The following is a 115,343-nucleotide window of genomic DNA, read 5'->3' as shown; positions in this document are numbered from 1 at the left end:
CTGAGCTTGAGGGTGAATACAAGAAATACTGGGATGCCCGCTCTAAACTCTTGGAAGCAGAGAAGGATGAAACCAAAGCTTCCACTAGCAGCTCAACAACGGCTTCGTCTACAGAAGGTTCCTCAACAGAAAGCTCGTCTTCTACAACTGCAAGCTCGACTGAGTCTAGCGAACACAAGGAGTAGTCTATGAAAAAACGTATCATACTCTATAAAAAAGGTTTTCGCTATGAGCTAGCGCTAGAAGAGGGAAAAACAGCGACCGTATCGAATCAAGAAACAGCTCAGTTGACCCTGGCTTCGCAAGAAAATCCCCTTCATTTCCAATGGAGTCAAGGGGAAATCTTCTACCAGTATGGGGAAGACAAGGGCGTGCTCGAAAATAGCAAGATCCTTGGAGATGTGGTCTGCTACTTGGCGACAGGAGAAGTCCATGCCTATGAACTGCTAGACAAGGAAGAAATTCTCGTAGCAGATGAAAAGGGTGCGGATGTGCGCTTGCACTATCCAGTGCGCTTTCTCCTTGTAAAAAAAGAGCAGACATGGACTTGTCAGCTCTTATCCGGAAAACTCTACCATAACCACAAACTCGTCAGTGAAACGACTTTTCCACTGGCCTTTGGGGATGAACTGGCTATTGGAGATGTGACCTTTAAGCTCTATCCAGAAGAATTTGGCGTGGAAGGGGCTGTCGAAGTGAGTCCTTATCTAGTGCCGCGTTTGCATTCACGCTATGACTTCTACAAGGACTATCCAGAGTACCACCGGTCTCCGCGAATTATCTACCGGAGTTCGGAAGACAAGATCTTGATCAATCCACCGGGAGCGGAGCCTCAAAAGCCATCGGATGAACTCTTGAAGTTGATCATGCCACCCCTCATCATGGTTGGGGTAACCCTCTTGATCACCATTTTCCAACCGCGGGGACTCTATATCATCGCGACGGTATCCATGTCTGTGGTCAGTGTGATCTTTTCGGTACAAGGCTTCTTCAAGAATCGTAAGAAATACAAAGAAGACAAGAAAGAGCGCGTGGAGCTCTACCATCTCTATCTCAAGGACAAGGCCAAGGACTTGGAACAGCTATCTCGGAAGCAGCGAGAAGGTATGTTTTACCATTTCCCAGCGATTGAAGACTTGACCAAGATGGTCAAACGTTATGACTCGCGAATCTACGAAAAAACACCGCTTCATTTTGACTTTTTGGCCTATCGTTTGGGCTTGGGCAAGGTTCCAACCAGCTATGAGCTCAAATATGGTCAGGAAGAGCGCAGTGGGAAGAAAGATGCCTTGGAAGAAGAAGGTTATGCCCTTTTCCAAGCTCATCAAAAAATCGACAATCTTCCGATTGTAGCCAGTCTTAATCGGGGACCTGTCGGGTACGTCGGCCCTCGTCCCATCGTACTAGAACAGTTGCAACTCCTGGTTGCCCAATTGGCTGTCTTTCATTCTTACCATGATCTGACCATTATTCCGATCATTCCAGAAGAGGAAAAAGAAAGCTGGGATTGGATGCGCTGGTTGCCTCATGCGACTCTGCAAGATATGAATGTCCGTAGCTTTGTCTACAATCAGCGGACACGCGATCAGGTCTTGAACAGTCTCAACCAAATCCTCAAGCTCCGCAAGGCGCAAAAAGAGGAAGAAAAAGCCAATGATACCAAGATCTTCCACCCTCACTATGTGGTCCTCATCACCGATGAGACCTTGATTTTGGACCATGTCATCATGGAGTTCTTCCGTGAGGATCCGACAGAGCTCGGCTGCTCCATTATCTATGTGGCAGATGTGCTCTCATCTCTTTCTGAAAATATCCAAACCGTTATCTCTATCAAGGACCGCAACCAAGGGCAATTGCTCTTGCAAGAAGGGGTTCTTCGGGAGCTTGACTTCCAATTGGATCACTTCCCTGAAGGTTATGACAAGGAAGCCATCTCGCGTGGCCTTGCCCCACTGAAGCATATCCAACAGCTCAAGAGCTCAATTCCAGACTCGGTGACCTTCCTTGAAATGTACCAGGCGGAAACTTTCAATGACCTTAAGGTCTTGAGTCGTTGGGAGAGCCATGCCCCTTACCAAAGTTTGGCAGTGCCGATCGGTCTGCGCGGGAAGGACGATTTGGTCTATCTCAATCTCCATGAAAAAGCCCATGGACCACACGGTTTGATCGCAGGAACAACCGGTTCTGGTAAGTCTGAGACCATTCAATCTTATATCCTAAGCCTTGCTGTCAACTTCCACCCACACGATGTGGCTTTCCTCCTCATCGACTACAAGGGTGGGGGAATGGCCAACCTCTTCAAGGATCTGCCTCACTTGCTTGGGACCATCACCAACTTGGATGGTGCCCAGTCCATGCGGGCCCTAGCCTCTATCAATGCGGAGATCCATCGTCGGGAGCGTCTCTTTGGTCAATATGGGGTCAACCATATCAACCAATATCAAAAGAAATTTAAACTCGGTGAAGCGACCGAACCGCTTCCTCACCTCTTCTTGATCAGTGATGAGTTCGCCGAACTTAAGGTCAACCAACCAGACTTCATCAAGGAATTGGTCTCTATCGCGCGTGTCGGGCGTTCCCTCGGGGTGCACTTGATCCTTGCGACACAAAAACCTTCTGGGGTCGTGGATGACCAGATCTGGTCCAACTCCCGCTTCAAGCTAGCCCTCAAGGTGGCAGACCGTGGCGACTCTATGGAGATGCTGCGGACAGCAGATGCGGCCGAGATCACTCAGACCGGTCGTGCCTACCTCCAAGTCGGGAATAACGAAGTCTATGAACTCTTCCAAACCGCTTGGTCTGGAGCAGACTACCAGCCTGAGAAGGACCAGCTAGGGATCGAAGACCATACCATCTACTTGATTAATGAACTGGGCCAATACGAAGTCCTCAACCAAGACCTCTCTGGTCTTGATATGGCAGAAGAAATCAAGGAAGTGCCGACAGAACTGGATGTCATCGTACAAGAAATCAATCACCTGCACCAACAAGAAGGCATCGTAGCCGTGGCCCAACCATGGTTGCCACCGCTCAAAGAGCGGATCACGCTGGATGAGTTGGACAAGGTCGTGCCGATCGAGGCTTGGCAAAAACGGACAGCTCCAAACGTCCTGATCGGGGTCGCCGATATCCCGCAAGCGCAAAAGCAAGAAGCTGTTGCTATCGATCTGTCAAAAGATGGGAATATCCTCCTTTACGGAAGTCCAGGTACAGGAAAGACCACTTTCCTCCAGACAGCCACAATGGATCTGGCTCGCAAGCAAAGCCCAGAAAATCTGACCATGTACCTGCTTGATTTCGGAACTAATGGTCTAGCACCCTTGACTCAATTGCCACATGTGGCCGATAGTCTCTTGCTGGATCAGACGGAGAAAATCCAGAAATTCATCCGGATCATCAACCGCGAGTTGGATCGTCGCAAGAAGCTCCTCTCTGAGCATGGTGTCGGCACCATCGCCCTCTACCGTGAAGTGACTGGCAAGCAAGAGCCAACCATGGTCATCCTCATGGATAGCTATGAGTCTATGAAGGACGAGCCTTATGAGACAGATCTCTTCAAGCTCTTTATGCGGATCTCTCGTGAAGGTCTCAGCATCGGTGTGCACTTGATCATCACAGCTAGCCGTCAAAACAACCTACGGGCACAGCTCTATTCAAACTTCAAGCACCAGCTGACCTTGCCACAAAATGATATCTCTGAAGTCCGCGGTATCGTGGGAGCAACCCCACTAGCGTCTACGATGGAAGACATCAAGGGACGGGCACTCATGAAGCGTGACGAAGTCGATGTCGTCCAGTTTGCCCTACCAGTCGCAGGGGACAATGATATCCAAATCATCAACAATCTCCGCGACCAAGTCCAAAGCCTCAAAGAGATGTGGACAGGCCGCACCCCAGCAGGCATCCCAATGGTGCCAGATGAGTTGACAGAAGCAGCCTTCTACGGACGTGAGGATGTAGCATCCTTGCTGGATGAAGGAAAAGTACCACTCGGATTGGATCTGGAAACAGTTGAGCCTGTGACATGGGATCTCAAGAAAGGTAACCTTCTCTATCTGACAGATAAGGAAGAGCAGATGACACAATTCGTCGAACAAATCGCTCGTAGCAAGCAAAAGGTGATTGTGTTGGCGCCATCCTTCAATGAATTGCCAGAGATGGAAGGTGTGACGATTCTCTCTACGAAGGAAGACTATGTAGCTGGAATCAAGAAAATGGAAGAAAATATCCAATTGAGATTGGAACAGCAGAAATCGCAACATGAAGCAACGATTGTGCTATACAATCAGCTAGAACTTATGAATGATCTAAGTATGGATCTGCAATCTAGTCTGAACTATGTCCTTGAAAAAGGGGCGCGTGCAGGTTATGCTACAGTAGCCATGAGTGGCAGTCAGTTGAATCGAAAAATTGACGAAGTATCAAAATCTATCAAACTCTATAAACAAGCGATCGTGGCCATGCGGATTACAGACCAAAGTGTCCTGAATGTTATTAATCGACCAGTCCGTGAAGAACCACTTGATAGCCAGGTGAACTACTATGTAGAAGATGGATTTGTAAGAAAAGTGAAAGTATTAATGAAATAGAAGGGGGATGAAGTATGGGGAAAGCAGCCATAATTGCATCTATGAATGAAACAAGTCAAGCTATCTCAACACTAAATGCAAAAATTGCTAAATTAACTGAAATAAAAGGATCTTTAGAATCGTTTCCAACAACCGTCAACTATGTGTTAATTAACGATGAAAACATTAAAAGTAATTATAATATAGCAGGTGCGAAGTATTCAAAAGACACAAGTTTTGAACAAGATTTATTAAAGAACATTAAACGAGATTTTGATACAAAGATAGATAATGTTTCTGAGAAGGTGTCTAATAAGATTCATGAGTTAGAGAGTCAAAAGTTTGGATTAGAAAATAAAATGAATTTGTTACTTAATCAACTGTTGACGACAAAGGAGAAATAAAATATGAATGATGTTATTAAAGTTCATGATTTACCCGCAATAGGACGTTATGCAAAATCAATCCAACAATTTTCGAAAGAAGTTGAAGCAGCTGCTAGTGAAACGGAAAGGCAGTTCAATTCTAAAACGGGAAATGGGAATGATGAGGCTCTAGCGTTAGTAGCTTTTTTTGAGCGTTTAAATATTTTGCAGAATCTAGTGTTTCATAGATATCCAAAGTATATGGAAAATTTTGCAAGTAGTGTTTCTCACTTTGAAAGTAGTGTAAGTGGAGCAGGGTTCAATAAGGAAGCTTGGACAAGTGGATCTGGTATGCAAGATTTAGTGAAAAAATTGACAGATGAGGGCTCAGATAGTCAGTTATTCGCAATAAAGGATACTATTAAGCACCTACAAGAATTGTTTGACAGAGCAACTTCTGCTCTGGGGATTGAGAATGAAAGTTTAGAGCCAACAAAACAAGCAGCTGAAGGAGGTTTGGCAAATTCTAAAGATTCACGACAAAAGACTCACAATCAGATTCAAACGTCGCATGATACTTTTAATGCAACATTATTTGAAGTTATGTCAGATTTAATGGGGATGAGCAAAGATATTGAAGAAGCAGAAGCAAAACTTGCGGTTGCACCGGATGTTGTGTTGGCTTCCATTGTCAATAAAACTCTTACATCTGATAAAGCTTACTACCTTGATGCGGTTCAAACTAAAGCAGATGCTGAAATTATGACCGTGATTTTAAGTGAAGGTGATGATAAAAAAGAGTTTTTCACGAAATTAGCAAATGTGAAGACGAAGGATTCTAGTTTGGAAGTGTCACAGATTATTGTAGAGCGTTTAATGTATGAGGTTAATCATCCAAAAGAAGATGGAAGTGTACCAAATTTATCGATTTTTATGGAGGTTCTGACTCAACGAGACCAAGAAAGTGTAAAGGATTATTCATTAAGATTGTCTGCAGCATCAGAAGCTACAGGAGGAGCTTACAAGGTTCAAGCTGACGATATAATGCCAAAATTTCCTCCGCAAGGTTCTCCACGAGAAGCTTATGATGAATATTTTAAAAAGAAGAATAGCAAAGAGGTCCGTAAGGCATTATTGTCTTTAAATAACAAGGTGGAATGGTATGAAAAACTAAATAGCCTTTTTATGTATACCGCTATTAATGAAATGGGGGAAGGTAAACCACAAACTCTTCAAGAACCTAAAATCAATGGTGGCTATGAAACCAAAATTTATCCCTCCTTACAAAAGGCTTTCTTTCACAAGGATAGTTTTAAATTAACAAAAGGAAAAGATGGTAAAGGATTCTCATTCTCTGTAACTCAAACACTTCCTGGTATTAAAAAGGTTAAAGCAGATATTATAGATGAAAAAACAGATTTGAATATTCAAGGGAATATAGATAAAATTAAAGATTTAACTCTTGAAAAAACAATGCTTTTTCCAAAAACAGTGGCTAATACAATGAAAGATTTAGCTAAGTTATATGCACCTGCTGGAGTTTTAATAGGAATTGTTGAGACAGGTATGAGTGAAGACAAAGATATCAAAAAGCTCATAGACAGTGGAGAAACAGTTTCTTCCTCAAAAATTTGGAATGATACGCCTGTAGATAAATACACTAGTAAAGCGGAGGGCGCTTTAAATATCTCTAAAAATATTTACGATTATTTTGATAAAAAAGAAAAATATGATAAAGAGATCAAAAATTTGAAGAACGACAGTGAGGCTGAGTTTTGGCAATATGGTGGGACATCATTCAAAGAGGAGGGGGCAAAGAGTAACAGTCGATACGTCAGCCCAAGCTTTGATGTGGAAGCCTATTTGAAACAACGAGATTTAGAGAAAAATGGCTTACGAACTTATATAGCTGAGACGGCTATGAAAAATGGGGAGGATCCGTATATTGCGTTACAGAATTTTAGTAAAGCAGTTAATAAGAGTAAGGCGAGTGGGGCGTATGATGCAGAACTGAAGGGGCTTTTAAGTGGTGAAGGAGATCGTGATTATCAAATAGAGACAATCCCATTTAATAAGTTGTTCAGTGGATTAAAGGATGCAGAAAGCTCTATTAATGGTGGAAATAATTACGAAAATGGAAGTTCATATTTCACACGAGATTCCTATCGAAATTGGTCTTATTTAGATTATGTGACTGGAGTAGGTCAAGGAGGAAGTTGATATGAATAGAATAATAGAAAATAAACGAATATTTAAATTTATAGTCATTAGTTTGTTTCTGCTACTGTTAATTGTGATAAGCACATTAGCCTTTAAAAAAAATTATAAAAAACCTGAAAGTGCTGAATACTCAATTGAAAAATTTTCAAAGGTCGAAGATGCAGTTTACTTTTTTGGAAATCAACGGAAATATGTACTGTTAAATAATAACTCTGATTTTAATTTTGGTGGTGGGCGATTTGCTTATACGACAGAACGAAAAGTGATGACAAAAAAGGATGGTATCGATGTAACTGATGAAAAACGTATGCCAAAGTCAGATTATTGGAGACTTCGTCTATATGATTACAGCACAGAGAATTTAGCTGTTATACAAGTGGATTTGAACAAAGCAGTTGAAGAATATCGAGCAGATTTCTATCCTATTCGTTTTTCAATTTTTACCTATCATAATAATCCTAAAAACACTATTAATATAGATGTGAAAAATAAGAAAGGTATTTTTAAAACTTTCGTCTTGAATATTAATACTGGGAAAGTTGAAGGGGAGTTCAAAGAACGCTCAGATAAATATGATACCGTACCAAATTTTTATTACACAACATTAGGAGAGTATGTTAAAGGGAAGGGATATTTTGTAGATCATAATATTACCACTATTAGTGACTTTCAAAAAGAAGGTAAAAATTTGAATACAAATATCAATCTATTTAAGGACTATCCAGAAATTGAAGAGAAAATAAAAGATGATTGGATTTTTGAACCACAAGAACAATATGTGACACCAGAGGAGTGGTTTAATAAGGTCCTTTATTGGATGGCACCTCAGGGTGAAGAAAAGCTAACTATTTATGGTGTAGATAAAAAGGGTCAGGTATCAGATATTCCTATCACTACCTATGAGGAATACCAAGCTTGGATTCAAAAACAAGAATCGGAAAGGAGTAAGGATGAAGCGGATTAATCCAGAAAGAATTAAGAGTATCAAAGCGAGCATGAATGCATCCACAGATGAAATGTCAGACGGTGTTAAATCGTTAATTGAAGCTCCTGTAACAGGAAATTTTGAAGAATGCGTTAAGTTAACAAAAAAATCGATGGGTAACCTGGTCAAAACTGTAGATTCTTTGGATGCATATTTAAATAGTGTTGCCGATGCTTTTGCCAAAACGGATGCTAGTTTAGCAGCTTCAATTGATGGAGGGCTTTATAGTGTACCACCAAAGCAGACGTGGCAAGAGAAGCAAGAAAGCTATATTTCAGAGGGGAAAAATTTATCAGATAGATATAATCGTAGAAAATTAGTAGATGTTTATAATGGTCAATATAATGATTTTCCATCGTAATCAACCTTATGGATTACTAAAATAATCACATTATTGGTAAAATTTTTGTCTTTTTTAGGAGATTGATTTTTTAAAAAGAAATTTATTTTTTTGATTTAAACTTACTTTTTTCTCGTTTTGTTTTAAAGAATAGTAAGTAAAATGTGTAGAGCGAAAAATTACGTACAAGGGAAAACCACGGTTCTCTCTTTTAGAACGAAGACAAACGTCAATTTGATGTTTGTCTTTTTAAATCCAACTCAATCACAAAAGAAGGGAAATGATCCATGAAAAAGATGATGGTATTGCTGGCGAGTGTACTTGTTTTAACAGCCTGTGCTCAGCCTAAAAAAGAGGCCAAGGAGGCAACTGCAAGCAAAACGGAGCAAACTACAAAGGCTTCCCCGTCTGCTAAAGAGGAAAAGGGCTTGAAATTTGTAGTTGCACCTCAATATGAAGGAAAAACATCTGATTTGATTGAATTGGGTAAGAAGTTGGTTAAGGAGCATCCGGAAGTTGGCGATCAAGGGGATATCACTGTATATTATACAGGGAACACCTATACTGTAGAGCAACAAGAATATGCAGTATTTATGTTGGTCAATAAAACTACAACGAATATTGATCGTGATGCGACCTTTAAAATTAGCTGGAGTTATGATGGCCACTCGATTTATCAAGATCAAGTGGTCCAGTATAGTCTATCGAACAACCCTAAGTTACCGACCCAATCAGCGACTCTCTTATTGCTTCCTTTGACGAGCGAACAAAGCTCGATCGTAGAGAAGATATCAGATGGAACGAAGATGAGTCTGAGTATGTCAGATTTGATGATGAAGTAGGTGTTGGACATGACTGATATCAGCATACTTATAGTAATTGCTGTGGCTGTTATTGGATTTCCTTTATTTGAAGTACTCTTTTTTGGATATTTTTATAGAAGAGAAGTTAGGATTAAGACCCTCTCGTCAAAGAGCATTGAGGGAATAGTAGTTGGTTATAAGAGGACACAAATTGTAGCGGCTCCAATTGTAGAATATAGAGTGGATGGTCAGACCTATCGAAATAGCCTGAAATATTATTGGGTAGTGCGGGTAACCCTCCCTTGGAAAACGAATCAAGCGGCTAGCGACATCGATTTGATGGCGCAAAGGATAACTATCTACACCAATTCTACAGTCTCAAAGGGCAATCTTTTTCAAGATGCTTTTCCACTGGGATCGAAGATGACGGTCTGGTATAATCCAGCCTGTCCAAAAGAATCATACGTTGAACGCTATAGTGGACTAGACAGGCTTTTTAAACGGCAAATGTGGATTGGAATCTGGATGTTGATTTTATTGCCTATTTTAGTAGTTATGGCCATTACCATGGGAATGAAGTATAAATGATGGATCAGCCCTAACTGAATAAATAAAAGATGAAGAGAAATCACCGACCTATCGGTGATTTTTTGTCTTCACTTCTCCCTCGAATTAATCCTTAAATTGTGATAAAATAAGGGTTACGAATGTTTTTGAATGGTCTGTTTTTGCTTAGAAAGTAGGCTACTCAAAAGCGAGCAAAAGAATCAAGATCAAGGGAGAAACAATGTCCAACACCTTTGAAATTTTAATGGATCAGCTGGATATGCCGCTGGAGATGCGATCTTCCAGTGCCTTTTTGCATGCGGAGATTCAAGAAGTCGTGGTGCACAAGGTCAGTCGGGTTTGGGAGTTCCGCTTTGCTTTTGCGGAGGTCTTGCCCATTGCTTTGTTTAAGGAATTGCGCCAGCGCTTGAAGGACGAATTTTCAAAGACGGGAAACCAGGCGACCTTTACCATCCAAGTGGCTAATCAGGATTTTTCTGCTGACTTGTTGCAGGCCTACTACCGGGAGGTCTTTGAGGAAGGGCCTTGCGCTAGTCAAGGCTTTAAGGGGCTCTATCAAGACTTGCAGGTGCGCGCACAAGGGCAGGAATTGATCATCTCAGGGCCTTCTTCGGTTGATACGGAGCATTTTCGTAAGAATCATTTGCCCAATCTTGCCAAGCAGTTGGAAGCCTTTGGTTTTCCGCATTTCACCTGTCGGGTGGAGTCTGATGAGGAGTTGACAGAGCAAGAAGTGGCGCGCTTTGAGGAGGAAAATGAAAAGATATTCCAAGCGGCCAATGAAGAGACCTTGCGGGCTATGGAATCCTTGGCCCAGATGGCTCCGCCACCAGCAGTTGAAGAAAAGCCTGCCTTTGATTTCAAGGCTAAGAAGGCGGCGGCTAAACCGAAGCTAGACAAGGCTGAGATCACTCCGATGGTCGAGATTACGACAGAAGAGAACCGGATTGTCTTTGAGGGTGTGGTCTTTGACGTGGAGCACAAGGTGACGCGGACCGGTCGGGTCTTGATCAGCTTTAAGATGACCGACTATACCTCGAGTTTTTCCCTTCAGAAATGGGTTAAAAATGAGGAAGAAGCCCAGAAGTTTGACATGATCAAGAAGAACAGCTGGCTACGGGTGCGGGGAAATATCGAAATGAATAATTTCACGCGCGACTTAACTATGAATGTCCAAGACATCCAGGAGGTCGTGCATTATGCCCGCAAGGACCTGATGCCAGAAGGGGAGCGCCGGGTGGAATTCCACGCCCATACCAATATGTCGACGATGGATGCCCTGCCAGAAGTTGAAGAGCTGATCGCCAAGGCAGCTGAGTGGGGGCATAAGGCTGTGGCCATCACCGACCATGGGAATGTGCAGAGTTTCCCGCATGGCTTTAAAGCAGCCAAGAAAGCTGGGATCCAGCTGATCTATGGGATGGAAGCCAATATCGTAGAGGACAAGGTGCCCATTACCTATAACGAGGTGGATCTGGACCTCAATGAAGCGACCTATGTGGTCTTTGACGTGGAAACGACGGGACTTTCAGCTATTTATAATGACTTGATCCAGGTCGCTGCTTCTAAGATGTACAAGGGCAATGTCATTGAGGAGTTTGACGAGTTTATCGATCCGGGTCATCCTTTGTCCGCTTTTACGACCCAATTGACAGGGATCACCAACGAGCATGTTCGGGGTGCCAAGCCCTTGGTGCAGGTCTTAAAGGAATTTCAGGCCTTCTGTGAGGGAACGGTTCTCGTTGCCCACAATGCTACCTTTGACGTAGGCTTCATGAATGCCAACTATGAGCGTCATGGCCTTCCCAAGATCACCCAGCCGGTCATCGATACCCTGGAATTTGCCCGTAACCTCTATCCAGATTTTAAACGGCATGGATTAGGGCCATTGACCAAGCGCTTTGGAGTAGGCTTGGAGCACCACCACATGGCCAACTACGATGCGGAAGCAACGGGGCGCCTGCTCTTTATCTTCATCAAAGATGTCGCTGAAAAGCATGGGGTGACCAATCTTAAGGATCTGAATATCGATTTGATCGATGAGAATTCTTATAAGAAGGCGCGGGTCAAGCATGCGACCCTCTATGTCAAAAATCAGACTGGCCTTAAGAACATGTTTAAACTGGTTTCACTTTCTGGGACCAAGTATTTCGAAGGAGTCCCACGGATTCCAAAGACTGTGCTGGATGCCCACCGCGAGGGCTTGATCCTTGGATCGGCCTGCTCAGAAGGGGAAGTCTTTGATGCCGTCATGTCGCAAGGTGTGGATGCGGCAGTCGAAGTGGCCAAGTACTACGACTTTATCGAGGTGATGCCACCGGCTATCTACGCACCTCTCATTGCCAAGGAGCAGGTTAAGGACATGGATGAGCTCCAGACCATTATCAAGAGCTTGATCGAAGTGGGAGATCGCCTCGGCAAGCCCGTTCTTGCGACAGGAAATGTCCACTATCTGGAGCCGGAAGATGAGATCTATCGGGAGATCATTGTCCGCAGTCTCGGTCAAGGGGCCATGATCAACCGGACCATTGGGCATGGAGAAGATGCCCAGCCAGCGCCACTGCCAAAAGCGCATTTCAGAACTACCAATGAAATGCTGGATGAATTCGCCTTTTTGGGAGAAGACTTGGCGCGCAAGATTGTTATTGAAAACACCAATGCACTCGCAGAGACCTTTGAGCCGGTCGAAGTGGTCAAGGGTGACCTCTATACGCCATTTATCGACAAGGCCGAAGAAACAGTTGCGGAATTGACCTATAAGCGAGCCTTTGAAATCTATGGTGATCCACTCCCTGATATTGTCGATCTGCGGATTGAAAAGGAATTGACCTCCATCTTGGGGAATGGCTTTGCCGTGATTTATCTGGCTTCACAGATGCTGGTGCACCGTTCCAATGAGCGGGGCTACTTGGTTGGATCGCGTGGATCTGTCGGATCCAGCTTTGTAGCGACTATGATTGGGATCACTGAGGTTAATCCGCTTTCGCCTCACTATGTCTGCAGCCAGTGCCAGTATAGTGAATTCATCACCGATGGTTCTTATGGATCTGGTTTTGATATGCCGGACAAGGATTGTCCAAACTGTGGCCATAAGCTCAGCAAAAATGGCCAGGATATTCCTTTTGAAACCTTCCTTGGTTTTGATGGGGACAAGGTACCCGATATCGATTTGAACTTCTCAGGGGAAGACCAGCCGAGTGCCCACTTGGATGTCCGCGATATCTTTGGGGAAGAATATGCCTTTCGGGCAGGAACGGTAGGTACGGTCGCAGCTAAGACTGCCTACGGCTTTGTCAAGGGCTATGAGCGTGATTTTGGCAAGTACTACCGAGATGCTGAGGTCGAGCGCTTAGCTCTTGGTGCCGCTGGGGTCAAACGGACGACCGGTCAGCACCCGGGGGGAATCGTTGTTATTCCAAACTATATGGATGTCTATGACTTTACTCCGGTCCAGTATCCAGCAGACGATGTGACAGCTGAATGGCAGACCACTCACTTTAACTTCCACGATATCGATGAGAATGTCCTCAAGCTCGATGTCCTGGGACATGATGATCCGACCATGATTCGCAAGCTCCAAGACTTGTCGGGTATTGATCCGAACGATATTCCTATGGATGATCCAGGGGTCATGGCTCTCTTTTCTGGGACGGAAGTGCTAGGGGTGACAGCTGAGCAGATCGGAACGCCGACAGGAATGTTGGGGATTCCAGAGTTTGGGACCAACTTTGTTCGGGGCATGGTCGAAGAAACCCATCCGACGACCTTCGCGGAGCTCTTGCAGCTCTCTGGTCTGTCTCACGGTACCGACGTGTGGTTGGGGAATGCCCAAGACTTGATCAAGGCGGGCATTGCCGATCTATCGACCGTTATCGGGTGTCGGGACGACATCATGGTTTACCTCATGCATGCGGGTCTCAAGCCTAAGATGGCCTTTACCATCATGGAGCGCGTGCGGAAAGGGATGTGGCTCAAGATCTCAGAAGAAGAGCGCAATGGTTATATCCAAGCCATGAAGGAAAACAATGTTCCTGAATGGTACATCGAGTCCTGTGGGAAGATCAAGTACATGTTCCCTAAAGCCCATGCGGCGGCCTATGTTATGATGGCCCTTCGTGTGGCCTACTTTAAGGTGCATCATCCACTTTATTACTACTGTGCTTACTTCTCGATTCGGGCCAAGGCCTTTGACATCAAGACTATGGGAGCAGGCCTTGAGGCCGTGAAAGCGCGGATGAAAGAAATCTCTGAGAAACGCAAGAACAACGAAGCCTCCAACGTAGAGATCGATCTCTACACCACCCTTGAGATTGTCAATGAGATGTGGGAGCGGGGCTTCAAGTTTGGCAAGCTAGACCTCTATCGCAGTCAGGCGACAGAATTCTTGATTGATGGGGATACCCTGATTCCACCATTTGTCGCTATGGATGGTCTGGGTGAGAACGTTGCCAAGCAAATCGTGCGGGCGCGTGAAGAAGGAGAATTCCTTTCTAAGACCGAGCTCCGGAAGCGTGGCGGTGTTTCGTCTACCCTGGTTGAAAAGATGGATGAGATGGGCATTCTTGGCAATATGCCAGAGGATAACCAGTTGAGCCTCTTTGATGATTTGTTTTGATGGATAAATAATTTTTATTCAAAAGCTATCACTCTTAGATGAACAAAAGTCATAATTACATGACGTAGTAACTGAGTGATTTAGTTGTTCGTTTTCTAAGTTTGGAAGAATGTTACAATACCTTTTAAGGGGTAGGACAGAACGAAATTTACTAAAAATCGTACTGTTTTACTCCTATTTTTATATACTTGTATTCTTAAATAGAAAAAGTGTATTGCAGTTGATCTTGAATTGAGAAAAATAATATTATATTCTACAGAGATAATATTGATTTTACAGTTTGTAAATGCTATACTATCTCTAATAATAAATGGTTAACATATAATTAATAAAAAGTTGAAAGGTGATGGAGATATGACTGAATGGATTGTTATTGATCAGTTTGGGAATATGATTGCACAAGGATTTTGGACAAAGGAAGCGGCAGAACAGTATTCAAAAAATATTCCTAATGCAAGTGTTATTCAAAAGAAATAGACACTCTTAACTACAGATTCATATGAATTTGTAGTTTTTTAAATACGATAAAGGCGGATGAAATGGATATTCAATTTACTTCTAAAAAGGTTGGAGAGATATTAAGAAAGGGAAATTTGCGGATTCCTTCTTATCAAAGGCCTTATAAATGGGACAGAAAGCATATTCGTAATCTGTTCTACGATTTACAAGATGCAATGGGAAAAAGGGAATATCAAGTGGGATCTGTCATTTTGCATGAGAATGATGGACATTTAGATATTGTAGATGGACAACAACGTTTAATTTCCATTTCCTTATTACTACATTTACTAGATTATGTAAATAATTACGAAGGTGCTACTCAACTGTTAAGTACCGAATTTGGAGAACTATCTTGTTATCATGCTAGTGAAAATTATAATGAATGGCAAAATTTAACTCGACTTGTTGGGGAAAAACAGACAAAGAATATTTGTGAATTTTTATTGGAAAATTGTTCTATTTCTTGTATCATCATGCCAGAGGAACGTTTGGCAGAAGCTTTTCAATTATTTGACTCTCAGAATAATCGTGGCAAATCTTTGGAACCTCATGATTTACTCAAAGCCTATCATCTGCGCCAACAAGATTCAGAAGATGAAAAAATTGTTGAGAAGTGGGAGCAGTTTGTGGAAGATAACGATTTAAGTCTGAAAGATCTATTTGATAAGCATCTTTTTCGTATGAGACGTTGGTCTAGGGGAGAAACAGGACTAACCAATAAGCGGTATGGTTCTTATCTACGTTTTACAGAAGATTTTATTGATGATTTTAAAGGTGTTGATTTAAGTAGGGATTTTCCATACCTAGAATTATATCGTCATATTGAAAACTTCCCTATGTCAATTACCATGCCAATCATAGATGGAAGCAAATTTTTTGAATATATTGAATCTGTTCATCAAACGATTAGAGATCATATAGATTTTTTAAATAAACAGTTAGGAATGTCTAATAATCCTGAGAGTAAACAAAATGGTTCAGATTACCCAGACGGTATGTTGAAAATTTACAATAGTTCAAAAGGACGCTATCTCAAGTGCCATAATCTGTTTCTAAATATTTGCTCACTTTTTGCAGAGAGATTTGGAAAAGATGAACTATCAAAGGAAATAATAGAGACTCTTTTTATTTGGGCTTACTATCCCCGTGTGAAGTCTAGAGCTATATATGATGCTACTATGGGAAACTACGCTGCAGGAGGGAAGTTCAGACAAAGAGAAGTTCAAAAACTTTTTCAAATTTTAGCACATGCTGTAACTCCAAATGATTTCATGATTAAGATAGATAGAGAATTATTTGAAAATTATACTGTGGAGCAAATTATAGAGGAGGAAAGAGAGAAATGGTAGAGACACACGTCAGCTTGTCCGTTGATTGTTTATTAAACGAAGATAGCTATGCTATCCCTCTTTATCAGAGAAATTTTTCCTGGACTTATGATGAGATTGAGCAATTATTGAATGATGTAGCAGATGCTTTTCAAGAAAAGAGAGACAATTACTATATTGGAACATTAGTTGTCAATGAAGAGAATGGCCTTTTTAAAATCATTGATGGTCAACAACGAACAACAGCTCTTAATTTAATTGCCCTGGTTTTGAAAAATGAGTTTGATTTTAACAAATTAGAGGCAGTTAATTTAACTTTTCCAGCTCGGAGAAAATCAAATGAGAATATTCAAAAACTATTTATCAAGGAAAAAATTTCGGAGGACGATGAAAATGAATTAACTAGAGGTTACGGACATGCTAAAGATGCCTTAAAAAAAGTGTTAGGAGAGCGCCAACTTGAATCTCAGTCTTTCGTTGATTATCTTTTTAATAAAGTCATCATTTTTCGGAGTATACTTCCTAAAGATTTAGATTTGAATCTTTATTTCGAACGTTTTAACTCTCGAGGAGAACAACTAGAAGCTCATGAAATTCTTAAGGCACAAATGATGGCTAAGTTTGGAGAAGATCAAGAAAAGGCGCAAAAATTTGCGAGAATCTGGGATGCTTGCGCTGAATTTGATAAGCCGGTAGCAAGTCAATTTAAGATGAGGCGGAAGAGGGCAGATAGTTTTCAGGAGCGTGAACGTATTTTTGGATGGCACTTTTCAAATTACTCATTTCATGATATTTATGACGATATTGATTTTTATCAAAATGAAAGAAGAAAGTTATCTGATATATTGGGAAAAAAGGTAAATGAAAAAATTATAGAAGTAGAAAAAGATTTTGGTGAATATACCCAAGTTATAGATTTTCCTACCTTCTTACTCCATGTATTGTCAATTTGGGAAGGTACGGATACCAGTGAGGTTCAATTAGATGATAAGAAACTCTTAACTCTATTTGATATAAAAAATAAAAATCAGACCTGGGTTATTAAATTCAGTGAATTCCTTCTTAGAATGAAACATATTTTTGATAATTTCATCGTTAGAAATTCAAATATGGATTCTTCAAGCAGAAATAAGGATGAATGGTTTTTGCAGAAGGGGACTTATTATGAATATCAACCAAATGGAAAAGCAAAAGAGCATTACATAGTTGAAGAACGCTTTACTAAGAATACATTTTCAGATTCGGAAATTAATAAAAATATCATCCTTTTGCAATCCATGTTTGCCGTAACTTTCACTGCCAATCGTGATAGTCGTTGGTTGTATGAAGTTTTGCAATTCCTCTTCGAGCATATTGAAGAACTAAATGATCAAGAATTTGCTATTCGATTTAAGGATTTTCTTGAAAAAATGGCTGTGAGATATGCTGAGGGAAGATTATTCACCGAGGAAAATATTATTAAGAAATATGGTGACATTTCTGTTTATGCATTTAATTTTATTGATTACATCTTATGGAAAAATCGTGAAGAGTTAGGAAGGGAGTATAAAGGTGTTAAATTTGATCATTTCAAATTTGCTTATCGTCGTTCCATAGAGCATTGGTTCCCACAACATCCAAATAGTGATGAAAGAGTTGAAAAAATGGATGATCAATTCTTACACTCCTTTGGGAACCTTTGTATCATTACAGATAGTCAAAATTCGAAATTTGGAAATTTAGTCCCGAGTGCAAAATATAAACAGTGGGAAGGGATTTTTGATCGTCAGAGTCTAAAGTTACAAATAATGGCTAATATTACGGAAAAAACTAGATGGGAATCATATCAAATAAAAGGACTGGAAAAAGAAATTTTACCTATGGTCAAAAGATTCATAGAAAGTAAGTCATAAGAATTGCCTCGATCATTAATTTCAATAGGCTATTGTATATCCAATGAATTTACATTAGCCTTCTTTTTGTTAAAATAATAAATAGAAAGAAGGTGAGAATATGTCAAAGACGAGCATGAGTATTCGTTTGGATAGTGAGGTCAAGGAGCAGGCCCAACAGGTTTTTAATCATTTAGGAATAGATATGACAACGGCTATCCACATTTTCCTTCGTCAGGCTATTCAATATCAGGGCTTACCTTTTGATGTTAAATTAGACGATCATGGGAAGTTGCTTCAAGTCGTAACGGATGTAGAGCAAAAGCGGAATATGAGTCAGCCATTTGAATCAGTCTCAGACTTGATGGAGGATTTGCGTACTTAAGATTCGTTATTGGCAGACAATGTGCTGCTCCTTTCCACTGCCATGCTCTCAGGAGCGATTGCTCTAGCTGGCTTGTTTTCAGCCTTGAAAGATTAACTGACAGCCTCCATTTTCCTTTTGAAAATAGAGGTTTTTCAGTCTTTTCAGATCTGATAAGTGTTTTCTTTGGCACTGGATTGTGTTACAATTTTTAGTGACAAGTGTTTATAACAAGGAAACAGAAAAGATGAAACAGAGGAAATGCGCGTGGCAAGATATTTAGTAGGGCCTTACAACAATAGTTGGAACTTTATGGATGCGATTGAAAAAGCGCAGGATGGGGATACCATCGAGTTTGAAAATGGGTATGTCTTTCAATGGCCGACAAATAAAGTGATCGAGATCGACAAGAACCTTCATTTTGTGGGGCATGTGGTTCCAAATCCAAATGGCAATGGGCGCATGTTTAACAACATCATTGAGGCTTCCTTCCGATTTGTAGAGGGAGCTCAGGTGACATTTGAAGATCTGTGGTTTAAAGTTGGTGGGAATTATACTGCCTTGCTCTTATGGAATAGCTCAGATATCACCTGTAAACAGGTCTATTTTGAAGCAACCACTCCGACAAATAGTGAATTTTTTATCTATATGGATACGCATTCGAAGTTGACACTGGAAGGAGTCGGGATGAAGGTTCCGGAAAAACACCAAAGTGCCATCGGTATGTCAGCATCGGAATTGTCCATTCGCAATTCAACGATTTTTTCTAAGATTGATCTGTCAGAAGGATCTAAATTGACCTTAGAAAATGTCCATATTGAAAAATTTGGGAATAATACGATCCATGCCAAGGACTCAGAAGTGATCGCAAAAAATTCAACGATTACAGGCGGGGATCTGGAAAAGGACTTTCCACCAGTTTGGTTGAGGAATGTCATCTGGGAGTCTGAAAACTGTAAAATTGAGTTGCCTACTGGAACTGGAGTCTGTCTTGACAATAATGTTCAATTCAATTCGGATTCGGATCGTATAACCTCCATCAATTCATTCAATAGTATGATCCGAGCTCACCAGGCTACATTTTCAGAATTTTTATGCGTCTATGAAGAGTCCTTTGCTTCCCTGACTGGAGAAACGACCTTCTTGAATGAGAATGCCCAAACCATTTCATTTGGAGTTTTTGATGATGGTGTGCTGATGGCTGAGCATATGATTTGTCATAAGATTGCGGATCCCAATATACGGCTTCAAGGTGGAGCCTTTGCGAAGGTGGGCACCGTGACCTATAGCCAGGGGGATGCGCGTGATCTGACCAAGGAAATCGAGGATGACTGTGACTATCTTGTTGGCAGAGAAGTGGCTAAGGGCAATGCGCAAGTCGTTGCTACGGGACAGGCGACGGATGCAACGGTGGCTCCAACCACCGCAAGAGACTCTGGACCAGAGAAGAAACAAGATGCTCTTCAAGAACTCAATAGCCTGATTGGTCTTGAAAAAGTCAAACATGAGATCAAGAAAATGATCAACATGGTGGAATTTAACAAGAAACGAATCGCCAGTGGCAAGGCTCCTGAAAAACAAACACTCCACGCGGCCTTTATGGGAAATCCTGGTACAGGGAAAACCACTGTGGCCCGTCTGTTGGGACAAGTGCTCTTTGATGCGGGTGTTCTCTCAGGGGAAGAATTCCGTTTCGTGGAAGCAACGGAGTCCGATCTGATCTCTTCGAATATTGGAGGAACAGCTGAACAGACCCAAGCCCTGCTTGAAAAAGCGCGAGGAGGCATCCTCTTTATCGATGAAGCCTATAGCTTGGATAAAAAGGACAGCGGTGCGGACTTTGGGATCGAAGCGATCAATACCATCCTCAAATTTATGGAGGACAATCGTGACGACATCATGATTATCTTTGCCGGCTATACCAAGGAAATGGAGGAGTTCTTAAAGACCAATCCAGGCCTTCGTTCTCGGGTGCCAAATAATTTCATCTTTGAAGATTTCACAGGAGATGAGATTGTCCAACTAGGTGAAATGATCCTAAGCAAAGGAGACTACAAACTCGAAGACCGGGATTACTATGCGCGGCACGTTAAGAGGGCTTATGATGGTTCGCTAGATAAGAGCAATGGTCGCTGGATCCGTAACCTGGATGAGCAATTGACCAAGACCATGGCGGATCGGGTGGTGGCCCAAGGTTCTGACGATATTGAGACCATCCTCAATAGCGATATCGATGCTGTCCTTAACCAAGGTAAGTATCAAGCAGGAGCCGACAAGGAAGAAGATGGGATGGCTGCCCTCAACCGATTGGTTGGAATTGCTAAGGTGAAAGAGCAAGTCGAACAATTCGTAGCCATGGCTGAGTTCAATCAAAAACGGGCTGAACAAGGTGGCATCGTCGAAGACACGACCCTGCACTCTCTCTTTCTTGGAAATCCTGGTACAGGAAAGACCACCGTGGCCCGCATTTTGGGCAATATCCTCTTCCAAAAAGGAGTTATCAAGCAGAAGAAATTCATCGAAGTATCGCGGAGCAATCTGGTTGGAGGCTACCAAGGTCAAACAGCTTTGAAGACGCGCGAAGTCCTAGAAAGTGCACTGGGTGGAGTCCTCTTTATCGATGAGGCCTATACGCTCTATACCGGTTTAAATGACGATTTTGGGAAAGAAGCCTTGGACGAAGTCCTCAAATTTATGGAGGACCATCGCCGCGATATCGTTATTATCTTTGCTGGTTACACAAAAGAGATGCACGACTTCTTGCAGGTCAATTCAGGTCTGCAAAGCCGGATCCCGACTACATTTGATTTTGAAGACTACAGCCCAGATGAGATCGTTGAGATCGGTCTGTTAGGATTGCGTAAGCAAGGTTACCAGGTCAATGAAGCCCTTTATGGAGAGATTGTGAAAGGGAATTATATGCGTGCCAATGACCATAGTAATGGTCGCTGGGTTCGCAATCTCAATGAAAAACTCTTGCGCCAAGTATCAACTCGGGTAACCCGTGAAGGTAGTACAGACTACAATTCCATTTTGGATCAAGATTTGGAAGCTTTGAGAGAGAATAGCAGTTCTGAACAACCCCATACCGTGGATGATCAAGGTTATGTTCTTCCTTAAGTTAGAAGGATCAATAAAAAGGAGGCTGGGACAAAAGTCCTAGCCTCTCAATTATTTTTGGATTGTCGAGCAAGACGCAGTGGTTGAGTGGGCTCTACTACGCTGATTTCATCAGCTTTTACAGCCCTACTCAACTGTGCGGAGGTGGGACGACGAAATCGAATTCTAACGAATTACCGATTTCTGTCCCACTCTCTTTTTGCATGGACTTATGGTATACTAGGAGGAGATCATTCACTTATGAAGGAGAAAACAATGGTTTTACCAAATTTTAAAGAAAACCTCGAAAAATACGCTAAATTGTTAGTGGCGAACGGCATCAACGTGCAACCTGGCCATACCTTGGTCTTGAACATCGATGTGGAACAAAGAGAATTGGCTCACTTGATTGTGAAGGAAGCCTATGCTTTGGGGGCGCACGAAGTGATTGTCCAATGGGCAGATGATTTTACTACCCGGGAAAAATTCCTCCATGCACCGATGGATCGTTTGGACAATGTACCGGACTACAAGATTGCGGAGATGAACTACCTCTTAGACCACAAGGCTAGTCGCTTGGGTGTGCGCTCGTCTGATCCAGGTGCTTTAAATGGTGTCGATGCAGAGAAGCTTTCTGCCTCTGCTAAGGCTTTGGGCATGGCTATGAAACCAATGCGCATCGCCACTCAGTCTAACAAGGTCAGCTGGACTGTTGCTTCAGCAGCAGGTTTAGAATGGGCGAAAAAAGTCTTCCCAAATGCGGCGAGCGATGAAGAAGCAGTGGATCTCCTGTGGGATCAAATCTTCAAGACTTGCCGAGTCTATGAGGAAGATCCAGTCAAGGCTTGGGAAGAGCATGCTGCTATTCTCAAGAGCAAGGCAGATACACTGAATAAGGAACAATTCTCAGCCCTTCACTACACTGCGCCAGGAACGGACTTGACACTTGGCTTGCCGAAAAACCACGTCTGGGAATCTGCTGGAGCTATCAATGCCCAAGGCGAAAGCTTCTTGCCAAACATGCCGACAGAAGAGGTCTTCACAGCTCCTGACTTCCGTCGTGCTGAAGGTTATGTCACCTCTACAAAACCGCTTAGCTATAACGGAAACATCATCGAAGGGATCAAAGTGACCTTTGAAAATGGAGAAATTGTGGATATCACCGCTGAAAAAGGCGATCAAGTCATGAAAGATTTGGTCTTCAAAAACAAGGGAGCGCGTGCCTTGGGTGAATGTGCCCTCGTACCAGACCCAAGCCCAATTTCCCAATCAGGCATTACCTTCTTCAACACCCTCTTTGATGAAAATGCCTCAAACCACTTGGCCATCGGGGCAGCCTATGCAACCAGCGTAGAAGGTGGCGCAGAGTTCACAGAAGAAGAACTCGAAGCAGCCGGCCTCAACCGCTCAGACGTCCACGTCGACTTCATGATCGGCTCAAGCCAAATGGATATCGACGGCATCCGAGAAGACGGCACCCGTGTCCCAGTCTTCCGCAACGGAGATTGGGCAATATAGGGAGCAGGACAGAAATCGGTAGACGCAGTCTCGATTTCGTAGTCCTGCCCCCGCACAGTTGATTAGGAAGTACGAGTACCGCAGGTAGGAGTAGTTCCAATCAACCACTGCGCCGAGAGACAGAAATCGGTAGACGTAGTCTCGATTTCGTAGTCCTGCCCCCACACAGTTGATTAGACTGGACGAAGAACCGAAAGGTTCGAGTACCGTCAATCAACCACTGTGCTAAGAGACAGAAATCAGTAACTCGAAGAGTTTGATTTCTACCTCGCTTTTCGGTTTTAATGCTCGGGCAAAAAAGGTCCGCAGGACCTTTTTAGTACCCCCGCACAGTTGATTAGGAAGTACGAGTACCGCAGGTAGGAGTAGTTCCAATCAACCACTGCGCCAAGAGACAGAAATCGGTAGACGTAGTCTCGTAAAAAAAGTAAGGTAGTAGTGATGATTCACTACTACCTTACTTTTTTGTCAGTTGCGCTATTCTAATATCAAAAGTCCTTCTTTGATTTCAAATGGGTTGTTTGGGTTGATGCGGTCATAGAACATGATGCCGTTGGTGTGGTCGATTTCATGTTGGACGACGATGGAGTTGTAGCCTTTGAGTTTGATGCGTTTCTTTTCACCGTCTTTTGTGAAATACTCCACCGTCACGCGGGCATGACGGACCACATAGCCTGGGACATTGCGGTCTACTGAGAGACAGCCTTCCCCATCTCCAAGAGCCGCGTCTTGCACAGAATGGGCGACAACCTTTGGATTGTACATGACTTCTTGAAGGCTATAGGCTTCTTTTGGTGGGTTGCCATCGGCATCTTCTGGATTGGGCACCAAAACAGCGATAATGCGTTTCCAGATGTCCAGCTGAGGAGCAGCGAGTCCCACTCCTCCACGGAGTCCAAGTTTTTCGGCCATAACAGGGTCTTGAGAATGGTGCAAGAATTGCATCATTTTTTCACCCAGGATAATTTCCTGGTCAGACAAAGGGAAGGTCACATCTTCCGCAACAGCTCGAAGTGTTGGATTTCCTTCGCGGATGATGTCATCCATATCAATCAAATGGGATGCTCTTGTAACTTTTTCAATTGCTTTCATTGTCTTACTCTCACTTTCTTTCTACCTTCCATGATAACACAAAAGAGCCTAAAATTAAAGTTATCTGTCGACGGTTTCCGCATGTTTGATGGACAAATCACTCATCCTTTTTGGATCTAAAATCGTATAGATTCGCCCTTCTCTTTGGACTAAGCCCTCGTCAATCATCTGCTTGATGACGCGGCTAAGGTGGCGGTAGCTGATCCCAAAATGCAGGGCCAGCTGATTCATCTTGGGTTTGAGGGTCCCATTTTCATCACCATGTTCTAAAAAATGTGTAGCGAGGCGCTCCTTGACCGAATAATGAAAGTTAGCAGGAGCCAAATAGTTGATCTGGTGTAATTTCTCAGCCAAGGTCTTGGCAGTAGAGCGCAAAAAGGTGGGATCCAGCAGTAGGCGGTCCTTGAAATGCCGAGCAGAGAGCTGGACGACTAGTGAGTCTTGGTCTGCAATGACCGATGTGATACAGACCCGATCGAGCAGGAGCTCAATCTCTCCTAACAGTCCAGGTTTTTCTTGGATTTCAAGGATGGTGTCGCTACCATTTTCAAGACTGTGGACGATCTTGAGCCGGCCTTTGAGAAAATAAGGAATGACATCTTGGTCAGAACCCTGGCGGCAGATATACTCTCCAGCCTGATAGAGAACGAGGTCCAGCTGACTAAGACAGTCACCTGGAAAGATCTGATCTAATTGGTAGTCAGTGATGATCTTCATGAGTTTCGTAGATGGGGAAATTTTTTTCATCTCAATCTCCTAAAATAGGACAAATGTCCTATTTTTCTATTTCTAAATGGATTATACTAGGATTCTATTGAAAATACCAGTTTGAATCTTTTCTAAATAAATTAGTAAAGTCAAATGTTACTAGTAAAGTGTAGGAAATAAAAAAATGAAAAAAACAATGGAAAGAATCAGTCTCTTGAGCTTGTCGCTCATGCTGATCTCATCTTTTTCAATTACAGCCGGTTTGCCAGCTATGAAGGCCTATTTTAGCCAATTTGGATATTCAGCAGGCCAGGTGGAACTCTTGGTTTCCCTGCCGGCCTTTGCGGTTGTGGCCATGCTCTTTTTAAATAGCCTGATCGAGCGGTGGATGAGTGAGCGCCAGATGATTGTCGCAGGACTTTTGCTCTTTTCAACTAGTGGCCTCTTGCCTTTGGTTGTGCAGGACTATCCTCTCATCTTTCTGAGTCGTTTGGTTTTTGGTTTGGGGACAGGAATGATCAATGCCAAGGCTATTTCGATTATCAGTGAGCGCTACTCGGGCAATGACAAGACTCGGATGCTGGGCTATCGGGGATCTGCTGAAGTGGTGGGCTCTGCCATCTTGACCTTTATGGTGGGACAACTCTTACCCCTAGGCTGGCCAGCGATCTTTGCCGTATATGGTGGTGGTTACTTGATTTTACTCCTCTATATCCTTTTTGTCCCTTATCCTAAGGAGAAAAAACAGGCTAGCTTGAAGGTGAAAAAGTCAGGATCCGTCCGCCTTCGCTCTCCTCAATGGCGTTTTAGTCTAATGCTAGCCGTGATTGCTGGTATCATCATTTGTTTCAATTCCATCATTAGCCTGCGCGTGCCGGATATCATTGTTGACGCTCGTATGGGAACGGCGACAACAGCTGGAACCGTCTTGAGTCTGATGCAATTAACAGGGATTGTAGCAGGGGTAGGCTTTGCCAGTTTGACACATGTTTTCAAAAAGAACTTGCTCATGATCATGTGCATTGGTTTCGGTCTAGCTCTGGCTTTGATTGGCTTGTCCGGACAGCTGTGGAGCTTGGTTCTAGGAACCCTCTTAGCCGGATTTACTTACAGTACGGGAGTCACCAGTATCTTCTATCACCTATCTGAAAAAATCCCGACCAATCTCCTGAACCTTGCGACCTCGCTGGTCTTGATCGGCTGCAATCTCGGATCAGCCCTCTCTTCTTTCTTCATCCAGTTGGTGACGCCACTAGCTCCCTCTAATAACCTGCTCTTTGTCTGGATTGGTGCTTTGATGGTCCTAACGGGAGTTTTTGCCTCACAATTGTTAGCACGAACGAAATGATGGAGAAATCATTTCGTTTTTTTAATTCAATCTATTGCGTCCTGTCACTAGCTCGTGTTATTATAGGAGGAGTGTGAAAAAAAGATTAGTTTAAAGGATAGAATAATGAAAAAAATCATGGAGAAAGTGAGTATTCTCGCTCTTTCATTTATTTTGACGACCTCGTTTTCGATTTCGAGTGCGCAGTCGGCCATGTTTGCCTATTACAAGGGAATTCCTCACAGCATGATTGAGCTCTTGGTCTCGCTTCCTTCTGCCGGGATCATGGTTTCACTCATCTTCAATAAATGGATTGGACGCCTATTTTCAGAGCGTCAGATGATTGTGACAGGCTTAGTTGCTTATGCTCTATGCGGCTTTATTCCCTTAATCAGTCCCGCTTATCCTGTTGTCTTTTTGTCTCGGATTATTTTCGGGATGGCGGTTGGCTTGCTCAATGTTTCTGCCATTGCCATTATCAGTGAGCGCTATAAAGGAAAAGAACGTGTCCAAACACTTGGCATTCGGGGTTCTGCAGAGGTTGTTGGGACAGCTGTTTTGACCTTTGGAGTGAGTCTCTTGATTCGCTTTGGCTGGCAGGCTGCCTTTCTCGTCTACGGTATCAGTATTCCAATCTTACTTTTGTATCTCTTATTTGTGCCATATAGTTCGAAAACAGTTGGTGTAGAGGAGAAACATCGGAATGATCAGATGACAGCTGGTCAATGGCGGACGGCACTAGGCTTAGCTGTTGTTGCGGCGTCGATCGTCTTATCTAATGTCATGATCACCGTTCGGATTCCAAGTGTGGTGGAGCAAGTTGGGCATGGCACTGCCCAAACTGCAGGGCTTATTTTAGCAGCTATGCAATTTGTCGGGATCCTTGCAGGATTAGCCTTCTCACCCTTGACCCAGCTCTTCCGCGATCGCTTGTTGCTCGTTTCGGGAGTGGCCTATGGCTTGACCCAAATGTTGATCGGGCTTTCTGCCAATCTCTGGATGCTTGCCATTGTGACCGTCCTTGCAGGCTTTGCCTATAGTGTAGCTCTCACAACTGTTTTTAATGTCATATCTGATCAGATGCCTGCTGGAGTACTAAGTCAGGCAACTTCCATTGCGATTTTGGGGTGTAGTGCAGGTTCGATCGCGACGACCTTTGTTCTCAGCCTCTTAGGAACTGTTTCCTCAACTCCTGCCTTTATTTTTGGATTTTCTGGTATCCTCATGATCCTGGTTTCCTTTTTTGGCCTTTGGATTGTGCGAAAGGGTGGGAAGACATCATGCGCTTAGACAAATTTTTAGTAGATTGTGGTGTGGGGAGTAGGACCGAGGTCAAGCAACTCCTCAAGCAAAAGAAAATTGCAGTAAATGGAAAAAAAGAGACAGCAGGGAAACTTCAGATTGATCCAGCCAAGGATCAGGTGACCTTTATGGGGGAAAATCTGGTCCATGAAACCTTTGTGTATTATCTGCTTAATAAACCAGCTGGAGTCATCTCAGCGACTGAAGATGATCACCACCAAACTGTGCTAGATCTATTGGATGAGACAGCCCGTCACAAGGAAGTCTTTCCTGTCGGGCGCCTAGATATCGATACCCATGGCTTGCTCCTTTTGACCAATAATGGCAAGCTTGCTCATGCCATGCTTTCGCCGAAGAAGCATGTGTCGAAGATCTACTGTGCCCAGGTGGCTGGGATCATGGATGAGGTAGATGTAGCCCGTTTTGAAGCAGGCATTGCCCTCAAAGACTTCACGACTTTGCCTGCGAGATTACAGATCTTAGAGGTGAATGAGGCAAATGCCAGCTCCTACGTCGAAATCGAAATCGCTGAAGGAAAATTTCATCAGGTCAAGCGCATGGTCGCTGCCTGTGGCAAGGAAGTGGTGGATTTAGAGCGGATCTCAATGGGTCCTCTAACGCTAGATCCGACTCTTCAATTGGGAGAATGGCGGAGACTCCATCCTTCTGAACTCAAGTCCCTAGAGGTCTTCGGAGTTCCCTTATAAGAAAAAAACCAAGAGGCTGGGACAAAAGTCCTAGCCTCTCAATTGTCTTTTGATTGTCGAGCAAGACGCAGTGGTTGAGTGGGCTCTACTACGCTGATTTCATCAGCTTTTATAGCCCTACTCAACTGTGCGGAGGTGGGACGACGAAATCGAATTCTAACGAATTACCGATTTCTGTCCCACTCTCTATTTTTCTTTGTATCAAAAAAATGTACTTAAAATACAAAAAAGCATATATAATAGCTTGTCTTCTCAAAGTAAATCGATTATAATGAAAAAAGATAGGTTGTGTAAAAAATCACAATATGTAGTGATAATTTTTCGACTCACATACCTTATCTAGTAAACGTAGAAAAAGGAGAAAAATCGTTTATGAAAAAGTGGCTCTATTCTGTTGTGACAACAGTTGCCCTATTTTTACTAGCGGCTTTAGGATTTGCCAAACCCAATAGTCCAGCTAAAGTCCATGCAGATACGATCAATGATGTTGTGACATCTGTAAACATCTCGAAATCAACTGGTGGAGCGATTACAGATCCACTCGGTGTTTGGGAGAGTTTTCAAGTTGAAGCAAACTTTGTGTTGCCGAATGGACGTGTAAAAAAGGGAGATCAGACCGTTATCCAACTTGGAGATGGCTTTAAGGTCTTTGAAACGGACACCATTGACCTGCTGGATCCAAGTGGTCAAAAAGTTGCGACAGCAACGGTAGATGATCAAAGAAAAAAGATTACAGTGACCTATACGGACTATCCTGAAAGAATGGCCAATGTGACAGGGAAACTGCGTTTCTTTGCGCGTGTAGACCACCAAGTTGTCAAAGGACAAAAGACACTTGAATTCAAACTTAAAATCGGTAAAGATGTGATTCCAGGTGGGAATATCGATTACAAAGGGGTCAATCCAGGTGAGAATCCTCCTACTCCAGAAGTCTTTAGCAAGTGGGGTTGGACCAATTCAGATGATAAATTAAAATTGACCTATACCTTGAATATCAATCAAGGCCACACAGCCCTTCATAATATTGATATCAAAGACCACTTGGCCTTTACAGATGGGAAGATCAAGGCAGATTCTGTTAACATCCATACAGGAACTTGGCAGGTTAGTGATGAAGATGGGGCTTATCATTTACGAGACACCACAAATGTCACGAAAAATTATTCCCCTGTTGTCAGTGCTGATGGTCAATCTCTAACGGTTCATATTGGAGATCTAGCTCCAGAACAAGGAATGACGATTCGCTATGATGTCTATTTGGACAAGGTCCCAGCCATCAATACATCCTTTAAAAACAATGCTAGCATGACAGCTACAGAAATCAAGGAGCAAAATAAGGTAGCAGACATTCTGTATCAGTTCTTTGATGGACACTTCAATGGTGAGAAGTACTCATTCACCATTCATAAAAAAGGTGAAAATGGCCAAGCGCTTGCAGGTGCCGTCTTTGCTGTGACGGCAGATGATACAGGAGAGCAAGTTGGAACCATCGAAACTAATGAGGATGGAATAGGCACTATTACGGGCTTGATCAAGCAGGCTTATACAGTTCAAGAGATCAAGGCTCCAACAGGCTATGTTCTCTCTAAAGAACCTATCAAGATCAGCAAGGACGATTTTGGAAATGACCTTGCGATTTCTCGTGATGTTGTGAACCAAAAAGAAAAAACAAGTGTCTCTGGCCAAAAGACATGGAATGATAATGATAACCAAGATGGCAAGCGTCCGTCAAAAATCACAGTCAATCTCCTAGCAAATGGTGTCAAAGTCGCTTCTAAAGAAGTGAAACCAGATGCTACAGGAACGTGGGCCTATCATTTTGATAATCTCGATGTGGTCGATGATGCTGGTAATGTCATTGCCTACACTATTTCAGAAGAACCTGTCGAAGGTTATGAAACAACTATTGAGGGAACCAATATTACCAACACTCGTACACCAGAAGTTGTTGAAATTCCAGTAACGAAGATTTGGAAAGACAATGATAATCAAGATGGTGTTCGTCCTGACAAGGTTACTGTTCGTCTCCTTGCAGATGGTACAGAAGTAGCTAGCCAAGAGCTAAGTGCAGCAACTGATTGGAAGACAGTCTTTACCAATCTTCCAAAATACAATCACGGCAAACAAATTGTCTACACAGTCACAGAAGACACAGTAGCCAATTACTCTGCTGCGATTGATGGAACAACCATTACCAATAGCTACAAGCCAGGTAAAACCAGCGCTACTGTTACAAAACGTTGGGAAGACAACAATGACCAAGATGGCAAACGTCCAAGCGCCATTAAGGTACAGCTCTATGCAGATGGCAAAGCTCAAGGAAAAGAAGTGGAACTTTCTGCTAAAAATAACTGGACCCATACCTTTAGCAATTTGCCTCTAAAAGCGAAAGGCAAAGAGATTCAGTACCTAGTGAAAGAAGTTGGAACAGTCAAAGGCTATACTAGTACGGTCGATGACAGTAACAAGGGAAATGTAGTGATTACCAATAGCCGCACACCAGAAATAACAGAAGTAGCGGTCAAGAAGATCTGGGATGATGCAGACAATAAAGATGGTCTTCGTCCTGAAAAAATCACAGTTCGTCTCCTTGCGGATGGTCAAGAAGTAGCTGTAAAAGAAATCACAGCTACTGATAATTGGCAGGCAAGCTTCACGGATCTACCTGTATACAAGGAAGGTAAGAAGATTGCCTACACGATTACAGAGGATCCAGTAGCAGGTTATACAAGCAACATTGATGGTTTCACGGTAACCAACCGTCATACGCCACCAACAACACCTCCTACCACACCACCAGGCACACCGCCAGCGACTCCGCCTACAACCCCACCAACGACACCGCCAACAACTCCACCGACGACACCACCAACAACACCACCAACAACGCCGCCAAGCACACCGGAAAAACCAGAAATTCCAACTACACCAAAAGAAGGAAAGAAAAAAATTCTTCCATCAACTGGTGAAGTTGTTGCTTACGGGTTGACCATACTCGGTGCACTCTTAGCAATTTTTGCTTTGGCTTTGCTCTTGCGTGGTAAACGGAAAGAGAAATAAGCTTCATACCGATAAAGAGGCTGGGACAAAAGTCCTAGCCTCTCAATTATTTTTGGATTGTCGAGCAAGACGCAGTGGTTGAGTGGGCTCTACTACGCTGATTTCATCAGCTTTTACAGCCCTACTCAACTGTGCGGAGGTGGGACGACGAAATCAAATTCTAACGAATTACCGATTTCTGTCCCACTCTCTTTTGAATAAGTTGTTTGAAGAATGATCCATCAAACCGTCCAAATTCCCAAGGTTTTTTTAGAAAAGAGAAAAGGTCCTCTTAAAGGAAACATAAGTGTTTGACAGAAAGATGAAATCTTGGTAGAATAAGAAGGTCGAATAGACAACTAACTCTTTCTTGGTAGCAGGATATGCCAAACCTGCCACTCGGATAGAGCATAAAGAAAAGGAGCTTATCATGGCAATCTCAAAAGAGAAAAAAAATGAAATCATTGCACAATACGCACGTCACGAAGGTGACACTGGTTCAGTAGAAGTACAAGTTGCTGTCCTTACTTGGGAAATCAACCACTTGAACGAACACATCAAACAACACAAAAAAGACCACGCTACTTACCGTGGTTTGATGAAGAAAATCGGTCGCCGTCGTAACTTGTTGGCTTACCTTCGTACAAACGACGTTAACCGTTACCGTGAGTTGATCAACTCTCTTGGACTTCGTCGTTAATCATGATGCTAAGGGCGCCAAAAATCCGTATGAAAATAGGGAAACGACACAGTGTTCGATGAACACAAGGAGTTTCATCTTTTTCACTAGGATTTTAGCCCGAGCTCAAAACAGCTCTCTGGATTCAGGGGGCTGTTTTCTTGTCTTTTCCTTATCGAACAAGATCCATCATTCTGAGGAAGTCGTTTTGTTTGACAGATGTAATATCTAGAGTTACAATTGATGCATCATAAGAAATAGAGGTTATCGATATGATTGAAATTACATATCTAGACGGTGCAAAACAAGAAAGAGTCATGCATTTTGATTCCTACGAAGAGTTTGAACGCTCCCAACAAGCCTGCTTGATTGGGGTAGCAGATTTTTATCCTGTTGTGAAACTGACCTATAATGGGTATGAATTGGATTACCAAGGGACTTACGGAGATGTCTTCTTCTATTTGATGAAGCAAGATTTGACGCAGTACCAAAACTAAAGGAGAAAGAAAATGGCAAAAGCAATTACAGACGCAACATTTGAAGCAGAAACCAAAGAAGGCTTGGTCTTGGTAGACTTTTGGGCAACCTGGTGTGGTCCATGTCGCATGCAAGCTCCTATTTTAGAAAAATTATCGGAAGAACTTTCGGAAGATGAGTTAAAAATCCTAAAAATGGACGTGGATGAAAATCCAGAAACAGCGCGTGCTTTCGGCATTATGTCCATCCCAACCTTGCTCTTTAAAAAAGATGGGCAGGTTGTTAAACAAGTAGCAGGAGTGCATACCGCAGCACAAATTAAGGCCATTGTGGCTGAGTTGAGTTAAAAAGCAAAAAAGCTAAAGAAGAATGAACCTTCTTTAGCTTTTTTTGAATTTTATTCTCCCAATTCTGCACTGTAAGCAATAATTTGATCCACAGTGTCTGAAAGGAATTGGATGGTATCGCGAAGTGGTTTGTCAGTTGAGATATCTGCTCCGATGATCATGGCTGACTCAAGTGGGGTCTTGCTACCACCTGATTTAAGGAGGTCTAGCCAATCTTTAGCTCCGTTTTCGGAGCTCTTCAAATGCAGGTAACCCGCTGTTGAGATAACCAAGCCAGCTGAGTAGGTATAGCTGTAAAGCCCCATGTAGTAGTGGCTTTGACGCATCCAGGTCAAGGCTGCATCGTCATCGATTTCAACGGCGTCTCCCCAGAATTCTGTCAAGACTTCCTTCATGATGCTATTGAGCTTGCTAGCACCGAAGGTGCCACCTTCTTCAATCAAGGTGTAAACCTTGCGTTGGAAGGCTGCTTCCAACAAGTGGGTGATGAAGTTGTGGAAGTAGGTATCTGTCAAACGGTGAGCCAAGGCAAAGCGTTTTTGACGAGGATCGTCAAACTGGTGTTCCAAATAGTCGCTGAGGAGGAGCTCGTTAAAGGTAGAAGGAGCTTCCACATAGTAGGTCGACATGTGGGCGTTGAAGTAGCTTTGGTTGTTGTCTGAGAAGATGAATTGACCAGAGTGTCCGATTTCGTGGATCAGGGTGTAGACATCGCTCATCCGTCCTGTCCAGCTCATGAGGACATAAGGGTGGACACGGTATGGGTCAGCGGCATAACCACCGGAATCCTTGCCTTCATTGGCTGCAAAATCGACCCAGCGTTCGGTTTGGTAGCGGGCAATTTCGCGGGAGTATTCTTCTCCAAGAGGTGCCACAGATTTCATGACCAAGTCATAAGCATCATCAATGGTGACATCTGGGTTGAGCGCGCTGTCCAAATCCAACTTCCAATCAGCAAAGGTCATTTTTTCAAGGCCGTTGACCTTGGCCACGTGTTTGAGGAATTTTTGAGCGACTGGAGCAAAGTCCTTCATGATCAGGTCAATCTGACGATCAAACATGGCCCGATCCACTTCCTGCTCAGCCAAGAGGTAGTCAAAGACAGAGTCGTAGCCTCGCATATCTGCAATCAGTTTTTCAGACTTGACTTGAGCTAGATAGGTAGCAGCAGCCGTGTTTTGGTGCTTGCGGAGACCTTCTGAGAAGGAACGAAAGGCTTTTTCACGAACTTCTGCATTCTCATGGTTTTGGTAGAAGTTTTCATAGGTAACAAAGCTATTCTTGTAAACTTTTCCATCCACTTCAAAATCAGCCATTTCAAAGTCGCCTGCCCGCATCTTGGTATAGATGTCTTGAGGTCCGTAGAAGACTTCACCCAGGTTGGTCAATGTTTTTTCCACATTAGCTCCCAAGTAGTGAGCTTTTTTAATTTTAGCCTGACGAATGGCAAAAGTGAGGTTAGGGAGTTGCCCCAGGCGTTCGAGGACTTCTTCATCCGCTTCTACTAAAGCATCATCAAAGAAGGAAAGTTCAACGCTTGCCCAAGTTTCGAAATCCATCCCCGCTTGAGCAATCTCTGCGAAAGCTTCATCACCAAAGTCAGTGGTTTGTGGCATAAAACTGTAGTTGCCAATGTGGCTGAGTTGGATCTGAATTTGTTCAAAGACCGCAAAGGCAGCTTCAAAGTCTTCAAAGGTGTGGAGGTTGCCCTTGTAGTTACGGACAAATTCATTGATTTCTTCACGTGTTTTTTCAATGGCACGCAAGAAGTCTTCCTGGTCTTGGTAAAGGGCTGTGAGGTCCCAGAGTTCGTTCTCAGGAAATTCAGAACGTTTTTTTAATTCCATAATGTTCTCCTTTTGATCGGTATTCTTCCTTAAGTATAGCAGAAAATAGGACAGAAACATAGAGGGAGAGGGGAAAATGCTTGTTTGAAAATCTTGAAAGAGCTGGAAAAATTGACCATTTTTGATATACTAGGATAGAAATGAGGAGGTTTTTATGAAAAAGGTTATGATTTCACTACTGGCGGGTGCGTCCGTTCTAGCTCTGGTGGCTTGTACGCCCAAACGCTATGAACGCCAAAGTAAACCAAAGACAGCAACGTCATCAGCTGTCAAAAAAGAAAAGAAGGATACAGGTCAGAAGTATTATCAAGAGGTATTAGATCGCTACAAAGCTTATGCAGCCGCAATTAATGTCAAAGATCAAACAGCTTTACAAAATGAACTGAAGAAGATCGAAGCAACTTCAGAAGAATATGCGTATGTCTTTAATCTTCAAACACTTGGGAGTACCAATGAGTGGCAATATGCTTTTGAAGACCTTAATCGTGATGGTAATGATGAACTGCTGATTGGGGATGGCAAAACGATTGCTGCGGTGTATTATTTGAAAAATAACCAGCCAACCTTGCTCCATGTAGCCTATGTAGCTTCTGCAGGTGGCTATCGCTCCAGCTTAGATGTTTTTGACAATGGGCAAATCGTTTATGCCACTTGGCAATCCCTTAATCCAGAAATGGAATTGACCCTTTATTCGCTAAGAAAAGGCGAAGCCAAGGAAGAAAAGAAAGCAACCATTCAAATTGGTGGGAAGAAAACAGCAGAACAAGCTCTTGGGATTTCAGCTAAGAAGTTGGACCTCACTAAGCTGGACTGGAAAACTTTTGAAGGTTCAGGGGATTCCAAATCAACAGCGAAAGCAGAAGAGAAAAAATCGGAAAGCTTCCAAGTACAAGTCAGTGTGTCGGATCTCCGTATTCGAAAAGAGCCCTCAACCTCAGCTCCCTCTGCAGGGATGATCGCAAAAGGAACTCACACCATTACGGAAACAGTAGAGGCGGATGGTCATACTTGGGGCAAGCTTGAATCTGGACAAGGCTGGATCGCCCTTGAATTCACAACGCGGGTGGATGGAAATGCCGAATCAACTCCTGCCCCTGCCAAAACAAGCACTGAGATGAATCTAGATGAAATAAAAGCTGGAAATTTCTCAAGTGTAGCGGGAGTTTGGAAAAATAAGTACGGTACGAGTATTGAGTTTGATGCGCAAGGAATTGTAAAGGTCAATGGTAGTGCTGTCAATGGTGTTCAATTTTCTGGTTTTTACTTCAAGGAAGGCAATTTACACGGAGTTAGTCGGATGCCTGGGGCAACGAATGACACGCCTATTCTTTTCATTCCTTCAAGAGACGGTGGCAGTGAATCCATTTACTGGAGTAAGAGTGATGCTACGAATGGGAACGATTTGTACTACCGTGTGAACTAAAAAATAAGGAGACAAACATGAAAAAAATTGGAACATATTTACTAGCTGCAGCCCTCTTGCTCTCCCTAGCAGCTTGCGCTCCAAAACGCTATGAGCGTAAGCACAGTCCGGTAGGAGCTTCATCGGTCAAAAAATCATCTGACAAAGCCCAAGAAAAAGAGCAAACAGAAGAAGCTAAGTCAGATGAACATGATAAAGAAGCCATTGGAACCTTGTCAAAAGCAGACCAAGCGGATATCTACTCGATTATTGAAAACAGTGCGTCTTTGACTTATTCACTTCAGGTGCAACCGACTCGTTTGCTGGAGTTGAACAATGATCACGGTGCGGTTGATGGTTACCCGCAAGACATGTTCATTGATTACTACAATACCTACACGCCGGGAACCTATAATCTGCAAGATATCATTGATAAATTGAATGCTGAAGAGACATCGGACTCTATCCGTAGTCTGTCACAAGACAAGCTCATCCAACTGACAAACGAAAAGAAGGACGGCTGGCTCTATTCGACAAAAGACAAGGCCTTCTACGAAATTGTACCTGGTGGTCGTGGAGGAGCGATGCCACCGATGCAAATCCCTTCACCGGATGAATGGGTGGTCAATGAAGATTCAGTTGAAGTGACAACGACTATCCAAGGAACTTCTGATCCATACAGACGTTTTGTCTTGAAACGCAACAACAAGAATTACAAGGGTGGAACCCATAAAACACGCTTTTATGTCGACAGTACAGAATTCGTGAAATCTTAAAAATAAATAGAAGCTATACCTGGATCTAAAATTTTTATATAGGTCTCTTGGAAGATTCGCAGAAAAAGGCCCGTAAAGCCTTTTTCTTTTGGGCTTGAATATGTTAAAATAAAAGGTATACGTGCTTGGATACAAAGATGAGGATATAACATATAGATGGGCTGCGTCAATCAATGCTATCATGCGTAATTGAACCCGCCTACAACTCTGTGGAAAAAGATAAATCTACCTAGGAGCGTTCGCTCCGTCGTTCGATTTCCTATTTTCCTTTGAGTTGCTTAACGGCTTGGTATCTTGAGAATTGAACCCGGCCGAAAAGCTGTGTAAAAAAGATAAACTGTCTTGTCTTCATCGAAGACTTCGTCAGTTTCCTATTTTTACTTTGCTTTTGACGGCCTTAGTATCTTGATAGTTGAACACGGGCTAAATCCCTAGTGAAAAAGATAGATTTCCTGGTGTGCGTGGCACACTGCGTCAATCTCCTATTTTCATACGGGATTCTTCACGCCCTTTGTATCCTGATGAACTGAATTTTGGCCTCATTTCTTAGGAAAAAAGATAAGTTTCCTAGCACTCATCGAGTGCGGCGTCACCTTCCTATTTTTCTACAGAAATGTTCGGCAAGCCGAACCGTCCAAAATATCTTGATCTTTGTAGGCAAGTCGTATAATTTTATCAATCCAAAGGGGATTAAAATGACAAAACAAGTGTTTCAAACGACTTTTGCGGGTCGTGAGTTAATCGTAGAGACTGGTCAGGTTGCGAAGCAAGCAAATGGCTCTGTTGTCGTGCGTTACGGTGAGTCAACTGTCTTGACGGCAGCTGTCATGTCTAAGAAGATGGCAACTGGGGATTTCTTCCCACTTCAAGTTAACTACGAAGAAAAAATGTATGCGGCTGGGAAATTTCCTGGTGGCTTTATGAAACGTGAAGGACGTCCTTCAACAGATGCGACTTTGACAGCGCGTTTGATCGACCGTCCGATCCGTCCTATGTTTGCGGAAGGTTTCCGTAACGAAGTGCAAGTCATCAACACAGTCCTTTCTTACGATGAAAATGCCTCTGCCCCAATGGCAGCTATGTTTGGTTCATCATTGGCCTTGTCTATCTCAGACATTCCATTTGACGGACCAATCGCTGGGGTACAAGTGGGCTATGTGGACGGGGAAATCATCATCAACCCAACGCAAGAACAAGCTGAGCGCTCTCTTCTTGAATTGACAGTAGCTGGTACCAAACACGCTATCAACATCGTAGAGTCTGGTGCCAAAGAATTGTCAGAAGAAATCATGTTGGAAGCTCTTCTGAAAGGACACGAAGCTGTCAAAGAATTGATTGCCTTCCAAGAAGAAATCGTTGCGGCAGTTGGGAAAGAAAAAGCAGAAGTGGAATTGCTTCATGTAGATGCTGACTTGCAAGCTGAAATCATCGCAGCCTACAACAGTGACCTTCAAAAAGCGGTTCAAGTAGAAGAAAAATTGGCGCGTGAAGCTGCGACTCAAGCAGTCAAAGACCAAGTGACGGCTGTTTACGAAGAAAAATATGCCGACCACGAAGAGTTCGATCGCATCATGCGCGATGTGGCTGAAATCTTGGAACAAATGGAACACGCAGAAGTGCGCCGTTTGATCACAGAAGACAAGGTTCGTCCTGACGGCCGTAAGGTCGATGAAATCCGTCCTTTGGATGCACAAGTCGACTACCTTCCTCGCGTACACGGTTCAGGTCTCTTTACGCGTGGGCAAACGCAGGCTCTTTCTATCTTGACTTTGGCGCCAATGGGTGAAACGCAAATCATCGATGGTTTGGATCCAGAGTACAAGAAACGCTTCATGCACCACTACAACTTCCCACAATACTCTGTTGGTGAAACTGGACGTTACGGTGCACCAGGTCGTCGTGAAATTGGTCACGGTGCTCTTGGTGAGCGTGCTCTTGCTCAAGTATTGCCAAGCTTGGAAGAATTCCCATATGCCATCCGTTTGGTAGCAGAAGTATTGGAATCAAATGGTTCTTCATCTCAAGCTTCTATCTGTGCGGGAACACTTGCCCTTATGGCTGGTGGTGTGCCAATCAAGGCGCCAGTAGCTGGTATTGCCATGGGTCTGATCTCAGATGGAAACAACTACACAGTATTGACCGATATCCAAGGTTTGGAAGACCACTTTGGAGATATGGACTTCAAGGTTGCAGGTACACGTGATGGGATTACAGCCCTTCAAATGGATATCAAGATCCAAGGAATCACTGCAGAAATCTTGACTGAGGCTCTTGCTCAAGCCAAGAAAGCTCGTTTTGAAATCCTTGACGTGATTGAAGCAACCATTCCAGAAGTTCGTCCAGAATTGGCTCCAACTGCTCCGAAAATTGATACCATCAAGATTGATGTCGACAAGATTAAGATTGTCATCGGTAAGGGTGGAGAAACCATCGATAAGATCATCGCTGAAACAGGCGTTAAGATTGATATCGACGAAGAAGGTAACGTATCGATCTACTCGAGCGATCAAGATGCGATTAACCGTGCCAAAGAGATCATTGCTGGTTTGGTGCGTGAGGCCAAAGTGGATGAAGTCTACCATGCCAAAGTGGTTCGGATCGAGAAATTCGGAGCCTTTGTCAACCTCTTTGACAAGACAGATGCCCTCGTTCACATCTCTGAAATGGCTTGGACGCGCACCAACCGTGTCGAAGACTTGGTAGCGATCGGCGATGAAGTCGATGTGAAGATTATCAAGATTGACGAAAAAGGTCGTGTCGATGCTTCTATGAAGGCACTATTGCCACGTCCACCAAAAGCAGAAAACAGCGAGGAAAAAGGTGAAAAGGGTCCTCGTCACGGCGATCGTCCTCGTCACCACAACAAAGACCACAAACCTAAAAAAGACTTTACCATTACACAAAAAGATTCAGAATAATCATTAGAAAAGGAGGAGCACGGTATGGGATGGTGGCGTGAAACCATCAATATTGTAAAAGAAAATGACCCAGCAGCGCGTACCTCGCTGGAGGTCCTTTTGACCTATCCGGGCGTCAAAGCACTGGCAGCTCACCGTGTTTCCCACTTTTTGTGGAATCATGGCTTTAAGCTCTTGGCGCGGATGCACAGCCAATTCTGGCGTTTTTGGACCCAGATTGAGATCCATCCAGGTGCGACCATTGCTTCTGGTGTCTTTATCGACCATGGAGCGGGTCTCGTTATCGGGGAAACGGCCATTGTTGAAAAAGGCGTTATGCTCTACCATGGGGTGACCCTTGGGGGAACAGGAAAGGATGTCGGCAAACGCCATCCAACGGTACGTGAAGGAGCCTTGGTCTCCGCCCATGCCCAAGTCATCGGCCCGGTGGAAATCGGAGCCAAGGCCAAGGTCGGAGCAGGAGCTGTCGTGGTCTCAGATGTACCAAGTGATGTGACCGTTGTCGGTGTTCCTGCCAAGATTGTGCGGGTGCACGGTCGAAAAGACGAACCGGTTATTCACCAAGAAGAAGAAAAACGGGAATACTATATGAACAAGCTGGAGCATGCTAAGGAAGCCAGCCATCGGTCTTCGAGTCTGTAAGGAGATCCAATGAGTCATGTCACCAATCCCTCATCAAACAACTCATGGAGCAAAATGATAAGGAATTTCAGATTGCAGTGGAAGATGACAATGTTGGTGCCAAACGCTTGTATGAAAAGATTGGCTTTGTCACACAGACTCAGGTGGTTTACTTGAAGCCAAAAGAGTAGAAACAGAAAGGAAATGAAGCGTGTTAAAAATTTATGATACTATGTCTCGTGATTTGCGAGAATTTATCCCCATCGAGGAAGGAAAGGTCCGCATGTATGTTTGTGGGCCAACGGTTTACAACTATATCCACGTAGGGAATGCCCGCTCAACAGTGGCCTTTGACACGATTCGTCGCTACTTTGAGTATCGTGGCTACGAAGTTGCCTACATTTCCAACTTTACAGATGTGGATGATAAGATCATTAACCGTGCCAAAGAAGAAGGCATCACACCTCAGGAAGTGGCAGACAAGTACATTGCGGCCTTTCGTGAGGATGTGACAGCTCTTGGCGTGAAACCTGCAACCCGCCACCCTCGTGTGGTCGAGTTTATGGATGACATCATTCGTTTTGTCGCTGACTTGATCGAAAAAGGCTATGCCTACGAGAGCCAAGGCGATGTCTATTTCCGTGTGGAGAAATCCCACAACTATGCAAAATTAGCCAATAAAACCCTAGAAGACTTGGAGTTAGGTGCTTCTGGTCGGACAGATGAGGAAACAGCTCGCAAGGAAAATCCAGTCGACTTTGCCCTCTGGAAAGCTGCCAAACCAGGAGAGATTTCTTGGGATAGCCCTTGGGGACCTGGTCGTCCGGGTTGGCACATTGAGTGTTCGGTCATGTCAACGGGGATTTTAGGGGATACTATTGATATCCACGGTGGTGGAGCTGACCTTGAGTTTCCACACCATACTAATGAAATTGCCCAGTCTGAAGCTAAAACAGGCAAGACTTTTGCCAACTACTGGATGCACAATGGCTTTGTCAATATTGATAATGTCAAGATGTCCAAGTCTTTAGGCAACTTTATCACTGTGCATGATGCATTGAAGACTATCGACGGCCAAGTGCTTCGCTTCTTCTTTGCAACCCAGCACTACCGCAAGCCCATTAACTTCACAGAAAAAGCGGTGCGCGATGCGGAGACCAACCTTAAGTATTTGAAAAATACCTATGAGCAACCTTTCGCCGGAGAAGTGGATCCAGCAGACTTACAAAACTTTGTGGACAAGTTTATTGCGGCCATGGATGAGGATATCAATGCCGCGAACGGGATCACCGTTGTCTTTGAATTGGCTAAATGGATCAATTCAGGTCACTACAATCAAGACGTTAAGGATGCCTTGGCAAAGATGTTAGAAGTCTTTGGAGTGGTCTTTGTTGAAGAAGTTTTGGATGCGGATATTGAAGCCTTGATCGCTGAACGTCAGGAAGCGCGGGCTAAGAAAGATTTTGCGCGAGCAGATGCGATTCGCGATGAATTGGCTGCGCAAGGAATCAAGCTCTTGGATACAAAAGAAGGTGTAAGGTGGACACGTGATTGATGTCAATCTAATCAATGGGATCGCCCTTGCCTTTGAAGGGGATGCGGTCTATTCCATGTATATTCGCAGGCACCTAATTTTTCAAGGGATGACCAAGCCCAATAAGCTTCACCAGACTGCAACTCGCTACGTCTCTGCTAGAGCTCAGGCTAGCTTGATTGAAAGCATGCTGGAGCAAGAAATTCTGACAGAAAAAGAGTTGGAGATCTACAAGCGCGGTCGCAATACCAATAGCCATACCAAGGCCAAAAATGCGGATGTCGTGACTTATCGTATGTCGACAGGCTTTGAAGCCGTCATGGGCTATCTTCATATGACGGGTGAGCTTGCTCGTTTAGAAGAATTGATCAACTGGTGCATCCAGCAAGTAGAAGAAGGAAGAAAGCAGTGAAAAATATCAGAGAGTGGTTTCCTCATGCAGAGGTGACGGATCAAGCCCATCCACCAGCTGGTTATGTAGCGATACCCCTTCAGGCTCATCAATGGCTGCTACTGAAGGAAGAAGAGTTAACCGAGCGAGAAAAACAATTGATTTCCTGGTTGGGCGGTGAAGAAGAGGTTGCCCCCAATCCTTGGTACCAATACCTGATCGATGGAAAGGGAGAAGCCCCTCAGGTCATCAAAAAAATGCAGCTTGTCTATTGCCACCTCTCGCACTCAACAGCGGAAGGGATGGCTTCTTGGTTAGAGATGATGCAGACACTCTTGCCCAACTTCCGAGCAACCTTGCAACTGAGTGGACAGGACTACGTGCTCATTCTGGACCAAGACCAGTCTTTGCCTGTGGCCGATATCTTAAAAGATACCGTCTCTGCCATGGAGTATGACTTTACTATTCGTTTATCTATCCTGGTCGGGCAAGTATGGACCGAGTCAAAAGAAGGAAAAGTGTCTCCGGTTATCCGAACCGAACAGGCGGTTTTTCGAGCTTGGATCCGAGAAGGACACCAAGGCGTCTATCGCTTTTCTCAACTCTATCTGTGGGGGATCGAGCAGGCAGGTCTGGATCTTACCCCGATCAAAGAACGCTTGCATCAGTTGATTGAAAGTCAAGATCAATTGCAAGACATCATTGTCGCTCTTTGGGAAACTGGGGCAGTCGTAACTAAGGCGGCCCAGCAACTCTATCTCCATCGTAATTCGCTCCAATACAAGATTGATAAGTGGGAAGAGCTAACGGGTCTTCAGTTGAAAAATCTGACAGATCTGGCTCTTTGCTACCATTTAGTCTTGCAAGATGTAATTTAAACGGAATCAATCGAGAGTTTTGTGCAACTTGCACAAAACTCTTTTTCTTTTTTGTGAGACTTGCCATAGATTTGTAAAACGTTTTCATTTACAATAGAACTATAAAAATCAAAGGAGTACCATCATGGTAGAATTAAATCTTAAAAATATTTACAAAAAATATCCAAACAGCGAACACTACTCAGTTGAAGACTTCAACTTGGACATCAAAGACAAAGAATTTATCGTTTTCGTAGGTCCTTCAGGATGTGGTAAATCAACGACTCTTCGTATGATCGCTGGTCTTGAAGACATCACAGAAGGTGAATGTTCAATCGATGGCACTGTTGTAAACAACGTGGCACCTAAAGACCGTGATATCGCCATGGTATTCCAAAACTACGCTCTTTACCCACACATGACTGTGTACGATAACATGGCCTTTGGTTTGAAATTGCGTAAATACAGCAAGGAAGATATCGACAAACGTGTACAAGAAGCAGCTGAAATCCTTGGCTTGAAAGAATTCTTGGATCGTAAACCAGCTGACCTTTCTGGTGGTCAACGTCAACGTGTGGCCATGGGTCGTGCCATTGTCCGTGATGCAAAAGTGTTCTTGATGGACGAACCTTTGTCAAACTTGGATGCTAAACTTCGTGTATCCATGCGTGCTGAAATTGCGAAAATCCACCGTCGTATCGGAGCTACAACAATCTACGTAACCCACGACCAAACAGAAGCGATGACATTGGCTGACCGTATCGTTATTATGTCTGCTACTAAAAACCCAGCTGGTACAGGTACTATCGGACGTGTAGAACAAATCGGTACTCCGCAAGAAGTGTATAAGAACCCTGTGAATAAATTCGTAGCTGGATTCATCGGAAGCCCTGCCATGAACTTCATTAACGTGAAATTGGAAGGTGGACACATCGTTGCCAATGGATTGAACTTGAAAGTTCCAGAAGGTGCTTTGAAAGTCTTGAAAGAAAAAGGCTATGATGGTAAAGAATTGATCTTTGGTATCCGTCCAGAAGACGTGAATACAGAAGCTGCTTTCCTTGAAACATTCCCAGAATCAGTCGTGAAAGCAACCATCTCTGTATCTGAGTTGCTTGGTTCAGAATCTCACTTGTACTGCCAAGTTGGTGACAACGAATTCATCGCTAAAGTAGATGCGCGTGACTACCTTGGAACTGGTGAAACCATCGAACTTGGATTTGACTTGAACAAAGCTCACTTCTTCGACAAAGAAACTGAAAAAACAGTATACTAATAAGTGCTGACACTGTAGAGACTGAGACGATATGTCTCAGTCTCTTTCATTTTAAGGAGACAAAACATGGAAAAAGACTGGTGGAAGGGGAAGGTCGCTTATCAGATCTACCCAAAAAGCTTCAAAGACAGCAATGGAGATGGTGTTGGGGATTTAAAAGGAATCACGGAGAAACTCGATTACCTTCAAGACTTAGGGATTGATATTCTCTGGTTATCCCCTATTTACAAGAGTCCGTTTATTGACCAGGGTTACGATATTTCCGATTATTATGCCATTGATCCTATTTTTGGAACTATGGAAGATATGGAGGAGTTGATCGCTGAAGGCAAGAAGCGAGGCATTTCCATCATTATGGACTTGGTGGTCAACCACTGCTCCAGTCATCACGAATGGTTCCAAAAGGCTTTAGCGGATCCAGATGGCCCTTATGCGGATTACTTTTATTTCATCGAAAGTGACAAGGAACCCAACAACTGGGAAAGTTACTTTGGAGGCAGTGTTTGGGAACCGGTTCCTGGCACTAATAAATACTATCTCCATTCTTTCCACAAGGATCAGCCAGACCTCAATTGGCAAAATCCTGTCTTGCGCGAAGAGATATATAAGATGATCAATTGGTGGTTGGACAAGGGAATTGCAGGCTTCCGGATTGATGCCATTATCAATATCAAAAAGGATTTAGAATGGCGTTCGCTTCCGTCCGATCGCGAAAATGGCTTGGTTCCAGTACCGGAGTCTCTGGTCAATGCCCAACCGATTGAACCTTTCTTGCAAGAGTTAAAGGAGCGGACTTTTGCCAAGTACAACGCCTTCACAGTAGGGGAAGTTTTCAATGAAACTGACGAAGAGTTGCACTTCTTTATTGGAAAAGATGGTGTCTTCTCTTCCATCTTTGACTTCAAACAAACCATGCTGGGGCAAGAAGGAAAAGGCTGGTTCGACCATGCTCTTCCAACAGCGGATGAACTCAAGGAAAGTATTTTCCAAGCGCATGAGCGCGCGGATTGCATTGGGGTTCTATCGACCATCATTGAAAACCACGACGAACCTCGTGGAGTGTCCCATTATATTGCGGAAGGTCCAGTAAACGATACCAGTAAAAAGGCCTTAGGAACCATACAGATTTTGCGCAAGGGAATTCCTTTTATCTATCAAGGCCAAGAAATTGGGATGGAAAACCAAGTCTTTGAATCGGTGGAGGACTTTGATGATATCGCGACCATCAATGGCTACCATGTGGCGAAAGAAGCTGGTTTGACCGAGGAAGAAGCCTTGGCCGCGATTGCCAAATACAGCCGGGACAATGCGCGAACACCCATGCAATGGTCAGCAGAGCCAGGTCTGGGCTTTAGTGATGGACCAGCTTGGTTGATCAGTCCCAAACCAAATGTTGCCATCAATGTGAAAGATCAAGAAAAGGATCCAAATTCCATCTTGAATTACTATCGCCAGTTGACGGCCTTGTATCGCCATCCCCTTTATGGAAATACCATCCGATTCGGAGATATGATCCCAGCGTATCGGGACCGTGAAAACATCATCGCCTTTGAACGCCGTGGGGACAAGCGTCTCTTGGTTGTCAGCAATTTCCAAAATCGCCAGGCTAGCTTGGAGTTGCCAGCTCCGATTAAAACGGTCGTTTTAAATAATACAGCAGGATTATTCCAAGAAGGAGACCAAGTGCTCGAATTGACCCCTTACCAAACTGTTGTGTTGGAATTGGTGGAATAAGGAGAAACTTTGCATCAGTATTAGGATTTAATGTAGAATAGTATTTTCATTAAATATTCTGGAGAAATTAATAAAAGTTTTCTATACTTTAGAATCAATCAAGTATAAACTGAAACTTTCCGCTGTGAGAAAAGTGTTTGAAACATTATTGTTTCAAACACTCGGGAGTTTTGAGACCTTAGGCTCAAAACTAAGTCATGGAACTTCGAAGAAGTTCGCTGACGTCCGTACTCACCTAAGGAAAGTTTTGAAAGATAGTTTAGATCCAAAAAGAACCTTCGCATCTGCAAAGGTTCTTTTCATGTCATCCAGGTCTAAACCTGGAACTTACTCAACTTCTTTCTTTTTCAAGAGGAGGAAGCCGCCGCTAACGGCTAGCAAGAAGCCTGAAAGAATGAAGTGTGCGGTTGTGTCTTCTCCAGTTTGTGGCAATTGTGCCTTGGCTGGACTTTCTTGGAAGCTTTGTCCTACTTGGTAAGTCAAGACTTGCACGCTTTCTTCTTTAGTTGTCATTTCTTTTTGTGGAAGGAGCACTTTAGGAGTATCCTTCTTGGCTAAGATTGGCTGTGGATTGCTTGTTTGGTTATGAATTGGAACCACCATTTGATCTGGTTCTTTAGCTGGAATGTAATCCATCAAACTTGCCAACTTGCTGCCAAAGATCGCATTGGTTACCCAGCGGAAGAAGTGAACAGGGTGTTGACGGTTGGTTGGATTTCCTGCATAGACAAAGAGTGGTTGTCCCATCAGTTCTCCAGAGATGGCCATGACTTTGTTAGCCAGAACATCATTATGTGGCCACCAACCTGCAATATAATAATCGCTCGGAGCGATGCTCATCAAGGTCTTGAAATGTTCTGGAACCTTTTCAATCCAGTTTCCTGAGTTGGAGTAGAAGAGGGTATTCTTCTTGTATCCGCTGGTCAATGGATCCTGGTCATCAATGATCGCTTTCATCAAGCCTTCGTAGTCACTACCGCCTTTTAATTTTTCAGCGTCAAATCCTGTAAGAACTCCCAATTTTTCCAATTTTTGCATGGCTTCCCCACCAATGACAAGGGTTGGTTTCTTGCCAAAAATGGAAGCATCAAAGCGGTTGCTTTCCAAAATAACAACATCCGCTTCTTCTGGCGTATTGACGATTTGGAAGCCTAATTTTTCAAGGACCAGACTAGTATGAGCAGGCGCATCTACTCCAGCCCAATTATAGTGGTAGTTCGGAGAGTAGACCTTCATCGGTTTCAAGGTTGGTCCGCTTGGCACCTTGTAGAGGGCATCCCCATAAATGGCATAGTTTGGCAGGAGCGAAGCAAAGGTATCGCGGTCAACGATGTAGCCATCGTCTGTTAGGTAGACGGATTTTCCTTGTGCAATAGCCTGGTTGATAGCTTTAACGGCGCTAGCTGAGGTATTTGCGATCACATAGTAAGGAGCTTTTGGATCGATCTCAGAGGTACGAGTCGCGCGGGTGGTGGTAACTTCTCCTAATTTTCCATTGAAAAGACCGTCCGCAAAGACAGGTTCGGACTTGAACCCTCTCATATCTGGGAAGTTGACTAGCAACTCTGCGTACATAGCAGCCCAGGCAGATTCGTTGGAGCCCTTGTAGAGAATGTGGTTGGCATAGCCACGTTTGGCTTGGGCCATGTCAATGACTAAGTCCCCCTTTTTATAGTTGCCAATATCTTCTTTGAGTTCCTTGACGAGGACACCATTGCGTTTGAAGTAGTCGATCATATTGAAGGCTTCTTGGGCATCGTTGTCTTTGTCGAGGCTCATTGGGATGACGTAGTAGTCTGGGAAGAATTTTGGACGACCATTTTTCACACGTCCAACGATTTCCCCATTTGGGCCAACCAGTTCATTTTCAGCTTTTGGATCTTCGGTTTTATTGAGACCGCGCAGGTAGAAGTTGAGACGCATCTCAAGGAGACGGTCCGGATCTTGGTTGAGGAAGTCAATTCCGCCTAGGACAGCATTGCGACCTGCTTTGTAGGACTCTTCATTTCCTTCCGGAATTTCGATAGTATGGCCTAAGATACCATGGTAGACAGCATAAACTCCTGTATAGCCAGAGAAGGAGTCATCCCAGCCATCGCCCCAATCCAGTTTTGGAATGATGTAACTATTGTATTTAGAATTGGCAACTCCTGCCCGTCCCATATGATGGGCATTTTCTAGCATCAGGTCTGACAGAAGATCGTATTCGAAGTTCGGATCATGTGGTGGCGTTGCAGGTTCGATTAAGAATTCTTTGACAAAACCGTGTAAGTCGTAGAGAGCGATCGGATTCCATTTGTTGATCATTTGGATAACCGTGCGAACTTCAGGGTTGGTTTGGTAGCTGGCATCCCGGTTTGGATCGAGCCCGTTTGCTAGGGCCCGCAGGTTGAGAGCATCCCCATCTGGGTTTTCCGTGAAGTCAAATAAGAAGATGAATTTATTGAGCAAGGTTGGAATATCTAGCGTGACAGTTTTAGCATTTCCAGCTTCATCTGTAGTGTTAAAGGTCACCTTTTCCTTGGTCGCAAAGGTATTGAAGAGGCCTGTGATGATATCAATGCCTGGTTGCTCATCCGCGTGGGTGTTGTGGACTAAGACAGGTAATTTGTAATCCAAGGTCTTGTCTTTTAGTGCGGCCAGCATTTCGCTTGGCTTAGTCAAAGCTGTAGGGTTGGTACTAGAGAGGTAGTGATCGATGCTGGCTTGGTCCTTGCTCACGATCCCCATCTTCATATCCCGGCCTTGGGCACTCTTGCCAAGGGTTTCCAGCTGCACTAAACGATCGGGTTTCGCTTCTTCCTTGGATTTTTCGATGGCAGCCAGCATTTCTTCATGTGTATGGTAGTCTTGGTAAGGACGAAAAACAAGGGTCTTATTGATGGTGATTCCTAAGTCTGTATTGGTTCCGACCAGTTCATGGTTGCCGATATAGTTGCGATAAGTCCGGCGAATATTATTTGGGCTACGAAGACTGAGATCTTCCCCAAAGAGATCCTGCACGTCAATGTGGAGATCTAAATCCTTTCCGTTTGCCGTCTCTGTGATGGTGAGGAATGGATCCTTGCTTAGTGTTCCTGTCTCCATATCCCAAGTTTTCCACTCAGAGAGAGGCTTGTTGTCCAAGGTCCAGTTGATCTTGCCAGCAGCTTGAGCTTTTTCTTGGACTTTGTCATCAATCGTGCTCTTTTCAGAGAGATAAATGGTACTATCAGCCAATCGTGTCGCTTGGTCAGCGGTCGTTGCAGCACGGTTAGTGCTTGGACTAGCGGCTGGAGCAACTTCTGTAGTAGAAGCCACATCAGAAGTCGCTGCTGCTTCTGCAGAAGTGGCAGGGGCTGCGGTGTCTCCTTTTTCAGCTGTAGCAGGACTGGCAGTCTCAGCTGTCACAGATTGCTCAGTAGCGGGTGCCGCTTCAAGTACCGTACTTGGTTCTGTTTGAGGCGCTTCTAAGCTATCGGCTGATACTTGGCCATGTCCGATAACGGAAAGCAAGACAGCAGCTGAGAGGCTGAGTGTCGTAGTGTACAAATGTTTCTTATATGAAGACTTCATATAGAAGACCCTCCTTAAAAAGTTATTTTCCTGTTCTAGTATACCATTTTAGGAAAGCGTTTTCAACAGTTCCCGCAATAAAAAAGCCTTTGCATCTTGCAAGGGCTTCTCTGTCTATTCTGTCTCCTGATGAAATTGTTGATAAAAATCTACCTTGACCTGAATGAAGGTTTCTAAATCTCTTAACAATTGGAGCAAGGTGGCGCGTGTTTCGAATTCTTCCCGGGTCTTGGGCAAGGGCCGTTCGCGGAAGATCGCCAAATACTGAGTAATATCATCTAGAAGATCTTGGGCAGGATTTTCCTGACTTAACTGTTGCGCAGTCTTCTTAAAAAGTTGAGCCAAGATCATACTTTCACTCGCTGCTAACTGACAGCGGTTGACGTTTTCTGCCATATCCCGCAGGATGTCGTTTTGACGCTTGCGCATTTCGAAGTAGTGAATGTGGTAGTTGGTTTGATGAAAAAGGTGGTTGGAATGATCCATATAGACGAGATTTAAAGCGTCCTTTAGGATACCATCCAATTCCTTGATCAAGCGGGCATCATTGCGACCATCCCCTTTACCAAGTAATTCCGCAAAACGGGCAAGAATCTTCTTTAGTTTGTCTTCGACAACATCATGGTAGTGATCAATCGCAGCCTGATTAGAAGGCATATAGAGATTGGCCAGTAAGGCAAAGCTGGTCCCGATTAAAAAGAGGGCAAGTTCATTGAGCAAGAGCCCCCAGGAAGTAGACTGCTCAATCAAGAGATGGGTGACGAGGACCGTACTAGGGGTGATGCCGATCTGCCATCCCATTAGAAAGGCGCATGGAACATAGAGAGCGATAAAGACTCCCAGTGCCCAAAGGTTGAATCCAAAAAAGGAAAAAGCGATACTTCCGATCACAAGGGCCAGCAAGGTCGACATAAAGCGCTGGTAGGCTTGCTTGATCGTACTGCGACGCGTATCAGAGATGCTCAAGATGGCAATGACGCCAGCTGAGATGGCATAGGTCAAGCCCAGAGCATAAGCAAGGGCAGCTGCTAAACAGGTGGCCAAGGTGAGCTTGATGGTTCGTTGAAAAAGAGGCATGGCTTCCTTTCTATTTTGTTGGTTTCGCTGAGATAGATTTCATTTCATTATATCATGAATTGGCCTCATCCTCCTTTCTTGTGGTATACTAGTTCTATGGAAAATAACGATATCGTATACGGTGTCCATGCAGTCACCGAGGCTTTACAAGCCAATACAGGCAATAAATTATATATTCAAGAAGACCTCCGAGGAAAAAATGTCGACAAAATCAAGGCCTTAGCAGCTGAGAAGAAGGTGTCGATTTCTTGGACGCCAAAGAAAACCCTGCAGGAAATGACGGAAGGAGCCGTCCACCAAGGCTTTGTTCTTCGTGTGGCAGCCTTTGCTTACACAGACTTGGCAGCGATTCTGAAACAGACAGCCCAAGAAGAGAACCCACTTTTATTGATTCTCGATGGTTTGACAGATCCGCACAATCTTGGATCTATCTTACGGACAGCTGATGCGACCAATGTCTCAGGCGTCATCATTCCTAAGCACCGTGCAGTCGGGGTAACTCCAGTGGTTTCAAAAACTTCTACCGGAGCGGTGGAACACATTCCCATTGCGCGTGTGACCAATCTCAGTCAAACTCTAGACAAGCTAAAGGAAGAGGGCTTCTGGATCTTTGGGACCGACATGAACGGCACGCCATCTCACCAGTGGAATACGGCTGGTAAATTGGCCTTGATCATTGGCAATGAAGGAAAAGGGATCTCAGCCAATATCAAAAAGCAAGTCGATGAGATGATCACCATTCCCATGAATGGTCATGTGCAAAGCCTCAATGCCAGTGTGGCAGCAGCCATCCTCATGTATGAGGTCTTTCGCAATCGACTATAATTCTAGAAAGGCAATGATATGAAACGAAAAATCTTATTGGTTGACGGCTACAATATGATTGCCTTTTGGCAGGAGACCCGCCAGCTCTTTCAAAAGAGTGAGCTCGATGCAGCCCGCAATATCCTTCTGCAAAAACTGAGCCACTATGCTAGCTTTGAAGGGATCGAAGTCATCTGTGTCTTTGATGCCCAGTATATGCCAGGAGTGCGGCAGACCTATGAGGAGTTCAATGTTCAGGTGGTCTTTACCGGTGAGGATGAGACGGCAGATGACTATATCGAGCGCTTGGCAGCAGAGCTTAACACGCCCCTCCACCAAGTATCAGTAGCGACCAGTGACTTAAATGAGCAATGGACCGTCTTTGCTCAAGGAGCTCTTCGGGTATCTGCCAGAGAGTTAGAAAAACGGGTCGCAGTCGTCAAAGGAAACCTCAATCAAGCGCAGCGAGTGGTTAACGATCAAAAACCACCCATGCGACCGCTCGATCACGAAGTATTGCGACAATTACAAGAAATGATGGGAGACAAGTAATGACATTTGCTATTTTAACCGATTCGACCGCAGATTTAGACCAAAACTGGGCCAAGGAACATCAGGTGACCATTCTTGGCTTGACCATTGAGTTAGATGGGACGGTTTACCAGACAGTAGGCCAAGCTCAATTGACCAGCCCGGAGCTTTTAGAAGCCATGAAAAATGGGGCCAAACCGACAACCAGTCAGGTCAATGTGGGCCAATTTCAGGAAACCTTTAAACAATTTGCCAAAGAAGGAAAAGATCTGCTTTATGTGGCCTTTTCATCAGTCTTATCTGGGACCTATCAGAGTGCAGTCATGGCACGAGACCTGGTTTTAGAAGACTACCCGGAAGCCGTGATCGAGATTGTCGATCAGAAGGCTGCTGGGATTGGAGAGGGTTATCTGGTCATGCGAGCAGTAGCTGCGCGTGATGCAGGTCGTTCATTAGCAGAAGCCAAAGAAGAAATCATGGACCTAGCGCCAAAACTGCGGACTTATTTCCTAGTTGATGACCTCTACCACCTCATGCGTGGCGGCCGTCTCTCAAAAAGTGCCGCGATCATGGGAAGTTTGGCCAGCATCAAACCCATTCTCTGGATAGATGCGGAAGGGAAATTAGTCCCTATTAGCAAGGTTCGGGGACGCAAAAAAGCTGTCCGGGAATTACTGGAGCTGATCAAAGCAGATATCGGTGAAAGCACAGCCTTGGTATCTTATACCAACGATCTAGAAGGAGCCGAAGCACTGAAGCAAGAAATGCTTGCGCTTGAAGGCATCGATGAAGTTCTCGTGATGCCTCTTGGACCGGTTATTTCAGCCCACGTCGGCCCGAATTCCTTGATCGGATTTGTCATTGGAAAAGAAAATCGCAAATAATTTTCCAAATCGGTTGACTTTTATCTTAGAATTTTGATACAATAGTAGGCGGTATTGTTTACCCCATTTGTAAGGCCCCGGAACCTTTCAAATAACTTGCGGACCGGAACATCCGCCCTGTAAACAAAAACGACATTCATATAGGAGAAATCATGAACAAAACTACATTCATGGCTAAACCAGGCCAAGTAGAACGCAAATGGTACGTTGTTGACGCAACTGATGTACCTCTTGGACGCCTTTCAGCAGTTGTTGCTAGCGTGCTTCGCGGAAAAAACAAACCAACATTCACACCTCACACTGATACAGGTGACTTCGTAATCGTTATCAATGCTGAAAAAGTTAAATTGACTGGTAAAAAAGCAACTGATAAGATCTACTACACTCACTCAAACCACCCAGGTGGATTGAAATCAATCTCTGCTGGTGAACTTCGTTCTAAAAATGCAGTACGTTTGATCGAGAAATCAGTTAAAGGTATGCTTCCACACAATACTCTTGGCCGCGCTCAAGGTATGAAATTGAAAGTATTCGTTGGAGCTGAGCACACTCACGCTGCACAACAACCAGAAGTTCTTGATATTTCAGGACTTATCTAAGGAAAGGAACAATAAAGTATGTCACAAGCACAATATGCAGGTACTGGACGTCGTAAAAACGCTGTTGCACGCGTTCGCCTTGTTCCAGGAACTGGTAAAATCACTGTTAACAAAAAAGATGTTGAAGAGTACATCCCACACGCTGACCTTCGTCTTGTAATCAACCAACCATTCGCAGTTACTTCAACTGCAGGTTCATACGACGTTTTCGTTAACGTTGTAGGTGGTGGATACGCTGGTCAAGCAGGAGCTATCCGTCACGGTATCGCTCGTGCCCTTCTTCAAGTAGACCCAGACTTCCGCGATTCATTGAAACGCGCAGGACTTCTTACACGTGACTCACGTAAAGTTGAACGTAAGAAACCAGGTCTTAAGAAAGCTCGTAAAGCATCACAATTCTCAAAACGTTAATCAATACGATTATATCAACGTTTCGAAACACTTCATGGTTCACACCATGGAGTGTTTTTTTGATGATTTTTAGCAAAATTCACACCACTTTTCACACCAAATTCACACCATTACTCTTTAAGATTACGAAAGGCGATTTCTCCAACAGCCATTGGGATTACGTTTGAAGTGTTCACATAAGTCTTAGTTGTAATCGTATCACTATGAGTGAGTGCTTCAGAAATAGCCTCCATAGAGGTTCCAGCCTGTTTAGCGAGTGTAGCTCCTGTATGTCGTAATTTATGAGGGGTTGCATGTGCGAGTTCTGGATGACGACGCTTAACAGATTTCATCTTGTTGTTAAGATAATCAGCATGGAGACAACTGTTTACATTTCCCTTTGTATCAATATACGTAAAAACATACTGTTCAGGAGTTTGCATGATGTTAAATGAAGCCAGTTCAGATTTTTGTTGCTTCTTCCAAGAATTTAACAAGTCGGTAAGTTCTTGTGGAATCGAAAAAATCGTCTTTTTATTCCCTTTAGTTGACTTTTGATTTTTATATCGATCTAAGGCTTGAACCAATTGAATTTGTTGATTTTTGAAATCAATATGTTTCCATTGCAAAGCGTAGCTTTCAGATTTTCTATCTCCTAAGAAAAAAGTTGTATAGAATAACACATAATCTTTGAACAGGAGTTTGTCATTTTTTAAATCTTCTTCAAAAGCTGTAAACCATGCTTGAAGTTCTTCTTGAGATAGATATAAATCTTCATCTTTTTTAGATTCCTGTAGCTTGATTTTCTTAGTGGCTTTGATACGGCTTATAGTTTTTGATAGGCGATTAGTTTCGATATACTCTAATTCTTCTGCCCAGTCAAAGATAGAGTTAACGTAGCTCCTGATAACTTTGAAATTTGCATATTCTTCAGCCTTTTGAGTCAATAGATTTAGTACAACTTGCTTATTTTGATTAAGAAAGTCTATTGAATAATTCCCAAGTAAGGGTAAGATGTGTTTTCTAAAAGCAATTTCTGTTCCAACTATGGTTGCTTGAGAAGGTGGTTTAGCAGTAGAAGTAGTCTGACCTGCTTTGTAGGATTCCCACCAAACGTTTTGATAGAAATCTGAAAAAAGGATAGAACCACTATTTTCTAATGAGACGGAATCTCCACTATGAATTTTATCAATCTTATTTTGAAGTTCTAGTTCATATTTTTTTGCTTCAATCTTTGTTTTGAATCGTTTTTCAATCACTTTCTTATCAACACCTAGTGAAGACTTAACTTCCTCAGGAATATAAACACGTAAGCGATAGGTTCCGTTTTTAGTTCTTGTAATAGACATAGTATTCTCCTTTTGAATTGAGCTAGAAAATACCATGGTTACATTATAACAAACCACCATGGAATTTCTACTGCTTTTGTAACCAGCGATTGATTTCTGTTTTGCTAAAGCGAACAGTTTTTCCGACCTTAATACAAGGCAAACCTTGCTTAATCCAGCTGTCTAAAGTATTGTTGGATATATTTAAATACTCACAAGTCTGCTTTTTATTTAAAAAATGATGAGTACTTTCATTAGTATCTAAAAATTTATTTAGTTCTTTCTTAACAATATCCGATAATAGTAATTGAACTTGCTTAATCAGTTCTTCTGGAATAAATACATTCATAAATAGTACCTTTTTTCTTTCTGTTAGATTTAAATTATATTAGTTTAGATTTTGTTTTTAAGTCTTCAAGGGTTGAAGAGTTAAAAAATGGGAAAACGTTGCTGTATTAATACTTCTTCTTTTTTTTCAATCAGAATTTATATTAAAATGGAAGAATTATTTATTTGAATGTTGTTTAAAATAGAATCTAGGATTGAACCTATGTCTTTATTCTTGTTTTTAATAACTTTCTTAATAAATGCATCTTTTTCTTCAGCTGTAAAAGTAGGCATTTTAAACAAATGAAGTTTAGTATTTTGATTACTCTTGTAACAACCGAAATCAAGGATAGTAACAAGAGATAGAGTATTTAGCATTAAGCTAAAGAGACATAGTACTTGCCATGTAATCATAATAGAAAGAAAATAACGCTCATTCTTTAAATCATTCTTTCTACTTTCTTTAATCAGATTTCTTTTGGTTCTTGCACAGTTTTTTGGCTTTATAAATTTAGATGCATCAATAAATAAGAAAATAGATTCATCCAATGTTAATGGATATAAATAATCCATAGCATGATTTAGTTGAGTTTCAAAAAATGTTTTTATATATTTATCTTTACCTTTTTCTTTATACAATTCTATTAACTTATTTTCGGTATCTCTTACTGAAGTTTGAACAACTATCTTAAAGTTGGACAATCCTTTTTCAATTACACTATACACAAATAGATAAAGCTGATCATTGTGTAGTTTATCTAAGTCAGTAGTCTTGAATTCACTTTTAATTTTTTCTTCATTCAGTGTCATTTCGTATCTATAGATGCGATATTTACGAGATGCGTCCAATTCGATCTGTTTATTATGTTCAGCTTTTGCTGTTTTATCGTAAAGAACATGCAATAAGTTTCTATATTTTTTGCTTGAAAGAATATGGTGATCCTCAGGAGTTGAACATTTTGTATAAACTTTTTTATCTACTTGAGATGTATTAGATAGACTCCTCAATAATAAATTTCTTGTTTGAAAATGAATAATCGCATCAGTAGCAAATGTAAATGAGATTTCCATTTCATGAATCCTAATAGTAGTTGGGATAATCCAAATACCAGTTTGCTGTTTGATTTTCGTTATAACATTTATTAGTTTCTTTCGAATTGCTGAAATAGAGAGAGTTTCAAAATTGAGACCTCCATGATTTAGTTGTAGTAAGCAATAATTAACAGTATCTCCGCTTTCTTTTTTATAAATTTTTCCAATTTCAAGTCTTCCGAATTCCCTTGATTGGATAATTAAATCTTCTATCTGATTTGAATTGTAATTTAATTTTTTAACTTCATGAGGATTATTTTTTCTGTATTCTATTATTTTTTCAATGTCAACAATTAGATTTTCACCTAAGTTAAAAACCATGCGATCAAACCCCCAGAAGGAATTCATTAAAGTAAAACAAGATTGAATTTCTTTCTCATTTAAATGCTTTTTTTCAGTAGAAGCTTTTGTCTGTATTTTCATGTTTTAACGTTTCCTTTTTACTATTATTTTTGATAGGAATTATGCTAGGAAGTATTAGATGTCGTAAAATCAATATATTATCATAACCACATTTTGGTTCAAAACTAAAATTCCCTATTATAGGTATGCCATTTTTTTGACAAAAAACGCCTTTTTTTTAAAAAAAAATAGTGAAAAAATGGAAAAATTTTGAAAAACAATAAAATACACAATGTTTAATTGTTTAAAAAACGCGTAATGATAAGGGTTTGGAGAAAAAATTAGGTTTTTCCCTACTTTATTTATTTCAATGAGAGATATACAATTATTTTTTAAATGTGCTTATTAGTTTGCTTGTGCGATTAACTTATATGCATACGATTTTTGAAACTCTTCGGGACGATTGTGTCCAAGAGCACGCGATACAATTAAGCAGGCTTTTCGATCGAGGACAACGCCTTTTAATTCCCCTCTTAGATAAATTTTTTCCCTTTTATCCTTGATGTCTTTAGGATCTCGTGCGACAAGAAGATAAAGACGTTTTGCGTATTCAGCACGATATTTATGAGGTTTTAAAGCAGATGGAACTTGAAACACACGCTTTTTACCAGCTAGCCTAAATTCTTCAACAAGCCTCTCTAATTCTTGTTGATCTCGTGTGATAATCGGAACCCAACGATCTCTAGCTCCTTTTGTTTTATGCTTTTTACCAATGATTTTAAGATAATATCGGCCATCCTCACGTTGGTAGAGTGAGTCACCAGTAATTGCTTTTAGCTCATTTTTTCGTAGCCCAGTGGCAGATACGATTGAAAACCAGCGATTATTCGTTTCTTCAGACATTCTGTCGTCATTAGATTTTAAGCGATTATTCCTTTTGTTAGCTCGATATCGAATATCTGTAGCAATAAAAGCAGTAGAAGACACGCCTAAAACTTTTGCCAATGCTGCTTTATAGGTTGACTGGGTTGGTGCAGAAAGCCCAGTTTTTTTACAATGTTCTAAGTATTGATTTACTAAGTCAATCCATCCATCTACATTCTTAGATTTTTCAAGAGCTTCTAACTCTTCGGCAGTAGCTGTTGCAGCAACAAAGTAAGCGAATCTGCTCCAGGAACCAGCATAGTTATGGAGCGTTCGATCGGTATGAATTAAATGAATATCCTCTCCTGTTTTTTTGGATTCATTTCGCTTGATACCTTTACCCTTCTTGAAGCGCGTGACTAGATTAGTTAAACCTTTTGATTGGACGAATTGTTTACGGCCTTCGAAAGTAGTTAGAGAATCCATTTGTTCTTTCTGGGCTTTCTCTCTAGCTTTTCGTCGTTCAGAACGACTTCGTTTCTTCTTTGACATAGTTCTTTCCTTTCTATAGAAGATAATGTACGTTTAAAGAAAATCTTAACAAGAATCTTAAGGTCTTTTAATTCAAGTTGAAGTAGTGCAGTGACATAAAGCTTGTATTCACTGATTAGTATCTTCCCTTTGCTAAGGGCGCTTCTTAATTGATGGCTAAGAAGTTAACCAAGCCATTTTACAACATGACAAGTTGACTCAATTCAAATAAGATGTAGAGTTCCACCTTACAGATAAAAATCTGTTGTTTTTTTCTTTTTACTCTTTTTCAGGTTTAAATGCTTTAAATTTAGCGACTGAGATAAGCTAGTTTTTTTGTATTTGATTTTTTTGACTTTTGTTATTTACTTTCGTTCTTATACTCTTATACTCTTATACTTTACTTTGTTATGATCAAAAATTTTTTTACTGCTATTGACCTTACTTTTATTATCTATACATTTTTTTTAGTTAGTGAAATACAAAAATTGGTTCTTTCTTAACTCAGCTTAAACCTGCTGTTTACACGATAGCTACCTCCTTTTAAATATTAAAAAAAACGTAGCTAATTAGTTACGTCTCTACTTAATCAATCTTTAGATATCTATAGTATGCCATAAATTGATCATTATAAAAAACAAATTTTCTTTCTCTTTTGTGTTATACGGTTTTATTTGGGACTGTGTGTTTAGCGTGACTTTCACATACGTTTCTGTCAACGCTAAACACACAGAAAAATCAGCGACGTAATAATAAGGACAGGATTGATTGAAGGAAAATGCATTAAAGTTTCTTATACAAATTGAAAATCAGAAATCTCAGAAAGCAATTTAAATTAAAATCACTCCATTTTTTAAAATCCATTGTAAAAAATTTTTTTATAAATTCCTTTTTCTGGCATACTATTAATATCCAGAAAATTTTTTTAATACAAGAGGTATCTGATATGTTTAAATTAAATTATTTAATTATTAATAGTGTCCTTTTCAAATGGCGAAGAGAATTCGAAAACTCATTCGATTGTATCCCCCAAAAAACTGTTTATGAGTTTCATATTTATGAATCAGGAGGGGGAATGAAAATTAGACAAAAAGAACATAATGCAATTCATATTTGCTTATATTCCAGTAACAGGAGTTACGTTACACTTTACTTAAGAAATTTTACGCCAGATGATTTAGAGGCAACGATGAATTCTATAATCAGGCAGAAGAAAGAGCTTGGATATGAGCGGTTGATTTGTTTATTTTCTGAGCTCAAAAATGAAGAATCCTTGAGTTTACTAATGAAGTTATCTTAAAATAAAATAAACACACTGGGACAAGTATGAACTGCACCCCAAAACCTAGACAAAAAATTATCCTTTGGAGCCAATAGCTTTTATAGTACTTTTTTGAAAAATCGTTTTTTTATTTTATCAAAAAATGGCATAATAATATTGAAGATAAAAAAAGGCAGTGGTGAACTGTCTTTTTTTGTTTTCAATAAAGGAGGTAGCAGATGATCAAGCCAAATCTTTTAATAATAATATTAAAGAGAGTAAGGCCACCGTAAATCTAAGGATAAAAAAATCTTTTTCTAAAAAAATAAATGGAGGAAAACAAAATGAAAACCTATAAAAAGTATGTAGTTTTTTCAACTCAACAATATATTTCAGAGTTAATTAATCGCAATGAAGAAATTAATATTAGAATGTTTTATTCAACATTTGATGAGGATCAGTATATTTCAATCTTGAACGATCAAGATCAAGAAGTATCATTCAATTTTGTAAATGATAGTATTGAAATTGAATTAATTGATCCGTTGTGTGAGAAAATTTTGATTACATTTGATACTGTAGAACAAACAGCCAAAACCCATCAAGTAATTAAATTTCTCTTAGATTTGTTTTTTAAATTCAATTGGCATGAATCAGTTGCAGAGTTATCGGTTGCAAATTTCTGGGAATTAATCAAGAATTATGAGGAAGATAACCTCGATATGACATTTGGTTACCCAAGAATCGCAGGCTCTAATAGCTAATAGCCATATTTTTATGCACAAAAAAAGTGGGAAAGGAATCGTTTTTGTACTCATCCTTTTCCACTCTTTTTATTTTGTCTCGTTAATAATTATGTTAATAGCTGAAATGACTTTATTTTGTTTGTACTCTGGTAAAGATTTGATAGTGTCGATAAGCTGTGCTAAGTCAGTGCTTTCTTCTTTAAGTGTTAAATCAAAAAAAGTTTGTAGATCAACATTTAAGGCTTCTATAATTTTTTCAAGCGTACTAATTTTTATATTGGGCTCTAAATTTTCTAACTTATACGCGTAATTGGTGCCAAGATCTGCTTTTTCTTCTAATTGCTCCTGAGTCATCCCTGACTGAATCCGCAAAATCCGTATTCTTTTGCTTATATACTTTTGTAATTCTGACATTGCTCACCTCGTAAGACTATTCTACAGTCTTAGAAGGTTAGATTCTAGTTCTTAAAAGGTTGGATACAACTTTACAAAGTTGATAAAATATAGTATAATTCGGGTGTTTATAATTAAATAGTGATAATTTGCTCAATACTCTATCATAAAGGTGGGAATTATGAAAAAGAAAACGATCAAAGCAACTGTATCTGCTGTATCAATAGCTACGGCTTTTGCGGGAATTTCTGTTGTACAAGCGGACGAAGTAACTGCAACTCAGCCAAATGAGTCAACATTAAGTGTTGAATCGAAGACTCCTTCGTCTACAAATATAAAACAAGTAGACGGAGTATTTGTTAGTAATGGGGTTGCAACGGTAACGAAAACGCCAACTGCGGAAGTTGTAGAAGAAGCAAGAACGATCAAGGAAGAAACGGATCAATCGGTTTCAAATCAAGAAAGTGCTTTAGAAAACGCTAAGACTTCAGAAGCAGACGCTGTATCAAAATTTTCCAATGCAAATGTTGACTTAAAGAATGCTGAGGCGAATAAAGAATCAGCTACGCCTGAAAAAATTGAAAAAACCAAGAATGAAATATCAGAAGTAAAAGCTGATATTGAGAAAAAGGAAACATCACAAAAAGATGCATATGATAAAGTTCTAGAAGCTGAGAAAGAACGTAATCAGCAATCAGAGGTTATTAAAAAAGATCAAGATAAAATTTCAGAGCAAGAAAAGAAAGTTTCGACAGCTGAGGAAGCAGTAGCAACTGCACAAAAAAATCTTGATGGTACTGGAGCATCGGAAATCATTGCTGAAAGAGACAAAGCAAAAAGTGATGTAGCTGAAAAAGAATCAGCAGAAGAAGCAGCGAAAAAGGCTTTGGAAAATGCTATTAATGAAGACAAAAATAAAGCCGAGGAACTCAGTAAAGCTTCTGCTGATGAAAAAACGCAACTTAGTGCTAGTCAAGTATCTGCTAAACAATTAGCAGATGCTAAAAAGGTTGCAGAAGAAGCAGCGAGTGCATTAGTGAAGGCTCAAAAAGAGAAAGAAACTGCTCAGAGAGTTTTAGACGGTACTGGCGTTGAAGAAATTGTAGCAGAACGTGATGCTGCTAAGGAAAATTTAGATGCTAAAGCAGCAACTGAAAATTCAGCCAAACAGGAACTTGATCGTGCCAAAGAAGCAGATAATAAAAAAGCTACTACACTAAAAAATGCAAAATCTGTTGAAGCAGATCAAATAAAGAAAAGCCAAGAAACAGCAGCAAACTTGTCATCTGCTGAGGAAAAACAAAAACAAGCACAAGAGAATCTAAAGACAGCTCAAGAAAAGAAGGTTTCAGCACAAAGTAATCTTGATGCTTCTGAATCACAACTTGCCCAAACACTCGCAAATCGTGATAGTAAAGCAAATGATTTAGCAAATAAACAAAATAGTAAGATTAGTGCAGAAGCAGAGCTTAAAACAGCTAAAGAAAATGATGCTAAGAAAGCTTCAGAAATTTCTGCTTTAACTACTAAGAAAAACCAAGAAGAGGCAAAAGTAAATGAAACTTCAAATGAGCTAGCGAGTGCTACATCAGCAGCTCATGAAGCAAAAGAGAATAAGGAGAAAGCAGATAAAGTTGTTGACACACTTAACAAGCAAATCTCTGCAATTAAAAATCTCACTATTCCTCAATTGCCTCAAGATGTCATTGATGCTTACAAGGCTTATCTTGCCGATAACTCTGATGCAAATAAAAATGCATTAAACGATGTTATTCAAAAATGGTTCACAGGTAGTAAGTATGATTTTGGTACTCCAGAGACGGAATATTCTCCTGAACACCAAAATATTGTTATCAAAGGTTGGCCAAATAAGGATATTGTTTTGCCTATCGATGACTCTGAAGTCGATTTGGATAATCTTACAGATAAACAGATTGAAGCTTTGAGTCAATATTATGTGCTTCTCGCAAACAATCTGCAAGACCAAGTCTGGGGAAGCCATGATTTTATAGTTACTAAAGAATCTGTTCAAGGTGTTAAAAATATCGCAAAAGCCTATGCTGAAGAAAATAAACCATTTGGTACAAGTCATAGTGTGACAGCTCTTGCAAAAGATGGATTGGATTCAATCGCTTGGGCTGGCGAAAATATGAGCTTCAATAATACATTACTAGGTTTTAGTGCTTATTATTCAGAAGCAAAAGAAACACGAAAAGCCACAATGTCCCAATTGTATCGCGAGGTATATGATGCTGTAATTAGCTTTATGGCAAATGATGTACACGCATATTTTGGACATATGAGATTAATGATTGGAGAAAAAGCTCCTTCAAATATACAAGCAGTCGGGGTAGCAAATAGTCTAACACCTAGTGGTGTTGGTCGAATGCATTTTATTAAATTCAAAGGTCAATCTAGCCATTTCGATTACATTAAAGATGAACAAACAGGTGAGTATCACTCTAAGTTCATTGACGACTATTATGATAAAGGGATTGCTAAACCTCTAGCTACTCCATTTGATACTTCAAAAATGGAAGATGAATTAACAGCTGCTAAAGCTAAACAGACTGCAGCAAATACGGCAAATGATTCTGCACAGAAACGTTTGGTAAAAGCTAAATCAGAAAACGATTCAAGTACAAATGCTCTCAAAGAAACGACAGCAAAATTAGATGCTCTGAAAGCTACTCCCGATCAAACACCTGCAGCAACTACTAAATTGGAAACCGCTACACAAAATTATAATGAAGCCCAAACCCAATTTAATAAGGCTCAAGATGCACTTGATCAATTAAATGCTGATATTCAAAGCAAGCGTCAAGCTTTAGCAAATGCAAAAGATAATTTAGACCAGGCCACAACAGCAGAAGTAAAAGCTAAATCTGATCTTGAAAAAGCAAAAGTAGAAAATCAAAATGCAAATCAAAATCTGAAACAAACTCAAAAACTAGTAGCAGAATTAATGTCAGTTCCTGATCAAACTCCAGATGCACAGAAGAAATACGACAATGCAAAACAACTAAAAGAAGAAGCTGAAACAAGATATATCAAAGCTCAAACAGCTCTTGATAATTTAAATGCAGACCTTCAAGTTAAGCAAAAAGCATTAGAAACTGCAAAAGAGGAGCTTGAGAAAGCAAAAGCAACAGATAAGACTGCAAGAAACAATTTAGATGAAGTAACTAAAATTCATGAAAAACATTTGGCAGACTTAAATACTACACGTCAAACGATTGCTAGATTAAACTCAATCTCAGATAAGACACCACTTGCACAAAAGAATTTAGATGAGGCTTCTCGACAATTGATTGCTGCCAAGACTCGTTATGCAAAAGCCCAAACAGCTGTTGAAAATCTAAATGCAGATATTCAAACAAAACAAAAAGTTTTAGCAGATGCGCGTGCAGAATTGGATAAAGAACTTAAAGTTCTTTCAGATCTGAAAGCTGTAAAAGCTACAGATGAAGCAGAACTCAGAAACCGTCAGAATAAAGTTGAAGAGTTAAAAGCTAAAGAAAGTCAAATTAAGGATGAAATTTCTAAATTAAATACTCACTTAGGTGCTTTAGAAACACTTTTAGATCATCTTGAAAATGCCGATGCATATTTGAAAAAAGCAAAAGAAGCATATGACAATGCAGTTGAAGAGCATCGTTTAGCAATTGAGAATGTAGTCAGAGAGGAAGCTAAACTTAAAACACTTCTACAAGATCAATTAGATGCAACTGCACAATATGAAGCAGTTAGGGAAGTCTATTTAAATACTCGTACAAGACAAAGCGAAGTCTTTAACGATAAAGTAGATCACAAGATGATTTCTCTGAATCCTGCGTTAGAAAAGAGTATACCAGAAAGTACTTCTAATGAACGAGTATATAGCTATGCTGGAAATCAAGCTAAATATGCTGCAAATAGAGCCTTGCCTAATACAAGTTCAATTGAGAATTGGTTAGTGTTTGCAATGGGAATTGTTCTTTGTAGTTTTGGTATTTCAGTATCACGGAAACATCGTGATTAATAAAAGCTGGTTAAGTATTTCTTATTGTAGTAGTGAATAAAAGTTTATCATTCAAAATTTGATTTTTTACTAATGATTTTAGTGAAACTAGGTATATGAAAAAAATAATAAATATCTTTAGATATTTATAGGAGGAAAAATAATGAAAAAAATTATTGCTTTAGTTGTTTTAGTACTTGCGGTTGCCGGTGGGGTATTCTTTTTCTTGAATCAAAATTCAGGACCAGAGAAGCAAATTATTGGTACTTGGTATGATAGTAAACACGATTCAACTATCGTTTTCAATAGCGATAAAACATTAGAAGTAACAAATAATAAAGACGAATCTAGAGATGGTACTTGGAAAATTGCTGGGAAATACGTCAAATTAAAGGTTTCTAGTGCAGCGAGTGCTAAAGCTGAATTACCTGGAAAAGACGAAAAAGAAGTAAAATATTTAAAGATTCAATTTAATTCAATTGAAACTGTTAACAGTGATTTTCGTGTAGCAGACGGAACTTTTGAAAAACAGTAATATAATTTAAGTATCTATCTTAAATATAGTTAGAAGATAAATAATAAAAGGATTTGGAATTAATGTTATTGTTAACATGATTCTAAGTCTTTTTTATTGAGATTTTATCAAATGATAAATTGTAAAATATAGTGCAACAAAAAAACTCATAGCGTTTCATTGGTGTAAACTGTAAGTAACCGCACAAACAGAACCCGAGGAAAAACTATGAGCTACTCCCATCTTACCATAACCGACCGAATAAAGATAGAAACTTACTTGGATTTAGGTTTAAAATCTTGCCAAATTGCAAGTAAACTTGACTTTCATAAGTCTACCATTTCAAGAGAGTTAAGACGATGCCAAAATGGTTACTACGCCGTCTTAGCACAGGAACAGTACGACCACAGGGCTAAGCAAAAGGGTCGGAAGTCTTGTTTGACACCAAAGTTGAAAAAGGAAATTGAGAAGGGGTTAAAAGCCTCTTGGTCACCTGAACAGATTTGTGGTCGCTATCAGCTTGAACAAAAGCCAATGGTAGCTTTTAAAACCATCTATAACTGGCTCTATGCTGGTTTGATTGATCTGGATTTAAGCGTCCTGCGCCGAAAGGGAAAAAGTCGACAGCCCAAAGAAACACGTGGGGCATTTAGGATTGGCACGTCGATTGCCAAACGTCCTAAAGAGGTCAGGAATCGTGAGACTTTTGGCCACTGGGAGCTCGATACTGTGGTGTCTTCCAGAGGCAAAAGTAAGGGCTGTTTAGCGACCTTTCTAGAGCGAAAAACTCGTTTTTACTTAGCTTTCAAGATACCAGATAGAACAGCCCAAGCCATGTTTTCAGCTATCGAACAACTTTGTAGGCTATTTCCAAAAGAGGCTCTTAAAACCTTCACTTCAGACAGGGGGAAAAGAGTTTGCCTGCTATCCTCTGGTGGAGAACTTAGGAATTCCCTTTTTCTTTGCGGACGCCTATTCTTCCTGGCAGAGAGGAAGCAATGAAAACGCAAATGGCTTACTAAGAGAATATTTCCCAAAGAAAACAGATTTAGCCGTTATCTCTGATGAGGATTTGAACAAGGCTTTATTTGATATCAATCACCGACCACGAAAATGTTTAGCTTACAGAACTGCTTGTGAAGCTCTAGAGGATGAGTTCAAGTAAATGTTGCACTTATTCTTGCAATTTATCATATAAAAAAGACCCTTAAAATAATTGATTTTAAAAAGATAGTTTTCGTTAGGTTAATTTATTTGCACGTCAAACACTATAAAAAGAGAGTGGGACAGAAATCGGTAATTCGTTAGAATTCGATTTCATCGTCCCACCTCCGCACAGTTGAGTAGGGCTGTAAAAGCTGATGAAATCAGCGTAGTAGAGCCCACTCAACCACTACGTATTGCTGACAATCCAAAGACAATTGAGAGGCTAGGACTTTTGTCCCAGCCTCTTTTTATAAGAGAGTGAAATTATCCAACTCCTATAACTATGATTCCTCCAAGTATTACTAAAGATAAGTAAAAAAATAATTTTTTATTCATAATAGCAACCTCTTTTCTTTTTCTCCTATGATATAATGTTATTCAAGATATTGTAATAAATTCCCTTATACACAATTTAAGAGGTACTTTAAATGAAATACGGAAAAATTTTTAAAAAATTTAGAGAATCAAGAGGACTGTCACTAAAAGATGTTTCTAAATGTGGAGTATCAAGTTCTCACCTGTCAAGGTTTGAGCATGAAGAAGCTGACTTAACTATTACAAAATTCATTTTAGCACTTGAAGCAATTAATATGCCAATTGAAGAATTTATATACGCAGCGCGCGATTTTCATAGAGATGACTTTAATGAATTGTTAGAGAAAATTCGTTTATTAGTAGCAAAGCGAGATATCGTTGGTATGGAAAATTTACTGATTAGTTTGTTGGAAAATAAAAAGAAGAAAGGCCCTTTTTATGAGCTAAATACGATTTTGGTTAAGATTCGTTTACAGGACTTATCAGGAAAGATCTATGTGACAGATCAAGATATTAGTTTTATCAGTGAGTACTTATTTTCTGTAGAATACTGGGGGTGTTATGAATTGTTGTTGTTTATGAATACATTAGATGTTTTAAATCATGAAACTATGATGGTTTTATCAAAAGAAATGTGCCATCGCTCTGAATTTTATAGAGATATTCCAAATAATCGTCGTTTACTATCGACCATGTTGTTAAATGCCTATATAACATGTATTGAACGAAACGAGCTAATAGATGCTCTTTATTTTGAAAAACAACTAAAATTTTGTAACTTCTCAGAAACTGAAATTTATGAAAAACTAGTGTTTCATTATGCGAAAAATTTGTACGATTTAAAGAAAACTCATAATCAATATGCTTTAATTGAGATGAGAAAATGTATCGCAACAATGAAATTAGTAAATAGTCAACAGTTAGCATGTACGTTTGAACATCATTTAGAACAAGTGTTGAACGATTTAGAATAAATTGTGTATAAGGGAATTTTTTATAGCGCTCCTAAAATGGTAATATGATATCTATATAAAACATAGGAGGTGAAAATAATGGAAGAACTACAAGTTATTAACCTTGAAGATCTTTTAGAGTTTGATCAAGGTTATGTTGTTAATAATAACTGTGGACCAAGTCATTCTTGTGGTGGCGGTCGATAGTTTCTTCCGAGGTGGGGAAAAATTTCCCCATCTCTGTTTTCATTAATGAGGATTGCTATGATTAAAAAAATTGATACTGATTTTGGTACATATTATTTTGATTCCATTTCTTTTACTTTGTCTTCTTCACCTGAATATAAAAATACGTCTAATACTTTGGATAATCTTGATGATGGAATCTTGAAGAAAGTTGTAATAAATATTTCAAATAGCTGTAATCTATCGTGTTCGTACTGTTATGCTGATGGTGGAAACTATGGCATGGACAATCGAGTAATGGATTTTGATACTGCTGATAAGATAATTCAGGAAATTGTAAGTAAGGGAATAAAACAAATTAATCGATTAATACTTTTTGGAGGAGAGCCTTTTTTAAATATTGAGTTGTTTGTATATTTTATTGAGAAATTATCTAAATTTTTAAATATATTAAAAGTTGAGACTGTTACTAATGGTACTGTTTTGAATCATCGAGTAAAGCATATGTTAAATAAATTTCATCCATTTTTAACAATTAGTTTAGATGGACCAGAGGTTGTTCATGATAGGTTAAGGGGAAAAGGAAGTCACAGAAAGACTCTGAGATTCATTAAGTATTTAAAAAGTATTGATTATGATAATTTCGAAATTGCATCAACGTATACTCGTATTCATCAAAAAAATGGTATTAGTAGAGAAGCTATTTTCAAATATTTTACTGAGATGGATGTTCATTTTAATGTTAATGATGTCTTCAGTAAAAATAAAGTACTTATTGTTAAAGAAATGGAAAAAAGTTTATCGGAAAGAAAAACTTTTATAGATACATCTATTCAGAATGTAATTGATTGTAATGAGAAAGCATTTATTAGCCCAATCTTATACGATGTTTTAATATCTATGATTTACAAGAGTACAAACCATACTTTCTGCGATGATATTGATCCTTCCAATACAATTACTTTTGACGTAGATGGAAGTAAGAAGTTGTGCTTTAGATTCTGGGGGAGCCATAATAGTCCAAATGTTGAAACATTTAATAATAAGGATAATTTTTCTAAGTGTAAAGATTGCTGGTGTAGAGGTATGTGTATAGAATGTGTTGCCAATGTAATTGATGGTTATTCCACTGTCATTAACGAGAATGGAGAATTCATAGAATGCCACAAGCCAGAACTTATGGAATACTGCATACAACAAATTATATACCTTTCTAGAGATAAAGAGCGACTATCTAAGTTGGTAAATAATTTCAGGAGGTTTATACGTTATGCTTAGATCTTATGTAACCAAGAAGCACTTATTCTTCTATTTTGTGGCGATTATGATTACTTGGCTGGAGGCTATCATTACACCAGCTTTGATTCAGTATATTGTCTCTAGTTTTACCAATCACCAGTTGCATTTGCTATGGCAAGTCTTGGTTTGGGGGATTATTGGAAATTTGATTCTCTTGCTGGGTTTGGCGGGGAAACGTTATTACTATGCACGAGTACTGACAGACTTCAAGTTGGGTATTAAGAAGGATATCTTTCAGACTTTCTTATATAGTCGTCGGATTGCGGATGAGGAAGTTTTGTCAGACTTGGAAAATGATGTAAAACAGCTAGAAGATAATTATATTGAGTCGACTGTTATTATCATTTCTTCTTTGGGATTTACAACCGTCTCTATCTGTTATGCTCTTTGGACTAATTTTTATCTTGGCTTGCTCTTTATCGTTTTTTATTCGATACCTACTCTTTGTAGTGGAATTGGCTCTAAACGTTTGGATGAAATTACGAAGGAGAAGTCCCTAGCGAACCAAGTCTATGTCTCTCAAGCAACCAATATGATCGCAGGTGCTCGTTCCATACGGTATTATCGGGGACAAAGTTTGTTTTTCAAATTGTTTTCTAAAGATTTGCATAAGACTCTAAAGGAAGAAATCGCCTATGAGAAGCAACGGACAATAAATAGTCTCTTTATCAATGGAATTGATGCTTTTTGCTCGGTCGCGCCTATTGTCATTGGTGGTTTCATGACCTATTATAACTACCTATCTGCAGCCAGCTTTGTAGGGATTTACCTAGTATCGTATAATATTGGCTATCAATTTCAGGAGTTGTCTTATTTTATCAATACTAGAAAATCAGCTAAGTCTCTCTGTGATAAATATCAAAAATTGCTGGGAGTGGGCTTTGAAATGCCTTCTGTTCTCGAAGGTTCTGTCTTTCCTATCCAGTTAAAGCAAGTAAGTGTAGTGCGTGATGGTCAAGAAATTCTAGCCCCTTGTGACCTAACTATTGAGGAAGGCGAAAAGATTGCTATTATCGGAGAAAGTGGGTCTGGGAAAACCACCTTACTGAACCTAATTTATGGTGAAATTAAGCCCAGTCATGGTCGGATTCGCTACCATGGGCAAGAGCTAACCTCGGATGAACTTTATCAGGCAGGAGCCTACATTCTCCAGTCTAGTCATATCTTTGATAGTTTGAGCCTAGAGGAAAATATTGCTTTGGGACAAGAACTGGATTCCGTAAAGATGGATGAAATCCTGCGACAAACTGGTTTGAAAGCTCTTCAAAGCAAAACCCCTAGTAACCAGACTCTGTCGGGCGGTGAGAAGCAGCGGTTAGAAATTGCACGTGCTCTCTATCACAATCGCCAATTTATCCTAGCTGATGAAGTCAAAGCCAATCTGGACCTTAAAAATCAAGAGAAAATCAGTCAACTTCTCTTCTCGCTCCCTCAAACACTCGTAGAAGTGATTCATCACTATAGTGAAGAGGACTTGAAGCGCTATGATAAGGTGATAAAACTGGAGAAATAGGTGGAGGTATAGGTTTCAGAAAGGAGTGGCAAGTTCTCTCTTTTTTGTAGGTTGGATAATAAAAACTCTGTCTAAAAATATCAGTACAATAACATCAAACTAGGGATGTAGCTAGTGAAAGTCCTACAGTAAGGAGTTGAAATATGAAATTCCATGAATTTGGGGATAAGAATTTACCTCTTGAGCAAGTCTGGGCAGAGATTCGGAAGCGAGGGTTCAAGAACAAGATGTTTAAAACTCTCAATGAAGTCATTGATAAGTTGCAAGAAGTGATTAGGAGCTTGCATTGGACAGTACTATTGTTCATAGAAGTTGGATTAGTTTTTGATTTTAGGTGAGTATGAATAATTGAAAAATAAAAGTCATAATGTTATAATTTGTGATATAAAGATAAATATTACATAGAATAGAGGTGGCCATATGGGGAAACTATTGGCGAGCCGAATGCGTAGTCGGAGAAAAGAACTGAATTTGTCTCAGGTTGAATTGGCTGCTGGTATCTGTGAACAGGCCCAAATCAGTAAAATTGAGCGAGATGCAGACTATAGTCCTGGCTCAGACTTAATATATGCCCTTGCAAAAAAGCTAAATGTATCAATGGACTACTTTTTTGACGAGGATATCCATGTCGAATCGGAGTTTTTGACTCAATTTCGTGCTGTATCTAAGAAATTCTTAGACTTACGAGATTATGATTCACTAAAATATATCTATGAGTTAGAAGCTGCGAAGACAGTAAAACTCCCTCTCTCCGATCAGTTATACCTTCAGTGGATAGAGGCTATTGTGTTGTTTAACCATGACCTTAAACAGAATGAAGCGATCAAAAAATTAGAAGCTATTTTGTCAAAATATAGCGAATATGATTGGGAATATTTGAATATCTCAAATAGTTTATTACACTTTTACTTTCAGACGGATGAACTCTCAAAATTTGAAGAAGTCTATAATCGCATGACCAATCTTTTTAAGAGTGTTAAGGTTCGGACAATTGATGAACTTGAAATTCTGATTAAATGTCGGTATAACTTTTGTCGGTATCTATGGTTAAACCAGCAAACAGAGAGAGCGATAAGTGAGACTTTTGAAACGATTGGTATTTGTCTCAAAAATAATAGTTTCTACTGTTTAGCTAATCTTTACTGTTTACTTGGGAATGTTAGTGAAGGTTTTGCCCATAAAGATGCCGTTAAACAGTACTTTGTAACAGCGCAGCGTGCATACCTGCTAGAGGGAAATGATAAGATGGCTTTAGACCTTGAGCGTTTTATCAATGAAACATTCCCAGCATAATTGTTATAGACAACTCAGTCTTTACTGTGTTGTTTTTTATATGCATTTATTATAACATCTCTCATGAAACGAGTTATTTCTACGGTTAAAATAAACATATTCATAATAAAAAAATAAAATAAAAAAATCTTTATAAATACAATTGACAAATAATTTTCTGCGTGATAGAATACAATCAAGGAATATGAAAGGGGTTGCAAGATATGAAGAAAGCAACTAAAAAGTTTGTTGTCGCAGTTTTATTAGCGGGTTTATTAGTTATTGTTGGTAAACCATCGATAAATCCCGCTCCCGCCCCTTTAGGCTTTGATCCTGGAGAATTATATTCTGTAAAATTTTAAAATATGAATTGTAAAATTTTATGAATAAGCTGGTAGTATTACCAGTTCAAAGAAGGGATAGTTGCCAATGTACTAAGTTGTCATAAGTTACTAAAAAAGAGTTGTAATTGTTAGTTTTAGTCAAAAATGAAATGGAGACTATGTTATGAAGAAAAGAATTAAGAAGATTATTTCAACATCGTTACTTGCTCTTACCCTAGCTGGTGCAGGTGGTTCAATCGCTTCTGCCGCAACAGTTTATTATAAAGGTTCTGCCGTTTATTGGAACTATGGTCGTACAGTAGGACTTTGGAGTTACTCACACGTTCAATCTGGTGTGTATGAACACGCAGCAAGTGCTAACGGAGGTTTCTCAGGTTGGAAACGGCCAGGAATTGAAGCACGTGCATCTAGATATATTGGAAGTGGTACAGCACAATGTTACTGGAATTGTAGGTAAGCGCCTATGACATACAAAAACATGTTATTAGGTAAAATGAAGTACTTAATCCTGTTTTTGATTGCCATTCAGAGCGTACTACTTGCTCTGATGGCAATTTTTTTTACAGGTGTTCAGTATGAGGAGGCATGGCAAAGTTATAACCGTAATTCTAGGACAGTTACAGTTTATCTTCAAAGATTATCTGAAGAACAGTCGCAAAGTGTATACCAATACTTTTTGGAACAAAGTGACTTGTCTATTTGGACGAAACGTACTACAAATAGTAGTAGGGATGGTTCAATAAATAGAATATATTTAGATGTTCTTGGCAATCCTGAAGGTTTTTCAGATTTTACAAACGGTGGTAAAATAATTTTATCACGCCAACAAATTTCAGATTTATTATCCCATAGTGACAATAACTTGACTATTGGACTTGATAAGGGAACTGATAATATGCTCTATGAATTACCGAGCTTGTTATTTACAACCCCTGTTGTTATTAATCGGTTAGACCATATTTTTCAAGAAACAAATACAATAAACGGGATATATCATATCAATGGTCTTCAGGACAACCTCTCAAGAGAAACGTTTTTATCAAATCTCTCATCCATTACTGGGATTTCTGTTGAAGACTTGATTAGAGAGAGTTTTGGCAGTAATACTGTTGAGGGAATTGTGCCAATCGTTTTAGCTGCTAGTATTGCAGTAAATGCTATGGTTCTTCTTGTTCTTTTCCTAATATGTGTTTTACAATCCTTTAAACATTTTGGGACATTGATACTACTTGGATGGGATAGGAAGGAGTTGTGGTCTGCCCTCTTCAAGGATTCTCTTCTGTTTTCTATTTATATTGCACCTGTTTCCGCACTAGCAACTTGGTTTTTGTCAGGTTGGGCTAGTTTTGGATTATCATCATTTGTGTTAGTCTTTGCGGGTACAAGTCTTTCAATCTTGTTACTATTGCTAACATTAATTATTCCAAGTATTGTTGTTTATTTGGTTTCTCCATTAGCTGCAATTCATAAACGGTTACCAATGAAACCATTAATGGCAACCAGTTTGTTATTCTATACTTTAGTAGCTGGTTTATTAATAGCAGTTAGTCATTCCTTAGATGCGCCAATGAATCAGTTCATTGATAATGTCAAAGTAGCTAGGGAGTGGAAAAGTGTCGAAAATATGTATGTTATTTCGGATTTTGTAGAAGGGGATGATATAGGAACCTACTCTGGTAATACAAATTCATTAGAAAGCAGCATGTATCACTTTTACCAACGAATTTCAGAGATTCCAGGTGTTTATATTGCTCAGGGAGAATATCTCGGGCAAGAATACCTTGATACAATCTATGGTACGTATCAAAATGTTCCTAAAAAACCATTTTGGTATTTAACCTATTCTTATAATTACTTATCTGAACTAGGAGTTGAGTTAAGTAATGAAGAATTATCCGAAATACGTAATGGTGCCAGATTGTACCTTATTCCTGATACTCTAGGTTCAGCGGATGTTGAAACCATGAAGGCTTATTTACAAGAAGTTGTTCGAGTAAAACCAGGGGATATAGGGACTAAGTTTACAGAAAATCCAAGATTTTTATTTAGAACCTATCAGCCATCTAAGTCCATTTTTACTTGGTCAAGATCAATCGATCGAGGTGTAACTAGTGAAGAACCTGTTATTTTTGTAGCAGCTCCTGAAAACTTGTACTTCATGGAATCAGCAAACCTATCTGTGAGTGGATATGACGGAATTTTGAAAGTTCGTGATAAGGAAACAATGAATCAGGTAAAATCAATTTTAGAAAATGAGTTCCCTGATTTATCAGACAATGCACTGAAATTTACAACGGTTAAGAATTATATCAATGGACTTCAGAAAGATCTCGGCTATACTTTCTACCTATTTGGAAGTATCATTGCTATTATTGTCTTTACTATGATGGCTATCTTTTGGAGTTTTGTCTTGATTTATCGCTTGCTTTTCGAAGAAAAACTGTATGTACAATACTTCATGGGCTTTTCTCCTTGGAAGAGGTATAGCGGTGTTCTTTCTCTTGTCGTTGGTGTTTCTGCGATAGAACTACTTGTTTCTATCTTACTAGGTTCTAAGTTGGGAATAGTTTTAACACTAGTTACATTTGCTTTCCAATTATTACTTCTTTACTTCAATCTATTCCGTAAAGAAGTAGAAAGTCTCATACAATCGTTTAAGGGGTGATTTAATGTCTATGATTTCCGTACAAAGTGTGTCAAAAAAATTTGGGTCACGTGAGATTTTAAAAGACTTAAGTTTTGATGTTGAGGAAAATGAATTTGTAGCTTTAGTAGGGCCATCTGGTTCTGGAAAATCTACGTTACTTAATATGATTGGCCTTTTGGATAATATTGATAGTGGTAAGATTTTAATCAACGGGAAGATCTTACCAAAAGTGAATTCGCGTTCTGCGGTTAACTATCGAAAGAATGTTATCAACTATCTATTTCAATCAAATGCACTCATCTCTACATCCAGTGTAAAAGATAATCTCATGCTTGCTATGAACTTTACTAATTTCTCTAAGGAAGAGAAGGAGAAAAAGATTAAAGAAACCTTGCGGTTTGTTGGTTTGGAAAATAGACTAGATAGCAAGGTCAATGAATTATCTGGAGGTGAGCAGCAGAGAATCGCCATCGTGAGAGCTATTCTAAAACCAGGTGATATCATCTTGGCAGATGAACCAACAGGTTCATTGGATCCTGATATGGCTCAAAAATCATTTGACTTAATTCGGTCGTTGAGAGATCAGTTTGGAAAAACAATTCTAATCGTCACACATAATTTAGACCATGCGAAACAATGTGATCGAATTGTCTCGTTGAAATCAGCTTTTGTAAATTAGTCTACTCACTTACAACTGAGATAATCATTTTAGTCTATAGAACAATGAAGGAAGTGGAAGTTTAAGGATGAAAAATTTTGAATACTATATGACACAACCGCCAAGTTTGTACAATCATCTAGAGTTATAAACTTATCTAGTGGTTGAAAATCATATTGATGACATCCTTTGTCTGCATATAATTTTCAACAATAAATTAGAAGATATGGTTGTTTTACATCCATTTCAAAAGAAAACTGTCCCTATCCCACATTGTTTTAAAGGCGAGACTGTGACAGTCTTAGATGACGATGAGGTTACGTGGCATTTGTTAGAATTTCAAGATTTTAGAACTTGTTTGACTCAGTGATTCAGCATGGAGTTCACTAAAATATAAGAAAAAGAATTTTATCAGGAAAAGTATTCTACTATATGTATAGTGGAAAATCGTAAAAAAGCAAAGACGAAGTAATTACCTCGTCTTTGCTTTTTTAGTATAATGAACACCTTCATGTCAATGAAGTCAATATCGGATGGCAGCCCTTTGGAGTAATCAAAAATGCCCAAATTAATTAAAACTTGCGCATCTTATTAATTTTACAAATTGGGTATTACTACTTTATGTCACCCTTTTTCAAATATATTATACAAAAAAATGAAAAGGTTTACAAGAAATTGACGGTTATAGGAATAATTCTCATCACTTTGAACATTAAAAAGGAGAGAACCGATTTAGTCCTCTCCAGATTGTAACTTTATATCAACCCACTACAGTTGACAATGAGCCAAGGATCAGTCGATATCATCTCTATGGGGCAAGCAAGGCAAGTACAGACACAACAGGGAATCCCTTTGTCTATAACGGCAAAGCCCGTGACGATACTGGACTTGACTATTCAGGATAGGGTTACCTCTATGAAGGTAGCCCTATTTTTTTGACTGTGAATGAATCGAAGCAATGGGATTACACAGAGTTAGAATTTCTTTTTGCTTTGACTGAGATACATGAGTATAGATTTGTGTGACTGAGATAGAACTATGTCCAAGAATTTGTTGAATGTATCGAATATCTACATCACTATCTAGAAGCATTGTTGCGAAACTATGTCTAAACATATGGGGGGTAATAGGTGTAGTTAAGTTATGTTGTTTAACAAGGGTATTTAGAATTAAACGTACACTTTGCTCTGACAATGGTTTGAAAGAATATTTTCCAGAGAATAGGTAGTTACTGGGTTGAAAACAGTAGTTATTTATATATGTTTCTAGTAAGCTAAATGTTATTTGATCTCCTAAAAATAGGATACGTTCTTTCTTACCTTTTCCCATAATATGGAGAGTCCTATTTGAAAGATTAATATTTTTAAGATGAATATGACAAAGTTCGGAAATCCTAATACCAGTTGAAAGCAATAGGGAAATGATTAGCAAATTTCTTTCAGCTTTTTGTTTTTGATATTTAGTTTTTGAATAGGTAATTTTCTGTTCTAGATGTAAAAAAATACTTTTCAAAATATCATAAGGAATCGTTTTAGGTAATATTTTTTCCGTTCTAAATTGATAACGTAATTGATTAAAAGGATTCTCATCAACTAAATTATGATATTTTAAGTAGCTGTAAAACACCTTCAAACTAGCAATTTTGCGACGTAATGTATTAGATTTAATATTGGATTTCGTCAAATGTTCAACATAGGTTTCCACACTGCTGTAATTTGAATTGTAAAATTGCAAAAGATCATTTTTGTAAGCTCGAATCGTATGTGAACTCAAGCGTCTATGGGTTTTGCAGTAGTCTAAGAAAGTAGAAATATGTTTATAATCCATGAATAACTCCTTTATCAATAATCATGCTATTATATACTTATTTGAATGCTTTGTATAGTGATAATAAATAGTTATCGGTAGGAGATTGATGAATATGACAAATAAAAAAATAAGAGTATTTTTAAGCAGACCTAATCCATTTACGAATGAGCAACAATACTTTATAGATAAACTAAAGAGTACTCTAGAGAACTATAATATAGAAAGCATAACTCTACAAGCAAAGGATTATTCTCCCTATGAATCATTATCTGCTTTAAATGAAATGATAAAAAGATGCTATGGTATGGTTATCTTAGCTTTCGGTCATACGTATATTCAATCTGGAGTTTTAAAAAAGGGAGCAATTCAAGATAAAAAGTTTTTTGAATCTGACGAACAGTCGTTAGATGGGAAATGGATTACTAGTTCGTTTTGCCAAATTGAAGGTGCTATGGCGATCTCAAATAATATTCCTATTCTAATCATTAAGCAAAAAAATTTGCGAATTGATGGCATTCTAAAAGATGATAAAAAAATTGTATCTGTATCAGATTTTTCATTGGATGATAAGACACAAATTGACTCTTTCTTCGAACAAATTTTAGAGAAAGAAATATATTGTTGGAAAAAATCATTGGAAGAAATATTTAATACAATTGAGGGAAATATCGTATAGCATACTTTCTAATGTGATATAATACAAACAAAAATACTTTTAAAGGGAGGTATTTAGATGAAAAGAATCTTTATAAGTTTTGCCATTGAGGATGAAAATTTACGAGATTTTCTAAGGGGCCAATCAAGAAATACAAACTCTCCATTTGAATTTGTGGATATGTCTGTTAAACAACCTTGGGATTCTCAATGGAAAACTAAATGTAGAACAAGAATTAGAGGGTGTGACGGTATGATTTCTATCATTACTAGGAATACCAAGAAAGCAGATGGGCAAATTTGGGAAATGAACTGTGCTATAGATGAGGGGATACCACTACTTGCAATTTATGGGAACAAAGATCATATTGGTGCGACGATTCCAAATGAATGTGGCTATCTTCCTGTAGTAGATTGGAATTGGGAAAAGATTAGCGCTTGGATAAAACAATTGTGAGGTATAATTTATGTTAAAAAACAAGGCATTAATTGTTGGTATCGATGCATATTCTCAGGCTCCGTTAGGGGGGTGTACTAATGATGCAGAGGAGATAGCGAAATTATTGGAGGAGAACGAGGATGGTTCCCCTAATTTCAGTGTTAAGCTAAAACTTAATATACAAACAAAAGCAGAGTTATTGGAGGACCTTCATTCTTTATTTAAAGAAGGAGAATCTGACATTGCACTCTTTTATTTCTCAGGACATGGGACAGATGAGATGGCTGGTCAAATCGTAACACCAGATTTTAATGGCTATGATATGGGAATTTCTATGAATGATATACTTCGACTAGCAAACACTTCAAAAAGTCGAAATAAAATTATCATCTTAGATTGTTGTTATTCTGGAAAGTTAGGAGATTGTAGTCCTATAGACTCATCGAATACCATGATTGGAAAAGGTGTTACTATTCTAACAGCCAGCGATCGTGATGAGGTTGCTATTGAGGATGGAATAACTGGTCATGGTGTGTTTACTGAATTACTAATTCAGGGGCTAAAAGGTGGAGCAGCAGATGTTAGCGGGAATATCACTCCTGCTAGTTTATATTCTTTTGTTGATCAGTCACTTGGAGTATGGGAACAAAGGCCGCTATTTAAAACAAATATAACAGGATTTTTACCTATCAGAACTGTTGAAGCTAAAGTATCAAAAAAGGTGCTACGAAAACTTCATCAATATTTTCCAGAAGCTACTTCAGAATTTCAATTAGATCCATCATTTGAATTTACCAATACTCCTGAAGTAACTCATGAATATAAAGAACCTTTCGCAAAAGAAGAAAATGTTGGTAAATTTAAAGAGTTACAGCTTTATGAAAGCGTAGGTTTGATCGAACCTGTTGGAGAGGAGCATATGTACTTTGCTGCTATGAATAGTAAGTCTTGCCGTTTGACACCACTAGGTTTACATTATTGGAAATTATCAAGAGATAAAAGATTTTAAAAAGGGAAGTGAGCAAAATTGCTCATTTCCCTTTAATTATTTTTAGAGTTTCATGATAATCATGCTTTAGCTCTTTACGACCTGAGCTTACCGTCTCTTCTTGCCTTTTTGTAACAGGCTTAAATTCAATAATTGATTCATCAGTACCAAATGCAATTAGGGTCAAATCTTTAATGTTTTCATTATACCAAGTATTGTCAAGATCAGTTTCTTCTCGTTTGAGAAATTGTAATTCTGTTAAGCAAGTTTTAGCAAAATGAACAGCAGAGTAGTAATACTCTTTTATTGATTCAATATCTTTTGATATACAATATTGTTTTAACAAAAGTGCACAGTAGTTTCTAGCACAATAAAGATTCCCACTTTCAAAGTTTGAGCCATTTTTGTAATATCTTCTAGCTTGTTCTAAAAATTTGCATTCTTTAGTTAGGCCAAATATTTGTTTATTTATTGCTGCAACAATACCCAGTAAGTTTTCGTTTGTCGATGTAGCTAAATCTATGTTCTCATTAACGTATGATAAGGTTAAAAGCAAATTTTCTAGGGACAAATCTTTTTTATAGCTACATAATAGATATTGAGAAAGTATATCTTCATCAAAGGATAAGTTTAAAACTTGAAGGTACTGATTTTCGGCTTCTTTAAACAGCATATTTTCCTTCAAATTTTCAGCTTTTTCAATCATTGTCCTTATAGATGCTCCTGCTACATGTACATTTTTATCTAATTGAACTAATGGTTTAATCTTATACAAATTGAAATCAAATACAGGACTATCAATATAATCGGTATTGGATTCTAGGCAAGAAATTAATATATCTTCTAATTCATCTTGCAGAGATTTTCTATAGTTTTCATCCGATACTATTTTCTTTCTATGATATCTTAATTGAGGATTCATTGAAATATCAAAAAATGGGTATTTGCTAATAGTTAGTTCTTCACAAAGTATAATTGTAGATTTTGGCCTCATTGCATGCCGAAGTCCCAACTCATAAATTGCATTTTGATTTAAAGTGCTTATATCAGCAATCACAATATCAGCTAAAAAAATAGATGTTATGAAGTTTTTATTAATAGCTAATGAAGTTGGAACTTCATCTCCTCGATATGCTTGTGTGGAGTAGACTGATTTTAAATGATTTCGAGATAATACAGGCTTTATAAACTTAAAATAAACATCGTCTAAATTCAGTTTGACTAAAGTTCCAGGAATTTTTTTAACCCCATATCCCATGACTACAAAGCATGTTTTATTACTCATCAATCATTCTCCTACCGATAACTATTTATTATCACTAGTATACCATAGATTCCTATCTCTAATATGTTTTCAATTGTAGCTTTCTTATTTTTTATACTCTCAAAGACTTTTGAACAGCCTTATAGTGATTTTTTCTTCAATAATTGAATGTGTGACATTTTATCTCTCAGTCATAACAACGCACCATTTTTGGTGCGTTTCTAAATTTTGTGCTATAATAGAAATAAATAAAAGGAGGACCTTCATGATCGGAGAAAATATTAAAGCGTTACGTAAAACACATGATCTAACCCAGCCTGAGTTCGCAAAGATTGTTGGTATCTCTCGAAATAGCCTAAGTCGTTATGAAAATGGAACAAGTTCAATTTCGACAGAATTAATAGATCGTATCTGCCAGAAATTTAATGTTTCCTATATCGATATTGTAGGAGAGGAAAAGATGCTCACGCCAGTGGAAGATTACCAGCTCACTCTGAAAATTGAAGTGATTAAAGAACGAGGGGCGAATATCTTAGCGCAACTTTATCGTTTTCAAGATGAACAAGGAATTGCATTTGATGATACTTCTAATCCTTGGGTTCTAATGAGCGATGATTTGTCTGATTTGCTGAACACGAAGATTTATCTTGTGGGGACTTTTGATGAAGTAGAGCGATATAATGGCTATTTGGATGGCATTGAACGGATGCTAGAACAAGCTACTCATCTGGTGGTGGCTTAATGAAACTAGAAGAATTTAGTCAAGATGATTTTGAACGAGCATCCAGACGACTCGTTCGTTCTTTAACTCGTGGTAAAACAACTTCGTCTCAGCCCAAGGCTATCTTGCTAGGTGGACAGAGTGGTGCTGGGAAAACAACGATTCATCGTATTAAACAAAGGGAATTTCAAGGTAATATCATTATCATTGATGGAGATAGTTATCGCTCTTTTCATCCGAACTACCTTGGCTTACAGGAAAAGTATGGAAAAGATAGTGTGGATTATACCAAAGTATTCGCGGGACAAATGGTTGAATATCTCGTAGATGAATTGAGTAAACAAGGTTATCATTTGTTAATCGAGGGCACCTTGAGAACAACAGAAGTTCCTAGAAAAACGGCACAATTATTGATAACTAAAGGATATCAAGTCTCACTTGCACTAATAGCGACCAAGCCAAAATTGTCCTATCTCAGTACTTTGATACGTTATGAGGAGCTCTACGCCATAGATCCTAGTCAAGCTAGAGCAACTCCTAAAGCACACCATGATGGAATTGTAGAACATTTGGTTGATAACTTACGGGAGTTGGAAAAGGATAAACTTTTTAGACAAATTCAAATTTATCAAAGAGATCAATCGTGTGTTTATGATTCGCATGTAGACGAAACCTCAGCAACAGAAGTTCTACACGAATGCCTATTTGGAAAATGGAGTAAGGTGGAGGAAGAGATGTTGAAGTTGGGACAGGAACGGTTGAGAGAGATGGGGGGAATTAATAAGTGACGAAGGGCTAATTTATGAGTACATGATAATAAAAGCTCATAAGATTTTCTAGTAAAATAGAATTGAACGAACTAGTTACGAAAGGAAGTCTTATGAGCTGCCATCATTTTACTATAGTTGAGCATGAAAGTATTCTCATTTACCGTACGCAAGATCTAAACCCCCCCTCAAATTACTAAGTTATTTCACTTAATATAGGATAAATCCATCCTATATTTTTGCTTTTGTTGCTTAATAATGGTATGATAAACAAAAGGAGGCGATGACAATGCAAATTAATCTTGAAAATTTAATTCCAATCACGGAGGCAAATCAGAATTTCTCTAAAGTTGCTCGTATGGTTGATAGTAAGGGTACAGCTGTTATTTTGAAAAACAATAAACCTAAATATGTTTTAGTTGACTATAACACCTTGGTTCAAGTAGAACAGACAGAAGCTGTTGTTGCAGATCAAGCTAGTGTTGACGAGGTGGCAAGCTCTATCTTGTCACGCCACCTAGAAGCCTTGAAGGAATTAGCTAAATGAAGCGATTAACCGTTGAACAGGTTGTTGCCTTACATAGTCAATTGATTATATCTACGGGAGGAATGGATGGTGTACGAGACAAGGGGTTAGTTGAGGCCTCGCTTTCGAATGTTTTTGACACTTATTTTGGAGTTGATCAATATCCAACTATTGAAGAAAAGGCATCTAGGCTTTGTTATTCTTTGATTAAGAATCACGCTTTTTTAGATGGAAATAAGCGCATTGGTATTTTTGTAATGCTTGTGCTACTAGAACTTAACGATATTATGCTTGATTGTACTGATGAAGAGTTGGTTCATCTCGGATTGGGTGTAGCGGCATCAGAATTAACCTACGAAGATATTTTAGATTTTGTAAAAAGTCATTGATACAAAAAGCAAGTGACTATTAAAAATTACTTGCTTTATTTTTTAATGATTCGAAGGTAATAATGGTGTGAACTTTTTGGTAAAATCTAGCTCAATTCGTGTATTTTTAGTGTAAAATTCACACCATTCAAATGAAAGTTATTCAAATTAGATGAAATTGTTCTTTCTGAAAACGTGAGAAAACATTGATTTTAAGCGCATTTTGAAACGTATTCAAATAGAAGTGTTTCCAACCAGGTCTTAAGAAAGCTCGTAAAGCATCACAATTCTCAAAACGTTAATCAATACGATTATATCAACGTTTACAGACATTCAAGAATTATTTCTTGGATGTCTTTTTTGTTTCAAAAAATCAAAGTTCACCCCAAAATTCACCCCATATTCACCCCATCAATTTTTTAAACTACGAAAAGCAATATCACCTACAGTCTGATTGACTTTATCTTTGATATTAACGTAAGTTTTTGTAATCTCTTTATCACTATGAGTAAGAGCTTCTGAGAAGGCTTCAAGAGAAACACCTGCTTGTTTAGCAAGAGTAGCACCAGTATGTCTTAGTTTGTGTGGTGATGCTGGTGCTAATTCGGGATGTCTTCGTCTGACTGATTTCATCTTGATAAAACTTAAAATTTTTCTAATTATAACGAAGCATAGTCAAAAAGCTATGACCTCTATATTCACAAAAAAATCCAGACCAATACTAGTCCAGATTTCTTGTCTATTAAACATTCTTTTCAAAGAATGGAAGAACGGCTGTAACGGCTTTGTCAACGCAATTATTTAACTGTGAGAATCCGACGCACATAAATTTTAAATGGCGTCTCAGTCACATTTAAATTTATGAGACGCTTAGACGTTAGGCTTTCAATTTGTCAAATTTTGCTTTGACATTTGCCTTGAATTCTTCAAGTTTAGCCTTGCGTTCGGCTTTACGTTCAGCCTTCATTTGTGCACGTGCCTGGTTGTAGAGGTCTTCTTGGACTTGCAGAGCTGCTTCGATTTCGGCTACGACGGTTGCTACATCCCAACGCACGATTTGGGTGTCGTACTTGGTGAAGTAAGCATCGATGACTGCTTCGTTGTTTTCTTGCACCAAGGCGACAACGGCTGTTTCGCCGTCGATCAATTTTTGAGACACAACGTCAATCAAGCCAGCTTCTGCCGTATCAACGGTATCACCAGCAGCCAAACCATAGAGGCTGCCAATACCATAACCAAACAAGACGCCGATAGGACCACCCAAAAGCCCGATAACTGCACCGAGCAAGCCACCTTCTAGGGTTGCATCCGTCGTTGAATCTTCAAAGTCATAGCGTTCTTTTTCAACGATGTGACCGTTTTCATTTTTGACCAAGGCGATTTGAGCAACCTTGGTCGTCTGAGTTTGGCGGAAAGCCTTCAAATCCGCAAAGGACTGATAAGCTTCGCTTTCAGTGTTAAAGACTGAAACTACTAGGTTTTCCATAGTTAGTACCTCTTTTCTAAATATATACGTTCATTATAATACAGTTTCAATCACTTTTCAATCATTTTAGTGCGACATTTTAATTGATATGTCGCGTTTATCAGCGTCAAAGAACAGTTTCAGGCAGCGGTATATCTTTGCCATATCCCAGCCCAGACACTCTGGCGACTCTGAGTGATTATCAAGAAAGGCGTCCAGCAACATCTTAAAGCCTCCCGTGCAAAAAGTAAATAAATAGTGTTTTTCCTGTATGCCTGTCACACGGCTAAAAGACCGCTTGACCAAATCTTCCAGAAAATTATAGCAGATATTATGTACCAGCTCTGTGTAGCGAGTCTGATGAGCGTGCCGAATCACATCGACACTTTTATAGAATCTGCCAACTGTTTCCTTATGGTCGAATCCTTGAAAGAAGTCGCTTTATTCGTCGGTCAAGACAATTAATTTGGCTGGTGCAACTGATTCGCCAAGCTATGAACAAGCAATTATTACCTTTTGAAAGCAAAAATGGCAATTATGAAGGTGAAGCTACTCAGGTCTTAGTTCTTCTATCCAATTACTATGCAGACAAAAAACTATTTGATGAAAATACAGATGAATATGGAAATATCTTGATTTTAAAGGATTCATCCATCATTTCTAAATTATCGGCTATCCCAGATTTATTAAAAAGGGGATCTAGTAGGTAACAATAATATCGAATATATCAAAGTACGCAATATTAGGATTTCTTCAGAGGTTGAGTTAGAGTCAGATGTTGATGGGGATAAGTCGGATAATCTGCCAATAGATATAAAAATACTAGAAAACAGGCTTGAAAAAGGCTCGTAAAGCTAGCCAGTTCTCTAAACGTTAATTCGTTGCTGGACAGCAGAATACAAACGAAAACACTTTGCATCTTGCAAGGTGTTTTTTTCTATGAGAACTGGCGGTGCGCAATTAGGATAGCTCTAGCGACTTTAGTCGCATAGAGATATGCTATGCACAGTTGCCTCAAGAAAACAATGCTTCTTGGTCCACCCTGTTAGACAAGCTTCAAAACCAAGGAATCCAACAGATTTCTCTTGTAGTTACAGATGGCTTTAAGGGGCTTGAGCAGATTATCAGTCAGGCTCACCCATTAGCTAAACAACAATGTTGCTTAATTCATATTAGTCGAAATCTAGCTAGTAAAGTGAAACGAGCAGATAGAGCGGTTATTCTGGGGCAATTTATAATGATTTATCGTGCTGAAAATTTAGAAATGGCAGGACAAGCTTTAGAGGACTTTCTCGCCGAATGGAAACCAAAGTATAGGAAAGTCATGGAAAGTCTGGAGAAGACGGATAATCTTTTAACTTTTTATCAGTTTCCCTACCAGATTTGGCACAGCATGTATTCGACAAACCTCATTGAGTCTCTTAACAAAGAAATCAAACATCAAACGAAAAAGAAGGTTCTTTTTCCTAATGAGGAGGCTCTGGAACGTTACTTAGTTACGTTGTTTGAAGATTATAATTTCAAGCAAAGTCAACGAATCCATAAAGGGTTTGGTCAATGTTCTGATACACTTGAAAGCTTATTTAATTAACACTCCGTAACTCTACTTAAGTGTTTACACATAATTATTTACAGTATCAAAAAATAAAGTATATTGTTTTCATCATAATATAATTAAATATCAGTATAGAGAATTTTATCTATATATCAGATATCAGCAATTGCTTTTGCTGTCATTTTTCGCTACAATAGTTACAAGGAGGAAATAAACATGTTAAAAGAAGTATTAAACGTCGCAAAAGTTGCGAAAAAATCATCTCTCTTCTTAGGAGGGGTAGCATTTGGGACGCTTGGCTTGAAAGTCTTAGCAAGTAAAGAAGCTAAGAAAGGCTATTCTAAGGCCTTGGCTAAAGCTTACAAATTGAAAGATGGACTGGATGCATCTGTTTCTGTTGTAAAACAACACGGTGATGATGTTTTACAAGACGCTAAATATTTATACGAACAGGAAAAGAAAGAAGAACAATTAGATAGCCTGACAGGTGAATAATATGTCTTTTAAAGTGCTACACAGAGGATATCAACATATCCGATTATCGTCCTCGTTTTCACTGACCTTGGATATTCAAGATTATCTTCGTTCCTTGGCTAAAGATGAAAAAGGGATCGACTCTATTCAGTTTTATATGGATCAGCAGCACTTTACTCTACGTATGAAAGAAGGCTTCTCTGTATTAGAAAATGCAGAGGCCTTTTTAAAAAAAATTGACAAGGGGAAAGTTTCGGACTTGATGACTCTTCCCATTCGTAGAGAAGAGAGTGCTTATTCAATTGTATCGGGTGCAGCGATTAAGCGTTTGCTGTTTCGAAGTTTTGTACCCTACCCTATTCGTTATATTTGGACTTGTTATCAGGCTTTGGGTTATGTCAAAGAAGCCTATCAAACTTTAGCGCGCAAGGAACTAACCATGGAGGTCTTGGACTGTTCGGCCATTTTGTTGTCCTTGTTTATGAACCAATCCAAGACAGCTAGCAACATCATGTTTATGCTTGATTTGGGTAATCATCTGGATCAGTGGTCTTTAAAAAAAACAGCAACAGATTTGGAACAAAGCCTTCTTGCTAAAGAAAGTGATGTTTTCTTAGTGCGGGGAGACATGGTCATCAGCATCAAGAGTTCTGATGTTCAAGTAGGTGATGTATTAGTTGTCTCCCAAGGTAATGAAATCTTGTTTGACGGCCAAGTGGTTTCAGGATTAGGCATGGTCAATGAGAGTTCCTTGACTGGAGAGAGCTTCCCTGTTGAAAAGAAAGAGGGAGATTCTGTATGTGCGAATACTGTTTTGGAAACAGGAGAGTTAAGAATTCGTGTGACTGATAATCAGATAAACAGTCGTATTTTGCAACTCATCAATCTGATGAAAAAATCTGAAGAGAGTAAGAAGACAAAACAACGTCATTTTATTAGGATGGCAGACAAGGTTGTAAAATATAACTTCTTAGGTGCTGGTTTGACTTATCTGTTAACAGGTTCGTTTTCAAAAGCCATTTCCTTTTTATTGGTGGATTTTTCATGTGCTCTAAAAATATCCACACCTGTAGCCTACCTTACGGCCATAAAGGAAGGTCTAAATCGAGAAATGGTTATTAAAGATGGTGATGTATTAGAAAAATATCTGGAAGTGGATACTTTCTTGTTTGATAAAACGGGTACCATCACGACGAGTTATCCTTTGGTTGAAAAGGTTCTTCCTTTCGGAGATTATACTGAGAAAGATATTTTAAGAATAAGTGCATGTTTGGAGGAACATATCTATCATCCTATTGCCAATGCAATTGTTAAACAAGCTGAAATTGAAGGCATTGAACACGAAGAAATGCATGGCAAGCTTCAGTATGTTGCAAGCAAAGGGATTAAATCGCAAATTGATGGTCAATCGGTTGTCATTGGAAATTATGTACTAATGCAAGACGAACAGGTAAGAATTAGTTCTGAGCAGCTGGCCTTGATTGAGCAATATAAGACTCATTACAATTTATTGTTTTTGGCTTATAAGAAAGAATTAATTGGGATGTTTTGTATCCACACTCCCTTGAGAAGCGAGGCGAAAGTTGCATTGAAAAAGCTAAAGCGCCAAGGGAAAAAACTGATTCTGGCAACTGGTGATACGTTGGCTAGAACAGAAGAGTTGGTTAAAGATCTGCCATTTGACAACGTTTATACTGATTTAAAACCAGATGGTAAGTTTCAGTTGGTTCAGGAATTACAGAAAGCTGGCCGAACTATTTTGATGGTTGGAGACGGGTTAAACGACTCTGCTGCCTTGACGCTTGCAGATATTGGGGTTGTGATGAATGAAAGTGCTGATATTTCTAAGCAGATGAGTGATATTTTATTATTAGATAATCGTTTAGATTTCTTCGAGGAATTGAATTCTTTATCTGAATCGTTGCAGAAATTAATTCAAAGAAATATTCAAGAAACAGTTGTAATAAATGGAAGTTTAATTGGATTTGGGTTGTTAAATTGGTTAAGCCCATCTAATCTTTCGATATTGCACAATCTGACTACTTTAAGAATCGTCCTTCGTAGTCTTTCTATTAAAAGTAGGTAAGAGACCGAGAAGCTGAGGTTATAAAAACTAAAAGGAGTTGTCTCATTTGAGAATAACGGCTCTTTGTCAACTGTAGTGGGTTGGTGGAAAATTATACCCTGGAGAGGACCAAATTGGTTCTCTCCTTTTAAATATTGAAAAAACCATTGGCAGTGGACATACTTTAAGACTATATATTTCTGAAACTAGTTTCACAATACAAATATTGACATGCAATTATTAATTGGTGGATTTTAAGTTGACATCTACAAAGTTTAATGTTAAAATACATTCAAAAATATATTTGAATGAGGTGCTTTATGGTTCAAAATGTTGTTACTTCAATAATCCTGTATTCTGGGACAGCCGTAGACTTACTTATTATCCTAATGTTATTTTTTGCCAAAAGAAAAAGCAGAAAGGACATCATTAACATCTATTTAGGACAATTTCTAGGCTCTGTTAGTCTAATATTCCTAAGTTTGCTTTTTGCATTTGTCTTGAATTATATTCCTAGTAAAGAGATTTTAGGTTTACTCGGTTTGATTCCAATTTTCCTAGGCCTCAAAGTTTTGCTTTTAGGAGATTCTGATGGAGAAGCTATTGCAAAAGATGGTTTGCGAAAAGACAATAAAAACCTGATTTTTCTAGTCGCTATGATTACTTTTGCAAGTTGTGGCGCTGACAATATTGGTGTCTTTGTCCCATATTTTACCACCTTAAATTTAGCGAATTTGATAGTGACTTTACTTACTTTTCTAGTCATGATTTATCTCTTGGTTTTTTCTGCCCAAAAATTAGCACAAGTCCCTTCTGTTGGAGAAACTTTGGAAAAATATAGCAGATGGTTTATTGCCGTTGTCTATTTAGGATTGGGGATGTATATCCTGATTGAAAACAACAGCTTTGACATGCTATGGGCTGTGTTAGGCTAGGAGAAAAAATTATGAAAAAAGATAGTATCTGTCAAGTGGATGTTATTAATCAACAAAATGTTACAACCGCAACGAACTACCTTGAAAAGGAAAAAGTCCAAAAATCACTTCGCATTTTATCAAAATTTACCGATAATAAACAGATAAATATCATCTTTTATCTCCTTGCTGTTGAAGAACTCTGTGTCTGTGATATAGCCTGTTTACTAAATCTCAGTATGGCATCTGCCTCCCACCATCTTCGTAAACTAGCCAATCAAAACATCTTGGATACTAGAAGAGAGGGGAAAATTATATATTATTTTATAAAAGATGAGGAAATCAGAGATTTTTTTAATCAACTAGGATAACAACTATTTTTACTACTTTTCCATGATTATATATAGGACTTATCTATGAAATTTTTTGATGAAAATTACTCACAAGAAAGACCTGCTCGTAGCAAATGTTTAAGAAAAAAGTATAATTTAAAGCAAAGCGACCTAGGTAATGCAGGTCAAGTTAGCCAAGTTGAAAAGGGAGGAATTTGAAAGAATTTGTATCTTTTATTTTTTGTTTCATTTATGCCCTATGCTACTGGAATAGTTAGTAGTCATTTCATGAATCATACGGCACAGCTCTTTTATGGACTGATCGTTATTGTTTCAACGGTAGCAAACTGGTTTTTACATAAAGTAATTGATAAACCCAATATAGATCAGAAAGAATTACTTGAAGCTACCGCACAATATAGGAAGTTATTGATACCTGACCTAATAATTAAAGGAGTGGGATTGATTCTGTCCTTAATTCTCTATCCTCCGATTATGATGTATAGTGTTTTAATTGCGGCATTTTACATCATAACTTTAAAAACACTATCCGAAAAAAGAGTGAATAACTAAAAAACGGTGACCAAAGTTAGGTGTATTATTTTAATGCTTAGAGACCTAAACTATTCCCTATTTTAAAAATATTGATTCAGATTTTATGAAATTAAAAAGTAGATATTGTTCAGAAAATCCTTGATATTACGCTGTTTTTAGTCCAACTGAAATCCATACTTTCCAAACCAGGTCTTAAGAAAGCTCGTAAAGCATCACAATTCTCAAAACGTTAATCAACACGATACTATCAACGTTTACAGACATTCAAGAGTATTCTCTTGGATGTCTTTTTTGTTTCAAAAATACAAAGTTGACCCCGTTATTTTTTTGATTTCAAGTATCCATTTCATCTCTATTTAGAAAAATATCAAATCAATTCTTATTCAGGATAAGAGTTTTGACCTAAATCATTTACAAAATGACAAAAATAATGATATTTTTGATTATTATCATTGTCAAAAATAAAAAGATATGTTACAATGTGATCAAGTTAAAGAAATAAGACTTTGAACGGAGAAACTATGAGGATATCGGTAATAATATCTTATATAATAACAAAGGAGGAAAAATCAGATTCTACCATTTTTGGGATATCTAAGCCAAGTGGCTGAGTTTGATGACAATGGTAAATATGAAGCTAAAAAATCGTTTAAAAGAGCTTCGCGCTCGTGATGGTTTAAACCAAACCGAGCTTGCAAAGCTAGCAGGTATATCTAGGCAGACCATTAGTTTGCTAGAGCGTGATGAGTATACCCCCTCTATTATTATCGCCTTGAAAATCTCTCAGATATTTCATGAGCCAGTAGAGTCGGTATTTCGCTTAGAGGAGGAAGAATCATGAACAAATATAGAGTAATTTATTATCTTTGTATCATTGCCTTTATAGCAAATGTTTCGATGATGATCGGGACCTTGATGGGATGGTTTCACATTTTAGACAGTAATTATTTTTTCTGGAGTGGCTTGATTTTTAGTTTAGTATTTGAGCGGATAGAAAAGAAAGTAAAAGAAAGAGTATAAAAGGAGTAAGATTATGAAAGAGTTTTTGGCAGATTTTCAAGTAGATACCGAACATAAAGAAATTGCAGGGGTTTGTGCCGGTATCGCCCGTTATTTCAATGTAGACCCTCTGATGATTCGTGCATTAGCCGTTTTGCTTTTTCTATCTTCGATAGAAATTAGTCTTCTCACAGTGATAAGTTATGCTTTTTTAGCTGGCTGGATGGGAAATGAATCTCTTGAAGTAGTCATCAAAAAATCAGGGTACAAGATTCTATTTTTCTATCTAGTTTCCATTCTCCTGAATAGTTTTGGTGATCAAGTTTTAACGGCTACTTTTGGATTTGGGCATGCTCTGGTTCAAGGACTGCTAGGTTTATTTTAGAAAGAAGATAGAAAATGAAAAAGAAACATTTATTACTATTGTTAGGAAGTTTATTGTTGGGTGGTTTAATCGGAATGTTTGGTGCTACCTTTACGAATCTTCATTTAAACATTTCTCAAGAGCAAGTACAGTTTATTTTGACGACCATCTTTTTCTATCTGGGAATACTATCGACAATAGTAGCTCTCTATTTTATCATGAATAGTAGGAAAGTTTATGCTAGCTACCTAGCAGAAGAAGATGATGAATTAAACGAGCTAGCTTATATTAAGATGTATCGCTCTCTAGATTATGGGACAGTTGCTTACAATGTTTTGCAAGTTAGTATGCTTTTTAGCTTGCTTACAGTGTTGCCTAGCCACGATTTACCGATATCAGCTTTTCTCTTAGCAGTATTAACCATTCTTGTTGGAAGTTTCTGCATCAAAACAACGAGCAAAATTCGTAATTACCAACTCTCTATTTTAGCCACACCAAAAGAGGTATTAGATTATCTAGAAACCTATGACGAGGGAGAGAAACAAGCGGAAATGGTAGAGGCTTATTTAATCTTGTTCAAACTCAATCAGCTAATCTTACCATCTGTCTATATCATCTTGTTTGCCCTATCCATTATTCTTGGAGAAGTACAGTTAGTTGCTGCCCTTATAACTTCTGTCATCCATCTCTATATCAATATTGCACAATTAGGAAAAACAAAACGTTACTTTAAATAACAGGGGTTTCTATGAATCGTGTCGCAAATGTAGGTGACGATGTTGAAAGGAATGAATCAATCAAAATAAATCTCATTCCAAGATAGAGCTAAACACAAAATTCTAAAAAGTTTGTAAAGTAGCTTTAGTAAACGTTCTTTTAAAAGAATGCTAATCATTACAATGAGCACCCTTCGGGGTGTTTTTTCTACACCCAAACTAAATGAAAGATAAACAAAAACCCACCCTATCTTTCACAGTCAAACATGACTGTAGAAAATAGAGTGGGTCTAGGATGTTAAAGACTATTTGTCGTCTTTATGAAAGATATTTTTAACGCCCTTGATAGCTCCTTCAACAGCTTCTTTTGCATCTTCAGCAACTTCTTTTGCTTTTGAAGCAACTTTTTCAGCAGTGCCTTCAGCTTCTGTTTTTGTATCACCGGTTAATTTACCAAGGCCTTCTTTAACAGAACCTTTTGCTTGGTTCAATTTTTCTTCTAATGACATAGCGTCACCTCCATGAAGTTAGTAGTTTTTTCTCTGAATGCAATACTGTTGATTTAAAAAAATAAAAAATATTTGTCTCAGATTAGAATAAGTATATTCTTTTTAAAATGGAAAGTCAAATTTTTGCTACGGTATTCTGAAAGCAGGATCGACGTTTGATCTGATGGCAAATAGCGAGCGACTAATAAGTCACGATATTTCGTTTTTCCAGCAAAGATTTGAAACGAAAGAAGCAAAAACTTTTCTGTCTCCAATGAAATAAATGGTATAATGGTCGTGAATGGAGACATCGTAACGCTGTTTTTGAAAAAGAGAAGATAAATATGAAAAGAATCCTCACAACCTCCCCTGTTATCAGTACTTTAGCTCTAATCTGTTTGTTGCTTGCTCTATTAACTTCCTTTTATGGGGATGCTATGTATGACCTATTGGCTTTTCATTCGAAGCCGGTGTATGGTTGGCAATATGTCAGTGGGACCCTGATGCACGGTAGTAAAGGAGCCCCTATCTGGTTTTTATGGGTCCATTTGTTGTTAAATGGACTCATGATCCTTCCCTTCGGAGGACTGCTAGAAAGAAAAAGAGACTCCAGACAAGTCTTAATCGTTTTTGTGACGGCGACAGTCCTCTCTTCCATCGTTTTTCACTTTTTAACCCAGGAGCAGGACATTCAGGCAACAGGGATCTCTGCTGTAGGATACGCCTTTGTGACCGGAGGAGTCCTGCTCCTGCCAAAGATGTGGAAAGAATTTTCACTCACCGTAAAATGGTTTTATCTATTCTTAATTTTTCTATCTGGCCTCATGCTCTTACCAGTAATCACCGGATGGATCTCAACGCTATTACATCTTTCAGGGATTGTGAGTTATCTATTGGTCTTTATCGGAAGTAATATCTTGAAGGGGAGAAGCTAACTATTAAGACGGCTCCTCAGTAAGGTTTTCATCGTACTTCCTTGACTCTTCTTCTACCGGGCCGTATAATATTCTATATCAATGAAGAAATCACCTTTTGTCATTGTGCAAAGGGTGATTTTATAACGAAAAAAAGGAGACACAATGGGGTATATCTCTACTATTAAAGCGGCTGTTCAGCTCTTTCCTTTCCTGGCATTTTTGCTGACCTTGCCCTACATGATTTTGAATTATCGAAAATATGGTTCGGTCAATAAACTGCGGGTGCTGATTTTCTATTCTTTTATGCTTTACTTGATGACGGTCTATCTCTTGGTGATCTTGCCTCTGCCGGATCCAAGTAAGATTCATACTAACTACTCGGAAATGGTCAATCTCCATCCCTTTGCTTTTGTAGTGGATTTTTTCCAGGAGAGCCCCTTTGATTTAGCGCAGACTGGTACATGGATTCAAGCCCTTAAGCATCCAACTTTTTATGTGCCTGCCTTTAATGTTCTGATGTTGATTCCTTTTGGGATGTATCTACGCTATTATTTCAAGTGTGGTTTTAAGAAAACGATTCTCCTGACAGCCCTCTTTAGTCTCTTTTTGGAGCTGACCCAGTTATCAGGTCTCTACTTTCTATATCCGGGTCCTTACCGCCTAGCAGATGTCGATGATATTATTCAAAATACCACTGGTGGTGGAGTGGGTTATCTGCTTGGTTGGTTCCTGGTTTGGTTATTGCCGACACGAGACGAAATTGACGAACATTCTTTCCGAGTAGGAACCAGAGTATCTGGTTTCCGGACGGGTCTTGCCTTCTTGATCGACTTTGTGATGCTATCCTTGCTTTACGCGGTAATCGAGCGTTTAGAGACGATTCCTTATGTAGCGGTTTTGGCTGTTTATTTTGGTTTGATTCCCTTGTGGCGGGGCAAAACCTTGGGAATGGCTTTGTTGAAATTCCGCCTGCATTTTGACAAGCAAAAATGGCTTCGCACCATCTGGCGGGGAATTCTGGTAGTGGGCTATTTCTATCTGATTCCTCAAGGGTTGTTCTATTTGATTTCGCTCTTGAATAGCGATTTGACGGACAATTCCCTCTTAACCCTGTCCATGATTTTATTGCTCTTCTTTGTGGTTTTATTGTACCTGATTCTCACTCTTGCCATCGTCTTGCTCAATCGTCGCTTTCCCTTCGACCGTCTAGCTGGGACTGAGTATGAGAGTACGGTGCGCGTGAAGAAAGAGATCATAAAGGATGAAACTGAATCGTCAAAATAGAGAGAGTGGGACAGAAATCGGTAATTCGTTAGAATTCGATTTCGTCGTCTCACCTCCGCACAGTTGAGTAGGGCTGTAAAAGCTGATGAAATCAGCGTAGTAGAGCCCACTCAACCACTGCGTCTTGCTCGACAATCCAAAAACAATAAAGAGGCTAGGACTTTTGTCCCAGCCTCTTTATTTTTTTATACACGTTTAAAATATCCGAACGTTTCCAGTTGAGAAGGGCGGTTTTAAGGGGATTGTGCTACAATGGAAGCAAATAGATAGAATGGAGCAGTGAAATGAAAGCAATTATTACAGTCGTTGGAAAAGACCAAAAAGGAATCGTAGCGGGTGTTGCAACGAAAGTGGCAGAATTAGGACTCAATATCGATGATATCTCTCAAACCGTATTGGATGAATACTTTACCATGATGGCGGTTGTATCGTCAGATGAGAAAAAAGATTTCACACAGCTCCGTTCAGAGTTGGAAGAATTCGGTCAGTCTCTTCATGTAAAAATCAATATCCAAAGCGCAGCGATTTTTGATGCTATGCACAATTTGTAAGATAGGGGTTGAGAATTTATGGACATTAAACAGGTAACAGAAACCATTGCCATGATTGAGGAGCAGAACTTCGATGTTCGGACCATCACCATGGGAATTTCGCTTCTCGATTGTATTGATCCGGATATCGAAAAGGCGGCAGAAAAAGTCTACAATAAGATTGTGACAAAGGCCAAAGATTTGGTGGCTGTTGGGGATGAGATTGCGGCGGAACTCGGCATTCCTATTGTCAACAAGCGGGTTTCAGTCACTCCGATTTCTATTATCGGTGCAGCAACCAATGCGACAGATTATGTACCCTTTGCTAAGGCACTGGATCGTGCGGCCAAAGAAGTTGGGGTCAACTTTATCGGTGGCTTCTCAGCTCTGGTTCAAAAAGGCTACCAAAAAGGGGATGAAATCCTCATCAATTCCATTCCTCGTGCCCTTGCGGAGACAGATTTTGTCTGCTCTTCAGTCAATATCGGATCGACCAAGACAGGGATCAATATGACCGCTGTCCGAGATATGGGCCGTATCATTAAAGAAGCATCCCAAGCCGATCCGATGGGGCCTGGTAAGCTGGTAGTTTTTGCCAATGCGGTAGAAGATAATCCCTTTATGGCGGGTGCCTTCCACGGTGTTGGTGAAGCGGATGTTGTCATCAACGTTGGTGTTTCTGGTCCTGGTGTCGTCCAACGGGCGATTGAAAAAGTTCCAGGTGCAAGCTTTGACGTATTGGCTGAAACCGTCAAGAAGACAGCCTTCAAGATTACCCGTGCCGGCCAATTAGTTGGTCAAATGGCTAGTGAACGTCTCGGTGTGGAGTTTGGGATTGTAGACTTGTCTCTTGCGCCAACACCAGCTGTTGGGGATTCGGTTGCCCGTGTCCTTGAAGCCATGGGGCTTGAAGTAGTAGGAACTCATGGAACTACCGCAGCGCTGGCTCTACTCAATGACCAGGTGAAAAAAGGTGGCATCATGGCTTGTAACCAAGTCGGTGGTTTGTCAGGTGCCTTCATTCCGGTCTCAGAAGATGAAGGGATGATTGCGGCGGTCCAATCAGGTCATATCAACCTGGAAAAATTGGAAGCCATGACAGCTATCTGCTCCGTCGGTCTAGATATGATTGCCATCCCAGCTGATACTCCAGATACAACCATTGCGGCCATGATCGCCGATGAAGCGGCTATCGGAGTGATCAACCAAAAGACAACAGCTGTTCGGATCATTCCTTATGGAAAAGAAGGCGATATGTTAGAGCTCGGTGGACTTCTTGGGTCTGCTCCGGTGATGAAGGTCAACAAAGCTTCGTCAGCTGATTTCATTGCCCGTGGTGGTCAAATTCCAGCTCCGGTTCATAGCTTTAAAAACTAAGAGAAATCTAGTATAATAGTAGAAAATAGAAAAGTCTGTGATGATGAAACTCCAGACTTTTTTCTTGCAAAAGGAGACAAGATGGCTAAAACAAGATTATTTGTGATTCGTCATGGGAGAACCATGTTTAATACCATTGGCCGTGCTCAAGGCTGGTCCGATACGCCCTTGACAGCAGAAGGAGAACGAGGGATTCAGGCTCTGGGAATCGGCTTGCGTGAGTCTGGTTTGGAGTTTACTCGAGCTTATTCCAGTGATTCAGGCCGTGCCATTCAGACTATGGGGATCATTCTCGATGAATTGGGCTTGAAAGACCAGATTCCTTATCGCTTTGACAAACGGATCCGCGAGTGGTGTTTTGGAAGTTTTGATGGTGCCTATGGAGGGGAGCTCTTTCACGGTGTCGTGCCACGTGTGCTAGATGTAGAAGATTATAAGACCCTGACCTTGGAAGACTTGGCTAATGGCATCTGCCAAGTAGATACAGCGAATTGGGCTGAACCTTGGGAAGTTTTAAAAAGCCGAATCCTAGAAGGTTTTGAAGCCATCGCCAAAGAAGTAGAAGAAAATGGTGGAGGCAATGCCTTGGTGGTCAGCCATAGTTGGACCATTCAGACCTTAGTCTGCTTGGTCGAAGGAAAACCAAATCTCAATCTGCCTCTTTCAAATGGTAGTGTTACCCTTGTAGAATATGAAGATGGAAAATTGACGGTTAAGGGGATTGGAGATAGCAGTTACCGTGAGGTCGGTGAAAGCTTGCAAGAATCCTAGTCCATAATGAAAGGCTGACCCTTTGGTCATGGCCTTTTCTTTTTCTCAAAACTTGTAAGAGCTTTCCTACTTTCTTTTTGCAAAAAATGATATAATGAAAGAGATACATACGGAGGTAATACAATGACAAAAACCAGATTATATATTGCTCGTCATGGAAAAACCATGTTTAATACCATTGGGCGGGCACAGGGCTGGTCAGACACTCCGCTGACAGAAGCAGGAGAGCGTGGGATTCGAGAATTAGGACTTGGTCTCAAGGAAGCTGGGCTTTCTTTTGAAGAGGCTGTTTCGAGTGATTCTGGACGCACCATTCAAACCATGGGAATTATTCTTCAAGAACTCGGTCTGACAGGGAAAATCCCTTATCGTTATGACAAACGGATCCGCGAGTGGTGTTTTGGTAGTTTTGACGGTGCTTATGATGGCGATCTCTTCATGGGAGTTTTACCCCGTGTCTTTAAGGTCGATGATTTCCATCAGTTGAGCCTGATGGAGTTAGCAGAAGGGATCGTCGAAGTGGATACCACTGGTTGGGCTGAATCCTGGGGAACCTTGAGTAGTCGGATCAAAGAAGGTTTTGAAGCCATCGCAAAAGAGGTAGAAGCAGCTGGTGGTGGCAATGCTATTGTAGTCAGCCATGGCATGACCATTACGACCTTGATTTATCTCATCGATCCTAAGGCTGTCGAAGAATTAGTCTTGGACAACGGAAGCGTAACGGTTTTGTCTTATGAAGATAGCGCCTTTCATATTGAAAAGATTGGGGATCTATCTTATCGTAAGGTTGGAGCAAAACTCCTAGAGGATGGTCATGACGAATAAGTATAGACGCGCACGAAAAAAACGTAAGAAATGGTGGCCTTACCTATTGAGTTTCTTTCTTCTTGTGGTCCTTGGATCGGGAATTGGTGCTTACTTAGCGAAGCCAAGCTTGTTTTCAGGGCTTCAGTTTTGGAAGGCTAAAAAAACAGCTGTAACGACTCCCTCTTCTTCTAAGAAAAAGAAAGAAAAATCAGATTTACCAGCCGTTTCGACAAAAGACTGGCAGTTGATCTTGGTCAATCGTGATAATGTGAAGCCTGAGTTGAACCCACAATTGACAGATGTAGATGCTATCAAAGTGGATAGTCGGATTGTAGAACCAACTCGTCAATTTTTAGAAGCGGCTCGAAAAATTGCCCCAGAAGAAACCTTGATATCAGGCTATCGAAGTGTGGCCGAGCAAACAGAGCTCTATAATGAGCGTGTTGCGCAACTAGAGGCTAGCGGCCTTTCGCACGAAGAAGCTGAAAAGCAGGTGCAGACCCAGGTACAGGTCCCTGGTGCGAGTGAACACCAGACAGGACTTGCCATTGATATGAGTGTCGAAGCTGGCCAAAGTGATGAGTTGGGCATGCAGCTGGCTGCCATCGCACCGCAATATGGCTTTGTGCTTCGCTACCCAGATGGGAAGAGCAACATCACGGGTGTGAATTTTGAGAATTGGCATTTCCGTTATGTTGGCGTAGAAAATGCTCAGTATATGGCCAAGCATCAGCTAGTATTGGAAGAATATATTCAGCTATTGAAAAAAGCTGGCAAATAAGAGGAGATTTACTTCTCTAGGTCTTAAGAATGATTTTTAGCACTCTTGAAAAAAGAGTGCTAATTTTTTGGATTTTTCTCTTGACTTTCTTTTGGATGGGTGTATAATAGAATCATGGTTTAGCACTTGAGTGTTTAGAGTGCTAAAAAATGAAAGAGAGGTGAGGTCATGGTTACAGAACGTCAAAATGAGATTCTCAATCTTGTTGTCGATATCTTTACCAAGACCCACGAACCAGTCGGTTCAAAAGCGCTACAAGATGTCATTCAATCCAGTAGTGCGACCATTCGAAATGACATGGCTGCTCTCGAAAAGCAAGGCTTACTAGAAAAAGCCCACACTTCGAGTGGACGGCTGCCTAGCCGAGCTGGTTTCCAATATTTTGTTCAGAACTCGCTTGATCTAGAGCTGATTGATGAGCAAGATGTCTACCAGGTGGTGAAAGCCTTTGATTTCGAAGCCTTTAAGTTAGACGATATCTTGGATGCTACGGCCAAGTTACTAGCCCAGATGACGGGTTACACCGCAGTGATTCAGGATGTTGAACCGACACGTCAGCGCTTGACTGGTTTTGAAATTGTTCCATTATCCAATCACGATGCCTTAGCAGTTCTGACCTTGGATGAATCAAAGCCTGTCACCGTCCAGTTTGCCATTCCAAAGAATTTCTTAACCAGTGACTTGGAAATCTTCCATCAGCTGGTTCAAGAACGCTTCATTGGAAATACAGTTTTGGATATCCACTACCGCTTGCGGACGGAGATTCCACAGATTGTACAGCGCTATTTCAAGACGACAGACAATGTGCTGGATCTCTTTGATTACGTCTTCTCGCAACTGTTTCAAGAACTGGTCTTTGTAGAAGGAAAGGTTTCATCATTAACCTACGCCGATCTTCAGACCTATCAGTTCTTAGACAATCCCCAACATGTGGCCTTGGAGTTGCGAGGGGGAATGCCAGAAGACCAAATGACCCAGATCCTGGTTGCGGAATCCCAAGAGAAGGCCTTGAAAAATGTGACAGTGATTAGTCACAAGTTCTTAGTTCCTTATCGTGGGATGGCCCTCATGCATGTGATCGGTCCCGTAGAGATGGACTACAGGCGTGTGATAAGCCTGGTCAATGTTATCGGCCGAGTACTGGTCATGAAGTTGACGGATTACTACCGTTACCTCAATAGCAACCATTATGAAGTAAATTAAGACCAAATGAAAGGGGTGTATGCCTTGACAGAAGATATCAAAAAAGAAGACGTGAAAGAAGAGGAAGTTGCCCAAACAACTGAAGAAGTTGTAGAGGAAAGCAACCAACCTTCTGAGTTAGAAGAAGCACAAGCGCGTGCCGAAGAATTTGAAAACAAATACCTTCGTGCTCATGCAGAAATGCAAAATATTCAGCGCCGTGCTAATGAAGAACGTCAACAATTACAAAAATACCGTAGCCAAGATTTGGCAAAAGCGATCTTACCATCACTGGACAACCTCGAACGTGCCCTTGCCGTAGAAGGATTGACAGATGATGTGAAGAAGGGCTTAGAAATGGTCCAAGAAAGTTTGGTACATGCTCTGAAAGAAGAAGGAATTGAAGAAATTCCAGCGGACGGAGCCTTTGACCATAACTACCACATGGCCATCCAAACCTTGCCTGCAGATGACGAACATCCAGCAGACACCATCGCACAAGTCTTCCAAAAAGGCTACAAACTCCATGACCGCATCCTACGCCCAGCCATGGTAGTAGTGTTCAACTAGGCGAGAGAACTTAAAAAAACCTTGTCCGAAACGACACTAAACTATGAAAGAAAGATAAGAAGCAAGCCGGAGGCTTGCAAGGAAGATATTTCCCGCCACTTAAGGGAAAATATCAAAAAGAAAAAAAGAAGATAAATTTAAGGAGAAAAACATATGTCTAAAATTATCGGTATTGACTTAGGTACAACAAACTCAGCAGTGGCAGTTCTTGAAGGAACTGAATCAAAAATCATCGCAAACCCAGAAGGAAACCGCACGACTCCATCTGTTGTGTCATTCAAAAATGGTGAAATCATCGTTGGTGACGCTGCAAAACGTCAAGCAGTCACAAACCCAGATACAGTGATCTCTATCAAATCTAAGATGGGAACTTCTGAAAAAGTTTCTGCTAACGGCAAAGAATACACTCCACAAGAAATCTCAGCTATGATTCTTCAATACTTGAAAGGTTACGCTGAAGATTATCTTGGTGAAAAAGTAACCAAAGCAGTTATCACAGTTCCAGCTTACTTCAACGATGCTCAACGTCAAGCAACGAAAGACGCTGGTAAAATCGCTGGTCTTGAAGTAGAACGTATTGTCAACGAACCAACTGCAGCAGCCCTTGCTTATGGTTTGGATAAGACTGATAAAGAAGAAAAAATCTTGGTATTCGACCTTGGTGGTGGTACATTCGACGTATCTATCCTCGAACTCGGTGATGGTGTCTTCGATGTATTGGCAACTGCAGGGGATAACAAACTAGGTGGTGACGACTTTGACCAAAAAATCATCGACCACATGGTTGAAGAATTCAAGAAAGAAAATGGTATCGACTTGTCAACAGACAAGATGGCCCTTCAACGTTTGAAAGATGCAGCTGAAAAAGCGAAGAAAGACCTTTCTGGTGTCACTTCAACTCAAATCAGCTTGCCATTCATCACTGCAGGAGCTGCTGGACCTCTTCACTTAGAAATGACCTTGACTCGTGCGAAATTCGACGATTTGACTCGTGACCTTGTAGAACGTACGAAAACTCCAGTTCGTCAAGCCCTTTCAGATGCAGGTTTGAGCTTGTCAGATATCGACGAAGTCATCCTTGTCGGTGGTTCAACTCGTATTCCTGCCGTTGTAGAAGCTGTTAAAGCTGAAACTGGTAAAGAACCAAACAAATCAGTGAACCCTGACGAAGTTGTGGCTATGGGTGCTGCGATCCAAGGTGGTGTGATCACTGGTGATGTGAAAGACGTTGTCCTTCTTGACGTAACGCCATTGTCACTTGGTATCGAAACAATGGGTGGAGTCTTCACAAAACTCATCGACCGCAACACTACAATTCCAACTTCTAAATCACAAGTCTTCTCAACTGCAGCAGACAACCAACCAGCCGTTGATATTCACGTTCTTCAAGGGGAACGCCCAATGGCAGCGGATAACAAGACTCTTGGACGCTTCCAATTGACTGATATCCCAGCTGCACCTCGTGGTATCCCACAAATCGAAGTAACATTCGACATCGACAAGAACGGTATCGTATCTGTTAAGGCGAAAGACCTTGGAACTCAAAAAGAACAAACGATTGTTATCCAATCAAACTCAGGTTTGACAGACGAAGAAATCGATCGCATGATGAAAGACGCAGAAGCAAACGCTGAAGCAGATAAGAAACGTAAAGAAGAAGTTGACCTTCGTAACGAAGTAGACCAAGCTATCTTTGCGACTGAAAAGACAATCAAAGAAACTGAAGGCAAAGGCTTCGATGCAGAACGTGATGCTGCACAAGCTGCCCTTGATGATCTTAAGAAAGCTCAAGAAGACAACAACTTGGACGAAATGAAAGCAAAACTTGAAGCCTTGAACGAAAAAGCTCAAGGACTTGCGGTTAAACTCTACGAACAAGCTGCAGCAGCCCAACAAGCTCAAGCAGGAGCAGAAGGCGCACAAGCAACAGGAAACGCAGGCGATGACGTCGTAGACGGAGAGTTTACGGAAAAGTAAAACAATCCAGTGGATTGTTTTAGCGGAACCTCTTGAAATAAAGAAAGGTTCCGAGATTTTAGGATTCCTTTAATCCGAAACTCAATTCAGCCTTACTAGTTCTAGAAACAAAGTATAATCGACTTTGTTTTAGAACGTCGTAATGATAAAAAGAAATCCAGAGGTTGCAACCCAGCCTCTGTTTTTCGGTAAAATAGAGGATGTTGCCTATGAAAAAAGTACTTTGTATCATTTATCCTAATTTTTCTCTTTATGAGATAACCGCTTTAACGAGTACTTTAGCTCTGTCTTTTGACGTCACGATTGATTATGCCGCTTCAGATCATTCGATGGTGGTCTCTGAGGATGGCTTGCCCTGTCAACCAACGAAAACACTAGATCAAATCCGTATAGAAGAGTATTCTTGCGTGATTTTGCCAGGAATGGTCAATATAGGACCTGCCCTACAGGATGAGAAATTGATTTCGTTCTTGAGGGATCTTGGTGAGCAAGATATCCTCATTGCAGCCATTTCTTCAGCGCCTCTTTTATTAGCGAAAGCAGGTCTGTTGAAGGACACGAAATTTACAGGTGGAATTTGGCAAAACTTCTTTGACTATTTTGAATTTCTTCCATGTGAAAATTTCCAACCGAAAGTTCTTGTGCAAGATAAACAGATCATTACGGCTATCGGTTTTGCCCATCAAGAGTTTGCAAGAAAAGTGATTCTAAGCTTAGGCTTGGCAGCTAATACAGACAACTATTTTAAAGAACAGAACGAGTATGCTGAAGAGGATTTGATATTTACTTTATCGGACAAAGAGTTTGATCAAGTGAAGCGAAGTATAGAAAATGCCCTCTAAAAATTTATATGAAAATTATAGAAAGGAACAAAGAGTGTTCGTAACTGAACACGTGTTCCATAAATTCTTACTCAAAATGAAAGAAAGGAACAAAGAGTGTTCAGGAAATTGAACTCGAGCGGAAAGCTTGGAAATTAGATAAACCGCCTAAGAAATCAGGATTTCTTGTCGGTTTCCTAAATTTCAGTCGCTTTCTGTTCGCTCTTAGTATCTTGTATGAACAATACTGAATTTTATGACCGTTTGGGCGTTTCAAAGAATGCATCTCAGGATGAGATCAAGAAAGCCTATCGGAAATTATCTAAAAAATATCACCCAGATATCAACAAGGATCCTGGTGCTGAGGAAAAGTACAAGGAAGTTCAAGAAGCTTATGAGACTTTGAGTGACGAGCAAAAACGGGATGCTTATGACCAATATGGTGCTGCAGGTGCCAATGGTGGCTTCGGTGGCGGAGCAGGTGGTTTTGGTGGCTTTGATGGTGCTGGTTTTGGTGGCTTTGAAGATATCTTCTCTAGCTTCTTTGGTGGCGGTGCAAGTCGTAATCCAAATGCGCCTCGTCAAGGGGATGACCTCCAATACCGCGTTAATCTCAAGTTTGAAGAAGCGATTTTTGGTGCGGAAAAAGAAGTTAAGTACCATCGGGAAGCTAGCTGTCATACCTGTCACGGTTCAGGGGCTAAGCCAGGTACGAGTCCGGTAACCTGTGGACGCTGTCATGGTTCCGGGGTTATCAATGTAGATACGCAAACTCCTCTTGGAATGATGCGCCGTCAAGTGACCTGTGATGTCTGTCATGGCCGTGGTCAAGAAATCAAAGATCCATGTACGACTTGTCGTGGAACAGGTCATGAAAAACAAGCCCATAGCGTGAACGTCAAGATTCCTGCAGGAGTTGAAACAGGTCAACAAATCCGCTTAGCGGGTCAAGGAGAAGCTGGCTTTAACGGTGGACCTTATGGAGACTTGTATGTGGTTGTCAACGTGGAGCCGAGTGATCGCTTCGAACGAGATGGCTCAACCATCTACTACAAGCTAGATTTGAATATTGTCCAAGCAGCTCTTGGAGATACGGTTCATGTGCCTACAGTTCATGGCGATGTTGATTTGGTGATTCCTGAAGGAACCCAAACCGGTAAAAAATTCCGTCTTCGCGGAAAAGGTGCTCCAAGCTTACGTGGTGGTGCCATGGGAGATCAATATGTGTCTGTCAATGTTGTCACCCCAACTGGTTTAAATGACAAGCAAAAAGAAGCCCTTCAAGCCTTTGCGGAAGCAAGTGATTTGAAGGTTAACCCAAAGAAAAAAGGGTTCTTTGACAAGGTCAAAGATGCTTTAGATGACTTATAAGAATAAACGAGTTTCCTTTTGACTAAGGAGCTCGTTTTATTTTGGATCGATTCCAAGAACTTCCTCTCCTAATTAAAGAATAATTTGGAGCCTCATTGAATTTATTAAGATATCGTGGTAAATTTAAGAAAACGATTACAAAGACAATTTAGGAGGTCCTGATGAAATCACATCAACCACGTTATGCGATTCGCAAGTATGCAGTAGGAGCTGCTTCGGTGCTCATAGGATTTTTTGCTGGTGCGAATGTTGTAGCAGCTGATACGCCAACGACTACAGACAGTCCTTCAACGACAGTTCCGACTCAGCCAAGCGAGGGTGAGTCAACGATTTCCCTTAATGAGGAAGCTTCTCAGCCAACAGTAGAAAAACCAACGGCTCCTGCCCCAATCGTCGATCAAAGTCAACCGGCACTGCCTGATCGTGAATTGCGGGTATCAGATCTTAACCGTTTGATTCGCGAAGAAGCGAGCTCTGTCGCAGAGTCGGATGTGGCAGCTCAACCAGCGACAGCAGCGACGGAAACGCCTGCTAAAGATCCTGACCAAGAAGAAAAATTAGCCAAGAAAAAGATTGTTTCGATCGATGCTGGTCGCAAGTACTTCTCGCCAGACCAAATCAAGGAAATCATTGATGAAGCAAGTAAGACGGGCTATACAGACTTGCATCTTCTGGTTGGAAATGACGGCTTGCGCTTTGTGCTGGATGATATGTCTTTGAAAGTGGGAGATACTTCTTATTCTAGCCAAGCCGTGACGGATGCAGTTGAAAAAGGGACGAAGGCTTATTACGATGATCCGAACGGGACAGCCTTGACCCAGGCTCAAATGGATGATATTTTGGCCTACGCCAAATCGAAGAAAGTAGGCGTCATCCCAACCATTAATAGTCCAGGTCACATGGATGCGATTCTGACAGCCATGGAACAATTGGGCATCGAAAACCCTCACTTTAATTATTTTGGTACAAAGAAATCAGCTCGGACCGTTGATTTGGACAACCAAAAAGCCTTAGACTTCACCAAGGCTTTGGTAGACAAGTATGCGGCTTATTTCAGCGGCAAGGCAGACATTTTCAATATTGGTTTGGATGAATATGCCAACGATGCCACAGATGCCCATGGTTGGCAGGTTCTCCAAGCAAGCAAGCATTGGCCAGGTGAAGGCTATCCAGAAAAAGGCTATGAAAAATTCATCCAGTATGCTAATGATCTAGCAGCTATTGTGAAAAAACACAAGATGAAACCAATGGCCTTCAATGATGGAATCTACTACAATGGCGATACTTCCTATGGTACTTTTGACAAGGATATCATTGTCTCCTACTGGACAGGTGGATGGAACGGCTATGATGTCGCTTCTTCAAAACTCTTGTCTGAACTAGGTCATCAGATTCTTAATACCAATGATGCATGGTATTATGTGCTTGGACGGGACAAGGCTGGATCTGGTTGGTACAACCTCGATCAAGGTCTCGAAGGAATTTCCAAGTCAGCGATTGATGTGGTTCAAAAAAATGATGGGGCTAAGGTGCCCTTCATCGGTGGGATGGTAGCTGCCTGGGCAGATACGCCATCTGCAACCTACAAAAAAGAACTTCTCTTTAAGCTCATGCATGCCTTCGCGGACAAGAATGCGGACTACTTTGTAGCAGATCCTGAAGTCGTTGAAAAAGCTCTTTCGGAAGCTCCAACTGATTTGGACCACTATACAAAGGAATCTCTAGTAGCCTTTACGGCAGCTAAAAAAGCTTTAGAAGGGGCAGGAGCAGACACGACTCGAGCAGAGGCCAAAACTTTGATCGATCATCTCAAAGCAGCTCAAGATGCTTTGGTGTATACAGAAAGCTACGCGAAAGAAGTTGCTGCAAAAGAAGCAGCAGAAAAACTCGCCATGAAGAAGGTCATCTCGATCGATGCGGGCCGCAAATACTTCTCACTGGATCAGTTGAAACGGATCGTCGACAAGGCCAGTGAGCTGGGTTATTCTGACTTGCACCTCCTGGTCGGAAACGATGGTATGCGCTTCGTGCTCGATGATATGACGGTGGAAGCCAATGGAAAAACTTATGCTAGTGATGATGTGAAAAAGGCCATTTTAGAAGGCACCAAGGCCTATTACGATGATCCAAATGGTCAAGCATTGACCCAAGCGGAAATGGATGAACTCCATGCTTATGCGACTGCGAAAGGAATCGGCTTGATTGCGGCAGTCAATAGTCCTGGACACATGGATGCTTTGTTGGTGGCCATGGAAAAATTGGGCATTGAAAATCCACAAGCCAGCTTTGATACGGTTTCAAAAACAACCATGGATTTGACCAATGAAGCAGCAGTCAACTTTACCAAAGCCTTGATTGGCAAGTACATGGACTACTTCAAAGACAAGTCTAAGATCTTTAACTATGGAACAGATGAATATGCCAATGACGCTACCAGTGCGCAAGGTTGGTACTACCTCAAGTGGTATGACCTCTATGGTAAATTTGCGGAGTATTCCAATAGTCTTGCAGCCATGGCGCGTGAAAAAGGCTTGCAGCCAATGGCCTTTAACGATGGCTTCTATTATGGAGATGAAGATGATGTCGCCTTTGACAAGGACGTCTTGATTTCATACTGGTCTAAAGGATGGTGGGGATATAACCTCGCATCTCCACAGTATTTGGCAGATAAGGGGTATAAATTCCTTAATACCAACGGAGACTGGTACTATGTTTTGGGAAGAACACCTGAAACGGGTGGTGGTTATATTGAAAAAGCGATTGCCAATGCAGCTGCTACTCCATTTAGACAACTCCCAAGTACAACATATCCTGAAACATCTTTGCCGATGGTCGGTAGCATGGTAGCTGTTTGGTGTGATACCCCAAGTGAAGAATACATCGAAAAAAATGTCTTTGATCTCATGGAAGCTTTTGCCAACCACAACAAGGACTATTTCAAGGCGGACTTCACTACTCTTAGAAAAGCAGTTGCTACGGTGCCAACAGATCTAGCCATTTACACACCAGAATCGCGCGCAGCACTTGCGAAAGTCTTAGATAGCTTGAATTGGAATGTGAGCCGTGCTCATCAAGATCAGGTGGATCAAGAAGTGGCTGCTCTGACTAAAGCCCTTGCGGGGCTCAAGCCAATCACGCAAGTAGGTAGCTTGGCTGAAAATGACGTCAAAGCCCTAGTGGAAGACAAACCAAGTCTTGAAATCGTAGAAAAAGAACTTGATTTTGACCTTGTGGAAAGGACCAATCCAGATCTCGCTAAAGGAGAACGCAGAGTGATCCAGGCTGGGGTTAAAGGGCAAGGTCTTGAGTATGTAGAGGTTTCGGCGCTTGATCAAAGTCGAAAAGTGATCGCTACAGAAGTTGCAACAGAGCCGGTTGCAGAAATTGTTGAAGTCGGTACCAAAGAAGTCGTGATCCCAACAAGCCCTTCCGTAGAAGCACCAGTGAAACCAGATGTGCTTGTAAACAAAGTGGTTCCAGAACCTTCAACGCCTCAAGTGATCTCGAAGGATCAACCAGTAGCACCAGCAAATACCCCAACGCCAATTCCAGTAGCTGTGGAAAAAGAGGTTCGTTCAGAAACAGGAAACTCTAACAAGCAACTCCCAGAAACAGGAGTGGAATCTGCTCTTGGGCTCGCTTTACTAGGAGCGATCTTAGGAGCGGCAGGAATGGACTTGAAAAATAAAAAAAGAGACTGAGACCTAGTAGATTTGTAACAGGTCGAAGTTAGGAGAGTGGGACAGAAATCGGTAATTCGTTAGAATTCGATTTCGTCGTCCCACCTCCGCACAGTTGAGTAGGGCTGTAAAAGCTGATGAAATCAGCGTAGTAGAGCCCGCTCAACCACTGCGTCTTGCTCGACAATCCAAAAATAATTGAGAGGCTAGGACTTTTGTCCCAGCCTCTTTTTGTGCTTGCAAAACTGTACCCGGACAGTTTGGTTTTTTCACTCTTGTAACCCCTTCTATATCTTGCTAAAATAGAACCATGACACGATACAAAGCAACCATTTCATATGACGGGACCTTGTTTGCAGGGTTTCAACGCCAACCGCATGCCCGTAGTGTGCAGGAAGAAATCGAAAAGACCTTGACGCGTCTCAATCAAGGAACCCCTGTTACCGTTCATGGAGCGGGGCGAACGGATTCAGGTGTCCATGCTCTTGGGCAGGTGATTCATTTTGATCTCCCCCAAGCGCGGGACGAGGAAAAGCTCCGCTTTGCCCTCGATACCCAAACCCCAGAGGATATTGATTTCATCCGAGTAGAGCAAGTAGCAGATGACTTTCACTCACGCTATAAGAAGCACAGCAAAACCTATGAATTTATCGTGGATTATGGTCGTCCCAAGAACCCCATGATGCGCCACTATGCCACCCACTATCCTTATCCTTTGGATGTGGAAAAGATGCAAGTAGCCATCCAAAAGTTGGAGGGAACCCATGATTTCACCGGTTTCACCGCTTCGGGAACCAGTGTGGAAGATAAGGTTCGTACGATTACAGAGGCTCGCTTGGTTGAGGATGCAGAACATCATCGCCTTGTCTTTACCTTTTCGGGCAATGGTTTTCTCTATAAGCAAATCCGCAATATGGTGGGAACTTTGTTGAAGATCGGAAATGATCGGATGCCGATCGAGCAGATCGATCTAATTTTAGAAAAGAAGGACCGCAATCTTGCAGGTCCTACAGCAGCGCCAAATGGCTTATATTTAAAGGAGATCCGTTATGAGTAATGAATTGATTCTAGCTATTTCAGGAAATGATATTTTTAGTGGAGGAGGTCTTCATGCAGACCTTGCAACCTATACAACCAACAAACAGCATGGTTTTGTAGCGGTGACTTGTTTGACCGCTATGACGGAGAACGGTTTTGAAGTGATTCCGGTGGATCCGACGACCTTTGCTCAACAGCTCAACTCTCTCAAGGATGTTCCTTTTTCTGCTATTAAACTCGGTCTTTTGCCAGATGTTGAAGTGGCAGACTTGGCCTTGGACTATGTCAAAGCCCATGCGGAGATCCCAGTGGTACTAGATCCTGTCTTGGTCTGCAAGGAAAGCCATGATGTGGAAGTTTCAGCTCTTCGAGACGAATTGATCAAGTTCTTCCCTTATGTGACTATCATTACGCCAAACTTACCAGAAGCTGAGATCTTGACCCAAAGCAAGATTCAATCGCTCGACGATATGAAGGAGGCAGCGCGCAAGCTCCACGAATTAGGAGCAACGAATGTCGTGGTCAAAGGAGGCAATCGTCTCAATAAAGAAAAGGCCATCGATGTCTTTTATGATGGGACGGACTTCACCATCATTGAAGAGCCGGTCTTAGAAAAGAACAATACAGGAGCAGGTTGTACCTTTGCGTCTAGCATTTCCAGCCAGTTGGTGAAAGGGAAATCTCCACTTGAAGCTGTTAAAGCCTCTAAAGACTTTGTTTTCCAAGCGATTCAACATTCAGACCAGTATGGAGTAGTACAATATGACATCTAATCGAACTCAACTCATTGCCCGCCTCTCTATTTTGACAGCCTTGACAGTTGTACTTGGCTACTATACCAAACTTCCAACTCCTACAGGGATCGTCACCCTGCTAGATCTTGGTGCCTATTTCACAGCCTTCTATTTTGGACGCAAGGAAGGTGCGATTGTCGGTGGTGTCGGAGCCTTCCTACTCGACCTCATTTCAGGCTATCCTCAGTGGATGTTCTTTAGTCTCCTCTTTCACGGGGGACAAGGCTATTTCGCTGGCTTCAAGGGCAAAGCTCGTTACCTAGGCTTGCTTCTTGCGACAGTTGTGATGGTAGGCGGTTACGCACTAGCTTCTGCCCTCTTTTTAGGCAATGGTTGGGGTGCTGCTATCTCGGATATTCCGAATAACCTCGCTCAGAATTTTGTTGGAATGGCTTTAGGCTATGTGGTCTATTATGCATTTCAAAAGAAAGGAAGCTAATTCATGGATCTGGAGCAACTGAAGAAGGATACAAAAGAAATCCTGGTAGATGTCTTGGAAAAAAGCCGTCTCCACCAAGGACAGATTCTAGTCCTCGGGATGTCTTCCAGTGAGGTTGCAGGAGGGCAAATTGGAAAGGCCTCCAACATCGACATTGCCGAAGCTATTGTCCAGACCTTGTTAGATGAGTTGAATCCAAGAGGGATTTATCTGGCGGTACAAGGATGTGAGCATCTCAATCGCGCCTTGGTGGTTGAAAGAGAATTGGCAGATAAAAAGGACCTAGAAATCGTCAATGTCCTTCCGAGTCTCCATGCAGGAGGGGCTGGACAACTCGCAGCTTTCAAGTATTTTAAGGATCCTGTTGAGGTGGAATTTATCACAGCCCAAGCCGGGTTAGACATCGGAGATACCTCAGTAGGGATGCATGTCAAACACGTGCAAGTTCCAATTCGCCCTATCTTGCGTGAACTAGGTGGAGCCCATGTCACAGCGCTCGCCAGTCGGCCAAAATTGATCGGTGGCGCCCGTGCTCTCTACCTCGATGATCCCATCCGAAAATCATAATCAGAACTAGCTTTTAAGGGCTAGTTTTTTTGAATGAAAAGAGAGGCAAAAACGTTTTAAAACTTGCATTTTCAAAGTTTTGTGGTAAAATTATAAGGAATGACTATATTATTTTAAGGAGAGACAGAATGTCTGTATCATTTGAAAACAAAGAAACTAACCACGGTGTATTGACTTTCACAATCAGCCAAGAGCAAATCAAACCTGCTTTGGACCGTGTGTTTGAGTCAGTTAAGAAAACTTTGAACGTACCTGGATTCCGTAAAGGTCATATTCCACGTCCAATCTTCAACCAACGTTTCGGTGAAGAAGCTCTTTACCAAGATGCTTTGAATGATCTTCTTCCAGCAGCGTACGAAGCAGCTGTTAAAGAAGCTGGAATCGAAGTTGTAGCACAACCAACTTTCGATGTTGTATCTATGGAAAAAGGTCAAGACTGGACATTGACAGCAGCTGTTGTAACAAAACCTGAAGTAAAATTGGGTGCTTACAAAGACCTTGAAGTATCAGTAGAAGTTTCTAAAGAAGTAACAGACGCTGATGTGGATGCTCGTATCGAACGCGAACGCAATAACTTGGCTGAATTGGTTGTTAAAGAAGGTGCTGCAGCAGAAGGTGACACAGTTGTGATCGACTTCGTAGGTTCTATCGACGGTGTTGAATTCGACGGTGGTAAAGGTGACAACTTCTCACTTGGACTTGGTTCAGGTCAATTCATCCCAGGTTTCGAAGACCAATTGGTTGGACACTCTGCTGGTGAAACAGTTGATGTGATCGTAACATTCCCAGAAGACTACCAAGCAGCTGACCTTGCAGGTAAAGAAGCGAAATTCGTGACAACTATCCACGAAGTAAAAGCAAAAGAAGTACCAGCTCTTGACGATGAATTGGCAAAAGACATCGACGAAGAAGTTGAAACTCTTGCTGAATTGAAAGAAAAATACCGCAAAGAATTGGCAGCAGCTAAAGAAGAAGCATACAACGATGCAGTAGAAGCAGCAGCTATCGATCTTGCGGTTGAAAACGCTGAAATCGTTGACCTTCCAGAAGAAATGATCCACGAAGAAGTACACCGTTCAATCAACGAGTTCCTTGGAAACATGCAACGTCAAGGTATCTCACCTGAAATGTATTTCCAAATCACTGGAACAACTCAAGAAGATCTTCACAAACAATACGAAGCAGAAGCTGAAAGCCGTACGAAGACAAACCTTGTGGTTGAAGCAGTAGCGAAAGCAGAAGGCTTCGAAGCAACTGAAGAAGAAATCAACGCTGAAATTGAACAATTGGCAGCAGATTACAACATGCCAGTTGAACAAGTTCGCAACCTTCTTTCACCAGAAATGTTGAAACATGACATCACAGTGAAGAAAGCAGTGAACGTGATCACAAGCACAGCAAAAGTAAAATAATTTAGATAAAAAAGAAGAGCCGTGAGGCTCTTCTTTTTTTTATTTCATGGAGAATCCTGGAATTTTCCTTTGACGAAAGGGGAAATTTATCGTACAATAGAGTGTAACGATAAAATGCGTGATAGATTTAGTGACGAGAAGTTTTCAATCTATCATTGAGGATAGGATGAGGTTGAAGACCGGATCCTTCTCCATTTAGGAAATGAAACATAAGGAGATTTACCCTTGGAATTAGAAGTATTTGCTGGACAAGAAAAAAGTGAACTTTCTATGATTGAAGTGGCGCGTGCGATTTTGGAATTACGCGGACGTGACCATGAAATGTACTTTAGCGATCTTGTAAATGAAATTCAAAATTACCTTGAAAAATCAAACAGCGAGATCCGTGAAGCTCTTCCATTGTTCTACACAGAATTGAATGTAGATGGAAGCTTTATCCCACTTGGAGATAACAAATGGGGTCTTCGTTCATGGTATGCCATCGATGAAGTTGACGAAGAAATCATCGCTCTTGAAGAAACAGACGAAGATGAAACTCCTAAGAAACGGAAGAAAAAACGTGTCAATGCCTTCATGGATGGAGACGAAGATGCGATCGACTACAACGACGATGATCCAGAAGACGAAGAAGTTTACGAAGCAGATCCAGCTCTTTCATATGATGAAGAAAATCCAGATGATGAAAAGAGTGAAGTCGAAGCTTACGATGCTGAAATCAATGAAATCGTACCAGATGATTTGGGTGAGGAAGTTGAATTAAGCGAAGAAGACGACGAAGAAGAGGATTCTGAAGACGAGGAAGAAGAATAAATCATAAGAAGAGGCTGGGACAAAAGTCCTAGCCTCTCAATTGTTTTTGGATTGTCGAGCAAGACGCAGTGGTTGAGTGGACTCTACTACGCTGATTTCATCAGCTTTTACAGCCCTACTCAACTGTGCGGAGGTAGGACGACGAAATCGAATTCTAACGAATGACCGATTTCTGTCCCACTCTCTTTTTGTTTGCATTGAGAAAAGTGGCGAAATGGTGTATGATAAACGTGTAAGGATTCCCAATAGGAGGTGTTCCAGATGGACTTTCGTTTAGATCAAAGTTTAGTAGCTCTTGGTATTGATACAGTTGTGGTCGGAATTGCTAGAAATGTGGATCCTCAAGCAGTTTTGCTCCCTTCTTTTCTTGAAAAGAAGAAAGAGCTTGAACAATGGGCGCTCCAGTGTCAGACAGAAGAAGTAGTGGCATCTCCTGTCATTAAAGGGTATACAGACCTTTTGCAAAAAGTAGGGCGTAGCATCAAGAAAAATCCACCAACAGTCCTAGCTCTTATCCGAAACATCCAGCATCGAGGAGCTCTTCCTCAGATCAATAGCATCATCGATATCTATAATGTCGAATCGCTGAAGTCTTTTCTCGCGATCGGAGGACATGACCTAGATAAGATTGAGGGACCGATTGAATTTACAGTGAGTCAAAGAGACGATCTCTTTCTCCCTATCCTTTCTAGTGAAAAACATGTCGCACCGACAGATCCTGTCTACCGGGATCAAAAAGGAGTTCTGGCTTGGTTGGATGTACGCGATAGTGACCATTACAAATTTGAGGAGACTACGCAAAACGCCCTCTTTGTCATCCAAGGAAATACCGAGACGTCAGTCGAGATGCGTTTAGAAGCGCTAGAACGAATCCACAAGGACCTTGCTCTTTGCATGCCTCAGCTTCAATTTGAGAAATTTCTCGTCACACAAAATGGAGTGG

At 40.5% G+C, this 115,343-nt stretch carries 101 protein-coding genes and 6 pseudogenes (2 of these 107 only partly in view); 92 read left to right on the top strand and 15 right to left on the bottom strand.

What is annotated here, in order from left to right; all coding sequences use genetic code 11:
• The 15 genes from essB to SM123_RS09380 all read left to right on the top strand — a co-directional run.
• Window positions 1–185 carry the final stretch of a type VII secretion protein EssB gene (gene essB, locus SM123_RS09450; protein WP_320909493.1) on the top strand. It extends 1,105 nt beyond the left edge of the window, so the window shows 185 of its 1,290 coding nt (coding positions 1,106–1,290); its start codon lies off the left edge, out of view; its stop codon occupies window positions 183–185.
• A gap of 3 nt (window positions 186–188) precedes the next feature.
• Complete coding sequence (gene essC / locus SM123_RS09445) at window positions 189–4,589, top strand: type VII secretion protein EssC (RefSeq protein WP_320909492.1); 4,401 nt, start codon at window positions 189–191, stop codon at window positions 4,587–4,589.
• Window positions 4,590–4,603: 14 nt separating this feature from the next.
• Window positions 4,604–4,972: a hypothetical protein gene (locus SM123_RS09440; RefSeq protein ID WP_118397317.1), complete on the top strand. Its 369-nt coding sequence runs from the start codon at window positions 4,604–4,606 to the stop codon at window positions 4,970–4,972.
• Window positions 4,973–4,975: 3 nt separating this feature from the next.
• Window positions 4,976–7,153, top strand: coding sequence for a hypothetical protein (locus tag SM123_RS09435; protein ID WP_320909491.1), 2,178 nt, complete (start codon window positions 4,976–4,978; stop codon window positions 7,151–7,153).
• 1 nt (window position 7,154) lies between these two features.
• Window positions 7,155–8,117 carry a hypothetical protein gene (locus SM123_RS09430; RefSeq protein WP_118397323.1) on the top strand — a complete coding sequence of 321 codons (963 nt, stop codon included), beginning with the start codon at window positions 7,155–7,157 and terminating at the stop codon, window positions 8,115–8,117.
• Window positions 8,104–8,499, top strand: a complete 396-nt coding sequence (locus SM123_RS09425) for a hypothetical protein (protein WP_320909490.1) — start codon at window positions 8,104–8,106, stop codon at window positions 8,497–8,499. The genes SM123_RS09430 and SM123_RS09425 overlap by 14 nt, the downstream gene beginning before the upstream one ends.
• Before the next feature lie 266 nt (window positions 8,500–8,765).
• A complete protein-coding gene (locus SM123_RS09420) occupies window positions 8,766–9,320 on the top strand; it encodes a hypothetical protein (RefSeq protein WP_320909489.1) in 555 nt (184 codons plus the stop codon).
• 9 nt (window positions 9,321–9,329) lie between these two features.
• On the top strand, window positions 9,330–9,869 hold the full coding sequence (locus SM123_RS09415) for a DUF3592 domain-containing protein (protein ID WP_320909488.1): 540 nt from the start codon (window positions 9,330–9,332) through the stop codon (window positions 9,867–9,869).
• Window positions 9,870–10,068: 199 nt separating this feature from the next.
• A complete protein-coding gene (locus tag SM123_RS09410; RefSeq protein ID WP_320909487.1) occupies window positions 10,069–14,463 on the top strand; it encodes a PolC-type DNA polymerase III in 4,395 nt (1,464 codons plus the stop codon).
• 354 nt (window positions 14,464–14,817) lie between these two features.
• The gene (locus SM123_RS09405) at window positions 14,818–14,940 is read left to right on the top strand and encodes a hypothetical protein (RefSeq protein ID WP_023919500.1); all 123 of its coding nucleotides are present in this window, start codon (window positions 14,818–14,820) and stop codon (window positions 14,938–14,940) included.
• 62 nt (window positions 14,941–15,002) lie between these two features.
• Entirely contained in the window at window positions 15,003–16,313 is a 1,311-nt protein-coding gene (locus tag SM123_RS09400; RefSeq protein WP_247923489.1) for a DUF262 domain-containing protein, read from the top strand.
• Window positions 16,307–18,184: a DUF262 domain-containing protein gene (locus SM123_RS09395; RefSeq protein ID WP_247923488.1), complete on the top strand. Its 1,878-nt coding sequence runs from the start codon at window positions 16,307–16,309 to the stop codon at window positions 18,182–18,184. Before SM123_RS09400 ends, SM123_RS09395 begins: the two co-directional genes overlap by 7 nt.
• 100 nt (window positions 18,185–18,284) lie before the next feature.
• Complete coding sequence (locus SM123_RS09390) at window positions 18,285–18,548, top strand: type II toxin-antitoxin system RelB/DinJ family antitoxin (protein WP_247923487.1); 264 nt, start codon at window positions 18,285–18,287, stop codon at window positions 18,546–18,548.
• 246 nt (window positions 18,549–18,794) lie between these two features.
• Complete coding sequence (locus tag SM123_RS09385; protein ID WP_320909486.1) at window positions 18,795–21,647, top strand: AAA family ATPase; 2,853 nt, start codon at window positions 18,795–18,797, stop codon at window positions 21,645–21,647.
• Window positions 21,648–21,902: 255 nt separating this feature from the next.
• Window positions 21,903–23,144 carry an aminopeptidase gene (locus SM123_RS09380; protein WP_320909485.1) on the top strand — a complete coding sequence of 414 codons (1,242 nt, stop codon included), beginning with the start codon at window positions 21,903–21,905 and terminating at the stop codon, window positions 23,142–23,144.
• 477 nt (window positions 23,145–23,621) lie between these two features.
• Here SM123_RS09380 and def read toward each other — a convergent pair whose 3' ends face one another.
• Together def and SM123_RS09370 are read right to left on the bottom strand one after the other, a co-directional pair.
• The gene (def, locus tag SM123_RS09375; protein WP_320909484.1) at window positions 23,622–24,236 is read right to left on the bottom strand and encodes a peptide deformylase; all 615 of its coding nucleotides are present in this window, start codon (window positions 24,234–24,236) and stop codon (window positions 23,622–23,624) included.
• 60 nt (window positions 24,237–24,296) lie between these two features.
• On the bottom strand, window positions 24,297–24,983 hold the full coding sequence (locus SM123_RS09370; protein WP_320909483.1) for a cyclic nucleotide-binding domain-containing protein: 687 nt from the start codon (window positions 24,981–24,983) through the stop codon (window positions 24,297–24,299).
• A 145-nt stretch (window positions 24,984–25,128) separates the two neighbouring features.
• On the opposite strand from SM123_RS09370, the gene SM123_RS09365 reads away from it, so the two are divergent.
• The 7 genes from SM123_RS09365 (at window position 25,129) to trxA (ending at window position 32,822) form a co-directional block, all read left to right on the top strand.
• Complete coding sequence (locus SM123_RS09365; RefSeq protein WP_320909482.1) at window positions 25,129–26,292, top strand: MFS transporter; 1,164 nt, start codon at window positions 25,129–25,131, stop codon at window positions 26,290–26,292.
• Window positions 26,293–26,397: 105 nt separating this feature from the next.
• A complete protein-coding gene (locus SM123_RS09360) occupies window positions 26,398–27,561 on the top strand; it encodes an MFS transporter (RefSeq protein ID WP_320909481.1) in 1,164 nt (387 codons plus the stop codon).
• On the top strand, window positions 27,552–28,280 hold the full coding sequence (locus SM123_RS09355) for a pseudouridine synthase (RefSeq protein ID WP_320909480.1): 729 nt from the start codon (window positions 27,552–27,554) through the stop codon (window positions 28,278–28,280). Before SM123_RS09360 ends, SM123_RS09355 begins: the two co-directional genes overlap by 10 nt.
• 372 nt (window positions 28,281–28,652) lie before the next feature.
• The gene (locus tag SM123_RS09350) at window positions 28,653–31,340 is read left to right on the top strand and encodes a Cna B-type domain-containing protein (protein ID WP_320909479.1); all 2,688 of its coding nucleotides are present in this window, start codon (window positions 28,653–28,655) and stop codon (window positions 31,338–31,340) included.
• A gap of 409 nt (window positions 31,341–31,749) precedes the next feature.
• Entirely contained in the window at window positions 31,750–32,019 is a 270-nt protein-coding gene (gene rpsO / locus SM123_RS09345; RefSeq protein WP_003004251.1) for a 30S ribosomal protein S15, read from the top strand.
• Window positions 32,020–32,270: 251 nt separating this feature from the next.
• Complete coding sequence (locus SM123_RS09340; RefSeq protein ID WP_021154401.1) at window positions 32,271–32,495, top strand: DUF4649 family protein; 225 nt, start codon at window positions 32,271–32,273, stop codon at window positions 32,493–32,495.
• A 12-nt stretch (window positions 32,496–32,507) separates the two neighbouring features.
• On the top strand, window positions 32,508–32,822 hold the full coding sequence (gene trxA / locus SM123_RS09335) for a thioredoxin (RefSeq protein WP_003013593.1): 315 nt from the start codon (window positions 32,508–32,510) through the stop codon (window positions 32,820–32,822).
• Window positions 32,823–32,872: 50 nt separating this feature from the next.
• Here trxA and pepF read toward each other — a convergent pair whose 3' ends face one another.
• Window positions 32,873–34,669: an oligoendopeptidase F gene (gene pepF, locus SM123_RS09330; RefSeq protein ID WP_320909478.1), complete on the bottom strand. Its 1,797-nt coding sequence runs from the start codon at window positions 34,667–34,669 to the stop codon at window positions 32,873–32,875.
• A 154-nt stretch (window positions 34,670–34,823) separates the two neighbouring features.
• Here pepF and SM123_RS09325 point away from each other — a divergent pair, with 154 nt between their 5' ends.
• From SM123_RS09325 to SM123_RS09280, 10 genes and pseudogenes are all read left to right on the top strand, one after another.
• Complete coding sequence (locus SM123_RS09325; RefSeq protein ID WP_320909477.1) at window positions 34,824–36,092, top strand: DUF6287 domain-containing protein; 1,269 nt, start codon at window positions 34,824–34,826, stop codon at window positions 36,090–36,092.
• A gap of 17 nt (window positions 36,093–36,109) precedes the next feature.
• The gene (locus SM123_RS09320) at window positions 36,110–36,847 is read left to right on the top strand and encodes a hypothetical protein (protein WP_134974606.1); all 738 of its coding nucleotides are present in this window, start codon (window positions 36,110–36,112) and stop codon (window positions 36,845–36,847) included.
• A 695-nt stretch (window positions 36,848–37,542) separates the two neighbouring features.
• Complete coding sequence (pnp, locus tag SM123_RS09315) at window positions 37,543–39,765, top strand: polyribonucleotide nucleotidyltransferase (protein ID WP_320909476.1); 2,223 nt, start codon at window positions 37,543–37,545, stop codon at window positions 39,763–39,765.
• A gap of 24 nt (window positions 39,766–39,789) precedes the next feature.
• Window positions 39,790–40,407 carry a serine O-acetyltransferase gene (gene cysE / locus SM123_RS09310; RefSeq protein WP_003018264.1) on the top strand — a complete coding sequence of 206 codons (618 nt, stop codon included), beginning with the start codon at window positions 39,790–39,792 and terminating at the stop codon, window positions 40,405–40,407.
• A gap of 29 nt (window positions 40,408–40,436) precedes the next feature.
• Window positions 40,437–40,577 (top strand): annotated as a pseudogene (locus SM123_RS09305) (GNAT family N-acetyltransferase); the annotation flags it as partial.
• Window positions 40,578–40,597: 20 nt separating this feature from the next.
• The gene (gene cysS, locus SM123_RS09300) at window positions 40,598–41,941 is read left to right on the top strand and encodes a cysteine--tRNA ligase (protein ID WP_320909475.1); all 1,344 of its coding nucleotides are present in this window, start codon (window positions 40,598–40,600) and stop codon (window positions 41,939–41,941) included.
• A complete protein-coding gene (locus SM123_RS09295) occupies window positions 41,934–42,332 on the top strand; it encodes a Mini-ribonuclease 3 (protein ID WP_003010060.1) in 399 nt (132 codons plus the stop codon). The genes cysS and SM123_RS09295 overlap by 8 nt, the downstream gene beginning before the upstream one ends.
• Window positions 42,329–43,189 carry a helix-turn-helix domain-containing protein gene (locus SM123_RS09290; RefSeq protein ID WP_320909474.1) on the top strand — a complete coding sequence of 287 codons (861 nt, stop codon included), beginning with the start codon at window positions 42,329–42,331 and terminating at the stop codon, window positions 43,187–43,189. Before SM123_RS09295 ends, SM123_RS09290 begins: the two co-directional genes overlap by 4 nt.
• Window positions 43,190–43,313: 124 nt before the next feature.
• Window positions 43,314–44,444, top strand: coding sequence for an ABC transporter ATP-binding protein (locus SM123_RS09285; RefSeq protein ID WP_021154414.1), 1,131 nt, complete (start codon window positions 43,314–43,316; stop codon window positions 44,442–44,444).
• Between the two features lie 66 nt (window positions 44,445–44,510).
• On the top strand, window positions 44,511–46,178 hold the full coding sequence (locus SM123_RS09280) for an alpha-glucosidase (protein ID WP_320909473.1): 1,668 nt from the start codon (window positions 44,511–44,513) through the stop codon (window positions 46,176–46,178).
• Window positions 46,179–46,505: 327 nt separating this feature from the next.
• On the opposite strand, the gene SM123_RS09275 is transcribed toward SM123_RS09280, so the two are convergent.
• Both SM123_RS09275 and SM123_RS09270 read right to left on the bottom strand, forming a co-directional pair.
• The gene (locus SM123_RS09275; RefSeq protein ID WP_320909472.1) at window positions 46,506–49,733 is read right to left on the bottom strand and encodes an LPXTG-anchored zinc carboxypeptidase; all 3,228 of its coding nucleotides are present in this window, start codon (window positions 49,731–49,733) and stop codon (window positions 46,506–46,508) included.
• Window positions 49,734–49,847: 114 nt separating this feature from the next.
• Window positions 49,848–50,810, bottom strand: a complete 963-nt coding sequence (locus SM123_RS09270) for an aromatic acid exporter family protein (RefSeq protein ID WP_320909471.1) — start codon at window positions 50,808–50,810, stop codon at window positions 49,848–49,850.
• Window positions 50,811–50,906: 96 nt separating this feature from the next.
• Between SM123_RS09270 and rlmB the strand changes: the two genes are divergently transcribed.
• From rlmB to rpsI, 5 genes are all read left to right on the top strand, one after another.
• Window positions 50,907–51,635, top strand: coding sequence for a 23S rRNA (guanosine(2251)-2'-O)-methyltransferase RlmB (gene rlmB, locus SM123_RS09265; protein WP_003010074.1), 729 nt, complete (start codon window positions 50,907–50,909; stop codon window positions 51,633–51,635).
• An 18-nt stretch (window positions 51,636–51,653) separates the two neighbouring features.
• Window positions 51,654–52,166 (top strand): NYN domain-containing protein, encoded by a 513-nt coding sequence (locus tag SM123_RS09260; RefSeq protein WP_003004212.1) that lies wholly within the window; start codon window positions 51,654–51,656, stop codon window positions 52,164–52,166.
• Window positions 52,166–53,029: a DegV family protein gene (locus tag SM123_RS09255; RefSeq protein WP_003010076.1), complete on the top strand. Its 864-nt coding sequence runs from the start codon at window positions 52,166–52,168 to the stop codon at window positions 53,027–53,029. Before SM123_RS09260 ends, SM123_RS09255 begins: the two co-directional genes overlap by 1 nt.
• 152 nt (window positions 53,030–53,181) lie before the next feature.
• Complete coding sequence (rplM, locus tag SM123_RS09250) at window positions 53,182–53,628, top strand: 50S ribosomal protein L13 (protein ID WP_002876943.1); 447 nt, start codon at window positions 53,182–53,184, stop codon at window positions 53,626–53,628.
• Between the two features lie 18 nt (window positions 53,629–53,646).
• Entirely contained in the window at window positions 53,647–54,039 is a 393-nt protein-coding gene (gene rpsI, locus SM123_RS09245; RefSeq protein WP_002893764.1) for a 30S ribosomal protein S9, read from the top strand.
• Window positions 54,040–54,149: 110 nt separating this feature from the next.
• Here the strand turns inward: rpsI and SM123_RS09240 are convergent, their stop codons facing one another.
• The 4 genes from SM123_RS09240 to SM123_RS09225 all read right to left on the bottom strand — a co-directional run bounded on the left by SM123_RS09240 (window position 54,150) and on the right by SM123_RS09225 (window position 58,523).
• The gene (locus tag SM123_RS09240; protein ID WP_320909470.1) at window positions 54,150–55,367 is read right to left on the bottom strand and encodes a site-specific integrase; all 1,218 of its coding nucleotides are present in this window, start codon (window positions 55,365–55,367) and stop codon (window positions 54,150–54,152) included.
• 67 nt (window positions 55,368–55,434) lie between these two features.
• On the bottom strand, window positions 55,435–55,695 hold the full coding sequence (locus tag SM123_RS09235; RefSeq protein ID WP_320909469.1) for a helix-turn-helix domain-containing protein: 261 nt from the start codon (window positions 55,693–55,695) through the stop codon (window positions 55,435–55,437).
• A gap of 137 nt (window positions 55,696–55,832) precedes the next feature.
• Window positions 55,833–57,188, bottom strand: coding sequence for a hypothetical protein (locus tag SM123_RS09230; protein WP_320909468.1), 1,356 nt, complete (start codon window positions 57,186–57,188; stop codon window positions 55,833–55,835).
• A 324-nt stretch (window positions 57,189–57,512) separates the two neighbouring features.
• On the bottom strand, window positions 57,513–58,523 hold the full coding sequence (locus SM123_RS09225; protein WP_320909467.1) for a site-specific integrase: 1,011 nt from the start codon (window positions 58,521–58,523) through the stop codon (window positions 57,513–57,515).
• Between the two features lie 925 nt (window positions 58,524–59,448).
• Here SM123_RS09225 and SM123_RS09220 point away from each other — a divergent pair.
• Together SM123_RS09220 and SM123_RS09215 are read left to right on the top strand one after the other, a co-directional pair.
• Window positions 59,449–59,802, top strand: coding sequence for a DUF4097 family beta strand repeat-containing protein (locus tag SM123_RS09220; RefSeq protein WP_320909466.1), 354 nt, complete (start codon window positions 59,449–59,451; stop codon window positions 59,800–59,802).
• Window positions 59,803–60,107: 305 nt separating this feature from the next.
• A complete protein-coding gene (locus tag SM123_RS09215) occupies window positions 60,108–60,527 on the top strand; it encodes a hypothetical protein (RefSeq protein ID WP_320909465.1) in 420 nt (139 codons plus the stop codon).
• A 69-nt stretch (window positions 60,528–60,596) separates the two neighbouring features.
• On the opposite strand, the gene SM123_RS09210 is transcribed toward SM123_RS09215, so the two are convergent.
• On the bottom strand, window positions 60,597–60,923 hold the full coding sequence (locus SM123_RS09210) for a helix-turn-helix domain-containing protein (RefSeq protein WP_320909464.1): 327 nt from the start codon (window positions 60,921–60,923) through the stop codon (window positions 60,597–60,599).
• A 160-nt stretch (window positions 60,924–61,083) separates the two neighbouring features.
• Between SM123_RS09210 and SM123_RS09205 the strand changes: the two genes are divergently transcribed.
• The 13 genes and pseudogenes from SM123_RS09205 (at window position 61,084) to SM123_RS09150 (ending at window position 75,830) form a co-directional block, all read left to right on the top strand.
• Complete coding sequence (locus SM123_RS09205) at window positions 61,084–64,923, top strand: SEC10/PgrA surface exclusion domain-containing protein (protein ID WP_320909463.1); 3,840 nt, start codon at window positions 61,084–61,086, stop codon at window positions 64,921–64,923.
• A gap of 142 nt (window positions 64,924–65,065) precedes the next feature.
• Window positions 65,066–65,437, top strand: a complete 372-nt coding sequence (locus SM123_RS09200) for a hypothetical protein (protein ID WP_003004846.1) — start codon at window positions 65,066–65,068, stop codon at window positions 65,435–65,437.
• Between the two features lie 207 nt (window positions 65,438–65,644).
• Window positions 65,645–66,581: pseudogene (locus tag SM123_RS09195) on the top strand (IS30 family transposase).
• 469 nt (window positions 66,582–67,050) lie between these two features.
• Window positions 67,051–67,911 (top strand): Rgg/GadR/MutR family transcriptional regulator, encoded by an 861-nt coding sequence (locus tag SM123_RS09190; RefSeq protein WP_023919397.1) that lies wholly within the window; start codon window positions 67,051–67,053, stop codon window positions 67,909–67,911.
• Window positions 67,912–67,989: 78 nt separating this feature from the next.
• Window positions 67,990–68,097, top strand: coding sequence for a streptosactin (gggA, locus tag SM123_RS10310; RefSeq protein ID WP_023919395.1), 108 nt, complete (start codon window positions 67,990–67,992; stop codon window positions 68,095–68,097).
• Window positions 68,098–68,154: 57 nt separating this feature from the next.
• Window positions 68,155–69,354 carry a streptosactin maturase GggB gene (gggB, locus tag SM123_RS09185; RefSeq protein WP_023919393.1) on the top strand — a complete coding sequence of 400 codons (1,200 nt, stop codon included), beginning with the start codon at window positions 68,155–68,157 and terminating at the stop codon, window positions 69,352–69,354.
• Window positions 69,347–70,888, top strand: a complete 1,542-nt coding sequence (gene gggC / locus SM123_RS09180) for a streptosactin export ABC transporter GggC (RefSeq protein ID WP_320909462.1) — start codon at window positions 69,347–69,349, stop codon at window positions 70,886–70,888. The genes gggB and gggC overlap by 8 nt, the downstream gene beginning before the upstream one ends.
• Before the next feature lie 176 nt (window positions 70,889–71,064).
• Window positions 71,065–71,216 (top strand): annotated as a pseudogene (locus SM123_RS09175) (IS630 family transposase); the annotation flags it as partial.
• A gap of 92 nt (window positions 71,217–71,308) precedes the next feature.
• The gene (locus tag SM123_RS09170) at window positions 71,309–72,181 is read left to right on the top strand and encodes a helix-turn-helix domain-containing protein (protein WP_023919388.1); all 873 of its coding nucleotides are present in this window, start codon (window positions 71,309–71,311) and stop codon (window positions 72,179–72,181) included.
• Between the two features lie 203 nt (window positions 72,182–72,384).
• On the top strand, window positions 72,385–72,522 hold the full coding sequence (locus tag SM123_RS09165) for a hypothetical protein (protein WP_155167719.1): 138 nt from the start codon (window positions 72,385–72,387) through the stop codon (window positions 72,520–72,522).
• Between the two features lie 145 nt (window positions 72,523–72,667).
• Window positions 72,668–72,961: a hypothetical protein gene (locus tag SM123_RS09160; protein WP_023919386.1), complete on the top strand. Its 294-nt coding sequence runs from the start codon at window positions 72,668–72,670 to the stop codon at window positions 72,959–72,961.
• A 6-nt stretch (window positions 72,962–72,967) separates the two neighbouring features.
• Window positions 72,968–75,169, top strand: a complete 2,202-nt coding sequence (locus tag SM123_RS09155; protein WP_023919384.1) for an ABC transporter permease — start codon at window positions 72,968–72,970, stop codon at window positions 75,167–75,169.
• A 4-nt stretch (window positions 75,170–75,173) separates the two neighbouring features.
• Window positions 75,174–75,830, top strand: a complete 657-nt coding sequence (locus tag SM123_RS09150; RefSeq protein ID WP_023919382.1) for an ABC transporter ATP-binding protein — start codon at window positions 75,174–75,176, stop codon at window positions 75,828–75,830.
• A 906-nt stretch (window positions 75,831–76,736) separates the two neighbouring features.
• Here SM123_RS09150 and SM123_RS09145 read toward each other — a convergent pair.
• Window positions 76,737–77,636, bottom strand: coding sequence for a tyrosine-type recombinase/integrase (locus SM123_RS09145; protein WP_023919380.1), 900 nt, complete (start codon window positions 77,634–77,636; stop codon window positions 76,737–76,739).
• A 94-nt stretch (window positions 77,637–77,730) separates the two neighbouring features.
• Between SM123_RS09145 and SM123_RS09140 the strand changes: the two genes are divergently transcribed.
• From SM123_RS09140 to SM123_RS09130, 3 genes are read left to right on the top strand one after another with little or no spacing between them, the layout of a single operon-like run.
• Window positions 77,731–78,294, top strand: coding sequence for a hypothetical protein (locus tag SM123_RS09140; RefSeq protein ID WP_023919373.1), 564 nt, complete (start codon window positions 77,731–77,733; stop codon window positions 78,292–78,294).
• A gap of 57 nt (window positions 78,295–78,351) precedes the next feature.
• Window positions 78,352–78,729 (top strand): TIR domain-containing protein, encoded by a 378-nt coding sequence (locus SM123_RS09135; RefSeq protein ID WP_023919374.1) that lies wholly within the window; start codon window positions 78,352–78,354, stop codon window positions 78,727–78,729.
• Window positions 78,730–78,739: 10 nt separating this feature from the next.
• A complete protein-coding gene (locus tag SM123_RS09130; RefSeq protein WP_023919376.1) occupies window positions 78,740–79,720 on the top strand; it encodes a caspase family protein in 981 nt (326 codons plus the stop codon).
• A 22-nt stretch (window positions 79,721–79,742) separates the two neighbouring features.
• Here the strand turns inward: SM123_RS09130 and SM123_RS09125 are convergent, their stop codons facing one another.
• Entirely contained in the window at window positions 79,743–80,984 is a 1,242-nt protein-coding gene (locus SM123_RS09125; protein ID WP_023919378.1) for a hypothetical protein, read from the bottom strand.
• Between the two features lie 244 nt (window positions 80,985–81,228).
• On the opposite strand from SM123_RS09125, the gene pezA reads away from it, so the two are divergent.
• The 4 genes from pezA (at window position 81,229) to SM123_RS09105 (ending at window position 83,366) form a co-directional block, all read left to right on the top strand.
• Window positions 81,229–81,705 carry a type II toxin-antitoxin system antitoxin PezA gene (pezA, locus tag SM123_RS09120; protein WP_046165028.1) on the top strand — a complete coding sequence of 159 codons (477 nt, stop codon included), beginning with the start codon at window positions 81,229–81,231 and terminating at the stop codon, window positions 81,703–81,705.
• Complete coding sequence (pezT, locus tag SM123_RS09115) at window positions 81,705–82,472, top strand: type II toxin-antitoxin system toxin PezT (RefSeq protein WP_049487882.1); 768 nt, start codon at window positions 81,705–81,707, stop codon at window positions 82,470–82,472. The genes pezA and pezT overlap by 1 nt, the downstream gene beginning before the upstream one ends.
• A 268-nt stretch (window positions 82,473–82,740) precedes the next feature.
• Window positions 82,741–82,998, top strand: coding sequence for a type II toxin-antitoxin system Phd/YefM family antitoxin (locus tag SM123_RS09110; RefSeq protein ID WP_023919367.1), 258 nt, complete (start codon window positions 82,741–82,743; stop codon window positions 82,996–82,998).
• Entirely contained in the window at window positions 82,995–83,366 is a 372-nt protein-coding gene (locus SM123_RS09105; RefSeq protein ID WP_023919365.1) for a type II toxin-antitoxin system death-on-curing family toxin, read from the top strand. The genes SM123_RS09110 and SM123_RS09105 overlap by 4 nt, the downstream gene beginning before the upstream one ends.
• A 390-nt stretch (window positions 83,367–83,756) precedes the next feature.
• On the opposite strand, the gene SM123_RS09100 is transcribed toward SM123_RS09105, so the two are convergent.
• Both SM123_RS09100 and SM123_RS09095 read right to left on the bottom strand, forming a co-directional pair.
• A complete protein-coding gene (locus SM123_RS09100; RefSeq protein WP_002893762.1) occupies window positions 83,757–83,978 on the bottom strand; it encodes a tyrosine-type recombinase/integrase in 222 nt (73 codons plus the stop codon).
• 244 nt (window positions 83,979–84,222) lie between these two features.
• A complete protein-coding gene (locus SM123_RS09095) occupies window positions 84,223–84,831 on the bottom strand; it encodes a DUF1269 domain-containing protein (protein WP_002893760.1) in 609 nt (202 codons plus the stop codon).
• 350 nt (window positions 84,832–85,181) lie between these two features.
• Between SM123_RS09095 and SM123_RS09090 the strand changes: the two are divergent.
• From SM123_RS09090 to SM123_RS09030, 13 genes and pseudogenes are all read left to right on the top strand, one after another.
• Window positions 85,182–85,325, top strand: a pseudogene (locus SM123_RS09090) (IS982 family transposase); the annotation flags it as partial.
• A gap of 3 nt (window positions 85,326–85,328) precedes the next feature.
• A pseudogene (locus SM123_RS09085) lies at window positions 85,329–85,662 on the top strand (diacylglycerol/lipid kinase family protein); the annotation flags it as partial.
• Window positions 85,663–85,810: 148 nt separating this feature from the next.
• Window positions 85,811–86,401: pseudogene (locus SM123_RS09080) on the top strand (IS256 family transposase); the annotation flags it as partial.
• 180 nt (window positions 86,402–86,581) lie between these two features.
• Window positions 86,582–86,860, top strand: coding sequence for a DUF6110 family protein (locus SM123_RS09075; protein WP_002893755.1), 279 nt, complete (start codon window positions 86,582–86,584; stop codon window positions 86,858–86,860).
• A gap of 1 nt (window position 86,861) precedes the next feature.
• Window positions 86,862–88,925, top strand: a complete 2,064-nt coding sequence (locus SM123_RS09070; RefSeq protein WP_002893754.1) for a heavy metal translocating P-type ATPase — start codon at window positions 86,862–86,864, stop codon at window positions 88,923–88,925.
• A gap of 299 nt (window positions 88,926–89,224) precedes the next feature.
• Entirely contained in the window at window positions 89,225–89,839 is a 615-nt protein-coding gene (locus SM123_RS09065) for a CadD family cadmium resistance transporter (protein ID WP_045759101.1), read from the top strand.
• An 11-nt stretch (window positions 89,840–89,850) separates the two neighbouring features.
• Window positions 89,851–90,189 carry a Cd(II)/Zn(II)-sensing metalloregulatory transcriptional regulator CadX gene (gene cadX / locus SM123_RS09060; protein ID WP_000711078.1) on the top strand — a complete coding sequence of 113 codons (339 nt, stop codon included), beginning with the start codon at window positions 89,851–89,853 and terminating at the stop codon, window positions 90,187–90,189.
• Window positions 90,190–90,234: 45 nt separating this feature from the next.
• Window positions 90,235–90,369, top strand: a complete 135-nt coding sequence (locus SM123_RS09055) for a hypothetical protein (RefSeq protein ID WP_003004655.1) — start codon at window positions 90,235–90,237, stop codon at window positions 90,367–90,369.
• 69 nt (window positions 90,370–90,438) lie between these two features.
• Entirely contained in the window at window positions 90,439–90,723 is a 285-nt protein-coding gene (locus SM123_RS09050; protein ID WP_014334291.1) for a hypothetical protein, read from the top strand.
• A gap of 613 nt (window positions 90,724–91,336) precedes the next feature.
• Window positions 91,337–91,546: a helix-turn-helix transcriptional regulator gene (locus tag SM123_RS09045; protein WP_031576108.1), complete on the top strand. Its 210-nt coding sequence runs from the start codon at window positions 91,337–91,339 to the stop codon at window positions 91,544–91,546.
• A complete protein-coding gene (locus SM123_RS09040; RefSeq protein ID WP_049499707.1) occupies window positions 91,543–91,725 on the top strand; it encodes a hypothetical protein in 183 nt (60 codons plus the stop codon). The genes SM123_RS09045 and SM123_RS09040 overlap by 4 nt, the downstream gene beginning before the upstream one ends.
• Window positions 91,726–91,738: 13 nt before the next feature.
• Window positions 91,739–92,089, top strand: a complete 351-nt coding sequence (locus tag SM123_RS09035) for a PspC domain-containing protein (protein WP_049523591.1) — start codon at window positions 91,739–91,741, stop codon at window positions 92,087–92,089.
• Window positions 92,090–92,103: 14 nt separating this feature from the next.
• Window positions 92,104–92,805: a DUF3169 family protein gene (locus SM123_RS09030; RefSeq protein ID WP_201037649.1), complete on the top strand. Its 702-nt coding sequence runs from the start codon at window positions 92,104–92,106 to the stop codon at window positions 92,803–92,805.
• A 284-nt stretch (window positions 92,806–93,089) separates the two neighbouring features.
• Here SM123_RS09030 and SM123_RS09025 read toward each other — a convergent pair whose 3' ends face one another.
• Complete coding sequence (locus SM123_RS09025; RefSeq protein ID WP_049471982.1) at window positions 93,090–93,293, bottom strand: CsbD family protein; 204 nt, start codon at window positions 93,291–93,293, stop codon at window positions 93,090–93,092.
• 323 nt (window positions 93,294–93,616) lie between these two features.
• Between SM123_RS09025 and SM123_RS09020 the strand changes: the two genes are divergently transcribed.
• The 20 genes from SM123_RS09020 to SM123_RS08925 form a co-directional block, all read left to right on the top strand.
• A complete protein-coding gene (locus SM123_RS09020) occupies window positions 93,617–94,207 on the top strand; it encodes a rhomboid family intramembrane serine protease (RefSeq protein ID WP_287311992.1) in 591 nt (196 codons plus the stop codon).
• Between the two features lie 144 nt (window positions 94,208–94,351).
• Entirely contained in the window at window positions 94,352–95,473 is a 1,122-nt protein-coding gene (locus SM123_RS09015; protein WP_320909461.1) for a VanZ family protein, read from the top strand.
• Window positions 95,474–95,757: 284 nt separating this feature from the next.
• Complete coding sequence (locus tag SM123_RS09010) at window positions 95,758–96,024, top strand: ACT domain-containing protein (protein WP_003004214.1); 267 nt, start codon at window positions 95,758–95,760, stop codon at window positions 96,022–96,024.
• 18 nt (window positions 96,025–96,042) lie between these two features.
• Window positions 96,043–97,380 carry a PFL family protein gene (locus SM123_RS09005; RefSeq protein WP_320909460.1) on the top strand — a complete coding sequence of 446 codons (1,338 nt, stop codon included), beginning with the start codon at window positions 96,043–96,045 and terminating at the stop codon, window positions 97,378–97,380.
• Window positions 97,381–97,461: 81 nt separating this feature from the next.
• Window positions 97,462–98,151 carry a histidine phosphatase family protein gene (locus SM123_RS09000; protein WP_049497630.1) on the top strand — a complete coding sequence of 230 codons (690 nt, stop codon included), beginning with the start codon at window positions 97,462–97,464 and terminating at the stop codon, window positions 98,149–98,151.
• Window positions 98,152–98,274: 123 nt separating this feature from the next.
• The gene (locus SM123_RS08995) at window positions 98,275–98,976 is read left to right on the top strand and encodes a histidine phosphatase family protein (RefSeq protein WP_320909459.1); all 702 of its coding nucleotides are present in this window, start codon (window positions 98,275–98,277) and stop codon (window positions 98,974–98,976) included.
• Window positions 98,966–99,739: a M15 family metallopeptidase gene (locus tag SM123_RS08990; RefSeq protein ID WP_037607303.1), complete on the top strand. Its 774-nt coding sequence runs from the start codon at window positions 98,966–98,968 to the stop codon at window positions 99,737–99,739. Before SM123_RS08995 ends, SM123_RS08990 begins: the two co-directional genes overlap by 11 nt.
• Window positions 99,740–99,907: 168 nt before the next feature.
• On the top strand, window positions 99,908–100,942 hold the full coding sequence (gene hrcA, locus SM123_RS08985; RefSeq protein ID WP_150905325.1) for a heat-inducible transcriptional repressor HrcA: 1,035 nt from the start codon (window positions 99,908–99,910) through the stop codon (window positions 100,940–100,942).
• 24 nt (window positions 100,943–100,966) lie between these two features.
• A complete protein-coding gene (grpE, locus tag SM123_RS08980; protein ID WP_320910008.1) occupies window positions 100,967–101,491 on the top strand; it encodes a nucleotide exchange factor GrpE in 525 nt (174 codons plus the stop codon).
• 153 nt (window positions 101,492–101,644) lie between these two features.
• Entirely contained in the window at window positions 101,645–103,468 is a 1,824-nt protein-coding gene (dnaK, locus tag SM123_RS08975; protein WP_320909458.1) for a molecular chaperone DnaK, read from the top strand.
• Window positions 103,469–103,677: 209 nt separating this feature from the next.
• On the top strand, window positions 103,678–104,310 hold the full coding sequence (locus SM123_RS08970) for a DJ-1/PfpI family protein (RefSeq protein WP_155128226.1): 633 nt from the start codon (window positions 103,678–103,680) through the stop codon (window positions 104,308–104,310).
• Window positions 104,311–104,526: 216 nt separating this feature from the next.
• Window positions 104,527–105,660 carry a molecular chaperone DnaJ gene (gene dnaJ, locus SM123_RS08965; protein ID WP_155128223.1) on the top strand — a complete coding sequence of 378 codons (1,134 nt, stop codon included), beginning with the start codon at window positions 104,527–104,529 and terminating at the stop codon, window positions 105,658–105,660.
• Window positions 105,661–105,821: 161 nt separating this feature from the next.
• Window positions 105,822–109,361 (top strand): family 20 glycosylhydrolase, encoded by a 3,540-nt coding sequence (locus SM123_RS08960; RefSeq protein WP_320909457.1) that lies wholly within the window; start codon window positions 105,822–105,824, stop codon window positions 109,359–109,361.
• A 289-nt stretch (window positions 109,362–109,650) separates the two neighbouring features.
• Window positions 109,651–110,397, top strand: coding sequence for a tRNA pseudouridine(38-40) synthase TruA (gene truA, locus SM123_RS08955; protein ID WP_049491364.1), 747 nt, complete (start codon window positions 109,651–109,653; stop codon window positions 110,395–110,397).
• Window positions 110,390–111,151, top strand: a complete 762-nt coding sequence (locus tag SM123_RS08950; RefSeq protein WP_320909456.1) for a bifunctional hydroxymethylpyrimidine kinase/phosphomethylpyrimidine kinase — start codon at window positions 110,390–110,392, stop codon at window positions 111,149–111,151. The genes truA and SM123_RS08950 overlap by 8 nt, the downstream gene beginning before the upstream one ends.
• Complete coding sequence (locus SM123_RS08945) at window positions 111,141–111,611, top strand: ECF transporter S component (protein WP_003017988.1); 471 nt, start codon at window positions 111,141–111,143, stop codon at window positions 111,609–111,611. The genes SM123_RS08950 and SM123_RS08945 overlap by 11 nt, the downstream gene beginning before the upstream one ends.
• A 3-nt stretch (window positions 111,612–111,614) precedes the next feature.
• Complete coding sequence (locus SM123_RS08940) at window positions 111,615–112,178, top strand: TIGR01440 family protein (RefSeq protein WP_320909455.1); 564 nt, start codon at window positions 111,615–111,617, stop codon at window positions 112,176–112,178.
• Between the two features lie 128 nt (window positions 112,179–112,306).
• Window positions 112,307–113,590, top strand: a complete 1,284-nt coding sequence (gene tig / locus SM123_RS08935; RefSeq protein WP_003017990.1) for a trigger factor — start codon at window positions 112,307–112,309, stop codon at window positions 113,588–113,590.
• 225 nt (window positions 113,591–113,815) lie between these two features.
• Window positions 113,816–114,400: a DNA-directed RNA polymerase subunit delta gene (gene rpoE / locus SM123_RS08930; protein ID WP_003010182.1), complete on the top strand. Its 585-nt coding sequence runs from the start codon at window positions 113,816–113,818 to the stop codon at window positions 114,398–114,400.
• Between the two features lie 261 nt (window positions 114,401–114,661).
• Window positions 114,662–115,343: the 5' portion of a B3/B4 domain-containing protein gene (locus SM123_RS08925; protein WP_049497650.1), read on the top strand. Its footprint extends 14 nt past the window's final position; 682 of the gene's 696 nt are visible here — the first part of the coding sequence; the start codon lies at window positions 114,662–114,664; its stop codon lies beyond the right edge, outside the window.

Origin of the sequence: Streptococcus sp. S5, assembly GCF_034134805.1 — a bacterium.
Lineage (GTDB): Bacteria > Bacillota > Bacilli > Lactobacillales > Streptococcaceae > Streptococcus > Streptococcus lingualis.
The sequence above is the reverse complement of the archived record's forward strand: the minus strand, read 5'-3'. Positions and strand labels throughout refer to the sequence as shown.

Excerpts from the sequence above, each read along its gene's own strand:
- essC (WP_320909492.1), top strand. The coding sequence starts at position 189 with ATGAAAAAACGTATCATACTCTATAAAAAAGGTTTTCGCTATGAGCTA.
- SM123_RS09440 (WP_118397317.1), top strand. The coding sequence starts at position 4,604 with ATGGGGAAAGCAGCCATAATTGCATCTATGAATGAAACAAGTCAAGCT.
- SM123_RS09435 (WP_320909491.1), top strand. The coding sequence starts at position 4,976 with ATGAATGATGTTATTAAAGTTCATGATTTACCCGCAATAGGACGTTAT.
- SM123_RS09430 (WP_118397323.1), top strand. The coding sequence starts at position 7,155 with ATGAATAGAATAATAGAAAATAAACGAATATTTAAATTTATAGTCATT.
- SM123_RS09425 (WP_320909490.1), top strand. The coding sequence starts at position 8,104 with ATGAAGCGGATTAATCCAGAAAGAATTAAGAGTATCAAAGCGAGCATG.
- SM123_RS09420 (WP_320909489.1), top strand. The coding sequence starts at position 8,766 with ATGAAAAAGATGATGGTATTGCTGGCGAGTGTACTTGTTTTAACAGCC.
- SM123_RS09415 (WP_320909488.1), top strand. The coding sequence starts at position 9,330 with ATGACTGATATCAGCATACTTATAGTAATTGCTGTGGCTGTTATTGGA.
- SM123_RS09410 (WP_320909487.1), top strand. The coding sequence starts at position 10,069 with ATGTCCAACACCTTTGAAATTTTAATGGATCAGCTGGATATGCCGCTG.
- SM123_RS09405 (WP_023919500.1), top strand. The coding sequence starts at position 14,818 with ATGACTGAATGGATTGTTATTGATCAGTTTGGGAATATGATTGCACAA.
- SM123_RS09400 (WP_247923489.1), top strand. The coding sequence starts at position 15,003 with ATGGATATTCAATTTACTTCTAAAAAGGTTGGAGAGATATTAAGAAAG.
- SM123_RS09395 (WP_247923488.1), top strand. The coding sequence starts at position 16,307 with ATGGTAGAGACACACGTCAGCTTGTCCGTTGATTGTTTATTAAACGAA.
- SM123_RS09390 (WP_247923487.1), top strand. The coding sequence starts at position 18,285 with ATGTCAAAGACGAGCATGAGTATTCGTTTGGATAGTGAGGTCAAGGAG.
- SM123_RS09380 (WP_320909485.1), top strand. The coding sequence starts at position 21,903 with ATGGTTTTACCAAATTTTAAAGAAAACCTCGAAAAATACGCTAAATTG.
- def (WP_320909484.1), bottom strand. The coding sequence starts at position 24,236 with ATGAAAGCAATTGAAAAAGTTACAAGAGCATCCCATTTGATTGATATG.
- SM123_RS09370 (WP_320909483.1), bottom strand. The coding sequence starts at position 24,983 with ATGAAAAAAATTTCCCCATCTACGAAACTCATGAAGATCATCACTGAC.
- SM123_RS09365 (WP_320909482.1), top strand. The coding sequence starts at position 25,129 with ATGAAAAAAACAATGGAAAGAATCAGTCTCTTGAGCTTGTCGCTCATG.
- SM123_RS09360 (WP_320909481.1), top strand. The coding sequence starts at position 26,398 with ATGAAAAAAATCATGGAGAAAGTGAGTATTCTCGCTCTTTCATTTATT.
- SM123_RS09355 (WP_320909480.1), top strand. The coding sequence starts at position 27,552 with ATGCGCTTAGACAAATTTTTAGTAGATTGTGGTGTGGGGAGTAGGACC.
- SM123_RS09350 (WP_320909479.1), top strand. The coding sequence starts at position 28,653 with ATGAAAAAGTGGCTCTATTCTGTTGTGACAACAGTTGCCCTATTTTTA.
- rpsO (WP_003004251.1), top strand. The coding sequence starts at position 31,750 with ATGGCAATCTCAAAAGAGAAAAAAAATGAAATCATTGCACAATACGCA.
- SM123_RS09340 (WP_021154401.1), top strand. The coding sequence starts at position 32,271 with ATGATTGAAATTACATATCTAGACGGTGCAAAACAAGAAAGAGTCATG.
- trxA (WP_003013593.1), top strand. The coding sequence starts at position 32,508 with ATGGCAAAAGCAATTACAGACGCAACATTTGAAGCAGAAACCAAAGAA.
- pepF (WP_320909478.1), bottom strand. The coding sequence starts at position 34,669 with ATGGAATTAAAAAAACGTTCTGAATTTCCTGAGAACGAACTCTGGGAC.
- SM123_RS09325 (WP_320909477.1), top strand. The coding sequence starts at position 34,824 with ATGAAAAAGGTTATGATTTCACTACTGGCGGGTGCGTCCGTTCTAGCT.
- SM123_RS09320 (WP_134974606.1), top strand. The coding sequence starts at position 36,110 with ATGAAAAAAATTGGAACATATTTACTAGCTGCAGCCCTCTTGCTCTCC.
- pnp (WP_320909476.1), top strand. The coding sequence starts at position 37,543 with ATGACAAAACAAGTGTTTCAAACGACTTTTGCGGGTCGTGAGTTAATC.
- cysE (WP_003018264.1), top strand. The coding sequence starts at position 39,790 with ATGGGATGGTGGCGTGAAACCATCAATATTGTAAAAGAAAATGACCCA.
- SM123_RS09285 (WP_021154414.1), top strand. The coding sequence starts at position 43,314 with ATGGTAGAATTAAATCTTAAAAATATTTACAAAAAATATCCAAACAGC.
- SM123_RS09280 (WP_320909473.1), top strand. The coding sequence starts at position 44,511 with ATGGAAAAAGACTGGTGGAAGGGGAAGGTCGCTTATCAGATCTACCCA.
- SM123_RS09275 (WP_320909472.1), bottom strand. The coding sequence starts at position 49,733 with ATGAAGTCTTCATATAAGAAACATTTGTACACTACGACACTCAGCCTC.
- SM123_RS09270 (WP_320909471.1), bottom strand. The coding sequence starts at position 50,810 with ATGCCTCTTTTTCAACGAACCATCAAGCTCACCTTGGCCACCTGTTTA.
- rlmB (WP_003010074.1), top strand. The coding sequence starts at position 50,907 with ATGGAAAATAACGATATCGTATACGGTGTCCATGCAGTCACCGAGGCT.
- SM123_RS09260 (WP_003004212.1), top strand. The coding sequence starts at position 51,654 with ATGAAACGAAAAATCTTATTGGTTGACGGCTACAATATGATTGCCTTT.
- SM123_RS09255 (WP_003010076.1), top strand. The coding sequence starts at position 52,166 with ATGACATTTGCTATTTTAACCGATTCGACCGCAGATTTAGACCAAAAC.
- rplM (WP_002876943.1), top strand. The coding sequence starts at position 53,182 with ATGAACAAAACTACATTCATGGCTAAACCAGGCCAAGTAGAACGCAAA.
- rpsI (WP_002893764.1), top strand. The coding sequence starts at position 53,647 with ATGTCACAAGCACAATATGCAGGTACTGGACGTCGTAAAAACGCTGTT.
- SM123_RS09240 (WP_320909470.1), bottom strand. The coding sequence starts at position 55,367 with ATGTCTATTACAAGAACTAAAAACGGAACCTATCGCTTACGTGTTTAT.
- SM123_RS09235 (WP_320909469.1), bottom strand. The coding sequence starts at position 55,695 with ATGAATGTATTTATTCCAGAAGAACTGATTAAGCAAGTTCAATTACTA.
- SM123_RS09230 (WP_320909468.1), bottom strand. The coding sequence starts at position 57,188 with ATGAAAATACAGACAAAAGCTTCTACTGAAAAAAAGCATTTAAATGAG.
- SM123_RS09225 (WP_320909467.1), bottom strand. The coding sequence starts at position 58,523 with ATGTCAAAGAAGAAACGAAGTCGTTCTGAACGACGAAAAGCTAGAGAG.
- SM123_RS09220 (WP_320909466.1), top strand. The coding sequence starts at position 59,449 with ATGTTTAAATTAAATTATTTAATTATTAATAGTGTCCTTTTCAAATGG.
- SM123_RS09215 (WP_320909465.1), top strand. The coding sequence starts at position 60,108 with ATGAAAACCTATAAAAAGTATGTAGTTTTTTCAACTCAACAATATATT.
- SM123_RS09210 (WP_320909464.1), bottom strand. The coding sequence starts at position 60,923 with ATGTCAGAATTACAAAAGTATATAAGCAAAAGAATACGGATTTTGCGG.
- SM123_RS09205 (WP_320909463.1), top strand. The coding sequence starts at position 61,084 with ATGAAAAAGAAAACGATCAAAGCAACTGTATCTGCTGTATCAATAGCT.
- SM123_RS09200 (WP_003004846.1), top strand. The coding sequence starts at position 65,066 with ATGAAAAAAATTATTGCTTTAGTTGTTTTAGTACTTGCGGTTGCCGGT.
- SM123_RS09190 (WP_023919397.1), top strand. The coding sequence starts at position 67,051 with ATGAAATACGGAAAAATTTTTAAAAAATTTAGAGAATCAAGAGGACTG.
- gggA (WP_023919395.1), top strand. The coding sequence starts at position 67,990 with ATGGAAGAACTACAAGTTATTAACCTTGAAGATCTTTTAGAGTTTGAT.
- gggB (WP_023919393.1), top strand. The coding sequence starts at position 68,155 with ATGATTAAAAAAATTGATACTGATTTTGGTACATATTATTTTGATTCC.
- gggC (WP_320909462.1), top strand. The coding sequence starts at position 69,347 with ATGCTTAGATCTTATGTAACCAAGAAGCACTTATTCTTCTATTTTGTG.
- SM123_RS09170 (WP_023919388.1), top strand. The coding sequence starts at position 71,309 with ATGGGGAAACTATTGGCGAGCCGAATGCGTAGTCGGAGAAAAGAACTG.
- SM123_RS09165 (WP_155167719.1), top strand. The coding sequence starts at position 72,385 with ATGAAGAAAGCAACTAAAAAGTTTGTTGTCGCAGTTTTATTAGCGGGT.
- SM123_RS09160 (WP_023919386.1), top strand. The coding sequence starts at position 72,668 with ATGAAGAAAAGAATTAAGAAGATTATTTCAACATCGTTACTTGCTCTT.
- SM123_RS09155 (WP_023919384.1), top strand. The coding sequence starts at position 72,968 with ATGACATACAAAAACATGTTATTAGGTAAAATGAAGTACTTAATCCTG.
- SM123_RS09150 (WP_023919382.1), top strand. The coding sequence starts at position 75,174 with ATGTCTATGATTTCCGTACAAAGTGTGTCAAAAAAATTTGGGTCACGT.
- SM123_RS09145 (WP_023919380.1), bottom strand. The coding sequence starts at position 77,636 with ATGGATTATAAACATATTTCTACTTTCTTAGACTACTGCAAAACCCAT.
- SM123_RS09140 (WP_023919373.1), top strand. The coding sequence starts at position 77,731 with ATGACAAATAAAAAAATAAGAGTATTTTTAAGCAGACCTAATCCATTT.
- SM123_RS09135 (WP_023919374.1), top strand. The coding sequence starts at position 78,352 with ATGAAAAGAATCTTTATAAGTTTTGCCATTGAGGATGAAAATTTACGA.
- SM123_RS09130 (WP_023919376.1), top strand. The coding sequence starts at position 78,740 with ATGTTAAAAAACAAGGCATTAATTGTTGGTATCGATGCATATTCTCAG.
- SM123_RS09125 (WP_023919378.1), bottom strand. The coding sequence starts at position 80,984 with ATGAGTAATAAAACATGCTTTGTAGTCATGGGATATGGGGTTAAAAAA.
- pezA (WP_046165028.1), top strand. The coding sequence starts at position 81,229 with ATGATCGGAGAAAATATTAAAGCGTTACGTAAAACACATGATCTAACC.
- pezT (WP_049487882.1), top strand. The coding sequence starts at position 81,705 with ATGAAACTAGAAGAATTTAGTCAAGATGATTTTGAACGAGCATCCAGA.
- SM123_RS09110 (WP_023919367.1), top strand. The coding sequence starts at position 82,741 with ATGCAAATTAATCTTGAAAATTTAATTCCAATCACGGAGGCAAATCAG.
- SM123_RS09105 (WP_023919365.1), top strand. The coding sequence starts at position 82,995 with ATGAAGCGATTAACCGTTGAACAGGTTGTTGCCTTACATAGTCAATTG.
- SM123_RS09100 (WP_002893762.1), bottom strand. The coding sequence starts at position 83,978 with ATGAAATCAGTCAGACGAAGACATCCCGAATTAGCACCAGCATCACCA.
- SM123_RS09095 (WP_002893760.1), bottom strand. The coding sequence starts at position 84,831 with ATGGAAAACCTAGTAGTTTCAGTCTTTAACACTGAAAGCGAAGCTTAT.
- SM123_RS09075 (WP_002893755.1), top strand. The coding sequence starts at position 86,582 with ATGTTAAAAGAAGTATTAAACGTCGCAAAAGTTGCGAAAAAATCATCT.
- SM123_RS09070 (WP_002893754.1), top strand. The coding sequence starts at position 86,862 with ATGTCTTTTAAAGTGCTACACAGAGGATATCAACATATCCGATTATCG.
- SM123_RS09065 (WP_045759101.1), top strand. The coding sequence starts at position 89,225 with ATGGTTCAAAATGTTGTTACTTCAATAATCCTGTATTCTGGGACAGCC.
- cadX (WP_000711078.1), top strand. The coding sequence starts at position 89,851 with ATGAAAAAAGATAGTATCTGTCAAGTGGATGTTATTAATCAACAAAAT.
- SM123_RS09055 (WP_003004655.1), top strand. The coding sequence starts at position 90,235 with ATGAAATTTTTTGATGAAAATTACTCACAAGAAAGACCTGCTCGTAGC.
- SM123_RS09050 (WP_014334291.1), top strand. The coding sequence starts at position 90,439 with ATGAATCATACGGCACAGCTCTTTTATGGACTGATCGTTATTGTTTCA.
- SM123_RS09045 (WP_031576108.1), top strand. The coding sequence starts at position 91,337 with ATGAAGCTAAAAAATCGTTTAAAAGAGCTTCGCGCTCGTGATGGTTTA.
- SM123_RS09040 (WP_049499707.1), top strand. The coding sequence starts at position 91,543 with ATGAACAAATATAGAGTAATTTATTATCTTTGTATCATTGCCTTTATA.
- SM123_RS09035 (WP_049523591.1), top strand. The coding sequence starts at position 91,739 with ATGAAAGAGTTTTTGGCAGATTTTCAAGTAGATACCGAACATAAAGAA.
- SM123_RS09030 (WP_201037649.1), top strand. The coding sequence starts at position 92,104 with ATGAAAAAGAAACATTTATTACTATTGTTAGGAAGTTTATTGTTGGGT.
- SM123_RS09025 (WP_049471982.1), bottom strand. The coding sequence starts at position 93,293 with ATGTCATTAGAAGAAAAATTGAACCAAGCAAAAGGTTCTGTTAAAGAA.
- SM123_RS09020 (WP_287311992.1), top strand. The coding sequence starts at position 93,617 with ATGAAAAGAATCCTCACAACCTCCCCTGTTATCAGTACTTTAGCTCTA.
- SM123_RS09015 (WP_320909461.1), top strand. The coding sequence starts at position 94,352 with ATGGGGTATATCTCTACTATTAAAGCGGCTGTTCAGCTCTTTCCTTTC.
- SM123_RS09010 (WP_003004214.1), top strand. The coding sequence starts at position 95,758 with ATGAAAGCAATTATTACAGTCGTTGGAAAAGACCAAAAAGGAATCGTA.
- SM123_RS09005 (WP_320909460.1), top strand. The coding sequence starts at position 96,043 with ATGGACATTAAACAGGTAACAGAAACCATTGCCATGATTGAGGAGCAG.
- SM123_RS09000 (WP_049497630.1), top strand. The coding sequence starts at position 97,462 with ATGGCTAAAACAAGATTATTTGTGATTCGTCATGGGAGAACCATGTTT.
- SM123_RS08995 (WP_320909459.1), top strand. The coding sequence starts at position 98,275 with ATGACAAAAACCAGATTATATATTGCTCGTCATGGAAAAACCATGTTT.
- SM123_RS08990 (WP_037607303.1), top strand. The coding sequence starts at position 98,966 with ATGACGAATAAGTATAGACGCGCACGAAAAAAACGTAAGAAATGGTGG.
- hrcA (WP_150905325.1), top strand. The coding sequence starts at position 99,908 with ATGGTTACAGAACGTCAAAATGAGATTCTCAATCTTGTTGTCGATATC.
- dnaK (WP_320909458.1), top strand. The coding sequence starts at position 101,645 with ATGTCTAAAATTATCGGTATTGACTTAGGTACAACAAACTCAGCAGTG.
- SM123_RS08970 (WP_155128226.1), top strand. The coding sequence starts at position 103,678 with ATGAAAAAAGTACTTTGTATCATTTATCCTAATTTTTCTCTTTATGAG.
- dnaJ (WP_155128223.1), top strand. The coding sequence starts at position 104,527 with ATGAACAATACTGAATTTTATGACCGTTTGGGCGTTTCAAAGAATGCA.
- SM123_RS08960 (WP_320909457.1), top strand. The coding sequence starts at position 105,822 with ATGAAATCACATCAACCACGTTATGCGATTCGCAAGTATGCAGTAGGA.
- truA (WP_049491364.1), top strand. The coding sequence starts at position 109,651 with ATGACACGATACAAAGCAACCATTTCATATGACGGGACCTTGTTTGCA.
- SM123_RS08950 (WP_320909456.1), top strand. The coding sequence starts at position 110,390 with ATGAGTAATGAATTGATTCTAGCTATTTCAGGAAATGATATTTTTAGT.
- SM123_RS08945 (WP_003017988.1), top strand. The coding sequence starts at position 111,141 with ATGACATCTAATCGAACTCAACTCATTGCCCGCCTCTCTATTTTGACA.
- SM123_RS08940 (WP_320909455.1), top strand. The coding sequence starts at position 111,615 with ATGGATCTGGAGCAACTGAAGAAGGATACAAAAGAAATCCTGGTAGAT.
- tig (WP_003017990.1), top strand. The coding sequence starts at position 112,307 with ATGTCTGTATCATTTGAAAACAAAGAAACTAACCACGGTGTATTGACT.